The organism is Achromobacter sp. ACM04 (assembly GCF_014851465.1).
GTDB classification, from domain to species: domain Bacteria; phylum Pseudomonadota; class Gammaproteobacteria; order Burkholderiales; family Burkholderiaceae_B; genus Achromobacter; species Achromobacter aegrifaciens.
This window is the reverse complement of sequence record NZ_JACUZS010000002.1, coordinates 223628-334793: the sequence shown is the minus strand read 5'-3', so window position 1 is coordinate 334793 and position 111166 is coordinate 223628. Positions and strand designations below refer to the sequence as shown.

Sequence of the window (111166 nt, the reverse complement as noted above, 5' to 3'; positions counted from 1 at the left end):
CGGCGTCGCGCGGCACGTAGATGACAATGGGGGAGCTCATGATTGCGCCTCCCGCGTGCGGGCCAGCAGTCGGTCGAGCTTTTCCGGCGTGACGCGGGCATGGGGCCGCCCGTCGATCATCACCGCCGGCGACTGGGCGCACAGGCCCAGGCAGTACACCGGTTCCAGGGTGAAATCGCCGTTCTTGCTGTTGGCGTGGAAATCACAGCCCAGCGCCGTGCGCGCATGGGCGGCGAGATGTTCGCCGCCCATGGCCTGACAGGCTTCGGCGCGACAGACCTCCAGGGTGTGGCGCGCCGCGGGTTCGCTGCGGAAATGGGGATAGAAGGTGATGACGCCGTGGACCTCGGCGCGGGACAGGTTCAGGGCCTCGGCGATGGTCTGCACCGCCGCGGCCGGAATACAGCCCAGTTCATGCTGGACCGCGTGCAGCACGGGCAGCAGCGGGCCGGGCTGGTCCTTCAGCCGGGCGAGTATGCGGGCGGTGGCCGCGATGGCCGGGGTGTGGGACGCCTGGGCCGCGTCCAGGGCCATCTGGCCGCCGCGGGCGCCGCCGCTGGACGCCAGATCGGATGTTGCCTCGCGCTGATGCACGTCGGTCTCCTCCTGTGTTGCTGTTGTGCCGGGCTGGGTGTTGTTCGGTTTTATATGTTTTAAAAAACATATAAAACTCCCTCCAGCCGCGTTATTTGTGTACTCTAACGGGGTAATTCACCGTCTTCAATAAGAAATAAATGACATATAAGTTCCGTATCGGCCTGCGGCCGCAATGGACCCTGGGCGGAGACGACGACCCGGCACCCGTGCCATTGCAGGATATGCTGGCGCTGCTGTCCGCGATCGATGCCACTGGCAATATTGCCGGGGCCTGTCGCGCCTGCGGCCTGTCGTACCGGCATGCCTGGGGCGTGCTGCGCCGTTTCGAGGCAATCTTCGGCACGCAGTTGCTCATCACCAACCGCCGCCAGGGCACGCAGCTGGCGCCGTTCGCGCAGCGCCTGCTGTGGGCCAACCGCCGTATCGAGGCGCGCCTGATGCCCACGCTGGACAGCATGGCCTCGGAACTGCAGGAAGAGCTGGAGCGCCTGCTGCCCGAGAGCGGCCCGCATCTGCGGCTGCATGCCAGCCACGGCTTCGCGGTGGAGTCGCTGATGCAGCACATGGGCAACCGCAAGCCGGGCCTGGAGTTGCGCTACCGCACCGCCATCGAGGCGCTGGCCTCGCTGGAGCGTCGCGAGTGCGACCTGGCGGGCTTCCAGGTGCCGCTGGGCGATTTCGAAGCGCCCATCATGGAGCGCTACGCCCAATGGCTGCATGCTGACGAGTACATGCTGATCCACCTGGCGGTGCGCAATGCGGGCCTATTCGTCACCGCCGGCAACCCCAAGCACATACGCGGCATGGCTGACCTGGCGCGGCCCGACGTGCGTTTCGTCAACCGCCAGATCGGCTCCAGCACGCGCTATCTGGTGGGCCTGATGCTGCAGCGGGCGGGGGTCTCGATCAGCGAGGTCCAGGGCTACGAAACCAACGAGTTCACCCATATGGCCATTGCCGCGCACATCGCCAGCGGCATGGCCGACACGGGCGTGGGGGTGGAAACGGCCGCCTGCCGCTTCGGACTGGACTTCATCCCGCTGGTGCGGGAACGCTATTTCTTCGCCATCCGCAAGGCCTCGCTGGAGACGCCGGCCATGCGCGACCTGCTGTCCATCATGCGCAGCCCGGACTACGTCGGCTACGTCGGCCAGCTGGCGGGCTACGACGCCCGCGACACCGGCAGGCTGCAGTCGCTGCAGGAGGCCTTTCCATGAGCGCGAAACGCGATGCGCCGGGATATGATGCTCCCATGAGCAAAGTGATCTTTCTTGCCGATCGCCGCAGCGGCCCGCTGGCGCCCGGCGAACTGCCGCCGCACGGACAGCCCGCGCTGGACCAGCGCGCGCGTCCCTTGCGCGACCTGCGGATTTCGGTCACGGACCGCTGCAACTTCCGCTGCACCTACTGCATGCCGCGCGAAGTCTTCGACAGCAGCTACACCTTCATGCCGCATTCGGCGCTGCTGTCGTTCGAGGAAATCAGCCGCCTGGCGGGCATCTTCACGCAATTGGGCGTGGAGAAGATCCGCCTGACGGGCGGCGAGCCGCTGCTGCGCAAGCATATCGAGAACCTGGTGGGCCAGTTGGCCGACCTGCGCACGCCCGCCGGCCGCCCGCTGGACCTGACCCTGACCACCAACGGCAGCATGCTGGCGCGCAAGGCCGAGGCGCTCAAGAGCGCCGGGCTCACGCGTGTCACCGTCAGCCTGGATGCGCTGGACCCGGCCATGTTCCAGGGCATGAGCGACAGCGGCTTCACGCCCGACGACGTGCTGCGCGGCGTCGACGCCGCGGCCGAGGCCGGGCTTGCGCCGGTCAAGGTCAACATGGTGGTGCGACGCGGCCTGAACGACGGGCAGATCCTGCCCATGGCCGAACGCTTCCGCCATTCAGGCCACATCCTGCGCTTCATCGAATACATGGACGTGGGCAATACCAACGGCTGGAATCTTGCCGAGGTGGTGCCCAGCCAGGAAGTGCTGGACCGCATCGGCGCGGCCTATCCGCTGGAACCCGTGGCCAGCGGCGAAATGGGCCGCGTGGCCGAACGCTGGCGCTACCTGGACGGCGGCGGCGAGATCGGCGTCATCTCCAGCGTCACGCACGCCTTCTGCGGCGGCTGTACGCGCGCGCGCCTGTCGCCGGAAGGCAAGCTCTTCCTGTGCCTGTTTGCGCACGATGGCTACGACCTGCGCGCGCCGCTGCGCGACGGGGCCAGCGATGCCGAACTCGCCGGCATCATCGCGGGCATCTGGGCGGGGCGCAACGACCATTATTCCGAGCTGCGCGGCCGCAACATGGCCGACCCGGCGCGCAAGATCGAGATGAGCTACATCGGTGGCTGAAGCGTTTGCCAGCAAGGGCATCGCCGGCCTGATCCTCGCGGGCGGCCAGGGCGCGCGCATGAACGGACAGGACAAGGGCCTGGTCGTGTTGCGCGGCGAGCCCATGGTGGCGCACGTGGCGCGCCGCCTGGCGCCGCAGGTGTCGCGCCTCGTCATCAGCGCCAATCGTCACGTGGATCTCTATGCCCGCTACGGCGCCGTCGTGCAGGACGGCGAAGCCGATCTGGGCGCCTGGCAAGGGCCGCTGCTGGGCATTGCCGCGGGCCTGGAGGCCGCACGCCAGGAGGCCTGGCTGGTGGTGGCGCCTTGCGATACGCCGTTCCTGCCCAAGGATCTGGCAGCGCGCCTGGTGCGCGCGGCCGAGTCCGCCAATGCGCCCATGGCCTATGCGGTGGCGGACGGACAGCGCCATTCGGCCTGCATGGCCTTGCGCACGTCGCTATTGCCCGATCTGCTGGCGTACCTGCGGGCCGGGGACCGCAAGGTGGGGCTGTGGCAGGCGAGGATGGGCGCGGTCGAAGCCTGCTTCGACGACGCGCCCGATGCCTTCATGAACGTCAACACGCCAGATGAACTGGCGCGGGCCGAGCGCTACGCCAGCCAGTGACGCAGGTCGTAGTAGGCGACCCGGTCCTTGTCCTGCACTTGCACGTCGGCCGGCAGTCGGGCCAAGCCCGTCGCCCAGGGCAGCGAGCTGATCACCCCGGAACCCTGATGGCCGTAGGGCACCAGTTCGGCGCTGCCGTCGTCGGCCAGACGGCGCTGCACGCGCAGGAATTCTTCGCGGCTGTCCTGGCGCGGATGCTCGGTGCGCAGCGGCAGCAGGCTGGTCGGCGGGAACAAGGTTTCGCGGCCCTGCATGCGGCGCATCAGCGGCGTCACCAGCAGGGTGAACACGGCGTAGGCCGACACCGGGTTGCCGGGCAGGCCGACCACGGGCTTGCCGTCGATCTGCGCCAGCGCCACCGGCTTGCCCGGCTTCATGCGCACCTTCCATAGCGCCAGTTCGCCGCCCAGCGAGGCCAGCGCGGGCTTGACCAGATCGCGTTCGCCCACCGACACGCCGCCCACGCTCACCACCAGGTCGCAATCGGCCAGCAGCGTCTTGAATGCGGCGTGCAGGTCGGCCTCGGTGTCGCGGGCGTGCAGCACGTGCACGGGCAGGGCGCCCATGCCGCGCGCCAGGGCGGCCAGCATGGGGCCGTTGGAGTTGTAGATCTGCTCGGCCGCGCGTGGCTGGCCGGGCAGCACCAGCTCGTCGCCGGTGGTCAGGATGCCCACCCGCAACTGGCCGAAGACTTGCACGCGGGCCAGGCCTTGCGAAGCCATCAGCGCCACGTGGGCGGCTTCAAGTACGGTGCCCGCGGCCAGCAGCGGTGCGCCGGCCATGGTGTCTTCGCCGCGGCGGCGGATGTGCTGGCCGGCCTTGGGCGCACGCGAGATTTCCACCTGGCCGTCGGCTTCGGTGGTGTCTTCCTGCATGACGACCGTATCCGCGCCTTCGGGAATCAGGCTGCCGGTGAACAGGCGGATGGCGTGGCCAGGCTTGAGAGGTTCCGGCATTTCCCCCGCGTAGCAGCGCTGCTGGATGGGCAGGCGCACGCCGGCGCCCCAGTCGGCCACGCGCAGCGCATAGCCGTCCATGGCGCTGTTGTCGGCAGGCGGTATGTCCACGGTGGCGGTGAGATCGGCGGCCAGCACGCGGCCGGCGGCATCGGCCAGGCTCACCTCTTCGCTGCGTTGCAGCGGCCCCGCGGCGTTGGCCAGCAGGGTCTGGGCTTGATCAAAATCCAGCATGGGTCAGTTGTCTTCTTCGCGTTGCTTGAAATGGGTGGCGAAATTGCAGGGGCGGTGACTGCTGTCCAGCTGCTCGCGGATGATCTGCGCCCAGGCGGTTTCGCAGGCGTTGTTCGAGCCGGGCAGGCAGAAGATCAGCGTCTGGTTGGCCGAGCCGGCAAAGGCGCGCGACTGGATGGTGGAGCTGCCGATCTCGGTATAGGAGATCTGGCGGAACAGCTCGCCGAAGCCGGGAATCTCGCGGTCAAGCAGGGGCATGATGGCCTCGGGCGTATGGTCGCGATGCGAGAAGCCCGTGCCGCCCGTGGTCAGGATCACCTGCACCTCGGGATCGGCGATCCAGTCGCTCATGATGCGGCGGATCTGATAGATGTCGTCCTTGACGATGTCGCGGCGCACGCACTGATGGCCGGCATGCGCGAGGCTATGGGCCAGCAGATTGCCGGAGGTGTCGTCGCCCGCGCTGCGGGTGTCGCTGACCGTAAGCACGGCGCAGGCCAGCGAAACAAGGCTTTCGTCGCTCATGGATTTTCCTCTTCTAGGCGGTGGTGTCTTCATCCCAGGACTGCGTGCGGTCCTGGTCGGATTGGCGTTGCTCCACCCAGAAGCTGCTGCCGCCCGCGAGGGTTTCGCGCTTCCAGAAGGGCGCGCGCGTCTTGAGCGCGTCGATGATGTATTCGCAGCCGCGGAAGGCGTCGCCGCGATGGGCGCTGGCCGCCGCGACGAAGACGATCTGGGCATTGCGGTGCAGCGCGCCCACCCGGTGCACGATGACCGTGCCGGCCAGGTTCCAGCGCGCGCGGGCGGTCGCGGCGATCTCTTCCAGTTCACGTTCGCACATGCCTGGGTAGTGTTCGAGAAAGAGCGTGTCGGTGGGCGTGTCGGGCGCGTAGTCGCGCACATAGCCCACGAACGTGACGATGCCGCCCACGCCCGGGCCGGCGCTCTCCCGCAGCGCGGCCGTGAGCGCGGCGCCGTCGAAGTCGGCTTCCTGGACGCTGATCATGGCGTTCAACCTCCGGTGACGGGTTCGAATACCGCGACCTCGTCGCCCGCGCGGATGGGCGCGGACGGCTTGGAGTGGGTCTGGTTGATGGCCAGCTTCAGGCGCGCGGAGGGCGCCAGCTGGGGGTAGCGTTCGCCCAGCGCGGCAAGCAACTGCGCGCCGGTGGACTCGCCTTCCAGTGGCCAGGCTTCGGAGCGCTTGCCGACCAGTTCGGCCACGCGCGCGAAGTAGAGAAGATTAATCGTTGCGCCATTCACCGCTTTTTCCTCCTGCCTTGTACTTAAGGCGAACTTGCTCGATGACGATGCCCTTGTCGGCAGCCTTGCACATGTCGTAGATGGTCAGCGCGGCGACGCTGCAGGCCATCATGGCTTCCATTTCCACGCCGGTCTTGTAGCTGGTGCGGCAGGTGGCCAGCACGTCGATGCGGTGTTCGGCGTCGTCCAGCGCGAACTCGACGCCGACGAAGGCCAGCGGCAGGCTGTGGCACAGCGGGATGGTGTCGGCGCAGCGCTTGGCGGCCAGGATGGCGGCGACGCGGGCGGTGTTGAGGACTTCGCCTTTGCCCCGGCCCGGCTGGGTCAGCAGGCCATAGGCGACGGCGTTCATGCGCACGCTGGCGGTGGCGATCGCCACGCGCTCGGTGTCGGTCTTGGCGATGACGTCGACCATGCGGACCTGCCCGGCTTCATCCAGGTGGCTCAAGGTTGGGGTGGGCGTGGACATGGGAATCGGGAGCGATAATTGTTAATGATTGAAAAGGGCGGTCCTGGCTGGCCGGATCGGCCCATCGATACGCCTATGATAGACGAGCGGTGCAGGGGGCGCGATAATCGCGCCTGTAGTCATTAGAAGGACGGAAACGCTCGTCCTTCAATTCGTATCAGGAGACGCGCAATGCCCTTGCGGATGCCCAAGCTTCGGTTAACCCGCCGGGTCGGCAAGATTCTTCTGGGTATTGCGGCATTCGTACTGATCCTTTTCGGGGTTGCCGCCTGGCAAGTCCCCAAAGTGCTGCACAACGTCCTGGTGCAGGACGTCTCCAAGATGATCGGGCGGGACGTCTCCGTCGGCGACATCAGCTTCAATCCCTTCACGCTGACCGTCCGCGCGCGCGACCTGGCCGTGGCCCAGCCCGATTCGCAGACGCCGCTCTTGACGCTGGCCGAGCTGGACGTCAGCGCGGCCTGGACTTCCCTGTTCTGGTTTGCGCCGGTCGTCGATCGAATGACGCTGCGCGAGCCTAACATCGCCATCGTCCGCGAGGACGTCACGCGCTTCAATTTCTCTGATATTCAGCAACGAGTGGCCGAATTGACGGCCGCCCAGCCCGAAGAACCGCCCAAGCCGGACGAAGGGCTGCCGCGCTTCTCGCTGAACAATATGGTGATCGAGAATGGCACGATCACGCTGGATGACAAGGTCACCGGCCGCAAGCAGGTGGTCGACGAGCTGGGCGTGGGCGTGCCGTTCATCTCCACGTTCGGCTACGCCACCGACATCGATGTGCAGCCGCGCGTGCATCTGCGCATCAACGGCAGCCCCTTTGATCTGAACGGCGTGGCGCGCCCCTTCGACAAGGTGCCCTCGTCCACGCTGCGCGTGGCCTTCAACGGGCTGCAGCTGGAAAAGTGGGCGGACGTCTGGCCCATGCCGCTGCCGTTCAAGGTGGAAAGCGCGCTGCTGGATTCCAACCTGCAAGTGGTGTTCGAGCAGCCCAAGGACGCGCCGCCCAAGATCCGCGTGGTCGGAGACCTTGGCCTGCGGCGGCTGGACCTGCGCGACACCGCTGGCGCAAATCTCGTCGCCTGGAGCGCGCTGACGGTCACCCGCCTGGAACTGGAGCCCATTGCGCGCCACGCCTATGTGGGCGAGGTGGGCCTGTGGGCGCCGCAGATCCACGTGCGCCGTTACGCCAATGCCAACCTGAACTGGCTGGACGTGGTCGCCGGGTTGAAACGATTGGGCGGCGTGGAGCCGACCGCCACGCCGGTGGCCGACAAGCTGCGCAAGGCCAGCGGCCTGGACCCGGCCAAGGCGGGTGGCAAAGCCGGTCCCGCCGCGGCCCCGGCCCAGCCCCAGGCCCAGGGCGCGCCGGCCGCAGCGGGCGCAACCTCGGACCCCTCCGCCAAGGGCGCTGCGCCTGCAGCAGCAGCGGCCGCCGCCGCAGGAGCGCCCGCTGCGGGCGCTCCCGCCGCGGGAACGCCCGTCGCTCCCCCCGCCACGACTCCGGCAGGAACCCCGGCCGTGGACGCCGCCGCGCCTCAGCCGGCGCCCGCGCCCGCTGAATGGAAGGTCGAGCTGGATGCCTTCAATCTGCACGAAGGCGAGGTCTACGTCACCGACGCGGTCAGCAAGCTGGACTACGTGATGACCGGCCTGGCCGCGACGGTCGAGGGCGTGGCCCTGCCGCAGGTGTCCGGCCAGCCCATCAATTTGTGGCTGACCATGGACAACAGCACCGACGGCGGCTGGCTGCGCGCCAAGGGGCCGCTGGTCCTGAAGCCGCTGTCGCTGGAACTGGGCGTGCGCTTGGGCAACATTGCGCTGGCGCCCCTGGCGCCGGCCGTGCGCAACGCGGCGCCGATCGCGCTGCTGGATGGCCGCCTGGCCGCCAGCGCGCAAGTTCATGTGAAGGAAACGAACGGCGCGGTGGATGCATCCGCCAGCGCCGTGCAGGCCGACCTGACCCAATTCAAGGCCCGCGACGAATCCCTCAAGCCCGCCGTGGACATCGCGCTGCAAAGCCTGCGCGTGACCGCCGACCGCCTGGCCATGGGTCCGGGCCAGAGCAATTTCACCCTGGCCGCCGCCGGCATCCAGGGCAATGGCAAGCTCGATCTCAAGGGCGCGTTCACGCCGCAGCCGCTGACGGTGAAAACCTCCGTGGACTTGTCGGAACTGAACGTCGCGTCCTTTGCGCCCTATGCGGCCTCCAGCCTGAACGCCACGGTGCGCGCCATCACGCTGGGCGCCAAGGGCAACGCGGAGTTCGCCGCCGCGGCCGGTTCGGCGCCGATGAAGGCCAGCTGGAAGGGCGGCGTCGAAGTCACCGGCGTGGACCTGCAGGACCGAGTCAACAAGGATGACTTCCTGAACTGGAAGCGCCTGGGCTTTACCGGCATGGACATCTCGGTGGCGGGCGACAAGATCGGCGCCAAGCTGGGCGACATCGCGCTCGAGGATTTCTACGGCCGCGTGCTGCTCAACGCCCAAGGTCGCCTGAATGTCATGGACCTGGTGGCGGCTCCCGGCCAGGCCGGGGGCTCCATCACCCAGGACACCCAGACGCCCGGCCGCAGTGCCGCGCCGCCACCCGCCGCGCCCGCCGCAAAGGGGGGCGGGGGCATGCCGGACATCTCGGTTAACAGCGTCACCTTGAACCGCGGCCGCATGACCTTCACGGACCGCTTCGTCAAGCCCAACTACGTGGCCGAGCTCTCCAGCATCGAAGGTTCGATCACGGCGGTGTCGTCCACCAATCCCCAGCCCGCCAAGGTCAAGGTTACCGGGCGCGTCTACACCACCGCGCCGCTGTCGATCAGCGGGGTGGTGCAGCCTTTCGCCAAGTACCTGTCGCTGGACCTGAAGGCTTCGGCCAAGGGCGTGGACCTGCCGCGCTTCAACACCTATTCGGCCAAGTACGTGGGCTACCCCATCAAGCGCGGCAAGCTCTCGGTGGACCTGGAATACAAGATCAAGGACCGCGCGCTGCAAGCCACCAACCATGTGGTGCTGAACCAGCTGACCTTCGGCGACAAGACCAACAGTCCCGACGCGACCAAGCTGCCGGTGCTGCTGGCCGTGGCCTTGCTGAAGGACTCGCGCGGCAACATCGACATCAACCTGCCGATTTCCGGTTCGCTGGACGATCCGGAGTTCTCGGTGGGCGGCATCGTGGTGCGCGTGCTGCTGAACCTGGTGGTCAAGGCGGTGACTTCGCCCTTCAGTCTGCTGGCCTCGGCCTTCGGCGGCGGGGAAGAACTGTCCTACGTGGAATTTGCGCCTGGCAGCGCGGCGCTGACCGAGGACAGCCTGCAGCGCATCGACACGCTGACCAAGGCGCTGACGGACCGTCCGGCCCTGAAGATGGACATCAGCGGCCGCGCCGATCCCAAGACCGACATGGAAGGCCTGCGCCAGGCCTGGGTCGACGCCAAGATCCGCGCCGCCAAGGCCGCGGACGTCGCGCCGCGCGGCAAGAAGCCGAACCCGGCCGGCGTCGAGGTTTCGGGTGCGGAGCGCGCCAAGTATCTGGAAGAGGTCTACGACGACACGGACATCAAGGACAAGCCGCGCAACTTCATCGGCATGTCCAAATCCGTGCCGGCGGCGCAGATGGAGGAGATGCTGCGCAGCGTGGCGCCGGTGGGCGACGAGCAGTTGCGCCAACTGGCCGATGCGCGCGCGCAGGCGGTTTATGAGAAGCTGCAAGCCCAGGAAGGACTCGCGGATCGCGTGTTCATCGTTGCGCCGCAACTGGACGCGGATGGCATCAAGGACGAGGGGCAACCCTCGCGCGTGGACTTCTCCCTGAAGTGAACCAGGCTGGTCCGGAAGGCGGCGTCCAGCCGCCCCTGCCAGCTTTTTGCCAGGAGATTCTCGATGAATGACCAGGACGCGCACTTCGACAGCCTGCTGCCGCCCCTGCGGCTGAACCGGCGGGGTTTCATGGCCACCACGGTGGCGACGGGGTTTTCGCTGGCGGCCGGACAGGCCGTGGCGCAGACCACGATCACCACGGACGTCAACGGCCTTGTCGCCGGCAAGGTGGACATCCCGGTCAAGGACGGCAAGATGCCGGCATACCGCGCGGCGCCCAAGGGCAAGAAGGACCTGCCCACGGTGCTGGTGGTGTCGGAGATTTTCGGGGTGCACGAGTACATCCAGGACGTGTGCCGGCGGCTGGCCCACCAGGGCTATCTGGCCATCGCGCCCGAGCTGTTCGCGCGCCAGGGCGATCCGTCCAAGTACACCGAGATCCCCAAGTTGCAGGCGGAAATCATCGGCAAGGTCCCGGACGCGCAGGTGATGTCCGACCTGGACTCGACCGCGGCCTGGGCCACGTCCAACGGCGGCAATCCGGACCGGCTGGGCATCGTGGGCTTTTGCTGGGGCGGCCGCCAGGTCTGGCTGTACGCGGCCCACAACCCGAAGCTCAAGGCCGGCGCGGCCTGGTACGGCCAGTTGGGCGGGCAGCCTTCGGAACTGAAGCCCAAATCGGTGCTGAGCCAGGTGAACGACCTGAAGGCGAAGGTGCTGGGAGCCTATGGCGGCAAGGACGCCGGGATTTCGATGGCGGACGTGGACAAGATGCGGCTGGAACTGGCGCAGGGGCCGGCGGCGGCGAAGGCTTCGCGGATCGATGTGTATCCGGACGCGCCGCATGCGTTTCATGCGGATTATCGGCCTTCTTATCGGAAGGCTGAGGCGGAGCAGGCTTGGACGCGGATGTTGGATTGGTTCAAGCAGAACGGGCTTTGATCTTCGTAGGTTCGTTTGGGTCTTCTTGGGGCTTGTTGGGCGCTATGAGTGCGCACGAGTCTTCGTAGGTCGCCCGTCGTCGCGGGCGGCGTGGCGGCTCGCGCCCACGATTGCGGTCCGGAGCGTTCGCTCCGGACTCCCCCGTCGTCATCTTCGTCAAGGCCTGCGGCCTTTCCTTCAGATTCCCTCGGGCGCATCGAGGTTGCGAGCCGCCACGCCGCCCGCGCCGACAGGCTACGTGCGTCTTGGCTTGTTGCGCTGCTGGAGCCGTGGTTGGGGGCGAGTCTTGGGCGCCCGTATTAATCGGCCGCGCGGGCGGCCGATTAATACATACGTCATTATTTGAAGTGTGATTGTGATCGATGGCGCGCATGCGTAGGTGGGTTTTCTGATGGCGTTGCCGTTAGGGGGGGAGGGGCGGTGATGGGTGGCGCGCGGCGGGCAGCCGTTTGCGCATGAAGACCCGTACGCGCGCCACCCATCCGGCTTTGGAGTTCAAGTGGCGATTGACCTGCCAACGGGCTTTGATGGGCCGTCACGAAAAAGTGCCCGTGATATCCACGGTCACTCCCCACCAGCGCGCAGCGCCATCGGGAATCGCAAGACACCGCGTAAGCCCCCAGAGGCCGCCTGCGCGGCCGGCCGGGGGCGGGCCCCGCAAGATCCATCGCCAAACCCCACCGGCGGCGAGAACCCTAAGCACACCGTTCGTCCTCGGGGCCAGGAAGTTTCAACCAGCAGAGCCAGTCGCGGCGGCGGGGCCAGAGGCGCGGGGCGTCGATAAGCCCGAGGGAATCTGAAGGAACCGCCGAAGGCGGTGACGAAGATGACGAAGGGGAAGTCCGGAGCGAAGGCTCCGGACCGCAATCGTTGCCCCGCGCCTCTGGCCCCGCCGCCGCGACTGGCGTCTCAAGAAGCTGAACCTTCAGAAACAGAAACAGAACCTGCTACTGCGCCTTCTCCCCCGGCAACCCATCACTAACCTCCGCCAACGCCCTCTTCATATCCTCATACTCCATCACCCTCTCCCCCTGAAACCCGCCCAACACCCCCCGGCACCCGTCCACCCCCGATCGCTTCATCTCTTCCATCATCGCCGTTCCCTGCGCCTGTCCCTTCTGGAACAGCCCGTCATACCCGCCCGAAGGAAAGCCATATTCCTGCGCATACTGCAGCAGGTTCTTGCGGGCCGTGGCCTGGTGCTGGGCCAGATCGGGTTCGGAAGCCCCGCAGGCGCGGGCGGCGCCGTTGGAGGCGCCGGCGGCGATGACGAAGGAGTCGTATTGGGCCTGTTCGGCGGCATCGGGAGCCGCCCAGGCCGTGGCGGCCGAGGTCAGCGCCAGGGCCAGGCCGGTCAAGATCTTGCGCATCGATGAATCTCCGCTAGATGCCCGCCAGCCGGCAGCGCGGCGTGCGCGGGCGGTGATTGCAACCACAACATTATGGCAATCAGCCGTTTCGCGCCCGTGTAGCCTTGGTGTGGAGTCGTTTCAGACTGTGCATCTTTCTTTCCCTGACGCTGGCTGGCCAGCAAGGCGGCCGCGCAGGAACTATGATGGAGCCTGTGGGGCGCTCCTGCCCCAATGCATTGCCCCTATTCCTCCTGGAGATCTACATGACGATCAAAGTCGGCGATCGCGTGCCGGACGGCACCCTGACCGAATTCATCGAAACCGAAACCGCCGGCTGCTCGCTGGGTCCCAACGCGTTCCAGGTCGCCGACCTGACCCGCGGCAAGACCATTGCGCTGTTCGCCCTGCCGGGCGCCTTCACGCCCACCTGCTCGGCCAAGCATCTGCCGGGCTATGTGGAACAGGCTGCGGCCCTGAAGGCCAAGGGCGTCGATGAAATCTGGTGCGTGTCGGTCAACGACGCGTTCGTCATGGGCGCCTGGGGCCGCGAGCAGAAGACCGAAGGCAAGGTCCGCATGCTGGCCGACGGTTCCGCCTTGTGGACCAAGGAACTGGGCCTGGAGCTGGACCTGATCCAGCGCGGCATGGGCGTGCGCTCGCAGCGCTACTCGGCCCTGATCGTCGACGGTGTGGTCAAGCAGCTGAACGTCGAAGGCCCCGGCAAGTTCGAAGTCAGCGACGCCGCCACGATGCTGTCGCAAGTCTGATCCCACGCAGTTCCTGTTTTACCGCTTAGCGCAGCGGGCCGCTTTCGCGGCCTGTTGCGCTGCCGCCAGCAGCGGTTGCCGACGCCATGCTCGCCACCATTTCCTCCTTTTCGTCGCTTTACTTCGCGACCTTGCTGATGCTCATCGGCACGGGTCTGTTCAACACCTATATGGGGCTCAGGCTGACAGCGCAGTCTGTCAGCGAGGTGTGGATCGGCGCCCTGATCGCCGGCTACTACCTGGGCCTGGTGTGCGGCGCCCGCCTGGGGCACAAACTCATCATCCGCGTGGGCCACATCCGGGCGTTCGTCGCCTGTGCGGCGGTGGCCACCAGCATGATCCTGGCCCAGACGCTGGTCGAATCCATGCCGCTGTGGCTGGTGTTCCGCGTCATTTCGGGCATCGTGATGGTGACCGAATTCATGGTCATCGAAAGCTGGCTCAACGAGCAGACCGAAAATCACCAGCGCGGGCGCGTCTTCTCCGTCTACATGGTCGTGTCCGGCCTGGGCACCGTGCTGGGCCAACTGGCGCTGACGGCCTATGCCACGCTGGACCTGCGGCCGCTGACGCTGGTGGCCATGTGCCTGGTGCTGTGCCTGGTGCCTATCGCCGTCACCGCGCGCTCGCACCCGCCCACGCCGCTGCCGGCGCCGCTGGACATACGCTTCTTCATGCGGCGCGTGCCGCTGTCGATGACGGTGTTGTTCGTGGCCGGCAACCTTTCCGGCGCGTTCTATGGCCTGGCGGCCGTCTATGGCGCCAAGCATGGCCTGTCCACCTCGCAGGCGGCGATTTTCGTGGCCGCCGCAGTGACCGCCGGCCTGCTGTCGCAATGGCCCATGGGCTGGCTTTCCGACCGCATCAACCGCGCCGGTCTGATCCGCTTCAATGCGCTGCTGCTGGTGCTGCTGCCGGTGGTCATGTGGGGCTGGATCGTGCTGCCGTACTGGGCACTGGTGGCCATGTCCTGTGTCTTCGGCGTGCTGCAGTTCACGCTGTACCCGCTGGGCGCGGCGTTCGCCAACGATCACGTGGAATCCGAGCGCCGGGTCAGCCTGTCGGCCGTGCTGCTCATGACCTACGGGGTCGGTGCATGCGTAGGGCCGATGATTGCCGGGGTGCTGATGTCCCTGGCCGGCCCCAGCATGTACTACGTGTTCATCTCCGCCTGCGCCCTGATCCTGGTCTGGCATGTGCGTCCCACGCGCGTCACCGGCGCGCATCAGGTGGAAGAAGCGCCCACGCATTTCGTGCCCATGCCGGACACGCTGCAGAGCTCGCCCGCCGCGGCGGTGCTGGATCCGCGCGTGGATCCTGCAACCGACATCGCCATGGAAATGGTGCAGCCCGAAGTGGCGCCCGTGGCAGCCACTGAGCCGCCCGCTGCGGAACCGCCTGGCGGTGCCGCGGCGGATGTGGCGGACGACGCGGCTGAAGACGGCCGCCAGAGGCGCACCGGCACCTGAGGCCGGGGTCGCGTCCTTACCAGGGCGCCATCAGCACGATGGCAGCCAGCGCCAGCGCGATGCCCAGCAGGTTCAGCCGGGTCAGCGGTTCGCGGAAGGCCAGTGCGCCGACCAGCGTGCCCAGGGTGATCACGCCCATGTTCATGGACGCGAACACCAGCGCGGGGTGCTCGGGCAGCGACTGGTGCGCGCGGATGTAGGTCAGGATGTTGCCGAAGTTCGCCAGTCCCAGCGCCGCACCCGCGGCCAGGTGCCGAAGCTGGCAGCGCACCCGGCGCCACAGCAGGTAGCAGAGCATCAGCACCCCGGCGATGAGGAAGGCCAGCAGCAGCCCGCCCGCGAAAGCGGTGCCCGCGCGCGCCATCTGCTTGAACAGGATGTCGATGACGCCATACCCCACCCAGACCACCAGCGGCCACAGCCACATGGCGCGGCTGCTTGCGGCCGTGTCCTCGCCCGGCGTCTGCGCGCGGGGGGCACGGCGCAGCAGGCAGTACAAGGCGCTGGCGGCCAGCAGGGTCGCGGCCAGCTTGCGGCCGCTTACCGGTTCGCCGAACAGCAGGAAGGCCGCCAGCAGCGGGATGAACAGGGACAGGCGCTGCGCCGCGTCGCTGCGCACGATGCCGGCATGACGTACGGCCGCCGCCATCGCCAGGAACACGCTGGGCAGCAGTACGCCCAGCGCGGCCAGCACCAGCCACGGCGTCTGTGGGGTCAGCAGCGCCGCCGGGTCCGGGCGCAGCACGGCCCAGCAGAGCAGGGCGGCCACCGCATAGTTCATGGCGATGGCCTGGCGCACGTCGACTTGATAGCGCCGCGCCAGCTTCAGCAGCACGGCCACGGTGACGCTGCAGGCGACGCTGGCCAGCAGGTAGAGGAGGCCGGGAGTCAGCGGCATGCCGTGGCGTCGTGGTGCGCGTGCTGGGCGGCGTCGATGCGCATGCCCAGGCGCTGCAGCAGGCGCTGGTCGGCTTCCATCTGCGGATTGGCCGTGGTCAGCAGGGCGTCGCCGTAGAACATGGAGTTGGCGCCCGCTATGAAGCACAGGGCCTGCAACGCGTCATCCATGGCTTCGCGGCCGGCGGACAGGCGCACGGCCGCGCGCGGCATGGCGATGCGGGCCACGGCAATGGTGCGCACGAACTCGAACGGGTCCAGGGCTTCGACGCCGGCCAGCGGCGTGCCTTCCACCTGCACCAGGTTGTTGATCGGCACGGACTCGGGATAGGGCTCCATGTTGGCCAACTGGGCGATCAGGCCGGCGCGCTCGCGGCGCGATTCGCCCATGCCGACGATGCCGCCGCAGCACACGTTGATGCCGGCGTCGCGCACCCGGTCCAGCGTGTCCAGCCGGTCCTGGTAGGTGCGGGTGGAGATGATCTTGCCGAAGAACTCGGGCGAGGTGTCGAGGTTGTGGTTGTAGTAATCCAGGCCCGCGCTCTTGAGCTGTTCGGCCTGGCCCTCGCGCAGCATGCCCAGCGTCACGCAGGTCTCCAGGCCCAGGGCCTTCACCGCGCTGACCATCTCGGCCACCGCCTCCAGGTGGTGCGGCTTGGGGCTGCGCCAGGCGGCGCCCATGCAGAAGCGCTGTGCGCCGCCTTCCTGGGCCTTGCGGGCCGCTGCCACCACGTCCGCCAGGGGCATCAGCTTGTCGGCGTCCAGGCCGGTGTCGTAGTGCGAGGACTGCGGGCAGTAGGCGCAGTCCTCGGGACAGCCGCCGGTCTTGATCGACAGCAGGCTGGACAGCTGGATGGCGTTGGGATCGAAATGAGCGCGGTGCGTCTGCTGCGCCCGGAACACCAGATCCATGAACGGCAACTCGTAGAGCGCCATGATGTCGGCGGCGCTCCAGGCGGGGGCGGCGGTCGGTTTGGCGACGGTCGGGACGGGAATGTAGGCGGTCTGCACGGATGGGCTCCTTTCGGTCTTGCGGGGATCGCGCCGCTTGTCGGGCAAGGGCAGGATCGGCGGATCGTAAGAAGCTGCGCAGGGTTTGCGCAATGCAGGCTGCGTGGCCGAAATTAACGGCCTGTTGCTGTGATTTTTGTGGAAAATGGAAGATTTTGAGGGGCGTCGACTTCTAAGTGGCGCACATCTTCGGGGACGCCGGGCAGCCGTTTATTTTGAATCAAATTGTAAATAGTCGAGGGATGTCAGCCCTTGGCGCGCTTGTTTCGCGTCTGCGCCTGTTCATGCCCGGTGATGCCGCGGTCGCGCGCCCACACAATGGCCGCGCTGCGGCGGTGCACGCCGATCTTGCTGTAGATCGTGGCCACGTGGTTGCGCACCGTGTTGCGCGACAGCTTCAACTGCCGGGCAATGCCCTCGTCGTCATGGCCTTGGCACATCAGGCCCAGCACCTCGCGTTCGCGGGAAGTGAGCTGCGCCAGTTCTGCCACGTCGCGGGTAGCGGGCGCCGGCTCACGCAGTTGCGCCAGCTTTTCGATGACGCTGCGGCTGAACCAGGAAGTGTCCTGCATGACGGCCTCGATCGCCGTCAGCAGTTCCGCCTCGGAGCGCTTGCGTTCCGTGATGTCCTGGACCGCCAGCAGTACGCGCGGCTGCCCGCCGATAGTCACGGGTTCGGCCGACAGCAGGCAATCCAGCCGGCTGCCGTCCCGGGCAGCCAATGCCACCTCGCGGTTGCGGGCGCTTTCACCGCGCTTGAGGCTGGCCTCCAGATCTTCGGCGAGCTGGAGCCCCAATCCGGTCAGCGTCTGGCCTATGCCGTCCTGCGCAGAGGCGCCGGCGGCCGTGGCAAAAGCGTCGTTCAGGTCCAGCGCCAGCAGGGTCTCGCCCTCGCAGACGGCCATGGGCACGGGCGCGAGGCGGAATGTCTTGGAGAAGCGTTCCTCGCTTTCGCGCAGGGCCAGTTCGGTGCGCTTGCGGGCCTCGAGGTCGATGAAGGTGAACAGCATGCATGGCTCGCCCTGCATGTCGATGGGTTGGCCCGCGACGATGACGAACTTCACGCTGCCGTCCGCCAGTTTCAACACGCCCTCGCGCTGCGCAATGGTCTGCCCCTCGTTGAGGCTGGCGATCGCGTTGTCCTTGTCGTCGCCGCCGTCCAGCACGTCCAGCTCATAGGCCGACCTGCCCACGATGGCGTCGCGTGCATAGCCGGTCATCTCCAGGAAGCCCTGGTTCACCTTCACATAGCGCAGGTCGGACAGGCGGCAGATGAGGGCGGGCGCGGGATTGGCGCCGAAGGCGCGCTCGAAGCGTACTTCGGCATTGATCTGCTCAGTCTGGTCATGCAGGATCAGGACGCGGTAGTCGGTCCCTTCGCTGCCGTCCAGGTTCAGGCCGCTGGCGCGTATGTTGCGCAGGAACGCGTCATCGTCCTTGCGTTCCAGGTCCAGCAGCAGTTCGTCGAACGGCTCGGCCGCGGCCAGCAGGTCCAGCGGATATTGGCGCGCTGGCACGCGGTGATGATTGCGGTAGCTGAGGCTGTAGCGCTTGCGGTAGCCGGCTGGCGTGCCGCCCAGTTCATCCAGGTTATCGGTGCCATGCAGCTTGAGCGCGCTGGCATTGGCCCAGGCGATGGCGCCGTCCGCTTCGAGCAGGATGATGCCTTCGTTCAGGCCTGCGATGATGCGTTGCAGATGCTGGCGGTGCGGATGGGGAGCGGCGGCGTTCGCGGTCACGTAGTCCTCTTCTTTTCGCAGGGCACGACGCAAAGAGAATGAAGGCGCACTGAAAGGCTGTCCAGATGGCGAAATGGACGAGTCTGAGCGTAGGGGGCAATGGCGGGGAAGATGGCTGCCGCTAGATGATGCGGGCCGGAATGCAAAAAAGCTCCGGAAACCGGAGCTTTCTATGGCTGGCAAGGCCGAGGCGCTTGCGAACTGCGTGATGTGCTTGGCGGAGCGGACGGGGCTCGAACCCGCGACCCCCGGCGTGACAGGCCGGTATTCTAACCAACTGAACTACCGCTCCGCAGCGGTTTACTCTGACTTCTTCAATGCACTGCGGTGTCAAGGCAGTTTGGTACTACATGCCAGAAAGACTGGCGTCCCCTAGGGGATTCGAACCCCTGTACTCACCGTGAAAGGGTGATGTCCTAGGCCTCTAGACGAAGGGGACCTGAACAAAACAGAACTACTTTACTACCGTACTGCTTACTGGTGGAGGTAAGCGGGATCGAACCGCTGACCTCTTGCATGCCATGCAAGCGCTCTCCCAGCTGAGCTATACCCCCCAGGATCCTCGATGCCCCAAACTACAGACAACAAGGTCTCACACTATATAAAGCAAAAAAGCCCCGAAAACGGAGCTCTTGAAAGACTCTGAGCGAGAGCTTTGGCGGAGCGGACGGGGCTCGAACCCGCGACCCCCGGCGTGACAGGCCGGTATTCTAACCAACTGAACTACCGCTCCGCAGCGGCGTACTCAACTACATTGTCACTTCAACTGCATCACTACATACTGCTGCCAGAAGAACTGGCGTCCCCTAGGGGATTCGAACCCCTGTACTCACCGTGAAAGGGTGATGTCCTAGGCCTCTAGACGAAGGGGACTTGGACTTGCAAACTGGTACTGCATCCTTCGCCGTTGACTGGTGGAGGTAAGCGGGATCGAACCGCTGACCTCTTGCATGCCATGCAAGCGCTCTCCCAGCTGAGCTATACCCCCGTCTTTCTAATCAGCCGTTCAACGTTTTACGAAACCGAACACACGTTTTACCGAGTGCTTTTTCGTAGTTCGTTGCCGGTTTTGTTTAGTGCCGTTGGCGAAGAAACGAGATTATGCACGAACTAAATTGGGTGTGCAAGTCGCGATGAGGCAAAAAGCTAGAAAGTCGTGAAAAAAAGGGGGCTGGAAGGCATTTTAGGGCCGATTTTGCGCTTTTATTGCTCAGCTTGAGCTAGCGTGATTGATGCAGAAATCAAGTAAATCAAAGACTTGTGAGAATGCTATCGTGAGCGGAAATTTTTTTCGTCGATCCGGCATTTTTTGCGCCGGACCCGCACACACGGACATCGCCATGAGCAGCAAGACTTCGTTCCCCACACGCCCGCTGGGCCAGAGCGGCATGGACATCACCCGCATCGGGCTGGGCGCCTGGGCCATCGGCGGCAGCGGTTGGGCGGTGGGGTGGGGGCCGCAGGACGACGCCGATTCGGTGGCGGCGATCCGCCGGGCCGTCGAGCGCGGCATCAACTGGATCGATACCGCGGCGGTGTACGGCCTGGGGCATTCCGAGGAGATCGTGCGCCGCGCGCTGGCGCAGATGGCGCCTGACGCCCGGCCTTACGTGTTCACCAAATGTGGCCTGACCTGGTCTGCGGAACAGCCGCAGGCGATGCCGCGGCGCACCGGCGCGCCGGCCAGCATCCGGCGCGAAATCGAAGATTCGTTGCGCCGGCTGGGCGTCGAACGCATCGATCTCTATCAGATGCACTGGCCGGCGGGCGATGGCACGCCGCTGGAGGTGTACTGGCAGGAACTGCTGGATCTGAAGCGGGAGGGCAAGGTCAGGGCGGTGGGCCTGTCCAACCACAATCTTGCCCAGCTGCAGCAGGCAGAAGCGCTGGGGCATGTGGATACGCTGCAGCCGCCGTTTTCGGCCATTCAGCGCGCCGCGGGCGCGGAGCTGATTCCGTGGTGCGAACGTAACGGCACGGGCGTGATCGTCTACAGCCCGATGCAGTCCGGCCTGCTGACCGGCGCCTTCAGCGTGGAGCGCGCCCGCGCTCTGCCGGCGGATGATTGGCGCGCGCGCAACGCGGAGTTCGCCTCGCCCGGCATCGAGCGCAACCTGGCGCTGGCCGATGCGTTCAAGCCCATCGCCGAACGCCACGGCGCCACGGTGGCGGCCGTGGCGGCGGCCTGGACGCTGGCCTGGCCGGGCGTCACGGGCGCGATCGTGGGCGCCCGCAGCGCGGCTCAGGTGAATGGACTGCTGGGCGCAGCGTCGCTGGAACTGGATGGCGATGACATGGACGCCATCGCGGACGCGATCGAGCGTACCGGCGCCGGAAGCGGGCCGCTGCGCCCGCCCGGGGAGAGCGGCGCGCTGCCGGCGAATCTGTTCGCTTGAGGGCGCCTCAGGCGCGACGCGTCTTGCGGCCGCTGCCGAACGCGGCGATCAGCGCCAGGCCGATCAGGGCCAGTGCCGTCTTGTCGCCAAAGCGTGCGTATGGCGTCAGCCCCGTCATGCCTTGCACGGCCACCGGCAGCACACCGGCCTGCAGCGGCGCGAGCTGGGCCGCGACGCGGCCTTTGGCGTCAATGGCGGCGGTGATGCCGGTGTTGGTGGAGGTCAGCATGGGCCGCGCCGTTTCCATGGTGCGCACGCGGCCGATCTGCAGATGCTGGCGCAAGGCCCAGGAGTCGCCGAACCAGCCCAGGTTGCTCACGTTCACCAGTATCGTCGCGCCCGGTTCGCCGTTGGGGCCGGGTTGCAGCGCGGGCAACAGGTCGGGGCCGAACAGGTCTTCGTAGCAGATGTTGAACGCGATGTGCTGGCCGCCGACCGCGAAGGGCGTCTGGCGTACCGCGCCGCGATCGAAGTCGCCCAGCGGAATGTTCAGCATGTCGACGAACCAGTGGAATCCGGGCGGCACGTATTCGCCCCAGGGCACCAGGTGGCGCTTGTCGTAGCGCATGGCGGTGGTGCCGGCCACGAGCTGTTCGACCGGGGTATTGCCGTCAAAGCCCATGACGCTGTTGGTGTAGCGCTCGCGGCCATTGACGCGGTCGTGCAGCGGCACGCCCATGGCGATGGTGGTATTGCGCTGGGCGGCCAGGTCGCGCCAGACCGCCCAGACGCGCGGATCCAGCTGGTCCTGGAAGATGGGCAGCACGGTTTCCGGCAAGATGATCAACTGCGGCGCGGGCACGCCGGGAGCCGGCGGCATGGCTGCCAGGTCCAGGTGGCGCACCAGGCTCTGGTCGAGCAGGGCGGGGTCGAACTTCTGCGACTGCTCGATGTTGCCCTGGACCAGGCGCACGTTCAGCGGATCGCCGGACGGCGTGGACCAGTCGATGCGGGACAGCGGCCAGCCAGCGGCGGCCAGGGCCAGCGCGATACCGGCGGCCAGGGCGTGGCGCGAGCCAGTCCCGCTTTTACGCGAGGGCTGCCAGAGGCTGGCGAGGGCAGCGGCGACGAAGGCGGCCAGGAAGGCCATGCCGTGCACGCCAAGCAGCGGCGCCCAGCCTGCGATGGGGCTATCGACTTGCGCGTAACCGATATTGAGCCAGGGAAAGCCCGTCAGCAGCACGGCGCGCAGCCATTCGAAGGCCGCCCACATCGCAGCCCAGGCCAGCGTGCCCGACAGTATGCGGGAGGGCGGAGAGCCCGGCTCCAGCGGCGCGTAGCGGCGCGCCAGCGCGCTGGCCGTGGCCGGGAACAGCGCCAGGAAGGCCGACAGCGCCAGCACCGCGGCCACGGCCAGCGGCGCGGCCAGATCGCCGTAGCGGTGCAGGCTGATGAAAATCCAGTAGAGGCCCAGCGAGTAGCTGGCGAAGCTGAACAGCCAGCCGCGCAGCCAGGCCTGTTTCGCCGAGGGCGCATACAGGGTCACGCGCGCAACGATGGCCAGCATCAGGACCTGTGTGGCCGCCAAGGCCCAATCCGGCAGGGGACCGGGCGAAAAAGTCAGGGCGTGCACGGCGCCCGCCAGCACCAGGCCGGCGGCGCCGCGCAGTTTATGGCTGCGCGGGGACTGGGTCATGCGTCTTCGGAGGAGCGGGGGGCTTGGGGTGCGGCGTTGCGCTTGACGCGCAGCCAGATGGCGCGGCGCGCGTCGCCGCGGGCCACTTCCAGGCGCAGGCCGTCGAATTCGGCGATGTCGCCGCGGCGCGGGATGCGGCCCAGCTGTCCGCCCATCCAGCCGCCGACGCTGTCGTACTCGTCGTCGGGCAACTGGCAGCCGAACACGTCGTTGAAGTGCGAGATGTCGGTGGCCGCCAGGACGCGCCACTGGTTTTCGCCTTCGGGGAAGATCGAGTCTTCCTCGGTTTCGTCGAATTCGTCTTCGATATCGCCGACGATCTGTTCCAGCACGTCTTCCATCGTCACCAGGCCGGAAATGCCGCCATGCTCATCGATGACGATGGCCTGGTGGTTGCGGCTGGCGCGGAACTCGTGCAGGAGCACGTTCAGGCGCTTGGATTCGGGGATGAAGACGGCGGGCCGCACCAGCGTGCGCACCTCGATGCCGGGTTCCAGCATGCAGCGCAGCAGATCCTTGGCCAGCAGGATGCCGATGATGTTGTCGCGATCGCCTTCGTAGACGGGGAAGCGCGAGTGGGCGGTCTCGATGACCGAGGCGACCAGGTAGGGAATGGGCTGCGTGACGTCCAGCAGATCCATGCGCGAACGCGGGACCATGATGTCGCCCACGGTGCCTTCGGACACGGCGAGCGCGCCCTTGATCATCTTGTAGGATTCCGCGTCGAGCAGTTGGCGTTCGTGCGCGGCTTCCAGAACGGCCTTGATGCCTTCGCGGTCCTCGGGCTCGCGGCGCACGAGGGAAAGCAGGCGGTCTAGAAGGGATTTGGCGGCGGGTTTGGAGGAGCGAGCAGGCGTCGCTTCGGGAGCAGGATAAGGGTCAGACATCGTCCGGGAGGACAAGTTATGGAGGGCCCAGCATAACCGATACTGGCCTGCAATTTGTAACGGCGGCCCCCAAAATGAGGGGAACCGCCGCCATCTGCGCCTTGCTGGACGCCATTTGGCGGCAATTTTTGCCGCCGGGCCGCCCCAAGGCAAAAATCGCCCCCTCGGGGGGGCAGCAAGCGCCTAAGGCGCGCAGCGTGGGGGCCAATTTTTCTCAGGGTTGACCCGAGTCCGCGAGTCAGGCTGCCATGTAAGGATCGGCGATGCGCATGGCGGCCAGCGTGGCGGTCTCCAGGGCCTCCATGCGCTTGGCGTCGCGGGCCTTGATGTGGTCGTAGCCCAGCGCGTGCAGCACGCCGTGGATGGTGAGATGGGCGGCGTGGTCCAGGAGCGCCTTGCGCTGTTCGCGGGCCTCGCGCACCAGCACCGGCACGCACATGACGATGTCGCCGCGCGCAACGCCCAGCGGATCCACGCCGTATTCGAAGGTCAGCACATTGGTGGCATAGTCGCGGCCGCGGAAGTCGCGGTTCAGGCGCCGGCCTTCGGCCGCGCCAACCAGCCGCAAGCTCAGCTCCGCCGCGGAAAACGCGACCAGGCCGTCGTCGGCCGCGCCCGCCAGCGCGCGTTCGGCCCAGCGGCGCAGGCGCCAGCGGGGCAGGCGGGCTTCCTCGACGCCGTATTGCACGGACAGGGACAGTTCAGGTTTCATCTTCTGCGGCGCGGTCGTAGGCGTCGACGATGCGGGCGACCAGGGGATGGCGCACGACGTCTCGGCTGGTGAATCGGGTGGTGGCGATGCCCTGCACGTCGTGCAGCACCTTCACCGCATGCGCCAGGCCGCTGTCCTGGCCGCGCGGCAAGTCCACCTGCGACGGGTCGCCGGTAATGACCGCCTTGCTGCCGAAGCCGATCCGCGTCAGGAACATCTTCATCTGTTCCGGCGTGGTGTTCTGCGCTTCGTCCAGGATGACGAAGGCGTGGTTGAGCGTGCGGCCGCGCATGTAGGCCAGCGGCGCGATTTCGATGGTCTGCTTTTCGAACAGGCGCTGCACCTTTTCGAAGCCCATCAGGTCGTACAGCGCGTCGTACAGCGGGCGCAGGTACGGGTCCACCTTCTGCGCCAGGTCGCCGGGCAGAAAGCCCAGGCGTTCGCCGGCTTCGACCGCGGGGCGTGTCAGCACCAGGCGCTGCACGGTGTCGCGCTCCATTGCGTCGATGGCGCAGGCCACGGCCAGCCAGGTCTTGCCGGTGCCGGCGGGACCGACGCCGAAGGTGATGTCGTGCTTGAGGATGTTGTTCAGGTAGTCGCGCTGGCGCGGCGTGCGCGGACGCAGGTCGCTGCGCTTGGTGCGCAGGGCGATGCTGTCGCTTTCGTCGTCCAGGGCGGGCAGCGGGTCGGCCTCGCGGGCCTGCTCTTCCTTCAGTTCCTGTTCCTGCCGCCCGACGCCGATCTCGACCAGCCCGAGCTGGATGTCGTCGACCGACAGGGCGCGGTGCACGGCCTGTTCGTGGAAGCGGCGCAGTATCCGGCCGGCGAGTTCCGCGAGTTCGCCTTCGATGGTGACTCGGCTGCCGCGGCGCGAGAGCTTGACGTTCATGCCGTCGGCCAGCTGCCGCAGGTTTTCGTCCAGCGGGCCGCAGAGATTGGCCAGATGGGTGTTGTCGCCGTCCAGGGTGACGACGATGGGCATGCTGCGGCGGGCGCGGGAGCGGGGAGTGGTCATTCGGCCTCTTGGGGAGTGCGGTCCACGTCGGCGACCCGGGCGCGCAGCGAATTGGTGTGCGCTTCGGTGATGATGACGTCGACCATTTGTCCGATGAGCCGCGCGGGCGCGGCGAAGTTCACGATGCGGTTGTTCTCGGTGCGGCCCATCAGTTCGTTCGGGTCGCGGCGCGAGGGGCCTTCGACCAGCAGGCGCTGGCGCGTGCCGACCATGTTGCGGGCGATCGTGGCCGCCTGCTCGTTGATCAGCGCCTGCAGGCGCTGCAGGCGACGCAGCTTCACGTCTTGCGGCGTGTCGTCGTGCAGGTCGGCGGCGGGCGTGCCCGGGCGGCGCGAATACACGAACGAGAACGAGGTGTCGAAGCCGACGTCCTCGATCAGCTTCATGGTCTTTTCGAAGTCTTCCTCGGTTTCGCCGGGAAAGCCCACGATGAAGTCCGAGGACAGCGTCAGGTCGGGGCGGGCGGCGCGCAGGCGGCGCACCACCGACTTGAATTCCAGGGTGGTGTAGCCGCGCTTCATGGCCGCCAGCACGCGGTCGCTGCCGGCCTGCACCGGCAGGTGCAGGAAGGACACCAGCTTGGGCAGGCGGGCGTAGGCGTCCACCATGCGCTGGGTCATTTCCTTGGGGTGCGAGGTGGTGTAGCGGATGCGCTCGATGCCCGGGATTTCGTGCACGTATTCCAGCAGCATGGCGAAGTCGGCGATCTCGTCGCTGTCGGTCATGCGGCCGCGGTAGGCGTTGACGTTCTGGCCCAGCAGCGTCACTTCCTTCACGCCCTGGTCGGCCAGGTCGGCGACCTCCACCAGCACGTCCTCGAAGGGGCGCGAGACTTCCTCGCCGCGCGTGTAGGGCACGACGCAGAAGCTGCAGTACTTGCTACAGCCTTCCATGATGGACACGAACGCCGTGGCGCCGTCCACGCGGGGCGGCGGCATGTTGTCGAACTTTTCGATCTCGGGGAAGCTGATGTCCACCTGCGAGCGGCCTTCGTCGCGGCGGCGCTTTATCAGGTCCGGCAGGCGATGCAGCGTCTGCGGACCGAACACCACGTCCACGTAGGGCGCGCGCTTGACGATGGCTTCGCCTTCCTGGCTGGCCACGCAGCCGCCCACGCCGATCACCAGGTTGGGATTGGTCTTCTTCAGGTGCTGCACGCGGCCCAGGTCCGAGAAGACCTTTTCCTGCGCCTTCTCGCGCACCGAACAGGTGTTGAACAGGATGACGTCGGCGTCTTCCGGGTTGTCGGTGAGTTCCAGGCCCTGGTCGCCGCGCAGCACGTCGGCCATCTTGTCCGAGTCGTACTCGTTCATCTGGCAGCCGAAGGTGCGGATGTACAGCTTGCGGGGGGAGCCGGCGTCCGCGGCGGGGAGGGCGGCGCTGGCGCCGTCGGGCGCGGCGTCGGCGCGCTTGAGGGTGGTTTCTTGCATGATGGTCGCCGTGACGGGTGTAGATCCCGGGGGCAGAGAATGGTAGGAAACCCGGGATTTTAACCCTTGCCCGCATTTGCTTCTTGGTCTGGCGCGCGCAGGCCGTTACGATAGCGTGCTGGGCTGATTTTGCAGCCCAGGAACGTTTCTCATTTCCCGATAGCGGTATCGATGAACAGCAATCCCCTGACGCCTTCGGCGGCCGCTCCCGTATCCGACGCCTCAGCCAGCCTCACGCCGGACCAGTTCCGCAACCCCTTTTCCGCGCTGACCTGGGTGCTGCTGGGCTGCGCCCTGGCGCTGGCCGCCAGCGCGTGCGCGTTGTGGGTGGACCTGCCGCTGGCGGTGTGGATCAAGCAGTCGGTATCTGAAGGCGTGAACGAATCCTTCGAATGGATCGGTGAACTCGGCGAAAGCGGCCCTTATATCGGCGTGGCGCTGGCCTTCTACGTGATCGGGTTGGTCGGCCTGGCGCGCGGCTGGCGCAATCCGGTGCGCATGAGCTACGCCAGCATGGCGCGCGGCAGCCTGCTGATGCTGTCGACCCTGGCGGTAGGCGGACTGGTGGTGCTGGTGCTCAAGCGTTCGGTGGCGCGGGCGCGTCCCGAGCTGTTCTTCGAAAAAGGCATCTACGGGGTGGGCGAGTCGTTCTCGCGCGCCCAGCTGTACAACTCCTTCCCCTCCAGCCACACCTATGCGGCATTTGCCGTGGCAGTGGTGCTGGGCATCCTGGCGCCGCGCTGGCGCTGGGTCTTCCTGCTGCTGGCGGCGCTGGTGGCGATGAGCCGGCTGGTCAACCTGGACCACTACCTGTCGGACGTGATGACGGCCGCGGGCATTGCGGTGCTGGTCGGGCACGTATTGGCGCCCCGTGTGCTGGGCGCCGGATATCAGTGGCCTCTGCGCGCGCCCTGGCGCTGGTGGAAGAAATAAGGTCTGCTATTGCGGACGTTGGGTTGTGCTTCGTAGGTCGCCCGTCGTCGCGGGCGGCGTGGCGGCTCGCGCCCACGATTGCGGTCCGGAGCGTTCGCTCCGGACTCCCCCGTCGTCATCTTCGTCAAGGCCTTCGGCCTTTCCTTCAGATTCCCTCGGGCGCATCGAGGTTGCGAGCCGCCACGCCGCCCGCGCCGACGGGCTACGTGCGTCTTGGCTAGTTGCGCTGCTGGAGCTGTGGTCGGGGGCGAGTCGTGGGCTGCCCGTGTTGTTCGGCCGCGCGGGCGGCCGAACAACACATACATGATTCCGGCCAGGGGCGGGCTCCAGACTACGCCTTACGCGAAATTCACCACCACGCGCCGGTTGGTGCGGCTCTTTTTCTCGATCTTCGTAACGATCACCGCGCCGATCTCGCCGGTGTTGGCCACGTGCGTGCCACCACAGGGCTGGCGATCCACGCCCGGGATTTCGACGATGCGTATGCTGGCGGTGCCGGCCGGGGGCGCAGCGCCCACGGTACGCACCAGGTCGGGTTCGGCGGCCAGTTCCTCGGGCGTGATGCAGTTGATGCTGACGCCGGTGCGGGCCTGGATCAAGGCGTTCAGGCGTTCGGTCAGGTCGGCCTTGTCCAGCGTGGATTCGGGCAGGTCGAAGTCGACGCGCGCGGAGTCGGGTGAAATGCTGCAGCCGGTCACGGGGGCGGGCACCAGCGCGCCCAGCAGATGCAGACAGGTGTGCAGGCGCATGAGGCGGTGGCGCCGCGGCCAGTCGATGGTCACCGAGACGCGGTCGCCCACTTGCGGTGCGATGCCGCCTTCCAGCACGTGCAGGATGCGCTTGCGGTCTTCGGCGTAGACGGTGTCGGCAAGCGTCAGCGCGCGGCCGTCGGCCAGCGTCAAAGTGCCGCTGTCTCCCGCCTGGCCGCCGCTGCGCGCGTAGCAGACAGTCTCGTCCAGTTCGACGCCCTCGGGGCTGACCGCGATCACGGTGGCCTCGCATCGGTCCAGGTAAGGGTCTTCGTCGAATCGCTTGCGGGTGGCATTCATGTAAAGGGTCTCCGGATGTTCTGGTTTTTTTTGCAAGGCGGGGCGGACGATCAGGCCAGGATCTTCAGGCCGCCGGCCGTTTCGATCTGTGCGCTCAGGCGCGGCGGGCCGTCGACCTGTTCCACCTGGATCAGGTGATCCGCGCCCAGCCAGGCCAGCCCTTGGCGCAGCAGCCCGGCCTGCGGATGGCTGCCGGACAGTTGCTTGAGTGTGAGGTGCTGGCGCGGCAGGCTGACGCCGGGGTAGTCGGCCACGTCCCACTGGATCAGCGTGGGCAGCAGACCGTCGCCGGCCGCATGGCCCGCTTCGCGCCAGGCGGGCAGGCTGCCGTCGTCGGGCACCGTCAGCCGCCAGCGCAACTGCCCGCGTTCCATGGGAATGGCGGGCGGGATGCGTGCGGGATGCTCCGCCTGCATACGCGTCAGATCCAGCGGCGCTTCGACCCGCGCCGCCCAATGCGCCAGGTAGGGACCCTGGGCGATGCGGGCGCGGACGGCGTCCTGATCCAGCCCGAACCAACGCGGCCGGGCAGGCGCCGGGGCCTGAGGATCGATGGCGATGACTTCGAGGTAGATGCCGCCGGCCATGCCCAGCACCCGGTTGTGGGTGCCCATGCGCGGATGCGCGCCGCCGCCCGAGGGGGCGATGCCGAGCAGTGCTGCGACGTATTCGGTGCCGCTGTCCAGGTCCGCGGCGGCGATGACGAGGTGATCGATGACGAGTTTCATGGTCCGGCTATGGTAGCGAATCCGCGCGGATCCGTACCCGTACAGCGCGACGGGGGCGGGCGGTACAGTGTCAGACGCCCAGGTCCCGGCGCTTCAGCACCCGGTCTATCAGGCCCCATTCCAGCGCTTCCTCCGCGCTCATGTAGCAGTCGCGGTCCAGTGTGCGCTCTACGTCTTCGTAGCTGCGTCCGCAGTGCTGGGCGTAGACGCGCGTGACGCGGTCCTTGGTCCTGCGCATTTCCTCGGCGTGGATGAGCACGTCCGAGGCCTGGCCCTGGAAGCCGCCTAAAGGCTGATGCACGTGCACGCTGGCATTGGCCAGCGCGCATCGTTCGCCGGGTTCGCCCGCCATCAGCAGGAACGAGCCCATGGAGCGCGCCGTGCCCATGCACAGCGTGTGCACCGGCGCAGTGATGAACTGCATGGTGTCGTACATGGCCAGGCCGCTGGTGATGACGCCGCCAGGGGAGTTGATGTAGAGATGGATGGGCTTGGTGGGGTTCTCGGATTCCAGGAACAGCAGCTGGGCGCAGACCAGCGCCGACACCGAGTCGTTGACTTCGCCGTTCAGGAAGATGATGCGGTCGCGCAGCAGTCGCGAATAGATGTCGAAGGACCGCTCGCCGCGGCCGGACTGCTCGACCACCATGGGTACGTATTGCATCACGTCCTGCATGGACGAATCTCCTGGGTTGCGATTGCCTTGCGCTTGGGCCGGGTTCAGGCGGCGCGCACGAGGAAGGGGCCGGCGTCGTTGGCGGCCGGGCGCCCGCGGCGTTCGAACCGCGCGTCGTCCAGCGCGTGGATGATGCGCAGGAGCGTGCGGCCGTCGGCGACGGGCCGGATCTGGAAGGTCACCAGGCTTTCGAGGAAAGGCGGCTCCTCGTCGCGCATGCGGTATTGGATTTCTTCGGCAGGCGTCGCGTCCGCGGGTTCGGCGCTGGCCAGCGCCCGTCCAGGCAGCCATTGCTCGCGGAATTCGGGGATGCTGATGGCGCGCCAGACTTTTTCGGGCGGCGCGTCGAGTTCGTATTCGAGCACGATGTCCTGGGGCGAGTCTTGCGGCGCGGTCGGCTTCATTGGTCCATGTCCTTGAGCAGGGCGTTCAGGGCTTCGATGCGGGCCGGCCAGTAGGCGCGGTACTTCGCCAGCCATCCGGCGATGAGCGCAAGCCCGTCGGGGTCGACTTCATAGTTCACGAAACGGCCTTGTTTTTCCTCGCGCACCAGGCGGGCCTTGCGCAGCACCGCAAGGTGCTGCGACATGGCTGGCTGGCTGATCTCCATGCCGACGCGCAGGGCGCTGGCGTTCATGCCGCCGGCGGCGAGCTTTTCGAAGATGGCACGGCGGGTCGGATCGGCCAGGGCCTTGAAAATGTCGGTTTCGAGCATGACAATACATTAGTCAATACTTATGTGTTGGTCAAGCGGAAAGCACCCTGTGCGCGTCCGAGAGCCATTTGCGATCGCGGCTGGCACAATGGCGCCGGACCTGCAGTCGGGAGCGACGCCGTGGCTTTTCTTCTATTCCCCGTCTTGTTCGCGGCCAGCCTGCTGATCAGCCTGGCGGCCGGCGCCGTGCATGGCCGGCGTCATGGTTGGAAGGCCCCGGCTACGCGGCGGTGGCTGTTCGTGGCGGGATGCCTTGTGCTTTCGTATCTGGTCGGCCTGGCGCTGGTCATTCATGACCCGTACTTCGACGACAACGGGGTGCCTGAATTCATTCCGTGGCGTTTCCGCTGGACCTGGGCCTGGCTTTACGCCGGCTTGCTGCAATTCGCCGTGGTTCCGAGCGGTTTGGCCCTGCGGCGCCTGGCCAGGCGTAAGACGGCAAGCGCCGCGCAATAAAAAACCCGCCGTGATTGCGGCGGGTTTGTCTTCAAGCGGAAACGGATCAGGCGGCTTCGCCTTCCTCGCCTTCCTTCTTGACCGGCTTGACCAGGTCTTCGCGCTTGACGCCCAGCCACATGGCCAGGGCCGCGGCCACGAACACCGACGAGTAGATGCCGAACCAGATGCCGATGGTCAGGGCCATGGCGAAGTAGTGCAGGGTGGGGCCGCCGAAGAACAGCATGGCCAGCACCATCATCTGCGTGGAACCGTGGGTGATGATGGTCCGGGAGATGGTCTGCGTGATGGCGCTGTTGATGACTTCGTGCACGTCCGCCTTGCGGTACTTGCGGAAGTTCTCGCGGATCCGGTCCATGATGACCACGGATTCGTTCACGGAGTAGCCCAGCACCGCCAGCACGCCCGCCAGCACCGACAGCGAAAATTCCCACTGGAAGAAGGCGAAGAAGCCCAGGATGATCACCACGTCGTGCAGGTTGGCGATCACGCCGGCGACGGCGAACTTCCATTCGAAGCGGAAGCCCAGGTAGACCATGATGCCGATGACCACGACCAGCAGGGCCATCAGGCCGTTGTGCAGCAGCTCCTGGCCCACCTGCGGGCCCACGAACTCGACGCGGCGCAGTTCGACGCCGGAGTCGGCGGTCTTCAGCGCGGCCATGACGGTTTCGCTCTGCGTGGCCGAGGTCTGGCCTTCCTGCAACGGCAGCCGGATCATGACGTCGTGCGAGGTGCCGAAGTTCTGCACCTGGAAGTCGGTGTAGCCCAGCTTGGAGACCACGCCGCGCACGTTTTCAAGCTGCGCCGTCTGGGCGTAGTTGACTTCCATGACCGTGCCGCCGGTGAATTCGATCGACAGGTGGAAGCCGCGCGTGACGATGAAGAAAACAGCCGCCAGGAATGTGACGAGGCTGATGATGTTCAGCACCAGCGCGTGGCGCATGAACGGGATGGTGCGGTGAATACGGAAAAATTCCATTTTTCGCCTTAGGCTTTATCTGTGGCGGGCGGCCGGGCCGCCCGCGCTCATGTTCAGTTGGTCTTCGGTTTCCAGACTTCACCGATGGAGATCGACGTGAGCTTCTTCTTGCGGCCGTACCAGAGGTTGGCCAGCGCGCGCACACCCACCACCGACGAGAACATCGAGGTCAGGATGCCCAGCACGTGCACCACGGCGAAGCCCCGGATCGGGCCGGAACCGAAGGCCAGCAGCGCCAGGCCCACGATCAGCGTGGTGAGGTTCGAGTCGAGAATGGTGCCCCAGGCGCGTTCGAAGCCGTGATGGATGGCTTGCTGCGGACTTGCGCCTGCGCGCAGTTCCTCGCGTATCCGCTCGTTGATCAGCACGTTCGAGTCGATGGCCATGCCCAGCGTCAGCGCGATTGCCGCGATGCCCGGCAGGGTCAGCGTGGCCTGCAGCATGGACAGCAGCGCCAGCAGCAGCAGCACGTTCATGGTCAGGCCGATCGTGGAGAACACGCCGAACAGGTGGTAGTACAGGATGATGAAGGCGGCGATGGCCAGGAAGCCGTACAGCGTCGAGTAGAAGCCCTTGGCGATGTTGTCCGCGCCCAGGCTCGGGCCGATGGTGCGTTCCTCGATGATGGACATGGGCGCAGCCAGGGCGCCGGCGCGCAGCAGCAGCGCGGTGTCGGCGGCCTCTTCGGAGCTCATGCTGCCCGAGATCTGCACCTGGCCGCCGGCGATTTCGCCGCGGATGACCGGGGCCGTGACCACTTCGCCCTTGCCGTTTTCGAACAACAGGATGGCCATGCGCTTGCCGATGTTGTCGCGGGTGACGTCGCGGAAAATGCGGGCGCCCTTGGAGTCCAGCGTCAGGTGGACGGCGGCCTGCTGGGTCTGCGAGTCGCGGCCGGGTTGGGCATCCTGCAGGTTTTCACCGGTCAGGATGACCTGGCGGCGGACCAGGATGGGACGGCCGTCGCGGTCGTTGTAGCGTTCAAGGCCGAAGGGCACGCTGCCGCCCAGCAGCGCGGCCTGCGCGGCGGGGGAGTCGTCGACCATGCGGATTTCCAGCGTGGCGGTGCGGCCCAGCAGTTCCTTGGCCTTGGCCACGTCCTGCACGCCGGGCAGCTGCACCACGATGCGGTCGGCGCCTTGCTGCTGGATGACCGGTTCGGCCACGCCCAGTTCGTTGATCCGGTTGTGCAGCGTGTTGATGTTCTGCTTGAGCGCGGAATCCTGCACGCGGGTGACGGCGGCCGGGTTCAGCGCAGCCATCAGCAGCGGCTTGCCGTTTTCCATGCGCTCGGTGAATTCCAGGTCGGGCAGGCGGCTGCGCAGCGTGGAAATGGCGCGGTCGCGGTCGTCCGTATTGGCGAAGGTGGCGGCAATGGCCATGCCCGAGCGTTCGACGCCGGCCACGTTGACCTTCTGGTCGCGCAGCACGGAGCGCACGTCGGCGGCCAGGGAGTCGTAGCGGGCGGTCAGGGCGCCCTGCATGTCCACTTGCAGCAGGAAGTGCACGCCGCCGCGCAGGTCCAGGCCCAGGTACATCGGCTTGGGCGCGAACCAGCCCAGCGCGCGCATCCAGGCGGGCGAAGCGGGCAGCAGGTTCAGCGCGACCGTGTAGTGGGGGTCGCCGGCGACGGTGTTGAGGGATTTGTCGATCAGGTCGCGCGCCTGCAGCTGCAGGTCGGTCGACGTGAAGCGGGCGCGCACGGTGCCGAGCGTGCCGTTCTGTTCGTAATAGACCCCTTCATTGGGGATCTTGGCGTCGGTCAGGATCTGTTCGACCCGGCTCAGCATGGCGGGATCGACCTTGATCGTGGCCTTGGCGCTGGAAACCTGGACGGCCGGGGATTCGCCGTAGAAGTTGGGAAGCGTGTACAGCAGGCCGATGATGACCGCGACCAGGACCGTAATGTACTTCCAAAGGGGATAGCGGTTCATTGCCGGCTACTTCATGTAAAAGTGATGAAAGGGCCGCCCGGGCGGCAAGCGCGGCGGGCGGCGACAGGGCCATCAAGCAACAGGAGCCCGATGGGGGCTCCTGTGGGACGCTTACAGGGCCTTGATGGTTCCCTTGGGCAGCACGGTCGAGACCGAGGACTTCTGCATGATCACTTCGACCGGCTTGTCGGCCAGTTCGGAGACTTCGACGGTGACGTAGCTGTCGTTGACCTTGGTGACCTTGCCGAGCATGCCGCCGGCGGTGACCACTTCGTCGCCCTTGGCCAGGGCGGCGATCAGGTTGCGGTGTTCCTTCTGGCGCTTCATCTGGGGACGGATCATCAGGAAGTAGAGGATCACGAACATCAGGATGATGGGCAGCATGCCCATCAGCGCGTTACCCTCGGGGGCGGCGGCCTGAGCCACGACGAGGCTGGCGGTATCGATAACGGACATTGAATTCTCCTGCGTTTAGTCTGTTTGGGTGTTTGTATCTAGTGTTTTTCTGCGCCCATCCCCGCGCGAGCCATGGATAGGGCAAGCCGACTATTGTATATAGGTCCTGAAATTCTAATCCACCCCCCGCGCCCGGTCTGCCGCGAACTGCGCGCGCCAGGCGTCGAAGCGGCCTTCGGCGATGGCTTCGCGCATTTCCTTCATGATGGTCAGATAGAAATGCAGGTTGTGCAGGGTGTTCAGGCGCGCGCCGGTGATTTCGTTGGCGCGCTGCAGGTGGTGCAGGTAGGCCCGCGAGAAATTCGCGCAGGTATGGCAGCTGCAGCTGGGGTCCAGCGGTCGGGTGTCGTCGCGGTACTTGGCGTTGCGGATCTTGACGTCGCCAAAGCGCGTGAACAGCCAGCCATTGCGGGCGTTGCGGGTCGGCATGACGCAGTCGAACATGTCGACGCCGCGGCTCACGCCTTCGACCAGGTCTTCCGGCGTGCCTACGCCCATCAGGTAGCGCGGCGCCTGGGCCGGCAGCTTGGGCGTGACGTGCGCCAGGATGCGCATCATGTCTTCCTTGGGCTCGCCGACCGACAGGCCGCCGATGGCGTACCCGTGGAAGCCGATCTCCTGCAGCCCGGCCAGGGATTCGTCGCGCAGGGCTTCGTACATGCCGCCCTGGACGATGCCGAACAGGGCGTTGGGGTTCTGCAGGCGGTCGAACTCCTCGCGTGAGCGGCGCGCCCAGCGCAGCGACATGCGCATGGAGCGGGCGGCCTCTTCGACGGTGGCGGGGCGGCCGTCGATTTCATAGGGCGTGCACTCGTCGAACACCATGACGATGTCGGAATTCAGCGAGCGCTGGATGCGCATGGATTCTTCCGGCGTCAGGAACAGCCGCGCGCCGTCGATCGGGGACGCGAACTTGACGCCTTCCTCGGTGATCTTGCGCATGCCTTGCAGGCTGAACACCTGGAAGCCGCCGGAGTCGGTCAGGATGGGCTTGTCCCACTGCATGAAGCCATGCAGGCCGCCATGCTTTTCCATGATTTCCGTGCCCGGGCGCAGCCACAGGTGGAAGGTGTTGCCCAGCACGATCTGCGAGCCGATCTCTTTCAGTTCGTGCGGCATCATGGCCTTGACGCTGCCATAGGTGCCCACAGGCATGAAGATGGGCGTCTCGACCACGCCGTGGTTCAGCGTGATGCGGCCGCGGCGGGCGCCGCCGTCGGTGGCGAGCAGTTCGAAATTCAGTCCGGTCATGGGGCGGGGGACTCGATAAACATGGCGTCGCCATAGCTGAAGAAGCGGTAGCGCTCGGCAACGGCGTGGGCGTAGGCGCGGCGTATCGGTTCTACGCCGGCCAGCGCCGACACCAGCATCAGCAGGGTCGACTGGGGCAGGTGGAAGTTGGTGACCAGGGCGTCGATGACGCGGTACCGGTAACCGGGGGTGATGAAGAGGCGGGTATCGCCCTGGGCGGCGGCCAGCGGCAGGCCGGGGGCGGTGCGCCCTTCGGTCTGGGCGGCGGCGGATTCAAGGGCTCGTACGCTGGTGGTGCCGACGGCGATGACCCGGCCGCCGCGGCTGCGGGCGGCGGCGATCGCGTCGACCGTGGCTTGCGGCACGGTGAACCATTCGGCGTGCATGACGTGGTCGGCCAGGTTGTCCACGCGCACCGGCTGGAAGGTACCCGCGCCCACGTGCAGCGTGACGAAGGCGCGTTCCACGCCCATCGCGGCCAGGCGGTCCAGCGTGGGCTGGTCGAAATGCAGGCCGGCGGTGGGCGCGGCCACGGCGCCGGGCTCGCGGGCGTAGACCGTTTGGTAGCGCTCGTCGTCGCCGGTGTCGGCTTCGTGCGTGATGTAGGGCGGCAGCGGGGTGGCGCCGTGCGCGTCCAGCAGGTCCAGCACGGGGCCTGGGAAGCGGATGTCGAAGAGTTCGCCTTCGCGGCCCAGCACGGTGGCTTCGAAGGCGTCGGCCAGGCGCAGCACCATGCCCGGACCGGGCGACTTGCTGGCGCGCACATGGGCCAGGACGCGGTCGGGTTCGGTGATGCGTTCGACCAGCACCTCGATCTTGCCGCCGGTGATCTTGTGGCCGTTCAGCCGCGCCTTGATGACGCGGGTGTCGTTGAAGATAAGCAGGTCTTGCGGGCGCAGCAGCGAGGCCAGGTCGGCGAACTGCCGGTCGTGCAGCTGGCCGGCGCCGTCCAGGTGCAGCAGGCGGCTGCCGGTGCGTTCGGCGGCGGGCGCCTGGGCGATGAGCTCGGGCGGCAGTTCGTAATTGAAATCGGCGACGGTGAGGGGCTGGGACACGCGGCTATCCGTCCGGCAAGGGCGGCAAAAAGAGGGCGGAAACGGGCCAGGCAGGCCCGGGGCAACCCTGTATTGTAAAGCGCCCGCAAGATCGGGCTGCCTGTCCTGGGGACGGATGGGCCTCCCCGCTGGGTTCAGCGCGCCGGGTTCCAGCCCAGCCGGCGCGAGCAATCCGCGGCCGCCGCCGTCAGCGCCCGCACCGGTTCGCCGTCGGCCGACAGGTCGAATCCCCCGTGCAGTCCCAGGCTGGTGATGGCGCCGGCCAGATGACCCTGGGCATCCAGCACCGGCACCGAGGCCGAATTGATGCCGTGCAGCAGGTGACCGCTGACGCTGGCGTAGCCTCGCTTGCGGGTCGCCTGCCACTGGCGGCGCAGCGCGGCGGCGAGATCGGCGGGCGGTTCAGTCGCATCCAGCTTGCGGGCGGCCTCGGGATCATGCGCCTGCAGCGCCTCCCATTCGGACAGCGCCCGCGGCAGGGCCAGGGCTTCGGGCAGCCACGCGGCGAAGACCCGGCCGGTGGCGCTGTTGAGCAGCGGCAGCACCGAGCCCACCCGCACGTTGACGGTCACCGGCAGCCGCGCGTCGCGCCATTGCACGATGGTGGGACCGTGCTGGCCCCAGACCGAGATGAACACGGTCTGGCCGATGGCGGCGCTCAGGCCGTCCAGGCTGCCGGCCGCCAGCTTCACGAAATCCACTTCGGCCAGCGCCGCCAGTCCGGTGTGCAGCGCCTGCGGGCCCAGCCGGTAGCGGGCGCTGGCCGCGTCCTGCTCCACATAGCCGCGCCGCTCCAGCGACACCAGGTAACGGTGCACCTTGGCGCGCGGCATGTCCAGGCTGCGGCCGAGCTCGGACACGGACAGGGCGCCGCCCAATTCGGCCAGCCGCGTCAGCACGTCCAGGGCGATTTCGGCTGATTGGATCCCCGTGCTGCTATCTGTTGACATGAGTTTGTCTCTTATTAGAATACGTGTATCACTAAAAAATACAGCGCTTGCCAGTCACTGGCAACGTGGAGACCAGCAAGAACGCAGCCGCGCCGCGCTGCGAGGCCGTTCGGACAAACCCGCAGCGGGCCACCGAGGCGCCCGCCAGCCGGGTTCCCCGCCGTATAAACAGAGTTCCACGCCGTAGCGGATCGGCGCAAAGCATAAGACATCCGCGTATCCAAGGAGACTCCGCATGACCCCTCGTCGTACCCTCATGGCCGCCGCGCTGGCCGCCCTGCTGGCAGCGGGCGCCGCGCCCGCGCTGGCCCAGGTGAAAATCGGCGCCACCCTGTCCACCACCGGTCCCCAGGCCTCGCTGGGCATCCCCGAACGCAACACGATCAGCCTGCTGCCCACCGAGATCGGGGGCGTCAAGGTCGAGTACGTGGTGCTGGACGACGCTTCCGACACCACTCGCGCCGTCAGCAATTCCCACAAGCTGATCTCGGAGAACAAGGTGGACCTGATCGTCGGGTCCACCACCACGCCCAACACCATGGCCATGCTGGACACCGTGGCCAGCGGCGCCACGCCGGTGATTACGCTGGCCTCGTCGGCGCGGCTGATCGAGCCCATGGACGACAAGCGCCGCTGGGTGTTCAAGACTCCGCACTCCGATTCGCTGATGGCCGAGGGCATCGCGCGGCATGCGGCGGCCAACGGCGTGAAGAAGCTGGCCTTCATCGGTTTCAACAACGCGCTGGGCGAAACCTTCTGGGTGGAAATCGAGAAGGCGGCCAAGAAGCATGGCATCGAGGTGGTGGGCAAGGAAGCCTTCGCGCCCACCGACACGTCCGCCGTGGCCCAGACCCTGAAGGTGATCGGCGCGGCGCCTGACGCCGTGGTGGTCGGCGCCTCCGGCACGCCCGCCGCGATGCCGGCGCGTGCGCTGCGCGAACGCGGCTACAAGGGCAAGATCTATTTCAACCACGGCGTGGCCAACAACGACTTCCTGCGGGTCTGCGGCGATGCCTGCGAGGGCGCCTGGGTGCCGGTGGGACCGGTGATGGTGGCCGACCTGCTGCCGGATACCAACCCCGTCAAGTCCACCGCCCAGGCCTTCGCCAAGAAGTATGAAGCGGCCAACGGGGCGGGCAGCGTGTCCCTGTTCGCCGCCTATACCTGGGACGTCGGCCTCTTGCTGCAGCAGGCCATCCCGGTGGCACTGAAGACCGCGAAGCCCGGCACGCCCGAATTCAGGGCGGCGCTGCGCGATGCGCTGGAGAACGTCAAGAACCTGCCCACCGCGACCGGCGTGGTCAACATGAGTCCCACCGACCACAACGGGTTGGATGAGCGGGCGCTGGTGATGGCGACCGTGGCTTCCGGCAAGTGGAGGCTGCAGAAATAAGGAGGAAGGCCCCGGCGTTGCGCATGCAATATGTATCTGCTGCGTCCTCAAGAGGCCTTTTTGCTTGTTCGGGGCTGGCGGTGGGAGGGCCTCCCACGCCGCAATTCGTCCAGGTTTTGTATGCTCTCGGTTTTGCAGGACGAGCAACCGGGTGGGCGTGGCATGACGGGACAAGCGTATAAGCGTATGGGCGGGCTGAAGCGATGGCTGGCCGGCGGGCTGCTGGCCGCGGTGGCGGGCGCGGCCTGGGCGCAGGTGCCCGGCCTGCCGCCCAACGTGGTGAATGCCTGGAAAGCCAGCAAGCTGCCCGACAGTTCCCTGTCCCTGGTGGTGCAGGAGGTGGGCGGGCCGCGCCTGGTGGCGCTGAACGCCAAGGAGTCGCGCAATCCCGCCTCGGTGATGAAGCTGGTCACGACCTGGGCCGCGTTGTCCGAGCTGGGGCCCAACTACGTCTGGCGCACCGAATTCATGACGGCGCCGGGCGCGCGTCCCGACGCCAAGGGTGTGCTGAGCGGCCCGTTGTACCTGCGGGCTGGCGGCGATCCGCAATTCCTGCTGCAGGACCTGTGGGTGCTGCTGCGCGAACTGCGCCTGCGCGGCGTCAAGCAGATCAATGACCTGGTCATCGACCGCAGCATCTTCGGCCAGGTCGCGACCGACCCGGGCGCCTTCGACGGCGCCCCGGACCGGGCCTACAACGCCAGTCCGGACGCCCTGATGGTGGGTTTTGGCGCGATGCGGCTGCTCTTCACGCCGGACCCCGCCGCCAATAAATGGGTGCCACTGATCGATCCGCCGCTGCCGGGCCTGAAGATCGAGGGCCGCGTCGAATGGAGCGATGCCCGTTGCCCGGGCCCCCCGGTGGTGACGACCGAGCCGGTGATCACCCAGCAGGGCGTGACCATCCGCGTGAACGGCAAGGTGGCCGGCTCCTGCGGCGAATTCAGCCTGTATCGCCTGGCGCTGTCCCAGCCCGAGTACGCCACCGAAGTGTTCCGCATGCTCTGGAAGGAGCTGGGCGGCACTTTCAAGGGCCAGGTCCGTTCCGGCATGGTGCCGCCCGACGCGGTGGTGCTGGCCTCGCATGATTCGCCCACGCTGGCCGAGGCGATCCGCCAGATCAACAAGCGCAGCAACAACGTCATGGCGCGCACCTTGCTGCTGACCTTGGGCGCCGAGCGCGGCCGCCGGCCCGCCACGGTCTCCAGCAGCGAAGCCGTGGCCAAGGGGCTGCTGGCCAGGCAGGGCCTGGACATGCCCGAGCTGGTCATCGACAACGGCGCCGGCCTGTCGCGCGACGCGCGGGTGTCGGCCGACAGCCTGGCGTCGATGCTGACCGTGGCCTGGAACTCGCCGGTCATGCCCGAGTACATTTCATCCTTTGCGATCGCGGGAGTGGACGGCACGGTACGTCGCCGCCTCAAGGGCGACGGCACGGCGGGCATGGCCCACCTGAAGACAGGCTCGCTGCGCGACGTGCGTTCCATCGCGGGCTACGTGCTGGGCGCCAGCGGCAAGCGCTATGTGGTGGTCAGCATCGTCAACCATGAACAGGCGGGCGCCGTGCGGGCCTTCGACGACGCCCTGATCGCCTGGCTCACTGAACAATAAACATGCCTCCGCCTCGCCGGCGAGTATCTTCGGATCATCCTGCGGGCGGTCAATAACAATTCCCTTCCAAACCGATTACGATCCTCAAATGTGGCTCGACGGCTGGGCGATGCAAAGCGCGCCGCGCCGTCATGGTTCCGCCTGAGGCGAATACCCTGTCTATCAATACTCTGGAGAGTTACGCACATGCCCGTGCACGAAATCCGCCATCCGCTGATCCGCCACAAGCTCGGGATCATGCGCCGCGCCGACCTCAGCACCAAGAGCTTCCGTGAGCTGTCCCAGGAAGTGGGCGCGCTGCTCACTTATGAAGCGTCCAAGGACCTGCCGCTGGCGCCGGCCACCGTCGAAGGTTGGTGCGGTTCGGTGCAAGTCGAAAAGATCGCAGGCAAGAAAGTCACCGTGGTGCCCATCCTGCGCGCCGGCATCGGCATGCTGGACGGCGTGCTCAGCCTGATTCCGGGCGCCAAGGTCAGCGTGGTGGGCGTGGCCCGCAATGAAGAAACGCTGGAAGCGCATACCTACCTGGAACGCCTGGTGGGCGAACTGGACCAGCGCCTGGCGCTGATCGTCGACCCGATGCTGGCCACCGGCGGCTCGATGGTCGCCGCGATTGACCTGCTCAAGCGCGCGGGCTGCAAGGAAATCCGCGCCCTGGTGCTGGTCGCCGCGCCCGTGGGCATCGATACCGTGCTGGCCAAGCACCCCGACGTGCACATCTACACCGCGTCCATCGACGACGGCCTGAATGAACACGGCTACATCATGCCTGGCCTGGGCGACGCCGGCGACCGCATCTTCGGCACCACGCAGAAGACGGAATAGCGGCCGGGGTACGGCCACGAACAAAAACGCCAGCCCGCAGGCTGGCGTTTTGCATTGGGCCCCCGGCCCCTCAGGCTGCCAGACGCTCCAGGCGTCCGTCCAGGTGCTGGCCGAACCACTGCAATTGCGAAGCCAATCCCGCCACTTCGCCCACGATCAAGAGCGCGGGTGAGCGGATCGCGTGTTCGGCGGCCAGGGCCGGCAGCTGTTCCAGCGCGCCCGAGAGCACGCGTTGCTCGGGCCGGCTGCCGTTCTCGATCAGCGCGAACGGCGTGTCGGGAGAACGGCCGTGGGCCAGCAGGCGGCCGGTCAGCAGATCCAGTTGCCCCACGCCCATGTAGAAAGCCAGGGTTTGCTTTTCGCGGGCCAGGGCAGGCCAGTCCAGGTTGTCCTCGTCTTCGCGGCAATGCGCGGTGACCAGGCGGACGGACTGGGCGTGTTCCCGGTGCGTCAGCGGGATGCCGGCATAGGCCGCACAGGCCAGCGCGGCGGTGATGCCGGGCACCACTTCATAACGCACGCCGTGCGCGCGCAGGTATTCCAGTTCCTCTCCGCCCCGGCCGAAGATGAAGGCGTCGCCGCCCTTGAGCCGCACCACGCGGCGGCCGGCGCGCGCGTGCTCGACCATCAGCCTGTGGATGCGGGCCTGGGTGGCGTTATGGTCTTCGCCGGGCAGCTTGCCGACCGATACGCGCTCGGCGTCGCGGCGCGCCAGCGACATGACGTCGGCGCTGACCAGACGGTCGTGCAGGATGACGTCGGCCTCGTTCAGCGCGCGCAATGCCTTCAGCGTCAGCAGGCCGGGGTCGCCGGGGCCGGCGCCCACCAGTACCACGCTGCCGGCGTCGGGCGTTCGCGGCGTCGCCAAGGCCCCCGCCAACGCGGCTTCGGCCTGGGCCGGCTGCTGCTGGCGCAGGAAGCCGGCCACCGGGCCGTCCAGCAGCCAGTCGTAGAAGCGGCGGCGCGCGCCCAGGTCGGGATGGCTGGCGCGGATGCGCTTGCGGTAGCTGGCGGCCAGCCCGGCCAACTGGCCCAGGGTGTGGTCGAACAGCGATTCGATGCGTTCCCGGATGCGCCGCGCCAGCACCGGCGCCACGCCTGACGAGGAAATGGCGACGATGACGGGCGAGCGGTCGACGATGGAGGGCACCTGGAAGGACGACAGCTCAGGATCGTCCACCACGTTGCTGAAGATGCGCCGGGCGCCGGCAGCCTCCGAGACGGCGGCGTTGGTCTCGCGGTCGTCGGTGGCGGCGACCGCCAGCCAGACTTCGTCGAGCCAGGCGGGATCGAATCGGCCGGACAAATGGCGGATGCGGCCTTCGGCGGCCAGCGCGGCCAGGGCGGGCGTCAGTTCCGGCGCTCCCACCAGCACGTCGGCGGAGGCTTCCAGCAGGGACAGCGTCTTGCGTTCGGCGACGGCGCCGCCGCCCACCACCAGGACCAGCCTGTCTTTCAAATCGGCAAAAATCGGGAAAAGCTTCATGAATGCCAGCCTCGGGCGTACCCGGCATAGTGTCGTTGGATCATAGGAAGGGGGCTTCATCCCCACAACTTTTGATTTCTTTGTTCCATATAACCAAAGCTTATTAAGTGGACTTGCCCAGCCACGCGCTCATTTCCACGACCTCCCGCGCGACTTCGCCCAGCCGCTTCTGGCTTTGCATGGCGCGCTGGCGCAACAGGCCGTGGGCCTCATCCTCGGAAATCGCCCGCGCCTTCATCAGGATGCCCTTGGCCTTTTCCACCCATTGGCGGTCGGCCAGGCGCAATTGCGCTTCGCGCAGTTCTTCGCGCCGCGACTTCTCCATGGCGAAGCGCTCGATCGCCACAGTCAGCAGCGGCTCGATGCGTCCGGCAGGCACGTCGCCGACCACGTAGGCCGCGACGCCTGCGCGCAAGGCGCTGCGTATGGTTTCGCGATTGCCGTTGTCGGTGAACATCACGACCGGGCGGTCGCTGTGTTCGCTGGCCACGCATACGTTCTCCAGCGTGTCGCGGCCGGGGGCGTCGCTGTCTATCAACACCACATCGGGTGCAGCTTGGGCGATGGCGGCGGCCAGATCCATGTCCGGCGCCATTTCGGCCACGACATGTACGCCCGCTGCGGCCAGCGTTTGCCGCAGCGACGCCGCGCGTCCCTCGCCATCGTTGAGCAGCATGACCTTGAGCATGAGATTCCCCCTGATGCTTTCAGTCATGCAAGTTCCATGCCATCGTGTTGCGCCGCGCCGGCCGCCAGTCGCGCACAGCCGCGGAGCGCACTCCGCACGCGGATGGTGCGCTGCCGCAACCGGAGGTGCACCAAATTGGTTCGCGCCCTGTTTTCCGTCAACACGGAGTGCGCGCCGATTGGCGAGGCAGCGTCAGCGGGGGCGCGGGCTGGCGGCCTTTCAGGCCATGTTTTTTTCTTTCTGGCACAGCGTTTGCTTCAGTGAAAGCGGGCGGCCAACGAAGGTTGCCCGACGCAACGCGCCGCGACCTGCGGCAAGGGACAACGACGTTCCGCAGCGCCACCGGATGGGAATCCGGGGCGCGCGGGACGTTTTTTTTTGCCAGGAGCCATGCATGACGCCATCGACCCGTAGCCCCTCCACAGAAGCCGCCGCGGCCGGGGATCTCAGCGCCAACGCCGCACGCCGTAAATGGCTTTGCGGCACGGCGCGCGCGGTGGCCGGCGCCAGCCTGCTGTCGCTGGTCGATCCGCTGGTGCGTGCCGGCGCCTGGGCCGCCGGCACCGACGCGCCCGAGAAGACCGAGGTCAAGATCGGCTTCATTCCGCTGACCGACTGCGCCTCGGTCGTGATGGCTTCGGTGCTGGGCCTGGACAAGAAGCACGGCGTGACGATCACGCCGTCCAAGGAAGCGTCCTGGGCTGCCGTGCGCGACAAGCTCATGAACGGCGAGCTGGACATGGCCCACGTGCTGTACGGCCTGGTCTACGGCGTGCACCTGGGCATAGGCGGGCCGAAGAAGGACATGGCCGTGCTGATGAGCCTGAACCAGAACGGCCAGGCCATCACGCTGTCGAACAAGCTGCTGGCGGCGGGTGTGCGCGACGGCGAATCGCTGGCCAAGCTGATGGCGTCCGACAAGCGCGAGTACACGTTTGCGCAGACCTTTCCCACCGGCACGCACGCGATGTGGCTTTACTACTGGCTGGCGACCTACGGCATCCATCCCATGAAGGACGCCAAGGTCATCACCGTGCCGCCGCCGCAGATGGTCGCCAACATGCGCGTGGGCAACATGGACGGCTACTGCGTGGGCGAACCCTGGGGGGCGCGCGCCATCCTGGACAAGATCGGCTACACCGCCGTCACTTCGCAGGGCATCTGGACCGACCATCCCGAAAAGGTGCTGGGCACGAGCGCGGACTTCGTGTCGCGCCACCCGAACACCGCGCGCGCAGTCACGGCCGCCATCCTGGAGGCCAGCAAATGGATCGACGCCTCGCCCGCCAACCGCCAGAAAACCGCCGAGACCATCGCGGCCAAGTCCTATGTCAACACGGACGCGAGCGGCATCGTCGATCGCATGCTGGGCCGCTATGACGATGGGCTGGGGAAAAGCTGGACGGACGAGCACGCCATGCGCTTCTACGCCGACGGCGCCGCCAATTTCCCGTACCTGAGCGACGGCATGTGGTTCCTGACGCAGCACAAGCGCTGGGGGCTGCTGAAGGAACATCCCGATTATCTGGCGATGGCGAAACAGATCAACCGGATAGACCTCTACAAGCAGGCCGCGCAGGCCGCTGGCGCGGCGTTGCCGGCCAGCGAGATGCGCACTTCGAAACTCATCGACGGCGTGGTCTGGGACGGCAGCAACCCTGCCGCCTACGCCGACGGATTCAAGGTCAAGGCCTGAGCGCCGATACGAAAGGGGCATGCAATGTCTGACGCAACGAGTATGAGCCGCGGCGATGAACTCCTCGCCCTCTGGCGCGAGCGCCTGGAATCCGCGTTGCGGGCCGTGGTGGGGCCCGTGGCGGGCTTCGCACTGTTTGTGCTGGTGTGGCAGGTGGTGGCGATGCGGATACCGGAGATTCCCACGCCAGGCGTGACCTGGCGCGCCGCCGTCGAGCTGTTTTCCGATCCGTTCTACGACAACGGCCCCAATGACAAAGGCATAGGCTGGAACCTGCTGGCATCGTTGCAGCGCGTGGCGGTGGGCTTCGGCCTGGCCGCGCTGGTCGGCATCCCCGCGGGTTTCGCCATCGGCCGCTATGCGGCGGTGCGGGCAATGTTCTCGCCCATCGTCAGCCTGCTGCGGCCGGTGTCGCCGCTGGCCTGGCTGCCTCTGGGGCTGCTGCTGTTCAAGGCGGCCAACCCGGCCGCCATCTGGGCCATCTTCATCTGTTCGATCTGGCCGATGATCATCAACACCGCGGTCGGCGTGGCGCGCGTGCCGCAGGATTACCTGAACGTGGCGCGGGTGCTGAACCTGTCCGAATGGAAGGTGACCACCAAGGTGCTGCTGCCCGCCGTGCTGCCCTACATGCTGACCGGCGTGCGCCTGTCGATCGGCACCGCGTGGCTGGTGATCGTGGCGGCGGAAATGTTGACCGGCGGCACGGGCATCGGCTTCTGGCTTTGGGACGAATGGAACAACCTGAAGGTGGAGCACATCGTCATCGCCATTTTCGTGATCGGCATCGTCGGGCTGTTGCTGGAAACCCTGCTGGTCGCCCTGGCCCGCCGCTACACCTATACCGAGGAATAGCGCCATGAAGAAATACGTACGCATCGAGCGCGTGGGCCAGACGTTCAACACCCGCAAGGGCGCTTTCGTGGCACTGCGCGACATCGACCTGACCGTGGAGCAGGGCGAGTTCATCACGCTGATCGGCCATTCCGGTTGCGGCAAATCGACCTTGCTCAATCTCATCGCCGGCCTGACCCGCCCCACCAGCGGCGTGCTGCTGTGCGCGGAGCGCGAGATCACGGGCCCCGGCCCGGACCGCGCCGTGGTGTTCCAGAACCATTCGCTGCTGCCCTGGCTGAGCTGCTTCCAGAACGTGTACCTGGCGGTGGAGCGGGTGTTCGGCGCCAAGGAGAAGCGCCCGCAGCTGGTCGAGCGCACACGCGCGGCGCTGGACCTGGTGGGCCTGCTGCCAGCGCAGAACAAGCTGCCGCGCGAGATTTCCGGCGGCATGAAGCAGCGCGTCGGCATCGCGCGTGCGCTGGCGATCGAGCCGGGCGTGCTGCTGATGGACGAGCCCTTTGGCGCGCTCGACGCGCTGACCCGTGCGCACCTGCAGGACGAATTGCTGAAGATCGTCGCCAAGACGCACACCACCACCGTCATGGTCACGCACGACGTCGACGAAGCCGTACTGTTGTCCGACCGCATCGTGATGCTGACCAACGGCCCGGCCGCGACCATCGGCGAAATCCTGCCTGTGCCTTTGTCCCGCCCGCGCGACCGCGTACGGCTGGCCAATGACGCGGCCTATCTGGCGTGCCGGGCCGCGGTGGTCGACTTCCTGCATCGCCGCCATGGCAATCCCGAGCGCTCGCAGGCGGCGCTCCAGGCCAACGCGGCGCTGGATGCGGACCCGCAGCCGCTGGCCGAGGCCGGGGCGTCGCGCGCCGCCGCGTAGGGACCGCCATGGATGCGAAGCAGAAGCTGGTGGTGGTCGGCAACGGCATGGCGGGCATACGCACGCTGGAAGAGCTGCTGAAGCTGACGCCCGACCTGTACGAGATCACGGTATTCGGCGCCGAGCCGCATCCCAACTACAACCGCATCCTGCTGTCGCCGGTGCTGACCGGCGAACAGAGCTTGCGGGATATCGTGCTCAACGATGAGGACTGGTACGTCCGCCACGGCATCCGCCTGTTGTTGAACCGCAAGGTCGTGGGCGTCAACCGCGCCCGTCGTACCGTGCTGGCGGACGATGGGTCAGAGACGCCCTATGACCGGCTGCTGCTGGCCACCGGCTCGAATCCGTTCATTCTGCCGGTGCCCGGCAGTGATCTGGACGGCGTCGTCGCCTTTCGCGATATCGGCGACGTGAACCGGATGATAGAGGCGTCCTCGCGCTACCGGCACGCAGTGGTGATAGGAGGCGGCCTGCTGGGCCTGGAGGCCGCCAACGGCCTGGCCGCGCGTGGCATGGACGTGGCCGTGGTGCACCTGGGGGAAGCGCTGCTGGACAGGCAGCTGGACGGCGGCGCTGCGGCCATGCTGCGCCGCGGCCTGGAGGCGCGCGGCCTGAAGTTCCTGCTGGGGCGCCAGACCCGCGAGATCCTTGGCGGGGCCGACGGGCGGGTGCGTGCGCTGCGCTTCGCGGACGGCGCAGAAATTCCGGCGGACCTGGTGGTGATGGCGGTGGGCGTCAGACCCAACACGGAACTGGCCGAACGTTGCGGGCTGCATGTGAACCGCGGCGTGGTGGTCAGCGACACCTTGCAGACCTATGACCCGCGCATTTACGCGGTGGGTGAGTGCGTGAGCCATCGCGGCACCGCCTATGGGTTGGTCGCGCCCTTGTATGAGCAGGCGAAGGTGGCGGCCAACCATCTGGCGCTGCACGGCATTGGCCGCTACGAAGGCAGCGTGACGTCGACCCGGCTCAAGGTCACCGGCATCGACCTGTTTTCCGCCGGCGATTTCGCCGGAGGGCAACAGACCGAGTCGATCACGCTGGCCGATACGCCTGGCGGCGTCTACAAGAAACTGGTGATCCGCGACGACAAGCTGGTGGGCGCCTGCCTGTACGGCGACACGGCGGATAGCGCCTGGTATGTGCGCTTGATCCGCGAGGGCCGGCGCATCGGCGCATTGCGCGAGCGGCTCATGCACGGCGAAGGCGCGGCGGAGGAATAAGGGATGGACGCGCCCATGATTCGCCGGATCGATATCGCGGACGCGGCGCCGCAAGGCGTGCGCGAAGTGGCGTCGGTATGCTGCTATTGCGGCACCGGCTGCGGCGTGCGGGTGCAAGCGCGCGATGGCGCGGTGCTGCGCGTGCGCGGCGACGAGCAGCATCCCGCCAACCATGGCCGGCTCTGCAGCAAGGGCCTGGCGCTGGCGGACACGGTGCGGCGCGATGGCGCGCGTGTGCTGTCGGCGCAATGGCGCGAGACGCGTGCCCACCCCCGGCGCGCCATCGCGCTGGACCAGGCGCTGGATATCGCCGCGGCCAGGCTGGCCGACGCCATCGCGCAGCATGGCCCGGACGCGGTGGGCTTCTACCTGTCGGGGCAGTTGCTGACCGAGGATTACGCGGTCTTCAACAAGCTGGCTCGCGCGCTGGCCGGCACCAACAACATCGACACCAATTCGCGCCTGTGCATGTCCAGCGCGGTCTCGGGCTACAAGCGCACGCTCGGCGCGGATGCGCCACCGGCCTGCTACGAGGACCTGGACCTGGCGGACACGGTGCTGATCGCCGGCTCCAACATGGCCTATGCGCATCCCGTGCTGTTCCGGCGGCTGGAGGCCGCGCGGGCGCGGCGTCCTGGCATCAAGGTGATCGTCGCGGATCCGCGGCGCACCGATACCGCGGCCTTCGCCGATCTGCACCTGCAGCTGGCGCCGGGTACGGATGTGGCCTTGTTCCACGCCATGCTCAATGTCATGGAGCAGGAGGGGTTGCTGGACCACGGCTACATCCAGCGGCATACGGAAGGCTTCGAGCCTTTGATGGCGCGCGCGCGGCGGTACACGCCGCAAGCGGCGCAAGAGATCTGCGGCGTGCCGGCGGAGGACATCGTCCAGGCGGCGCGCTGGTTCGGCGCGGCCGGCGCGGCGCTGTCGCTCTACACCATGGGCTTGAACCAGTCGACCAGCGGCACCGACAAGAACGCCGCCCTGATACATCTGCATCTGGCGACCGGGCAGATCGGCAAGCCGGGGGCGGGGCCGTTTTCGCTGACGGGGCAGCCCAACGCGATGGGCGGGCGCGAGGCGGGCGGCATGGCCACGCTGCTGCCGGGCCACCGCGATCCCGCGTCCGCGGCCGACCGTGAGGCGACGGCCGCACTGTGGGGCGTGGGCGCCTTGCCGCAGGCGCCGGGCGTCACCGCGCTGGAGATGTTCGACGCGGCGCTGGATGGGCGCATCAAGGTGCTGTGGATCGCGGCCACCAACCCGGCGCAGTCCCTGCCAGACCAGGCCCGGGTGCGCGCGGCGCTGGAGCGCGCCGACTTCGTCATCGTGCAGGAGGCGTATGCAGGCACCGAGACCCTGGCCTACGCCGACCTGGTGCTGCCCGCCGCGACCTGGCCCGAGAAGTCCGGCACCGTGACCAATTCGGAACGGCGCATCAGCCGGGTGCACGCCGCGATCGATCCGCCTGGCGACGCGCTGCCGGACTGGCGGCTGGCACAGGAGGTCGCGCTGCGCCTGGCCGCCCGCATGGCCCCGCCCAAGGCGGCGCTATTCGCCTATCGGGATGAAAGCGAGGTCTTTGCCGAACATGCCCGCACAACCGCGGGCCGGGACCTGGATTACAGCGGGCTGGATTACGCGGCGCTGCATGCGCACGGACCGCAGCAATGGCCGTATCGGCAAGGGCAGGGTACTGCGCGCCTGTATGCCGATGGCATGTTCCCCACCGCCAGCGGACGCGCCCGTTTCTGCGATGTGGATTACCGCCCAGTCGCCGAAGCCGCTACGCAGGAATATCCGCTGCGGCTCACCACCGGCCGCTTGCGCGACCACTGGCACACCATGGCGCGCACATCCCTGGCCCGCGCGCTGACGCAGCATGTCGAGGAACCCTGGGTGTCCATGCATCCCGAGGACATGCGCCGGCTCAAGCTCGAAGCCGGCGCGCTGGCCAGGCTGGCATCGCGCCGGGGTAGTGTGGTGCTACCCGTGCAGGAAGACGACTCGCTGGCAGAGGGACTGGTGTTCCTGCCCATGCATTGGGGCAGCGCCTACATGGCGGGACATGGGGTCAACGCGCTGACCAATCCGGCTGCCGATCCCCTGTCGCGCCAGCCGGAACTCAAGCACAGCGCCGTGTCCGCCGAACCGGCCGGCCTGGCGTGGCAGGCTGCGGGCTGGCTGCAGGGCGACAGCGTCGTGTTGCGCGCGCGGCTGGCGCCCTGGCTGCGGCGCTTCGACTACGCGGTCGTGCTGCCGGCGGGCGCGGGTGGCGTGCGGATGCGTCTGGCAGCCCCCGCCGCGCCGTCGGCAGAGGTCCTGGATGCGATGGCGGATGCGCTGGACCTGCGCCTGCCCGACGTGGCTTTCGACGATCCCGCGCGCGGCCAGATGCGCAGGGTGAAGGTGGAGCAAGGCGCCTTGCGCGGCTTTCTGCTGGCAGGCGATCTGCGGGCGCAGGATGCGCTGTTGTCCTGGGTCGGCGGCGGCGATGCGCCGGCCAGCGTGGCGGCGCTGCTGACCGGACGGATTGCGGGCGCGGTCCGCTCGCGCACGGTCTGTGTCTGCAATGGCGTGAGCGAGGCCGCGATCCTTGCCGGCATCGCCCGGGGCTGCGATCTGGCGGCCTTGAAGACTGCGCTGGGTTGCGGCACCGGCTGCGGTTCCTGCGTGCCGGAGATCCAGGCCCTGATCGGCCGCGCCGCGCGCGCCGCCGCACCGGCATAGCCGCCGCCAGCTTGGCTGCGGCCGACACGTTCCGACACGCGCCGCGTCTCGCAACCGGTGTAGTATCAAGCCAGCCATGCGCCAGGCGCGGGCGGTTTTTATCCGGATTCATGGAGTGGCTTGTGACGATGCGAAAAATGGCATCCCTGGTTTTTACGGTGGGCGCGCTGGGCGCGGCCGCTGCGGCGCAGGCCGGCGTGTGCGATGCGCAGTTCATGCATGACGGCGGCGCGGTGCAACTGACCGGCAGCGGCAATCTGGCGCTGGGCGCCGACCTTACTTTCGCCGAAGTTACAAAAAGCAATGGCGACAACTGCCGCGCGCGCGTGCAGGGCGTGGCCACGTTCAGCTATGCGGGCCTGCCCCCGGGCAAGTCCAAGCTGGATTACCTGATGACGGTCAAGGGCGGCCAGGCCACCTTCCTGCGCTATGCCTCCGCGGGCGAAGCGCCCAAGCCTTCCGAAGGCCAGTTCGACCTGCGCATGCTGGGTCTCTTCGCCTATGACGGCAAACTCAGCGCCGGCCAGAAATTGCCTGGCTCGTCGTTCCGCCTGAAGATCGGCAAAGAGGCGCCCGTCGGCGGCCAGCCCAGCACCACGGTGCGCATCGGCGAGAAAACCGTGGGGCAGAAGACTTCGGTGAGCACCGCGCTGGGCGCGCAGTCCTGCCATCCGATTACCTACACCCGCAATTCGGATCCCACCATGGCCACGTTCCAGGGCCTGACCATTCCCATCCCGGGCATGAACACCACCGTGACGGACTGGTACTGTCCGGCGATCAATCTGGTGATGAAGCAGGACATCGATCAGGGCGGCGTCAAATCCGCCGTTGAGATTACGCAAATCAAGTAGCACACCGTAGCAAGCGCGCCGTGTCTCCCGCATGGCGGCTGGTATGATGGTTCCGTCATTGACACACAACAGGAGCTCAAATAATGGCCACGAGAAAATCCGAAGAAGTCGCAAAAGAAAAACTCATCGACAGTGTCAAGTCCAGCCTGAATGACGCCGAAAGCCTGCTGCGCGAAGCTGCCAGCAGCACGGGTGACAAGGCCAACGAATTGCGCGACCGTGCACTGACGTCCCTGAAGCGCACGCGTGAAGCCCTGTACGAAGCGCAGGACGCCGTGCTGGAACGCGGCCGCAAGGCTGCCCGCGCGACCGACGACTACGTGCACGACAATCCCTGGCAAGCCATCGGCATCGCAGGCGTGACCGGCCTGCTGCTCGGCTTGCTGATCAGCCGCCGCTGATAGGGCAGGACATCCGGGCGGGCGGCGCGGGCGCAAGGCCGCGCTTCCCGCCCGGCGTCCTTCTCAGCCATGGGTCTACGAAAATCTGTTTTCGGCGTTGCCTCCAGCGTGGTCGGGCTGTTGCGCACGCGCCTGGAATTGCTGGCGCTGGAAGCAGCGGACGAAAAGGCGCGCCTGCTCAAGCTCTTGGGCATGGCGTTTGCTGCGCTGCTGTTCCTGACGCTGGCGGTGCTGGTCTTCACCGTCACGGTCGCGGTGGCGTTCTGGCCCACTGAAGACCGCTATCTGGCCCTGGGCCTGTTGGCGGGTTTCTACGGTCTGGTTGGCGTGGCCTTGCTGGTGGCGGTGCGCCGCGGGCTGGTCTACGGCGCGCCGCCGTTCGCGGCCACGCTCGAAGAGCTTGGGCGCGACGCTGAATTGCTGGATCGGGTGCGCGACGCGCAGGACGACGACGAAGCGCAGGCGCGCCGGCGCGAGGAGGGCTGAAGCATGACGAAAAGGTCTCCCACCATCGACCGCGCCGTGCGCATCGAACTGCTGCGCGCCCGCGCCGCCATCGAACGCGAATCGCTGGCGCAGAGCATCGCGTCCACCGGACGCAAGCTGGAACCGGCCGCGCTCCTCAAGGGGCTGCTGCCGGGTCTGGCTTCCGGAGGCGCATCGCGCTGGGCCTTGCAGGCAATCAGCCTGGCGCGTCGCTATCCCATCGTCAGTTCATCGCTGTCCGCCATGATCATGCGCGGCGGCAAGCGCTCCAAGCTTCTGAAGATCGCCGGCGGCGCCTTTGTCGGCTGGCAATTGTTCAAGGCCTGGCAGAACTCGCGCCGTGATGATGATCTGGACGCTGGCAAGCGCTGAGGCTGCGGCTTCGCCCAACAAAAAACCCGCCATTGTTTTTGGCGGGTTTTTTTATGCTGGGGCTGGCGCAACGTTCTGCTTGCCGATTCGGGCCAGCCAGAAAGCAAAAGCCCCGGCTCCAGGCCGGGGTGGGTATCAGGTCTTACATGATGGGTCGTAGGCTTGCGCCCATTGGAAGCCATCACCAACCTTACGAAGATTGTATGTATTTCCATCGGCCACCGTCAACGGCGACGGCCTGACCCTTCTTCCAGGTTCGGCGATATGCCCCATACATTGCAGTACCGTCCACTGCTGATCGATACGCTCATCTGGCGCAGACGCATCGGGTCAATTCGTTGGCCGTGCTGACGGGATTGGTTGCGCGCAGTGCGCAGGAGAACAGTGCCTTGGTCGCCCGGCTGGATCCAGGGCAGGATCAGCATTTTCTGATCCTGCCCCGCTGAAATCCAGGTTGCATATCGGAGGGGCGCTGCGCCCGCCCGCTGTTTACAGCCCCAGCTGCCCCCACATCTCATCCACCCGCTTCTTGACGTCCGCATCCATGGTGATGGGGGTGCCCCATTCCCGATTGGTCTCGCCGGGCCATTTGTTGGTGGCGTCCATGCCCATCTTGCCACCCAGGCCGGAGACCGGCGAGGCGAAGTCCAGGTAGTCGATGGGCGTGTTTTCCACCAGCAAGGTGTCGCGCACCGGGTCCATGCGGGTGGTCATCGCCCAGACCACTTCCTTCCAGTCGCGCGGATTGATGTCCTCGTCCACCACCACGATGAACTTGGTGTACATGAACTGGCGCAGGATGCTCCACAGGCCGAACATGACGCGCTTGGCGTGGCCGGCATACTGCTTGCGGATCGACACCACTGCCAGGCGGTAGCTGCAGCCTTCCGGCGGCAGGTAGAAGTCCACGATCTCGGGCAACTGGCGGCGCAGCAGCGGCACGAAGACCTCGTTGAGCGCCACGCCCAGCACGGCGGGCTCGTCGGGCGGCTTGCCGGTGTAGGTGGAGTGGTAGATGGGATTGCGCCGCATCGTGATCCGCTCCACCGTGAAGACGGGGAACCAGTCCTGCTCGTTGTAGTAGCCGGTGTGGTCGCCGTAGGGACCTTCCAGCGCCATTTCGTAATCGGTGTTCGGAGGCGGGTTGACGCCTTCGGGCACGACGGGTGCGATGGCGCGCGGGTCGGATGACGGCAGCAGGTGGCCTTCCAGCACGATCTCGGCCCAGGCCGGCACGGACAGGTCGCTGCCCAGCGCCTTGGCAACCTCGGTGCGGGATCCGCGCAAGAGGCCGGCGAACTGGTATTCGGACAGGCTGTCGGGCACCGGCGTGACCGCGCCCAGCGTGGTGGCGGGGTCGGCGCCCAGGGCCACGGCGATGGGGAAGGGCGTGCCGGGATGCGCCAGGGCGTGGTCGCGGAAATCCAGCGCGCCGCCGCGGTGCGACAGCCAGCGCATGATCAGCTTGTTGGGGCCCAGCAATTGCTGCCGGTAGATGCCCAGGTTCTGGCGGCGGGCGTTGGGGCCGCGCGTGATCACCAGGCCCCAGGTCAACAGCGGCGCCACGTCGCCGGGCCAGCAGGTCTGGATCGGCAGGCGGTTCAGGTCGACGTCCTTGCCTTCCCAGACGATTTCCTGGCAGGCGGGGCTTTTGACGTTCTTGGGGCTCATGTCCCACAGCGCGGACTTCAGCATCGAGACCTTGGCCAACGCATCGCGCAGGCCCTTGGGCGCTTCGGGCTCGCGCAGCGAAGCGAGCAGTTCGCCGATGTCGCGCAGGGCGCTGACGTCGTCGGCGCCCATGCCGCGGGCGACGCGGGCCGGGGTGCCGAACAGGTTGGCCAGCACCGGCATCTGCGCCGTCTGGCCATTGTGCTGCGCGTTTTCGAACAGCAGGGCAGGGCCCTCCGCACGCAGGACGCGGTCGGATATTTCAGTCATTTCCAGCCGGGTGGACACCGGCGCAGCGATGCGTCTGAGCTCGCCCATGCGTTCAAGTTGGGCGATGAAGTCTCTAAGGTCGCGGTATTTCACTACAGATCCCAGCTATTTGGTTACATATTGGGTAGACAGAGAGGTTAACATTGACTCCCTCTTTTTAACGCAGGAGGTTTTATGCCCGATGCGTCAGTGGCCAGCCTGTTCCGAAGCCTGGCCCAAGGAGTGCACCAATATCTTGCCGAGTCCCTGCGCATTTGCTCCGTTTATCTGGGCATTGCGGTCATTGTGACGGTAAGCATGGGATTCGCCCTGCCTGGTTTGCGCGACCAGGCATTGCAAGTGCACAAAGCCTTGTTGACCGCCCTAGCGCCTACATCCATGCAAACCGGCACCGAATCCGAAGCCGGTTCCGAACTGGGTTCCGACATGTCGTCGGCAATTGCCATGGCCGTTCCTTCTGCTCCCGCCAGCAATGCCACCGGCATGCTGGGGCCCGCCCGTGTCGCGCCTGCGGCGCCCAAGCCCGTTGCGATGAGCGCCACTGGCCCGCAGGCAGAAGCCTTGCGCAACTATATTTCGCGCAAGTACAAGGTCGCGTATGACGCCACCGGCCCGCTGCTGAACACCGTGTACAAGGTAAGCCGCGAAAAGAAGCTGGACCCGCTGCTGGTGCTGGCCGTGATCGCCATCGAGTCCCGCTACAACCCGCTGGCCGAAAGCCACGTGGGCGCCCAGGGACTGATGCAGGTGATGACCAGCGTGCACCAGGACAAATTCGACGCGGTCGGCAAGACCGCGCTGGACCCGGCCGCAAATATCGGGGTCGGAGCCACGATCCTGCGCGATTGCATCAATCGCCGCGGCTCGGTCGATGGCGGCCTGGCATGCTACGTCGGCGCCACCGGACCGGACGACAACGGCTACGGCGCCAAAGTGCAGGCGGAACGCCGCCGCCTGGCGCTGGCCTCCGGGATCGCGCTGGCGCGCGACTGATTCCCGTCCTGGCCTGAATGCAAAGCGCGTCCCTAGGGACGCGCTTTGTTTTTCGCGGTTTGGCTGTCGGACTCAGCCCTGCAGCAGCCGGCCGATGCGGGCGACGGCCTCTTCCAGACGGTCCAGGCCCGTGGCATAGGAAAAGCGCATGGTGTGCTTGCCGTGGGCCGGACCGAAGTCCAGGCCCGGCACCGCGGCCACGCCGGCCTCCAGCAGCAGGCGCTGCGAGAATGCGGCGCTATCCATGCCCAGGTTGGCGATGTCGGCATAAATATAGAAGGCGCCGTCGGGCTTCACCGGCACCTGGATCCCCATGCGCTCGAATTCCAGCAGCAGGTAGTCGCGGCGCTGCTTGAAGGCCTCGCGGCGGTGCTCGAAGGTCTTCATTGCTCCTGGCTGGAAGCAGGCCAGCGCGGCATGCTGGGCCAGCGTGGGCGCGCAGATCGCCAGGCTGGCGGCGATTTTCTCCACCGGCGCCACCATGTCCTCGGGCACGATCATCCAGCCCAGGCGCCAGCCCGTCATGTGGAAGTACTTTGAGAAGCTGTTGATGACGATGACGTCGTCGTCCAGCGTCAGGGCCGAGCGCGGCTGGCCTTCATAGGACAGTCCCAGGTAGATTTCATCGACGATGGCGAAGCCGTCGCGGGCGCGGACCTGCGCCAGCAGCTCGGCCAGCTCGCCATGGTCGATGGAGGTGCCGGTAGGGTTGCTGGGCGAGGCGACCAGCACGCCCTGGGTGGCGGGCGTCCAGTGGCTGGCCACGTCCTGCGCCGACAGCTGGAAGCGCTTGGCCGCCGTGCTGGGGATCAGGCGCGGCACGCCGCCCGCCGCCAGCACGAAATTGCTGTTTGCGGGATAGGACGGATCCGGCATCAGCACTTCGCCGCCCTGGTTGACCAGCGCCGCGCAGGCCAGCGTCAGGGCGCCGGAGGCGCCCGCGGTGACGATCACGCGAGCCGGGTTGATCCTGGCGCCGAACTGCTCGTGGTAGAACTGGGCAATGGCCTCGCGCAGCGGCGTCAGGCCGGCCGAGGGGCTGTAGCCGCTGAGGCCGGCGCGCGCCGCGCGCTCCAGCGCTTCCACGACCTGGGGGGGCGCGGTAAAGTCCGGTTCGCCGATGCCCAGGCTGATAATGTCCTTGCCGGCCGCCTGCAGCGCTTGCGCCTGCTTGAATAGTTCCATTACCTGGAAGGTCAGGAAGTCATTGGTGCGATGGGCAAGGCGGGGCATCGGATTCTCGAAGGCGTTTGTAGCGAAAAAGGAATTGTAGTCATGCAGCCATCCCGGCGCGCTTTCCTCCTGGGCCGCCGTCCGGCCCGCAGCCCGTGGTCGGCCTTCATGGAGCGGTTGAGCCTGCTCTGTCAGGGATCTGTCCGAGATTCGGGCGAGGCGGGAGAGGGCGGCCCGCGGGGCCTGCTGACGCCGGCGCGCGACGCGGATGTGGCGCACGCGCGCACGCTGTGCGCCGAGTACCACGTGACGCTGGCGCTGGCGGGCGCCGAAGGGCCTTTCGAGACCGTCCATGGTCCGCTCCTCACGGTGGACCCGTCCGCCATGACCGGCCTGGTGCGCCTGTCCGGCGAAACCGGGCGCTGGCGCGCGCAGCCGGGCACGCCGCTGGCGATGTTGGCGCAGGCCGGGCTGCGCCAGTTCGCCGGCCTGCCCGGGGGCTTGACGCTGGCTGCATGGCTGGCGGCCAAGGCCCACTGGCCCGCCGGGCGCTGCGCCGACTCCGGCGTGGTGGCGCTGGACGTGATGCTGGCTGACGGCATAGAGGAAACGTTGGGGCCGTTCGGCGAGTCGGACGTCCAGCCCTTGCGTTCCGCCACCGTGCAGCGCCTGGTGCCGGCGCTGTTCCAGCTGGCGTCGGGGGGGGACGCCTTCGCCACCCGGGACGGCGAGCATTGGCTGGGCCGCTACCGGCTGGACGCGCTCAAGCCCGACGCGCCCGCCACCGTCAACCTGGCGCATCTGCTGCTGGGGCATGGCGGCACGCTGGCCTGGGTGCAGTCGGTGACACTGGCAGACGCCGGGCCGGCGCCGCACGCTCCTGCCTGCCCGAACGAGCCGCCGGGGCTGGCTACCACCCGCCTGGACTCTCGGGTGAAGGCCCTGTTCGACCCCGATGGACGTTTTCTTTCATTCCACATCGCGGAATAGCGACAATTTGTAAGCCGGCGCTAACATGGGACGAGCTCGCTTATCCAAGGGGCAGGCGGGCATTGCCGAGGTATCGCGGCGCCCGCCATCGGAATAGAATTCCCCCCTTTCGTGTCACACACTCTAGCCAGTAGCCGCCCCTATGGATGCCAATCTCCGCAAAGCCGCCCTTGAATATCATGAGCTTGGACGCCCCGGCAAAATCTCGGTCACGCCGACCAAGCAGCTCACCAACCAGCGGGACCTGGCCCTGGCGTACTCGCCTGGCGTGGCGGCGGCCTGCGAAGAAATCGTGGCCGATCCGGCCAATGTGTACCGCTACACGGCGCGCGGCAACCTGGTGGGCGTGATCACCAACGGCACCGCGGTGCTGGGCCTGGGCAACATCGGCGCATTGGCTTCCAAGCCGGTGATGGAAGGCAAGGCGGTGCTGTTCAAGAAGTTCGCCGGCCTGGACGTCTTCGATATCGAAATCAATGAGACCGACCCGGACAAGCTGGTCGAGATCATCGCGGGCCTGGAAGCCACCTTCGGCGGTATCAACCTCGAAGACATCAAGGCGCCGGAGTGCTTCACCGTCGAGCGCAAGCTGCGCGAGCGCATGAAGATCCCCGTCTTCCACGACGACCAGCACGGCACCGCGATCTGTGTGTCCGCCGCCTTCATCAACGGCCTGAAGGTCGTGGGCAAGGACATCAAGCAGGTGAAGGTGGTGACCTCGGGCGCAGGCGCCGCCGCGCTGGCCTGCCTGGACCTGATGGTGGACCTGGGCCTGCCGCTGGAAAACATCTGGGTCACCGACATCGAAGGCGTGGTCTACGAAGGCCGCACGGCGCTGATGGATCCGGACAAGGCGCGCTTCGCGCAAAAGACCGACGCCCGCAAGCTGGCCGAAGTGATCCAGGGCGCCGACGTGTTCCTGGGCCTGTCGGCGGGCGGCGTGCTCAAGCCGGAAATGGTCGCGGCCATGGGTCCGCGCCCGCTGATCCTGGCGCTGGCCAATCCCACGCCCGAGATCCTGCCGGAACTGGCGCAGTCGGTGCGCGACGACGTGGTCATGGCGACCGGCCGTTCGGACTATCCGAACCAGGTCAACAACGTGCTGTGCTTCCCGTACATTTTCCGCGGCGCGCTGGACGTGGGCGCCACCACCATCACCCGTGAAATGGAAAAGGCGGCGGTGTACGCCATCGCCGAGCTGGCGGAAGAAGAGCAGAACGAAGTCGTGGCCGCGGCCTACGGCACCTTCGATATTTCGTTCGGCCCTGAATACCTGATCCCCAAGCCTTTCGATCCGCGCCTGATCGTGCGCATTGCGCCGGCGGTGGCCAAGGCCGCGATGGAAGGCGGCGTGGCCACGCGTCCGCTGGCGGACCTGGAAGCCTACGAAGAGCAGCTGCAGCAGTTCGTGTACCACTCGGGCGCCTTCATGAAGCCGCTGTTCTCGGCGGCCAAGCGGATCGTGCGCGAGGGCGGCCCAGCGCGCATCGTGTTCGCTGAAGGCGAAGACGAGCGCGTGCTGCGCGCGGTGCAGGTGATCGTCGATGAAGGCCTGGCCCGTCCCATCCTGGTGGGCCGTCCGTCGGTACTGCTGACCCGCATCGAAAAGCTGGGCCTGCGGTTGCGCCTCGGAGAAGACGTCGAAGTCACCAATCCCGAATACGATGAACGCTTCCACCAGTACTGGACCACGTACTGGGAGCTGATGTGCCGCCGCGGCATCACCAAGGAAATGGCGCGTGTGGAAATGCGCCGCCGCATGACCTTGATCGGCGCCATGATGGTGCGCCTGGGCGACGCCGACGGCATGGTCTGCGGGTCGGTCGGCGCCTACCATGATCACCTGCGCTTCGTGGACGAGGTCATCGGCCGCCGTCCCGGCCACAACGTGTATGCCGCCATGAACATCCTGCTGCTCAACGAGCGCACGGTGGTGCTGGTGGACACGCACGTCAACGATGAACCTTCGGCCGAGCAGATCGCCGAATTCACCATCGCCGCCGCCAACGAGATGCGCCGCATGTACCTGGCGCCCAAGGTCGCGCTGCTGTCGCGTTCAAACTTCGGTTCGGGCAGTTCGGCCTCGGGCGCGAAGATGCGCCGCGCGCTGGAACTGGTGCGCCAGGCCGCGCCGGAACTCGAAATCGACGGCGAAATGCACGGCGACTGCGCGCTGGACGAAGCGCTGCGCATGCGCATCCTGCCGTCGTCCACGCTCAAGGGTCAGGCCAATCTGCTGGTGTGCCCGAACGTCGACTCGGGCAACATCGCCTACAACCTGTTGAAGACCGCCGCAGGCAGCAACGTTGCGGTGGGTCCGTTCCTGCTGGGCGCCAACGCACCGGTGCACATCCTGACCTCCAGCTCCACCGTGCGCCGCATCGTCAACATGACCGCGATGACGGTGGTCGATGTCAATACGCCGCGTTGACGTGACGCCACCCGGTCCGGCGTGCCCGCGCACGCCGACCGGCCTGGTCCTGACCGGAGGCGGCGCTCGCGCCGCCTATCAGGTGGGCGTGCTCAGCGCCATCATGGAATTGCTGGATCCGGACTGGCATTCGCGTTTCCAGAATCCCTTTCACATCATCTGCGGCACGTCCGCCGGCGCCATCAATGCCGCCGCGCTGGCCTGCCGCGCCGACCGGCCCCATCTGGGCGTGCGCCGCATCCGCCGGCTGTGGTCTTCCCTGAATACCGACATGATCTACCGGGCCGACGCGCCCGGCCTGATCCGTACCGGCGTGCGCTGGCTGGGCCTGCTGTCGCTGGGGTGGATGTACTCGGGCCTGACGCGCAAGCGGCCCCATTCGCTGCTGGACAACAGTCCCATGCAGGCTCTGCTGGAGCGGGTGCTGGACTTTCAGCATCTGCGCACCAACCTGGAAACCGGCGCGCTGTCGGCGTTGGCGATCACGGCCTCGGGCTACACCAGCGGCGAGCACCTGACCTTCTACCAGGCGCACACGCCCATCGAGCCCTGGCACCGCTATCTGCGCCTGGCGTTGCCCACGCCCATCGGCATCGACCACCTGATGGCTTCGTCCGCCATCCCCTTCGTCTTTCCGGCCCGGCAGGTGCAGGTGCACGGCAAGGGGGAGTGGTGCGGCGACGGTTCGATGCGCCAGCTCGCGCCCATCAGTCCGGCCATTCACCTGGGCGCGCATCGCGTGCTGGTGATCGGCACGGGTTTCCGCGACGAAACCCACCCGGAAAACCGCGAAGACTCGCCGCCTTACCCGTCGCTGGCCCAGGTCGGCGGGCATGCGCTGGCCAGCATCTTCCTGGACGGCCTGTCGGCCGACGTCGAGCGCCTGGAGCGCATCAACTTCCTGATGGATCAGTCCGGCCCGGAAGGCGCGCAGCACGGGCATGCGCGCCGCATCGAGGTCCTGACGATCACGCCCAGCCAGTCGCTGGACGTCATGGCGCTGGAACATTTGCAGGATATGCCGGCCCAGGCCCGTGCTCTTTTCCGCGTACTCGGTGTATCGTCCGATCCAGACCGTCCCGGCGGCGGTTCGCTGATGTCCTACCTCTTATTTGAATCCAGCTACACCAAGCGATTGATTGAACTGGGTTATGCCGATACGATGCAGCGTAACGACGAAGTGATCGCCTTTTTCAAGGGGGCTCAGGCATGACGCGCAATGGCCAATCTACTCTGCAGCGGCAACTGATGCGCGGCGGTGCGCTGGCCCATGACGGGCTGGACAAGAAGGCCGTGGTGGACGCCGCCCATGAGCTTGGCCTGGCCCTGTTCGTCGCCAATTGCGATCCTGCCCGCAGCCGTTCCGCGGTGCTGCGCGCCATCGTCAAGGCAGTGGATTTCCCCGAATACTTCGGCGGCAACCTGGACGCCCTCTACGACTGCCTGTGCGATACCGTGCTGGACCACAAGACCGGCGTGGTGCTGTGGCTGTACAAGCTGCATTCGGGCGATCCGGCACTGGAAGAAGACTCGGGCCGCATCGAAACCGTCTGCTCAGACGCGGCCGATTTTGCCCGCGAAAACGGCCGCGTTTTTTCGTATGTCATCGAACACGCCGGACGCCATCCGGACCCCGAGCCCGGGGTAGCGGCAGCGCCCTACGGCGAAGACCACTGACCCAGCCGTTCTACCAGGCCAGTAGCGCGCTGGCCGCTGACAGCAGTGCCAGCCCCGCGGTTTCGGTGCGCAGCACCCGGGGGCCGAATCGCACCGCCTGCACGCCCGCCTCGCGGGCCTGGGCCAATTCCTTGTCCGACCACCCTCCTTCCGGCCCCACCAGCAGGGTCAGCGCCTGCAGGCCGGGGGCGGCTCGCAGCGCGCCGGCAAGATCGTCCTGCGCTTCCGGGTGGCACAGCAGGCGCAGGCCCTCGGCGGGCTGTTGCAGCCATTCGGCCAGGGTCAGCGGCGCGTCCACCGTCATCAGCCGGTTGCGGCCGCATTGTTCGCTGGCGGACTGCGCGATGCGCTGCCAATGCGCCACGCGCTTGTCGAGCCGGGCGCCCGACAGCTGCAGCACGCTGCGTTGGGCGGCGATGGGGCTGACGCGCGCGGCGCCCAGCTCCACGGCCTTTTCCACCACCCAGTCCATCTTGTCCCCGGAAGGCAGGCCCTGCACCAGGGTGACGCGTCCGCCCAGTTCGGCCTCGCGCGGCAGGAATTCGCCCAACTGGGCAAAACCAGCCTTGCCTTCCACTTCGAGCGTGGCGGGATACTCGCCGCCCTGGCCGTTGAACAGCGCGACGGCCTCGCCCGCGCGCAGGCGCAGCACGCGCAGCGCATGGTGCGCCAGGGCTTCGGGAAGCGCCACGCGGGCGCCGGTGCTCAGGGGGATATCGCAGAAGAAGCGGGGGGCTGACATAAATGTGCGAGAACTGATTTGATGTGGAGAAGGATACTTTTTGCCGCCGGGCCGTCCCAAGGCAAAAACGCCCCCTTGGGGGGCAGCTAGCCCGCGCAGCGGGCGCGGCGTGGGGGCACTTGTCCTCAGAAAGCTAGCCTAGCACGGGCCGCCTTATGGCCGATGGCGTCGGGGAAACCCCTGGATGCTAAAATCCCATGCTTCGCAACCTACTCAACTGGCCCCTATTTTGACCGTAGGCCCGCCAGCTTCAAAGAGCCTTCCGAATGAGCAATCCGACCGCCCCTAAACTTGCCTTGGCGGATGCCATCCGCGCCCTCGCGATGGACGCCGTGCAACAAGCGAACTCCGGGCACCCGGGTGCTCCCATGGGCATGGCGGAAATCGCCCAAGCCCTGTGGGCCGGCAACCTGCGTCACAATCCCAAGGATCCCGCCTGGGCCAACCGCGACCGCTTCGTGCTGTCCAACGGCCACGGCTCGATGCTGATCTACGCCTTGCTGCACCTGACCGGCTACGACCTGCCGATCGAAGAACTGAAGAATTTCCGCCAGCTGCATTCCAAGACGCCGGGCCACCCCGAAGTGGGCATCACCCCGGGCGTGGAAACGACCACCGGTCCGCTGGGCCAGGGCCTGGGCAATGCCGTGGGCATGGCGCTGGCCGAAGCGCTGCTGGCTGCTGAATTCAACAAGCCCGGCCACACCATCGTCGACCACCACACCTACGCCTTCACCGGCGACGGCTGCCTGATGGAAGGCATCTCGCACGAAGTCTGCTCGCTGGCTGGCACGCTGAAGCTGGGCAAGCTGGTCGTGCTGTATGACGACAACGGCATTTCCATCGACGGCCACGTGGAACACTGGTTTGCCGACGACACCGCCAAGCGCTTCGAAGGCTACGGCTGGAACGTGATCCGCGGCATCGACGGCCATGACGTCGCCGCCGTGGACGCCGCCATCAAGGCCGCGCGTTCGCAATCGGAAAAACCCACGCTGATCGTCTGCCGCACCGTCATCGGCAAGGGTTCGCCCAACATGGCCGGCACGCACAACGTGCACGGCGCGCCGCTGGGCAAGGACGAGATCGCCGCCACCCGCGCCGCGCTGGGCTGGTCGTCGGAACCGTTCCAGATTCCGCAAGACATCTACGACGGCTGGGATGGCCGCAAGCAGGGCGCCGCCGCCCAGGCTGAATGGCAGTCGGCGTTCGACGCCTACGCCACCGAATTCCCCGCCGAAGCCGCTGAATTCAAGCGCCGCATGAAGGGCGAAATGCCCGCCGGCTACGCCGAACAGTTCAAGGCGTTCCTGGACGCCACGCTGGAAAAGGCCGAAACCGTCGCCACCCGCAAGGCGTCGCAGTTCGCCATCACCGCGCTGGCGCCGCTGCTGCCGGAAATGCTGGGCGGCTCGGCCGACCTGACCGGTTCCAACTTCACCGACTGGAAGGGCGTTGTCGCCGTCCGCGCCGGCGACAAGGGCATCCAGTTCGGCCGCCACATCAACTACGGCGTGCGCGAATTCGGCATGGCCGCCATCATGAACGGCGTGGCCCTGCACGGCGGCTACCTGCCGTTCGGCGGCACGTTCCTGACGTTCTCCGACTACTCGCGCAACGCCATCCGCATGGCCGCGCTGATGAAGCAGCGCGTGGTCCACGTGTTCACCCACGACTCCATCGGCCTGGGCGAAGACGGCCCGACCCACCAGTCGATCGAGCACGCAGCCAGCCTGCGACTGATCCCCAACCTGTCGCTGTGGCGTCCTTGCGATACGGCTGAAACCGCCGTGGCCTGGAACGCGGCCGTGACGCGCCCGACCAGCATCGGCATGGACGTGCACGACGGCGGCCCGACGGCCCTGTTGCTGTCGCGCCAGAACCTGCCGTTCGTGCAGCGCGACGCCGCCACCGTCGAGGCCATCGCCCGCGGCGGCTATGTGCTGCGCGATGCCGAAGGCGCCCGCGCAGTCATCATCGCCACCGGCTCGGAAGTCGCCATCGCGCTGGACGCGCAGGCGCAGCTGGCCAAGGACGGCATCGCCGTGCGCGTGGTCTCCATGCCCAGCACCGACGTGTTCGACCGCCAGGACGCCGCCTGGAAGCAATCCGTGCTGCCCAAGGGCCTGCCGCGGGTGGCCGTCGAAGCCGGGGTTACCGCCTTCTGGCACAAGTACGTGGGCCTGGAAGGCGCCGTCGTCGGCATCGACCGCTACGGTGAATCCGCGCCGGCCGGCGCACTGTTCAAGTTCTTCGGGCTGACCGCCGACAAGGTGGCCGAGACCGTCAAGCAAGTTTTGTAAAAAGGAGCTTAGTCATGACCATTCGCGTCGCCATCAACGGTTACGGTCGCATCGGCCGCAACATCCTGCGTGCCCACTACGAAGGTGGCAAGAAGCACGATATCGAAATCGTCGCCATCAATGACCTGGGCGATCCCAAGACCAACGCGCACCTGACGCGCTACGACACCGCCCACGGCAAGTTCCCGGGCACCGTCGAAGTCGACGGCGACTTCATGGTCGTCAACGGCGACAAGATCCGCGTGCTGGCCAACCGCAACCCGGCCGAGCTGCCCTGGGGCGAGCTGAAGGTCGACGTGGTGCTGGAGTGCACGGGCTTCTTCACGACCAAGGAAAAGGCCGGCGCGCACATCAAGGGCGGCGCCAAGAAAGTCATCATCTCGGCCCCCGGCGGCAAGGACGTTGACGCCACCATCGTGTACGGCGTGAACCACGGCGTGCTGAAGGCCACCGACACCGTCATCTCCAACGCTTCGTGCACCACCAACTGCCTGGCCCCGCTGGTCAAGCCGCTGAACGACAAGCTGGGCCTGGAAAACGGCCTGATGACCACCGTCCACGCCTACACCAACGACCAGGTCCTGACCGACGTCTACCACGAAGACCTGCGCCGCGCGCGTTCGGCCACCATGAGCATGATCCCCACGAAGACCGGCGCTGCCGCCGCCGTGGGCCTGGTGCTGCCGGAACTGAACGGCAAGCTGGACGGCTACGCCATCCGCGTCCCGACCATCAACGTGTCGCTGGTCGACCTGTCGTTCGTGGCCAGCCGCGACACGACCGCCGAAGAAGTGAACGGCATCCTGAAGGCCGCCTCGGAAGGCGAGCTCAAGGGCATCCTGGACTACAACACCGAGCCCCTGGTTTCGGTCGACTACAACCACAACCCGGCCTCCAGCACCGTTGACGCGTCGCTGACCAAGGTTTCGGGCCGTCTGGTCAAGGTCTCGTCCTGGTACGACAACGAGTGGGGCTTCTCGAACCGCATGCTCGACACCACCGTCGCGCTGATGTCGGCCAAGTAAGCAACACGGCTAGATAGAGGGGACGGATTTGTTTTCCGCGTATGCGGAAAATGGGTTCGTCCCCTTTGTACGCCCATCGTAGGAATCCAAATATGTCCAAGGTCAACACTCTGTCCGCGCTGGCCAAGTCCGGCGCCCTGTCCGGCAAGCGCGTGTTCATCCGCGCCGATCTCAACGTGCCGTTCGACGACGCCGGCCGCATCAGCGAAGACACCCGCATCCGCGCCTCGGTGCCCGGCATCCGCATGGCGCTGGACGCCGGCGCCGCTGTCATGGTCACCTCCCACCTGGGCCGTCCCAAGGAAGGCGTGCTGACCGAAGCCGATTCGCTGGCCAAGGTCGGCCAGCGCCTGTCCGAACTGCTGGGCATGCCTGTGCAGCTGGTGCGCGACTGGGTCGACGGCGTCCAGGTCGATCACGGCCAGGTCGTGCTGCTGGAAAACTGCCGCGTCAACGTCGGCGAAAAGAAAGACGACGAAACGCTGTCCAAGAAGATGGCCGCGCTGTGCGACGTCTACGTCAACGATGCGTTCGGCACCGCCCACCGCGCCGAAGCCACCACCCACGGCATCGCGCGTTTCGCACCCGTGGCCTGCGCCGGCCCGCTGCTGGCCGCCGAACTGGAAGCCCTGGGCCGCGCGTTGCACGAGCCCAAGCGTCCGCTGGTCGCCATCGTGGGCGGCTCCAAGGTGTCGACCAAGCTGTCGATCCTGCAATCGCTGGCCGACAAGGTCGACCAGCTGGTCGTGGGCGGCGGCATCGCCAACACCTTCATGCTGGCTGCCGGCCTGTCCATCGGCAAGTCGCTGGCTGAACCCGATCAGGTCGACCAGGCGCGCGCCGTGATCGACATCATGAAGCAGCGCGGCGCGGCCGTGCCGATTCCGGTGGACGTGGTGTGCGCCAAGTCCTTTGGCGCCGACGCCGAAGCCACCGTCAAGGCGGCCGAAGACGTAGCCGACGACGACATGATCCTGGACATCGGTCCCAAGACCGCGGCGCAACTGGCCGAGATCCTGACGCAGGCCGGCACGATCGTGTGGAACGGCCCGGTCGGCGTGTTCGAATTCGACCAGTTCGCTAACGGCACCGAAGTGGTGGCGCGGGCGATCGCCGAATCGGAAGGCTTCTCGATCGCCGGCGGCGGCGACACCCTGGCCGCCATTGCCAAGTACGGCATCGGCGAGCAGGTGGGCTATATCTCGACCGGCGGCGGCGCTTTCCTGGAATTCCTGGAAGGCAAGACCCTGCCTGCCGTGGCCGTGCTGGAAGCCCGCTACGCCAAGTAATACGTCTTGCCATGCAAGGCCGAAGCCGCCCCGATGGGGCGGCTTTTTTTATGCCGGCGCCTTGATCCAGGCTGCCCAGGTTTGGCCGGCTTGGTGTAGCCTTGGCGCAAACCGGCGCGCCCCGGGCTCGCTTCATCCCCGATTTCTCCGCAGCACCATGAACCTACGCTTCATTCCCGGCCTCAACAATTTCCGCGGCATCACCCGGGAATCGGCGCGGCGTGACATCACCGCCGGCCTGAGCGTGGCGGCGGTGGCGCTCCCGGTGGGCCTGGCCTATGCCGCCATGATGGGCGTGCCGCCGGTGGCGGGCCTGTGGGCGGCTATCGCCGGGATGCTGGGCTATGCCTTGTTCGGCTCGTCGCGCACCTTGATCGTCGGGCCCGATACTGCCACCTGCACCCTGATTGCCGCCACCCTGACCGGCATGGCGCTGACCACGCCGGAAGACCGGCTGGTGGCCGCCACCGGCATCGCCCTGACGGTGGGGGTGGGCTGCCTGATCGCGCGCGCCCTGCGGCTGGGCGTGCTGGCCAACCTGCTGTCGCGGCCGGTGCTGATCGGTTACATGGCGGGCGTGGCGATCACGCTGGCGTTGTCGCAGTTGAGCGGCCTGACTGGCGTGGGCCTGCGCAACAGCGGACTGGTGCATCCGTTCCTGGAGCTGTCGCGGCGCCTGCCGGAAATCCAGATTCCCACCCTGATCCTGGGCCTGACGTCCTGCGCCTTGCTGGTGGCGGTCAAGCGCTGGCGGCCGAACTGGCCCGGCCCCATCCTGCTGGTGGTGCTGGCCTGCGTGCTGTCCTGGCTGTTCAACTTCCCCGGCCTGGGCATCGCCGTCGTGGGAGAAGTGCCTGCCGGCTTGCCGGCCCTGAGCCTGCCGGTGCGCCTGGAGGGCGTGGACGGCATCCTGCTGGGCGCGGCGGGTGTGCTGGTGGTGAGCTTCTCCAGCGGCATCGTGACGGCGCGCAGCTTCGCCGCACGCACGGGCGAACACGTGGATCCCAACCGCGAGCTGGTGGGCTTTGGCGCGGCCAATATGGCGGCGGGCCTGTTCCAGGGCTTCGTGGTGACGGGCGCGGACTCGCGCACGGCGGTGGGACTGGTGGCTGGTGGTTCTTCGCCGCTGGTCAGCGTCACCGCGGCGCTGGCGCTGGCGGTGGTGGTGAGCCTTTTGAGCGGGCCGCTGTTCTGGCTGCCGCAGGCCGTGCTGTCGGCCATCCTGCTGCTGGCCGCCATCAGCTTGTTCGATGGGCACGCCTTCATGCGCCTGGCGCGCATCTCGCGCATCGAGCTGGCGTTCGGCATCCTTGCCGCGGTGGGCGTGGTGGGCTTTGGCGTGTTGCAGGGCGTGGCCGTGTCGGTGGGCGCCACGCTGCTGTATGCGATGTACGTGTCGGGCAATCCGCGCGACGCCTTGTTGGGCCGTTTGCCCGGCGAAACGGTGTTGGGCAAGCTGCACCTGAATCCCGAGGCCCAGCCGGTACCGGGCACGGTGATCTGGCTGTTCGAGTCTTCGGTGTGGTTCTTCAACGCCGACGCCTTCCGCCGGCGTGCGCGCGAGGTCATCGAGCAGGCAGGCGACGTGCGCTGGTTCGTGCTGGACGCCGAAGCCATGACCCAGGCTGATGCCGACGCGGTCGAGGCGCTGTATGAACTGAAGCATGTGCTGGACGAGCGCGGCATCACGCTGCTGGTGGCGGGCGGACACGGCCAGTTCCGCACCGCGCTGGAACGCTCCGGCCTGGTCAAGAAGATCGGCCGCGACAAGATCTTCGGCAGCCCCGAGCAGGCCGTGGAAGCGATCGAACGCTGGCGCCAGGCACCGCCCGCGGCGCTGGGCTAAGGCGCCCCGGCTGGGCGCCTTGGCTTAATCGATGATGTGGTAGCCGCCGTCGATGTATATCGTCTGCCCCGTCATGCGGCGGGCGGCGTCGGTCGCGAGCCAGGCGGTGGCTTCGCCCACGTCGTCGATGGACACCAGGCTGCGCGCGGGAGCCTTGGACTGGGCGCGGTCCAGCAGCGTATCGAATTCGGCGATGCCCGAGGCGGCGCGCGTCTTCAGCGGCCCTGGTGATATCGCGTGCACGCGTATGCCCTGCGGGCCCAGTTCCGCCGCCAGGTAGCGGGTGGCGGACTCCAGCGCGGCCTTTACCGGCCCCATCATGTTGTAGTGCTCGACCACCATCTGCGACCCGTAGTAGCTCATGCAGAACAACGCGCCGCCGTTGCGCATCAGCGGCTCGGCCAGCTTGGCCATGCGGATGAAGGACCAGCAGGACACATCCATGGCCTGCAAAAAGCCCTCGCGCGAGCAGTCGGTCACGCGGCCATGCAGGTCGTCGCGCGGGGCGAAGGCGATGGAATGCAGCACGAAATCCAGCTGGCCCCATTCGGCGGCGACGCTGTCGAACACGGCTTCGAGCTGGCCCTCGCGCATCAGGTCCAGCGGCAAGAGCAGCGGCGCCTCCACCTGGCGGGCCAGTGGCTCCACATGGCGCAGGGCCTTGTCGTTCAGGTAGGTCACGGCCAGCTCCGCGCCCAGGGCGTGGAAGGCCTTGGCGCAGCCCCAGGCGATCGAATCCGCATTCGCGATGCCCGTCACCAGGCCGCGCTTGCCCGCCAGCGGCAGCAGCGCGCTCATCGCTGCCTCACCAGTTCCAGCGTGTGCTGGGCGATGATCAGTTCTTCGTTGGTGCGCACCACGTAGACGCCGATGCGGCTGTCGTCGGCCGAGATGCGGGGGCCATGGCGGGCGTTGCGTTCGGGGTCCAGCTTGATGCCCAGCCAGCCCCAGTGCTCGCTGATGGCCTGGCGGATCTCGGCGGAATTCTCGCCCACGCCGGCGGTGAAGACGATGCCGTCCACGCCGTTCATGGCGCAGGCCAGGCCTATCATGCCTTCGGCCACGCGCCAGGCGAAGTACTGCAGCGCCAGCTTGGCCGAGGGCGCGTCGCTGGCCAGCAGTTCGCGCATGTCGTTGCTGATGCCGGACAGGCCCTTCATGCCGCAGTCGTGATAGAGCAGGTGCTCGATCTCGTCATGGGTCATGCCGCGTTCCATCATCCACAGCACCACGCCCGGATCCAGGCGGCCGGGGCGGGTGCCCATGGGCAGGCCTTCCAGCGCGGTGAAGCCCATGGTGCTGTCCACGCTCTTGCCGTGATGCATGGCGCAGGCGGAAACGCCCGAGCCCAGATGGGCTGCAATGATCTTGCCGTCGGCGATGTCCGGCAGCGCTTTCTTCAGGCGCTGCGCGATGTACTCGTAGGACAGGCCATGGAAGCCGTAGCGGCGCACGCCTTCCTGGTATAGCCGTTCCGGCAGCGCGTAGCGGTCGGCCACGTCGGAGTGGCTGCGGTGGAACGCGGTGTCGAAACAGGCGACCTGCGGAATCCAGGGCCGGCGCTCGCGGATCACGCGGATGGGCGCCAGGTTGTTCGGCTGGTGCAGCGGCGCCAGCGGCGTGAAGGTGTCGAGCTTGGCCAGGATGGCGTCGTCGATCAGTACCGGCTCGGACAGCTCGGGGCCGCCGTGCACCACGCGGTGGCCTACCGCCAGCGGGGCGCCGCCCAGGTGGCCGCTGAGCCAGGTGCCGACGACTTCCTGGCCGTTGGGCACGTCGGGCGCGTGGCTGGGCGCGATTTCGCGTTCGACCAGGGTCTGGCCGGCGGCGTCGCGCACCTTCAGCTTCGGGTGCGAGGTGCCTATGCCTTCGAGCTGGCCGCCCAGGCGCGGGGCCAGCTCCTGCGCCCCGTCGATGTCGTACAGGTAGAACTTGATGCTGGAACTGCCGGCGTTGATGACGAGGATGGTGTCGGTCATGGCGCTGTGATTCCGGATTCCGAGGGGCGCTTCAAGCGAGCGGGCGGGCCTGTTGCTGGGCCAGGTGGTGGGCGTAGATGGCGGCTACCGCGCAGGACGCGAGGCGCGAGCGTGGGCTGTCGGCGCGGCTGGTCAGGATGATGGGCACGCGCGCGCCCAGCACGATGCCGGCTGCCTCGGCATTGGCCAGGAAGGTCAGGTTCTTGGCCAGCATGTTGCCGGCTTCCAGGTCGGGCACCACCAGCACCTGGGCCACGCCGGCCACCGGCGAGCGTATGCCCTTGATGCGCGCGGCGTCGGGGCTGATGGCGTTGTCCAGCGCCAGCGGGCCGTCCAGCAGGCCGCCCTCGATCTGGCCGCGGTCGGCCATCTTGCACAGCGCCGCGGCTTCGATGGTGCTGGGGATGCTGGGGTTGACCTGTTCGACCGCCGACAGGATCGCCACGCGCGGCTCGCCCAGGCCCAGGCCGTGGTGCAGGTCGATCACGTTGCGGATGATGTCGGCCTTGGTTTCCAGGTCCGGAAAGATGTTGATCGCCGCATCGGTGATGAAGAGCGGTTCGGCGTAGGTCGGCACTTCCATGATGAAGGCGTGGCTGATGCGCCGGCTGCTGCGCAGCCCGGTGTTGCGCGCCACCACTTCGTGCATGAGTTCGTCCGTGTGCAGGCTGCCCTTCATCAGCAGTTCGGCTTCGCCGCTGCGCACCAGGGCGACCGCGCATTCGGCTGCCGCGTGGCTGTGCGGCGCGTCGACGATGCGCGCATCGCCCAGGTCGAACTTGTGCTCGGCAGCGACGGCGCGGATCTTCTGCTCGGGGCCCACCAGGATGGGCTTGAGCAGGCCCAGGTCGCGGGCTTCGAGCGCGGCCGACAGCGAGGGTTCGTCGCAGGGGTGGGCGATGGCGCAATGCGCCGGCGCCAGCGTCTGCGCGCGCGCGATGAGCCTGTCGTAGTGGGAGGTGGGAGGCAGCGTCATGCGGATTTCGCCTTGGCGGATTTGCGCGCGGGACGCGCGGCGGGTTTGGCGGAGGCGCTACGCTTCTTGGCGCGCACCGGGACGGCAGGCTCGGCCGCGGCCGAGGCCGCTTCGGGCCTGGTCGCCGCAGCGCGCACCGATTTGCGCGCAACGGTCGCCGCTTTCCTGGGCGCCGGCTGTTGAGCCTCCTCACGCTTCTGCGCACGGCGCTCGGCGTACTCGAAGATGCGTTCCATCTCGTCCAGGCTGATGCGGGCGGCCTCGCTCAGGGGCTCGGCGGCTTCCAGCACATGCTTCATGGTGTCCAGCGTTTCGCGGATTGCGGCGGCGGGCGCGTTGTCCAGCAGGTGCGGTATGGCCTGGATGGCGCCGGCGGCGTCCAGGGTCATCATCAACGCCTGGTCGCGGATGATGTCCTTGAATTCCTGCAACGACAGCGCGGTGTCCGATTCGGCGCGCATCTTGCGGATCAGCGCGTAGCTGCGTTCGTCCAGGCCGCCTTCGGCGCCCGACACATACAGCAGCATGCGGATCGCGGCCACGCGCAGGCCGCCTTCCAGCATCAGCGAACGCAACTCGGCGGCGCGCTCTTCCATGAAGCGGCGGTGCTCGGGCGACACGCCCGGATGCTTGCGCGGCGGGCCGGAGCGCGCGCCCAGGCCGGCCAGGTCCTGCACCAGCGGCGAACCGTAAACGCCCATGAAGGTGCGTTCGTCGGCGGAATCGCGCAGTTCCTGCCAGATGTTCAGGCTGGTCTCGATCAGGTTCGAGAACATTTCCTGGGCCATCAGGAAGGGGTTGTCGGCCGACACCGGCTGGCGGTGTTCGCGCACCTGTTCGGCGACTTGGGCAATCGGCGCGATGGCCGGATTGCGGTCGGAGATCAGTTCATAGGGCAGGCGCAGCGGATGCAGGCGCTGCGACCATTCCGCCGATTGCGGCGTCACCAGGGCGCGCAGCCAGGGTTGCACGAAGCTGCGGTACATGCCCAGGTTGATGTCGGAAATGCGGGCGACGGCGGCGAAGCGGCGGTCGTCCTCTTCGTTGCGCTCGACGATGGCGCGCACGTCATCCAGCGTGCGCTGCTCGAACGACAGCACGTAGTTGCCATAGGCCAGGTCGGCGTTCGGCGTGTCGGGCGTCTTGTCTGCGATCTCCGCCTGGTAGATGCCCGGCGGCAGCACGTCGATCATGTCGATGTTGGACGTGAATTCCTGGTGCTCCTTGCGCGCCACGCTGCCGGACACGAAGATGCCCAGATGGCCGATGCTTTCGTGCACCGCATAGACGATGGTCTGGCCGTGCGCCAGCACTTCGGATTCGTCCTGGTACAGATCGGGGATCCAGCCCAGCGCCTGCGGCGGGGGCGTGATGTTGTCGCCCTTGGAGCAGAACACCACGATGGGCGAGCGGATGTTGCGCAGGTCGATGCGGATGCCGTCCGAGGTCACCAGGCCGGCGGTGGCCAGGCGGTTGCCGACGAACAGGTTGTCGACGATGTACTGGATTTCCGGGCCGTTCAGGAAGACGTGGCCGCCCCACCATTTTTCGAAGCTGAGGTAGCGCTTGGCCTCGGTGTCGACGTTGGAGTACAGGTTGTACTGCTTGGACCACAGGGTGTTGGCTGGATTCAGGTTCTCGAAGTTCTGCACCAGCCAGGCGCCATCGAACTTGCCGTCGCCCAGGTCGCTGGTCAGGGCGGTGAGCCAGCTGCCGCCCAGCAGGCCGCCGGCATAGCGCATGGGATTCATGCCGCGCCAGCCTGCCCAGTAGGACAGCGGCGCGCCCGCCACGATGATGGGGCCGAACAGTTCGGGACGGACCGCGGCGGTCATCATGATCTGCCAGCCGGCCTGGCAATTGGCGACCACCACCGGCTTGCCTTCGGCGTTGGGGTGCAGCGCGATGATCTCTTCCAGGAAGCGCGCCTCGGCCATCATCACGTCCTCGACGGTCTGGGTCGGCATGGGCTGCGGCAGGAAGGTGGCGAAGTAGCAGGGGTGGCCGGCGCGCAGCGCCACGCCGATCTCGCTTTCAGGCTTGAAGCCGCCGATGCCGGGGCCGTGCCCGGCGCGCGGATCGACCACCAGGAAGGGCCGTTTGATGGGGTCGGTTTCCACGCCTTCCGGCGGCTTGATGCGCAGCAGGCCGTAATTGACGGGGCGCGGCAGACAGCGGCCGTCCATGACCAGTTCGGACTCCATGCTCAGCACGTTGGGCGCGCGCTTGGCCATGTGCTCGTGGTACTGGTTGCCTCGCTGGCGCATCACATCGGCGTACAGCACGCCGCGCTGCCAGGCGTCCACCGCGTATTCGTAGGCGGCAGTCCAGGGGTTGAAGGGCGGGGCGGGTACGCGATCGTTGCCAGATCCGGCCATGGCGATCTCCTGTAGGTTGCTTGCGGCGGCGGGCCGCCGCGCCGATTCAGAGTGGAACCGGCCGAGTTGACCTCCCCATTACACCGCAACTGATGTTGCGGTGCAACATCAAGCGTCTTGATGCAGGTCAAGCAGTGGCCGATATATCCGTCCCCTTTAGGACTGGTCAGCCGGGCAGCGGTTCAGTCAGGGTCGTGGCACACCGCTTCGATGCGGTTGCCGGAAGGGTCCAGCAGGAAGGCCGCGTAATACTGCGGGTGGTAGTGCTCGCGCAAGCCCGGGGCGCCGTCGTCGCGCCCGCCGTGGGCCATGCCGGCGGCATGGAAAGCGTCGACCGCGGCGCGGCTGGGCGCCTTGAAGCACCAGTGCCGGCGCGCCGCGGGGGCGGCTGCGTCATCGGCGAACACGGAGAGATAGCTGTGCTGGCTGCTGCCTGCCCGGCAGCGCTCGCCGTAGCCTAGCGCGTCGGGGCGGTCATAGACCTTGGCCGCGCCCAAGGCCTGCATGACGGCGTCATAGAAAGGGCGGGCGGCGTCCAGGCGGGAAACGGTGATGGAGACGTGATCCAGCAGTTGCATCGCGGCTCCCGGGCGGTTCAGGCGCGCGCGGCGGCGTTGTGCTCCAGCCATTTCTGGACGGAGGGGCGCTGCCACTGGGCGTCGGCGTAGGCGCGCAGGGCGTCGGGCAGGTCGTCCTGGAACAAGCGCTTGATCATGACCGCGAGGTCAGTATCGGCGATGCACCATTCATCGAACAGCGAGGTCCGGTCCGCGCCCAGCAGATGGGCGCCCACGTGGATGAGCTTGGCCGCGGCGGCATGGGCGGCGTCCGACAACGGCAGGCCGGCGGCGCCGTAGAACACGGTTTCCGTGGGGCGTTCCTGACGCAGCGCTCCCAGGTCGCTGCGCAGCCAGGCCTGCAGTTGGCGGGCGCGGGCGCGCTGGCGCAGGTCGCGCGGATACAGCGCCGGGTGCTCGGGGGCGGGGAAGGCGTCTTCCAGGTATTCGGTGATGGCGCTGGATTCGGTCAGGCTGAAATCCGCGTGGGTCAAGGCCGGCACCCGCGAGGTCAGCGCGCGGCTTTGGTAGGGCTGCATGCGCTGCTCGCCCGCTTCCAGATCGATGGGGCGCACCTCGAACGGCAGCTGTTTTTCAGTCAGCGCCACATAGGCCGACATGGCGTAGGGGCTGAGGAACAGGGAATCGACGAATAGCGTAAGCGGGGCGCCCAAAATCTAGTCTCCGGTTTGACGGGTAACGGCATGTGCCGCGGCGGCGGGCCGCGGATACGTCAAAGCGTAACGCATCTGCGGCCGGGCTGTCGCGCCGGGGGGCTTCAGTCGACGATGAAGAGCTTGGCGCCGGTCGCGGTGGATGAGCGGTGCGGTTCGGCCTGGTCGGCGACCTGGTAGCTCATGCCCGGCGTCAGCACGAATTGCCGGCCGTCTTCCAGCTCGGTGTGCAGTTCGCCTTCCAGACAGAACAGGATGTGGCCCTTGCTGCACCAGTGGTCGGCCAGGTAGCCGGCCGTGTACTCGACCATGCGCACGCGCAGGTCGCCGAACTGCCGGGTGCGCCAATAGGCCATGCCGGTCTCGCCAGCGTGTTCGGTGCGCTCGACCTCGGACCAGTCGGTGGTGCCGAAGGGGATGTTGCTCATCTTCATGGTGATTCCTGCGTTGTGACGCGGACGCAATGGCGTCCGCCAAAGAATGGAGACTACGCCAGCGCGGGCAGTTTCTTGTGCCAGAACATCGCGCGGCCGGTGGTTTCGTCCAGGGCATAGCCTTCGAAACCGAGCTTGCGGTACAGCCCCTGGGCGACCGCGTTGCCTTCCAGCACTTCCAGGGTGATCTTGCAGCAGCCCAGGTCACGCGCCCGCTCTTCCAGCGCCGACAGCAGGGCCTTGCCCACGCCGCGGCCCTGGAATTTTTCCGCGACGCCCAGGTCGTGCAGATTGAGCAGCGGGCGACAGGCGAAGGTGGAGAAGCCTTCGAGATAGACCGCGACGCCGGCGGCTTCGCCGTCGATGCGGGCCAGCAGCGCCCGCGCTGTCGGGCGGCGGGCCAGTTCGGCGATCAGGTTCTGCTGTGCGTAGGCGGGCAGGGGAGCGTTGCCCCCCATGGGGCCGCTGGCGTACTCGTTCAGCATGGCCAGCACCTGGCGGCCGTGTTCGGGATTGTTGAAGTCTGCGTCGATGATTTCCAGCACGATCTGTTCCTGTGGGCCTGTCGTGGTCGGGGCTGGCGCATCCGGGCGCCAACCGGACATTATGCGCGATGCCCGACGCCTGACAAGGCGCATTGAAAAATCGCCCCATAACCCCTATCTTCTTGATATCCCAGGCCGGACCCGGCGCAACCGGAAGCGGCCGCAACGCTTTGCCAAGGGCTGCACATGGAGTTCAAGGACTACTACAGCATGCTGGGCGTGGAGCGGGACGCCTCCGAAGACGACATCCGGCGCGCCTACCGCAAGCTCGCCCGCAAATACCATCCCGACGTCAGCAAGGAAAGCGACGCCGAAACGCGCATGCGCGACGTCAACGAAGCCTATGACGTACTGCGCGACAAGGAAAAGCGCCAGGCCTACGACAATCTGGCCGCAGGCGTCTCGCCCGAGGGCAGTTTCCAGCCGCCGCCCGGCTGGGACGAAGGCTTCGAGTTCCACCGCGGCGCCGCGCCCGGCGACGAGGCCCAGTTCAGCGAGTTCTTCTCTTCGCTGTTCGGCGGCCGCAACCGGCGCGGCGGGGCGCAGCAGCAACAGGAATTCCGCGCGCGCGGCGAGGACCACCACGCCGCGATCGAGGTGGACCTCGAAGACGCGCTCAAGGGCGCCACGCGCGACATCAGCCTGCGTTCCATGCAGATGGACGAGCAGGGCCGCCCCCACATGCAGACCCGCACGCTCAGCGTGCGCATCCCCGCCGGCGTGCGCGAAGGCCAGTACATCCGGCTGGCCGGGCAGGGCATGCCCGGCTACGGCGGCGGCGAGAACGGCGATCTCTATCTGGAAGTCCGCTTCAAGCCGCATCCGCGCTACCGCGCCGACGGCCGCGACCTCTACATGACGCTGCCGGTGGCGCCGTGGGAAGCGGCACTCGGCGCCAGCGTGCATGCGCCCACGCCGGGCGGCACGGTCGAAGTGTCGATCCCCGCGGGGTCCGCCAACGGCCGCAAGCTGCGCCTGCGCGGCCGCGGCATTCCGGGCGATCCGCCCGGAGACCTCTACCTGGTGCTGGACCTGGTGTTGCCGCCCGCCGATAGCGAAGCGGCCAAGGAGGCCTACCGCAAGCTGCAGCAGGACCTGCCCTTCAATCCGCGGCGCCACCTGGGGGTATGACCATGAAAAAAATAGTCGTCACCACCGCCACGGTCGTGGGCAAGTCCCGGCCGCTTTCCGCCGACGACCTGGCCCGCGCCTGCGGCGAGGAAGTCGAATGGGTCGTCAGGCTGGTCGAGGTCGGCATCGTCAATGCCAGCGGTCCCAGGCCCGCCGAATGGCGCTTCTACAGCGCCGACCTGCAACGCGCGCTGGACGCCCGCCGCCTGGTGCGGGATTACGGCGCCGGCCTGGACGCTGCGGCGCTGATCCTGGACCTGAGCCAGGAAGTCCGTCGCCTGAAGGCGCAGCTGCGCGCGCTGGGCCTGGAGGACAAGTAGGCTGTGCGCGGGTGGGTAAACTAGCTGGTTGTTGAAGAGACCAGCGGAACACCTTGCAGACCCCTCCAGCCCATGCGCCCGCTCTGGCGGGCAGCGCCCGCATCGACGGCCTGAAATCCTGCCTGCCCGTCATGATCGGCTACTTCCCGGTGGCCGTGACCTTCGGCATCGCGGGCGTGGCCGCGGGCCTGTCTCCGCTGCAGGTGGTGCTGATTTCCGTGCTGGTCTATGCCGGCGCCAGCCAGTTCCTGCTGCTCGCTTCCATCAAGGCCGGCACCCCGTGGCTGTGGGTGGTGGCGCTGTGCTCGCTGCTCAACGCCCGCCATCTGCTGTACGGCCCGCTGTTGTCGCGGTTCCTGCCGGCGGGACTGAATGAGCGCCTGAAGGTCGCCTTCCTGCTCACCGATGAAGTCTTCGCCACGGCTTTCAATCGTTTGCAGACCGTGGAGCCCGCGGGCCGCCAGCGCTGGATGATCGCGCTGGGGCTGGGCGCTTGGCTGACCTGGATCGCCGGCACGGCCGTCGGCGTCTATGCGGGAGACGGCCTGGAGCGCCACTACCCCATGCTGTCACAGGTGATGCGCTTTGCGCTGCCGGCGCTGTTCATGGCCCTGGTGTGCCAGAGCGCGAAGCGCGGCATGGGCCTGCCCATCGTTGCGGCGGTGGCCGGAGCCGGGGCCGTGGCCGCGCTGGGCCATACCAGCCTGGCCATCCTGGCCGGCGCGATCATCGGCTGCGTGGCGTATCGAATGAGGAGGCCCGCATGAACACCGACGGACTGGGTTTCTGGGGCGCGGTGATCGCCATGGCGGCCATCACCTATCTGACGCGCGCCTTGCCCTTCATGCTGTCCGAGCGCAGCCGCCTGCTGCGCCACCTGTCGCGCGAAGGCTCGGCGCTGGCCGCCCTGGGGCCGTCGCTGCTGGCTGGGATCGCCGCGGCGGTGATCGTGCCCGACCTGCTGGCCGCCGGCGACCAGACGGCGAACCTCGGCCCCTACGCAGGCGGCCTGGTCGTGACCGCGGTGGCGGCCCGCCTGGTCAGCAATGCCGGCGTCGCGGTGCTGCTGGGCATGGCGGGATACGGGGTGTTGCTGGCCTTGGCGGCGTAAGACCCGCGGGGCAAAATGGTCGGACTTCCACGGAGACCGACCATGCTTACGCTTTATCATGCGCCGCGTTCGCGCTCGTTCCGGATACTTTGGCTGCTCGAGGAACTAGGCGTGCCTTACGACACCGAAATGGTGTCCATCCGCGGCACCGACAGCGCGGGCCACATGCCCTCGGACTACATCGACATCCACCCGCATCGCAAGGTGCCGGCCCTGGTGCACGACGGCGTGCCCGTGTTCGAGACGCCGGCAATCGCCCTTTACCTGACCGACCTGTTCCCCCAAGCGGGGCTGGGTCCGGTGGTGGGCGACCCGCTGCGCGGGCCCTACCTGACCTGGCTGGCCTATTCCACCGGCGTGTTCGAACCGGCCATGGCCGAGCGCGCCTTCAAGACGCCGCATCCGGGCGGCGCGCTGGGCTGGGGTTCGGCCGAGGAGGTCGAGCAGGTGCTGACCCGGGTCTTGCAGGCGCGGCCGTTCTTCCTGGGCGACAAGTTCTCGGCCGCGGACATCGTGCTGGGCGGCACCCTGCAATACATGATGCAGGTGAAGGTTCTGCCCGAGACCCCTGTGTTCACCGCCTACGCGGAGCGGCTGGGCGACCGTCCGGCCATGCACCGCGCCTTGCAGCGCGACGGGGACATCGAGGAAGCCTGACGCGGGGCGCCCGCCTTCAAGCGCGGCCGATGCGCGCGCCGAGGTCCGCCTGCCATTCTTGCGGACGGCCCAGGTAGCGGCTGGGCTCCAGCATCTCGTAGACGCCATCGCGCTCCAGTGCCAGGGTGGGAAAACCGCTGCCGCCGACCTGCGCCAGCAGCCTGCGACTGGCGGCGATGTGCGTGGCGGTTTCGGCGCCCTGGGCTGCGTCATAGGCCGCGCGGAAGGCTGCCGGGTCCAGGCCGATGTCGGCCGCCAGGGAGGCCAGTACGGCCGGGTCGGCGATGCGCAGCCCCTGTACGTAGTGGGCGCGCTGGATGCGCTTGAGCAGGTCGAGGCCGCGACCGGCCAGCGTCTGCGCGGCCAGGATGGCAGTGGTGGGCGGCTCGGAATCGAACACCGCGCCCTCATCGCGCAACAGGCCGTTGAAATAGTCTTCGCCGAAGGGCTGGCCGGTCAGGCCGGCGATGCGCTCGTCATGCGGCATGACGTAGCGGCGCAGTCTGTCGGTGACCGGCTGGCGGTTGCCGCCCGTCATCATGCCGCCGCCATGCAGCGCGATGTCCAGCCCGGAGACGGCTCGAGCCGCCTCCACCAGCGGCGCGGCGCCATAGCACCAGCCGCAGAGCGGGTCGAAAATGTAATGGAGGGTGGGATTCGAGGTAGCCATGGCGCCATGGTAGACGCGGGCACGGCTGGCAGGAAGCCTGGCGGGATAGCCAGAGTGTTGCATCGGCCGTGCAGATTGCCTGCACGGCCGCGAATCATCAGCCGGCGATCTGCACGCCGATCCAGAACAGGCCGGCGGCCAGCAGCATCGAGGCGGGCAGGGTCAGCACCCAGGCCATCAGGATGTTGCGTACGGTGCTGCCTTGCAGGCCGCTCTTGTTGGCGATCATGGTCCCGGCCACGCCCGAGGACAGCACGTGGGTGGTGGAAACAGGCAGGCTGAAGACGTTGGCGATGCCGATGGCGCCCATGGCGGTGACTTGTGCGGACATGCCCTGCGCATAGGTCATGCCCTGCTTGCCGATCTTCTCGCCCACCGTCAGCACCACGCGGCGCCAGCCGACCATGGTGCCCGCGCCCAGCGCCAGGGCGACTGCCACGATCACCCAGAAGGGGGCGTATTCGGTGGTAGCTGTCAGGTCGGCGCGCAGGCGTTGCAGGTCGGCGCGTTCGCGGGCCGGCAGCCCTTCGATGCGCGCGACCTTCTTGGCCGTGTCGTCCAGGCAGAGCAGGTAGCGGCGCACGGAGATGCGCTTCTCGGCCGACAGGTCGGCGTAGTTGGACACGCCGTGCAGATCGGCCTGCAGCGCGGCGATGGTAGGCATGGTCAGTTCGGGGTCGCAGCGGAAGTTGCGCGGCAGTTCGGTGGTCGCGTCCACGCGCTTGAGCGCCAGGTATTCGCCCAGCATGGCTTCATTGCGCTGGTAGAACACGTTCAGGTGGTTGGCGGCGTCGCGGGTGCGCTCGATCTGGTAGGTGGTGCTGTTGGTGTCCAGCACGAAGTTGGCGGGCACGATGCCGATCAGCACCAGCATGATCAGGCCAATCCCTTTCTGTCCGTCGTTGGAGCCGTGCACGAAGCTCACGCCCATGGCGGACAGCACCAGCACCAGGCGGTTCCAGAAGGGCGGATGCTTTTTATTGTCGATGGCGCGGCGCTGTTCCGGCGTCTTGTGCATCTTGGACAGCGGCAGCCAGCGCTTGAGCGCCAGCAGCAGGCCGCCCGCCACCAGGAAGCCGGCCACAGGCGATACCACCAGCGACAGGCCGATGTCGATGGCCTTGCCCCAGTTGACGCCGTCCGCCAGCGGCAGGTCGGTGATCAGCGCGTTGGCCAGGCCCACGCCCAGGATCGAGCCGATCAGCGTGTGCGAGCTGGACGCCGGAATGCCGAAGTACCAAGTGCCCAGGTTCCAGGCGATGGCCGCGGCCAGCATGGCGAACACCATGGCCAGCCCGCGGCCCGTGTCCACGTTGATCAGCAGCTCCACCGGCAGCAGGTGCACGATGGCATAGGCCACGCCCACCCCGCCCAGCAGCACGCCCAGGAAGTTGAATATGCCGGAAAGCACCACTGCCAGATGCGGCGGCATGGCCTTGGTGTAGATGACCGTGGCCACGGCGTTCGCCGTGTCATGGAATCCGTTGATGAATTCGAAGGCCAGGACGAATGTCAGGGCCAGCGCAAGGCTGAGGCCGACCCAGAGGTCTAGGCCGTGGAAGAGGTCGAACATGGAGGCGGGGGAGGTTCCGGCGAGAGGAGCCGATTATTGCAGATTTGTGACCTGTCACTGGTTGCTTGCGGCTACCAAGTGCGGCCAGCCGACCCCGCCCGGGGTCAGAATTTCGAATACTGGAACTCGATTTCCATCGGTTTGCCCAGGTTCGCCGAGGTATCCGCCTGGATCACCATCACCGCCAGGACGCCCAGGTAGAGCAGGCACAGCCACAGGGTTCGTTTCATTGCCGGCCATCCTTCATGGGTAGAACACTTCAGCGATCTTCTGGTTCACGCGCAGCCAGCCCAGTTCCCCCAGGTGCTGTACGTCCCGCAGCATCCCCACCTCGAAGGGGGCGCTGTACATGTCCATGCAGCGCATGGCATAGCGCTGGCACAGCGCCGCGACTTCCCGCTGCACCGGCCCGAAGCGGTCCAGGTCCTTGAACACCAGCGGATGCAGCGGCTGCATGACGAACAGGGCATTGACGCCGCGCTGCCGCAGCAGCGCCATCAGCGCGTCCAGTTCGCGCAGCTCGTCCCGGCCGGTCAGCGGCTGGGGCAGATAGGCGGTCTTGCCGCCCTCGGGAATGCTGCGCAGGTATTTATTGAAGAATTCATCGCGCACGGCGTAGCGGTTGCCGCCCATCAGGGCCTGTTCTGCGCCCTGGGCTTCGGCAGCCAGCGCCTCCCAGTCCACCACCCGGGCGGCCGCGGGCGGCCCCTCGCGTTCGCGCTCGGGGGCAGGCGCTGCGTGGACGGGCGCCCACAGGTTGACCAGCCGCTGGCGGAAGACGTAGGCCTGCTCGGCCGCCATGGACCAGGCGACGCCCGCGTCGCCCTTGGCCTGCAGCCAGCGGACCACCTCCGCCCGGCCCTCGGGCTGCCGCAGCAGGCGGGGCAGCAGCGGATTGGCGTGTTCCTTGAATTCGTCCGGACCCAGCCCGCCGTCGCCGTCGAACCAGCCCGGCGACAGCATCACCACCACGCGCGAGGCCGGCGACAGGTCCTCGGCCATCGCCGCCAGCACCAGCTGCATGCCCAGAGACTGGAATCCCGAATGGCCATAGGCCAGCACCGGCATCTGCAATTCGTCGGCCAGGTAGCGGTACGGCACGAAGCGCAGGTCGTTGCTGGTCAACTCCGACGAACCCAGGATCACCAGCCTGTCGCCCGTGCGCAAGGCCTGGCTCATGCGGGACAGGTTGCGCGTCTGTTCCTCCAGCGTATTGCCCAGGTTGGGGATGTAGATGCCCGGAGCGGCCGCCGGCACGGGTTCCGTCTTCAGCGCCAGGGAGTGCAGGGCGCCCCATCCGGCGGCCGCCGCCGCGGCCAGGGCCAGCGCCGCCGCCAGCGCATGCTGCCGTAATGTGCGTTTGAACATGGGGAACCAATGCCGCTCGGGGCCCTCTTTATTGGGATAGGTTTGTTAGCGGATGTTATCGAGCGGACATGTCCGGAACAAGCGCGGGAAAGCGGGGCCAAAGCCGATTCGCCTTTTTGCGACAGGGGCCGCCGCCGGCGCGCTGCCTGCTGACGCGATTCCCGCAGGGAAGGAATGCGATAGCATCGCTCTGGCGGGCCTCTTCTGGATTTCCATGATTGACCTCGCCCACGGCCGCATCCGCGCCGCCCGACAGTTTCTTACCAAGATTGCGCAGCCCATGACCGCCACTACCCGTATCGCCCGCAAGCATCCCGACGAACTGATCGTGGGCCTGGTGTCCATTTCCGATCGCGCCTCCAGCGGCACCTATCAGGACCTGGGGCTGCCCGCGCTGCGCGAATGGCTGGGCGGCGCCCTGGCCTCGCCCTGGCAGGCGGTGGACCGCCTGATCCCCGACGAACCCGCACGCATTTCCCAGACGCTGATCGAACTGGTGGACGGCTGCGGCTGCGACCTGGTCCTGACCACCGGCGGCACCGGTCCGGCGCGCCGCGACGTCACGCCCGAGGCCACGCTCGCCGTCGGCACCAAGGAAATGCCCGGCTTCGGCGAACAGATGCGCCAGATCAGCCTGCGCTTCGTGCCCACGGCCATCCTGTCGCGCCAGGTGGCGGTCATCCGGGAAACGCCCGCGCACGCCGCCCTGATCGTGAACCTGCCCGGCCAGCCGAAATCCATCCGCGAAACGCTGGAAGGACTGAAGGGCGAGGACGGCGCCGTGCTGGTGCCGGGGATTTTCGCCGCCATTCCCTATTGCATCGATCTTATCGGCGGCCCATACGCCGAAACCCGGCCGGAAGTCATTGCGGCCTTCCGTCCCAAATCGGCCCGGCGCGCGCCGCAGGCTTGACCTGGCGCTGCGTTATATTGGCCGCCCCATCCACCTCCAACCGCTCGAGAGTTCCATCGCCATGAAGGTCCGCACCGCTTTGTCCCTTACTGTCCTGGCAGCCTTGTCGGCCTGCGCCAACGTCAAAGACGTGCGCGACCGCGATCCGGTCTTCTACGGTTCCACCCAACGTACGCCCGAGGACTATACGGCCTGCGTCGCCGAATCCTGGAAGAACCTGGGCATCAATTTCCAGCAGAAGGCGGTGCGCAACGGCTTTGAATTGATCCAGGAGGACAGCCTGGGTGTCGAAGCCGTGCTGACGACCACGCACTGGAAGGGCAAGACCGAAGCGCGCCTGTCCACGCGCATCGCCCGCCGCGACCAAAGCATCATCGAGCCCGCCAACCTGTGCCTGTGAACGCCATGCAGCATCGTCGCGACGTCCTGCGGCTGGGCCTGGCCGCGGCCGCCCTCTGCCTGGGCCTGCCGGCCCGCGCGCAGCAGCAGAGCGGTTTCATCAGCCGCAAGCTCAACGTTCCCGTGCCTGGCGGCGTCGCCGTCCTGGGCCTGGGCAATGCCGAACGCGCGCCCGAGGTCAGCTTCCTGGGCCGGCGCGTGCTGGTCGTGCGTGAAGAGGGCAAGCAGTGGATCGCCGTGGTCGGCATCCCGCTCAGCGTGAAGCCGGGCGAGCAGCAGGTGGATATCAAGGACGCGCAAGGCAAGCGTTCAGTGTCCTTCAAGGTCGGCGCCAAGGAATACAAGGCCCAGCACATCACGCTGAAGAATCCGCGCCAGGTCAATCCGGATCCGGACGACATGAAGCGCATCGAACGCGAGCAGGCCGAGCAGGCCGCCGCCAACCGCGCCTACCGCGCTGGCATCACGCCCAGCAACCTGCTGCTGGATCGCCCGGTGAACGGCGGCCGCCTGTCCAGTCCCTTCGGCCTGCGCCGCTTCTTCAATGGCGAAGAGCGCAATCCGCATTCGGGCCTGGATTTCGCCGTGCCCTCGGGCACGCCGATCAAGGCGCCGGCCGCTGGCGTGGTCGTGCTGGTGGGGGATTACTTCTTCAATGGCAAGACGGTGTTCCTGGACCATGGCCAGGGCTTCGTCAGCATGTTCTGCCACATGTCGGCGATCGACGTGAAGGTCGGCGACGAAGTGCCGCGCGGCGGATTGGTGGGCAAGGTGGGCGCCACCGGCCGCGCCACTGGCCCGCACCTGCACTGGAACGTCAGCCTGAACGACGCGCGCGTCGATCCGGCCATCTTCATCGGGGCGTTCAAGCCCTGATCCTGTCCCGGGATGGGGGCGCGGACCCGCGCCCTCAGGCCGTTGCGGCCTGCTGCGCGATCAGTTGCAGCACGTGCTGATGCACGCGCTCGGCATAGTCCATCTGCTGCCGCACTTCGAGCTGCTCGGCTTCCTGCTCGTCCAGGCAGTTGTCGTACTTGGTCTTGGCCTCGGCGTAGGTCAGGCCGGTATTGCGCAGGCTGTTGATGAAGGCCTCGCGCGACTGATGCAGCAGGCGCAGGCCTTCCTCGCCCTTGACGAATTTTCTTCGCGCCAGGGCAAGCTGGTCAGCGGCGGCTTGCAGATCTTGTGTCAGGTCCATCTTGCTTCATGCTCATCCTGCCGGGCGTCGCGCCGGGCAGAGGGCGCCATTCTTTCATGAACGGGCGCTCCACGCATTACGGCATCGCGCGGCCCAGGTTTAAGGCTGGCGCGAAAAAGGGAGCCGGCGCAGGGCCGGCCCTGTCGCCCTGGCTTAGCGGCGGAATTGCTGGGGACGCTGCGGCGCGGGACCGCGCTCGTCCTTGTGGCGGAAGTTGATGCGGCCCTTGGTCAGGTCATACGGCGACATTTCCAGGGTGACGCGGTCGCCGGCCAGGATGCGGATGCGGTGCTTGCGGATGCGGCCGGAGGCGTAGGCGCCGACTTCGATGCCGTTGTCCAGCTTCACACGGTAGCGGCTATCGGGCAGCACTTCGTCAACGATGCCGTCCAGTTCGATGAGTTCTTCTTTAGCCATTCTTTTCTCCTATCAAAACGCGCAGCCATACCGACGGCATGGCGCGCCGCGCGAGGCGGCAAGCGCGTCGGACCCGAACGGGCGGGTCCAGCGGTTTGAACGTAAAACGTCCGGGCAAGCGCGGGTAAGGGCCACGGCATCCGAAGCGGATGTCTGAAATGACGGATACTCGCGCCGCGTGGGCAGTGTGCGCGCGGTGCGCGGCTTGGTCGCGGCGGCGCGTTTTGCGCAAATCGCCGGAAGAAGCGGGGTGGAGCTTGTGCTGCCAGGCCGCGCAACTATGGAGGTGGAGGCGCGCCCGGTGGCGGAGGGGTTTTTCCGGAAAAATCAGGCACGTCCTGGGTTGCCCCGGAGCATTGCCCGCAGGCGGTACAGGTTGGCACGCAGAGTGACCGAAGCCCGGTTTTTGCGGAAAAATCACGGACTTATGGTACTGCAAAGCGCAATATTTAGCCAGTATTTATCTGTAGCCGCGCTGCGATAGTTGCTGTTCAACGACTCTAGCGAGCCGGGATCCGTTCACGGTATTCGGCTTCCACCCGGTTAAGCACGGACCAGAACGGACCGGGGGCACGGCCGGCCAGGCGGGCTTCGAGCACGCCCAGGTGCACATGCCAGCCGCCAGCCACGTCCACCATGCCGTCACGCGAGGACAGCTTGCGGTGGGTCAGCACCAGGCGCGTTTCCTCGCCCTGAGGCGACAGCTCGAAGGTGACCTCGGAAGGATGGCCGGGGGAGCCGCCCCAGGTGAAAGCCAGCAAATGCGGCGGTTCGCAGCGGGTGATGACGCCTTGCGTGGTGACGCCGCCTTCGTACGGCTTGTAGGCGTCAGGCACCGGTTCGGCCACCGAGGACAGGTCCGCATGCACGAAGCGCAGCGTCACGCCGCCGCCTTCGCGCAGTTCCATGTCGCCGGATGCCAGCCAGCGCCCGCGTTTTTCGGATTCGGTGAGAAAAGCCCAGACCTCGTCGACGCTGGCGGGCAGTATCCGCGTGAAGCGGATGGAGGTGGGGTCCAGAACGACGCCGTGATCACTCATGTGGTTCTCCAGAAGACGCGGCCGGGGACCGGCTGGCGGCGAGCGCGGCTTCCAGCGCGCCCAGCTTGCCCGACCAGAATTGCTCATAGAAGCGCAGCCACTGCATGGCCTCGGCCATGGGTTCGGGATTGAGGCTGCATACGTGCGTGCGGCCGCGGATGGAGCGCCGCACCAGACCGGCGCGTTCCAGGGCCTGCACATGCTTGGAGGCGCCCGCGAAACTCATGCTGTGGGGCGCCGCCAGTTCGCCGATGGTCTGCTCGCCACCGGCCAGGCTGCGCAGCATGTCGCGGCGCGTGGGGTCGGCCAGCGCGCGAAAGACGGCATCGAGGACGGGGGAGGGAATAGATTCAACCATGAGGTTGAATATAGTCTGGCCTCGCCAAAAAATTCAACTGCTCGGTTGAATTTTTATGTAACCGCCTGCGGATGGTCTTCTTCCATCGCCCCATACGCATCGGGGTACTGCGGCAGGCCGTCGGTGATGTCGAACCAGGGCGCCTTGCTGGCCACGTGGCAGTGGGCTGCCGGCTTGATGCCCGGGTCGTCGTCCAGCGGACCTAGAGGCAGGCCGTAGACGTCCGGCGTCTGGTCGAAGCGGGTCAGGAGGGGCGTGCCGCAGGCTTCGCAAAAGCCGCGGTAGCTGCCCGGGGACGAGCAGTACCAGGTGACGTGGTTTTCTCCGCGGGTCCAGGCGAAGTCCTTGACCTGGACCGTCGCCCGGCTGCGGAATGCCGCGCCATGCGCCTTGCGGCAGATCGTGCAATGGCAGTTGAGGGCGTCGGTGAGCGGACCCGTGATCTCGTAGGCGACGCGGCTGCACAGGCAGGAACCTTTGATCATGATGAACGCCAGGCTGGTGGGGAATATCCCCAATATACCTGCGGCGCGCCGGGCCGGAGACGGCCTTTGTGACGAACGTCTTTCAGATCGTTCCAGTGTCCCTATTTTCAGCCAAATGAATCGATTCCCAGGTCATCGTGCTGTCATGCCGCGAAAACAGAATGCCGCCATGAACACATCCAAGGGGATTCAACGATGACCTACGCCATCGAAGTACAAGGGCTCAGCAAGAGCTTCCACGCCGGCGCCAAGGCGCTGGACGGCGTGAACCTGCAAGTGGCCGACGGCGAGATGGTGGCCTTGCTCGGCGCCTCGGGTTCGGGCAAGTCGACGCTGCTGCGCCATCTGTCGGGTTTCGTGGCCGGCGACTCGGGCAGCGTGGCCGTAAACGGCCGCATGATCCAGCGCGATGGCCGCCTGAGCCGCGATGTGCGCTCCGCGCGCGCCGGCATCGGTTTCGTGTTCCAGCAATTCAATCTGGTCGGTCGCCTGCCGGTCATCACCAACGTGCTGACCGGGCTGCTGCCGCGCGTGCCGTTGTGGCGCAGCCTGACGCGCTGGTTCCTGCGCGGCGAAGTGCAGCAAGGCCTCGAAGCGCTTGCCCAGGTTGGTATAGACGACTACGCATTTCAGCGCGCCTCGACGCTGTCCGGCGGCCAGCAGCAGCGCGCGGCCATCGCCCGCACGCTGGTGCAGAACGCCCGCGTCATCCTGGCCGACGAACCCATCGCCTCGCTGGATCCGGAATCCTCGCGCCGCGTGATGGACACGCTGGCCCAGATCAACCGCGGCCGCAAGGTGGCCGTAGTGGTGTCGCTGCACCAGGTGGACGTGGCCCTGCGCTACTGCCCGCGGGTGGTGGCGCTGCGCCATGGCAAGGTCGTCTATGACGGCCCCTCCGCCGCGCTCACGCCTTCGATGCTGAGCGACCTGTATGGCTCCGAATTGAGCGAACTCCTTCCCGAATATGCGCCGCAAGCGCCGGCCATGCCCGGCATGGCGCCGCTGTCCCGCCTGGCGCAAGCCGCCTGATATCCCGACCCATTTCCCCCCGGAGCCTTCCATGCTACGCAGAACCTTTGTCACCCTGATCGCCGCCGCGGCCCTGTCCGCGCAGGCCTACGCGCAAGACGCCAAGACCCTGAACTTCGGCATCATCTCGACGGAATCGTCGACCAACCTGAAGTCCGTATGGCAGCCGGTCATCGACGACCTGAGCCGCGCGATCGGCGTACCGGTCAAGCCCTTCTTCGCGTCCGACTATGCCGGCATCATCGAAGGCATGCGCTTCAACAAGGTGCAGATGGGCTGGTTCGGCAACAAGTCCGCAATCGAGGCGGTGGACCGCGCCAAGGGCGAGGTGTTCGCCTCCGTCATCGACAAGGACGGCAACCCCGGCTACTGGTCGCTGCTGATCGTCAACAAGGACAGCAACCTGAAGACCCTGGACGACGTGCTCAAGCGCGGCGGCACGCTGAGCTACGGCGCGGGCGATCCCAATTCGACCTCGGGTACGGCTGTGCCCGGCTACTACCTGTGGGCCGCCAACAAGATCGAACCCAAGACCTTCTTCAAGACGGTGCGCGCCAGCAACCACGAAACCAATCTGCTGTCGGTCATCAACAAGCAGGTCGACGTGGCCGTCAACAACACCGAGGCGCTGGAGCGCTATCGCCTGAACACGGGCAAGGATGCAAACGACAGCGTGCGCGTGCTGTGGAAGTCGCCGCTGATCCCCGCCGATCCGCTGGTCATGCGCACCGACCTGCCGGCAGACCTGAAGGTCCGCATCCGCGACTTCTTCGTCAACTACGGCAAGGGCAAGGACGCCGAGCGCGAATTGGCCAACCTGAAGGCGCTGACCTACCAGGGCTTCCGCGCCTCCGACAACCAGCAGCTGGTGCCGATCCGCCAGATCGAACTGGCGCGCGAGAAGGCCAAGGTCGAAGCCGACGCCACGCTGGGCCAGGCCGAAAAGCAGAAACAGCTGGCCGAGCTGGACAGCAAGCTGGCCAGCCTGGGCCAGCCCGCCGCCAAGCAATAAGCCTGCAAGCGGCAAGCCGGCGCGCCGCGGGGCGCGCCGGCTTGCCCGCAACTGAAACCCAACTAGCGGATCGCCTTTTCTATGAACGTAGCCATGCAGACCTCCCGCCTTTCCGCCGCGCCGCGCTCCTCGCTGCCAGTCCTGCTCGTATGGGCCGTCGTGCTGGCGTTGCTGGTCATGTCGTGGAAGGGCGCCGACATGCGGCCCCTGGACCTGCTGCGCGATTCGGGCAATATGGCCCAGTTCGCCGCCGACTTCTTTCCGCCCAATTTCCGCGACTGGCGCATGTACCTGGACGAGATGATCGTCACCGTGCAGATCGCGGTCTGGGGCACCTTCCTGGCCATCGTGGTCGCCGTGCCGCTGGGGCTGCTGTGCTCGTCGAACATGGTGCCGGCCTGGGTGTACCAGCCCATGCGACGCCTGATGGACGCGTGCCGCGCCATCAACGAAATGGTGTTCGCCATGCTGTTCATCGTGGCGGTCGGGCTGGGCCCGTTCGCCGGCGTGCTGGCGCTGTGGGTGCACACCACCGGCGTGCTGGCCAAGCTGTTCTCGGAAGCCGTCGAGGCCATTGATCCGCGTCCGGTGGAAGGCGTGCGCGCCACCGGCGCGAACGCGCTGGAGGAAATCGTCTACGGCGTGATTCCGCAGGTGCTGCCGCTGTGGATCTCGTATTCGCTGTACCGCTTCGAATCCAACGTGCGTTCGGCCTCGGTGGTCGGCATCGTCGGCGCGGGCGGCATCGGCACCGTGCTGTGGGAGATCATCCGCAGTTTCCGCTACGCCGAAACCTGCGCCGTGATGATCATCATCGTGGCTTTCGTGGTCATCATCGACATGGCGTCGGCGCGCATCCGGCGCGCGCTCATCTGAGCATGCGCGGGGCCCGGGCGGGCCCCGCGGCCTCAGGACTGCGGAAGCAGCGCCTGGAACGCAGGCAGCGCCAGCAGGCCCGCCAGCTGCGCGGCCTGCACATCGGCATCCGAAACCGCCGCGCGCGGCATCAGGAAGTTGACGGTGCCCAGGCAGACCCCGCCGTACACCACCGGCACATTGATGACCGAGCGCAGGCCCAGACGCTGGATCGCGTCATGGTCGTCGAAGAATTCGCGGATCGCGTCCTCGCCTTCGCCGACGAACAGCTTTTGCTCCAGCAGGACGTGGCGGCCCCAGGCGGTGCCGCTTTTGTCCTTGCTGCCGCCGGGCGGATAGGCCTCGGGGTTGGAGCTATACAGCCGCAGCACCCGCATGGCCTGCGCGTCATAGCGGTTGACCGTGCACAGCGTGTGCGCCAGCGCGGCGTGCGCATGGGCGTCGATGGCGCGCAAGGCCGCGACCGGATCGGCGGCCGCGTAGGCCCGGGCGATGGCGGCCACGCCGGCCTGCGCCGGCGCGGTGGATTGGATGCTCACGGTCATTCGGCGGTGATTCCCAGTTCTTTGATCAGCTTGCCGTACTTGTCGGCGTCGCGCGCCAGGATCTGGCCGAATTGCTCCGGCGTGGTCTCGGTCAGCAGCACGCCCATGTCGCCCATTTTCTTGATGACTTCGGGACGCTTGAGGATCAGGTTGATCTCGCGGTTCAGGCGTGCGGTCAGTTCGGGCGGCATGCCTGCCGGGCCGAAGGCGCCGTACCAGACCGACAGCTCGTAGCCCGGCAAGGTCTCGGCTACCGTGGGCACCTCGGGCAACAGCGGCGAACGCGCTTCCTCGGTGACGGCCAGCAGCTTCAGCTTGTTGTTCTGCACATGCGGCAGGGTCTGCGTGCCGGCGCTGAACAGCACCTGCGTGCGGCCGGCCACGGTGTCCAGCACCGCGGGCGCGCCGCCGCGATAGGGGATGTGCATCATCTTCACGCCGGCGGCCTTCTCGAACAGCGCGGCGCTCAGATGGTTGGTGGAGCCCTGGCCGGCGGAGGCATAGGCCACGGTGCCGGGATTGGCCTTCAGGTAGGCGATGAACTCCTTCACGTTGGACGCGGGGACCGACGGGTTCACCACCAGGGTGTTGGTGACCAGCGCGAGCTCGGCGATGGGCGTGAAGTCCTTCACACCGTCGAACGGCATGCTGGAGTAGAGCGCCTGGTTCATCGTGTGCGTGCTCATCGAGCCCACCAGCAAGGTGTAGCCGTCCGGCTTGGCGCGCGCCACGAAGGTGGTGCCGATGTTGCCGGACGCGCCCGAGCGGTTTTCCACGATGACGGGCTGGCCCAGCGACTGGGTCAATCCTTCGGACAGCACGCGCGCCAGGATGTCGGTGGAGCCGCCCGCAGCCCACGGCACGATCAGCGTGATGGGTTTTTCGGGCCACGCGGCGTGGGTGAGCGCGGGCGCGGCCAGCGCCAACCCCAGCGCGAACGAGCGCAGCAGTCGTTTGAATTGCAGTTTCATGGTGTTTACCCCTTTGCTTGATATCCGGTCTGCATGCCGGTTGAATGAAACAGGTTCAGCGGCCGGCGGCATAGCCCTGCATGCCGCGCGGGTTGGCGCCGGCGCGCAGCAGCAGGCCGCCGCCCGCGGCAGGCTCGCGGGTGCAGGCGCTGATGCGGCCTTCGGACCAGTCCGGCCCCACCTTGACCTCGTGGCCCGCCGCGCGCAGCGCCTCCAGCGTGGCGGCCGGCATGCGCGATTCCACGGTCAGCCGGTTCAAGGTAAGGCTGCGCGGCCAGAACGAGCCCGGGAAGTGATCGATATGCCAGGAGGGCGCTTCGATCGCCTCCTGCAGATTCATGCCCATGACATGGCGCAGGAAGAATGCCACCGTCCATTGGTCCTGCTGGTCGCCGCCCGGCGTGCCGAATGCCATGTAAGGCTGCCCGTCGCGCAGCGCGAGGCCGGGCGACAGCGTGGTGCAGGGACGCTTGCCCGGTTGCAGTTGGCCCGGCACGCCTTCGTCCAGCCAGGTCATCTGCAGGCGCGTGGTCAGCGGGAAGCCCAGGCCGGGCACGACGGGGCTGGACGACAGCCAGCCGCCCGACGGCGTGGCGGCCACCATATTGCCGTCGCGGTCGATGACGTCGATCTGGCAGGTATCGCCCACGAAGATCTCGCGCGCCGCCCATTCGGCTACCGGCGGCAGTGCGGCGAAGGTCGGTTCGCCCACGCCGAAGCGGGTGTCGGAGGCAGCCAGGGTGCGCACGGCTGCGTCCAGGTCGGGCAGGCGCGGTGTCTGGCCGCCAGGGCTGCCCGGCAGGAACTCGGACGAAGCGTGCGCGCCGATGCCTGCCGCGCGGGAGCGGGCGTACTCATCGCTGAGCAAAGCGGCCAGCGGCACCTGCGTGCAGGCAGGGTCGCCGTACCAGGCGGTGCGGTCGGCGAAAGCCAGCTTGGCCGCCTCGGCCACGTAGTGCACGAATTGCGGCGAGGTCGGCTCCAGCCCGTCCAGGCCCAGGTGCCGCAGTATCGTCAGTTGCTGCAGGTGGACCGGGCCTTGCGACCAGCCCCCGCACTTGGCCACGGTGTAGCGGCCGTATTGGACAGTCAGAGGCTCGTCGTAGGTGGCGCGCCAATCGGCCAGATCGGATTTGCGCAGCAGGCCGCGGTTGAGCTGGCCCGTGGTATCGCGTACCTCGGCCTGCGTGTAATAGTCGTCGATCGCGTCGGCCACGAAACCGCGGTACCAGACCTCCAGCGCAGCATCGATGCGGCCGCGCCGGTCGGTGCTGCGGGCGTGCGCCTCGTCCAGGATTCGGGTATAGGTGGCGGCGATGGCGGGCGTGCGGAACAGCGCGTCGGGCGCAGGTACGCGGCCGTCCGGCAGCCAGACCTCGCGCGAACTGGTCCATTCGTCGCGGAACAGCGCCTGCACCGCCAGAATGGCCTGCGAAATGCGCGGCACCAGCGGAAAGCCGTTGCGCGCATAGTCGATCGCCGGGCGCAGCACATCGGCCAGTTCCCAGGTGCCGTAGTCGCGCAGTAGGGTCAGCCAGGCGCCGAAGGCGCCGGGCACCGTGGCGGGCAGCAGGCCGATGCCGGGCACCAGGTCCAGGCCCAGGCCGCGGAAATAGGCGGGCGTGGCCAGCGCGGGCGCGGGGCCCTGGCCGCAGAGCGCGCGCATGCGCTGTTCCCGTTCGCTCCAGAGCAGGATGGGCACTTCGCCGCCCGGACCGTTCAGGTGCGGTTCCACGATCTGCAGCGTGAAGCCGCCCGCGACCGCCGCGTCATAGGCATTGCCGCCGCGCTCCAGCACGCTCATGGCCACTTGCGAGGCCAGCCAATGGGTGGAAGAGACCACGCCGAAAGTGCCGCGTATTTCGGGGCGGGTGGTGAAGGATGCGCTCATGAGGCCGGTCCGGGCAGCAGGGGATGCTTGCAGTATAGGGTCATGAAATAACTGATTTTTCCTTTTTTGGCATAATTGAATAACCAATTGGTTATAGGAAAGATCGTGACCTGGGATGCCGCCCGTCTCGCCAACCGTCTCAAGCATCGCCACCTGGCGCTGCTGATCGAAATCGCCAGGCACGGCTCGCTCACGCGCGTGGCCGCCGCGGCCGGCATCAGCCAGCCCGCCGTCACCAAGGCGCTCACGGAGATCGAGGGCATCTTCGGCGCGCCGCTGTTCACGCGCACCGGTCGCGGCCTGCAACCCACGCCGCTGGGCGACCTGGCCCTGGTGCGCGCGCGCCACATGCTCAGCGACCTGGACCTGTGGGCGCGCGAGGTCGAGGCCCTGCACGCCGGCCGTTCCGCGCATCTGCAGGTGGGCGTGGTGCCCTACGTGTCCAGCGCCTTGCTGACGGCGGCCATCAGCCGCCTGCACCAGCGCCACGGCGTGACGCTCAGCCTGCACCGCGCCACCACCGACCATCTGGTGCCCATGCTGCGCCGGCACGAACTGGACTGCATCATCAGCCGCGCCACCTCGACCGTGGCGCCGGAGGATCTGATCCACCGCGTGCTGTACCGCCAGCGGCCGCGCCTGATCGCGCATGGCCGGCTTGCGCAGCGGCTGGCGCGGCGCAAGCCGGACTGGGCCGCGGTGGCGGCGATGGACTGGGTGCTGCCAGCAGCCAACACTCCCACGCGCCAACTGATCGTGGAGCACTTCATCCGCGCCGAATTGCAGCCGCCATCCCCCGTGTTGGAGGCGTACTCCACCGACGTGATCGAAGGCATGCTGACGATGAACGAGACCCTTATCTCCGTGGTGCCGGAAGACATCGCGCGCGAACTCTGCCAGCGCGGCAAGCTGGGCATGGTGCCTTGGGACTTCGGCTGGGAGTTGCCGCCGATCAACCTGATACGGCGCAAGCGCGAACAGCCGCTCGCAGCGGAGGAATGCTTTTCCGAGATCCTGCTGGATCTGTGCGGAGACGCCGCGGCGCCCTGGGGCCAGGGCGACCCGCGTTGAACGGCGGCGCTAGGCGTTGAGCTTGTCGCGGGCGATGTTCAACAGTGCGGCGGCAGCGGTTTCCGGGGCGGCATCGTTGCTGACGCGCAGCAAGCGGCATTGTGGCGGTACGGGGAATGCCTGCGTCGCCCGCGCCAGGCGCTGCGCGATCTGTTCCGCGCTTTCCCGCCCGCGTCCCGCCAGGCGACTGACGAGCTGGCCGGGATCAACCGTGACTTCCACGGCGGTCAAGGCCGGGTAGCGCGAGTGCGCCTGTTCCAGGTGCGCGCGCGAGCCGTTGATGATGACCGCGGCGCCGCATGACAGCCAGGCGTCTATTTCGATGCCGATGCCGTAGTGCAGGCCGTGGCTGGCCCAGCGCAGGGCAAAGCAGCCCAGGGCGGCGCGGCGTCCGAACTCGTCTTCGGTCAGGCTTAGCGCGTCTTCGGTGGCGCCGCTGTCGCGGGTGATGTAGCGATGCGCGACCAGCACGGGCTCATCGCCGCGCAGCTCGGCGCGCAGCAGGCGCAGCAAGGTGTCCTTGCCGCTGCCCGAAGCGCCCATCAGGTAGATCAGCCTGGCGCCGTCGGCGGGAACCGAGGCGCTCATGCCGCCGCCGGTCCTTGCAGATAGCCGGCTCCAGCCGCATCGATGCTGGAACCATCAAAACCGTAGTGCCTCGCCGCGACGAAGTCCGCGCCCGGCGCGGGCTGCACGTAGACGCTGACTCCGGGCACGGCCATGGGCTGCCCGCGCAAGGGATCGGCGAACGCGGCGATTTCGGCCTGCGCTTGCGACAGCGCCTCGCCTTGCAGCTTGCCGGTCAACGTAATGTGGAAGACGTAGGTATCGAATACGTACGGATAGCCCCAGCGCGCCAGCATGGTTTGCTGCGCCGGACTGAGCGATTGCGGTTGGCGGCGCGCGGTTTCCTCGGGCGTGGGCGGCGCGCGCAAGGGATCTAGGTCGCGCACGGCGGCTTCGGCCAGGGCCTGGATCCGCACGCGTCCCTGCGTGTCGGACGCAGCGATGCGCCAGGCCAGGAAGCCGCGCAGCGGTTCGCATTCCAGTTCCAACGAGAACGGCGTGCCGCCTGCGGCCAACTGGCGGGCGGCCGCGTCGACCTGTTCGGGGCTTGCGCCCGGGTTCAGGCGGAAGGGCGGCTTCAGCGTGGCGTGCAAGCCATAGTGGCGCGGCGCTTCGGTCCAGTTGCGCGCTTCCGCGTTCTGGCCCGGCCGCGGCGGCAGCGCCAAGCCGGTGTCGGCGCAACGGCCCAGCCAGCGGCTGCCGTGTTCGCGCCAGGGGCCGGTGGGCGCCAGGTACAGGGCGTAGCGATGGGCGAGGGGCATGGTCAGGCCGCCATGCGCTGGCTGTGGCTGTCGTCGAAGGCGCGCGTGGCGTAACGCAGTTCGCCGCCCACGATCGCGGCGCAGACGCGGGGCAGCCCCGGCACCTGGTCATCCACCACGATGGCGTCGGCGATCAGTCCGGGCGCGAGCGCGCCGCGATCCTTCAGGCCGGCGGCGCGGGCCGGATTCAAGGACACCAGATCCCAGGCTTGCGCCAGCGGCAGCACGCCGTCGTTGGCCAGCTTCATCACCGCGGCCAGCGGGGCGGGGTAGTAATAGTCGGACGTCAGGATGTCGCACAGGCCCGCGCGGACCATTTCGGTGGCGCTGGGCGCGCCGGTGTGGCTGCCCCCGCGCACGACGTTGGGCGCGCCGAAGACCACGGAATCGCCCAGGTCGCGGGCCACGCCGGCGGCCTCGCGGGTCAGCGGAAACTCCGCCACGCCGCAGCCCAGCTGGTGGTAGTAGCGGCGGGTGGCGGCGTCCGGATCGTCGTGCGAGGCCACCTTCAAGCCCGCTTCCTGCGCGCAGCCGGTCAGCTCGCGCATGGCGTCCGCCACCGAATCGGCGGCTGCCATGGCGGCGCGGATCCGGTCCTGGAAGACGTCGAGGTCGCACTCGGCGCGGTTGGCGTACTGCATCAGTTTGCGCTCGTCGCCCAGGCGGCGCGCCATGCTGGGCAGGTGGTCGTTCAGCGCCAGGAAGCGCACGCGGCCGTCGCGTATCCATTGCTGGGCAATATCCAGGCCGCCCACGTGATGGGTTTCGAAGCGCAGGTGCACATAGTGCCGCGCGCCCATGAGATAGCGCATTCTTTCCAGCGCGTCGAACATGCGTTCGGCGTAAGCCTCGCCGCGCAGCCCGCCTTCCCAGGACAGGGTCACGCCATGGAACTCGGTGGTGATGCCGTTGGCCAGCAGCTGGCGGTCCACGTCGAACAGGGCGCTGTCGTACGGAAAGGTCACGCTGGGCCGCGGCATGACTGCGCGCTCGAAGGCGTCGCCGTGCAGGTCCACGATGCCGGGCAACACCAGCAGATCGCCGGCGTCGAACCAGGGCGCGCCCCGCGGCGCGGCGGCGGCGGAGCCTTCGATCAGTCCGCCATGGAACCGCAGGCTGGCCTGTTCGACGCCGCGCGGCGTCAGGATGCGTTGGCCTGTGACACCGGCCAAGGGCGAGGGGGCGTGCGTGTGTGTGTTCATGGCGTGACGTTAGCGGGATTGCATTACAACCAGATGTCTAGATGAGTTAATCCGTTGGCCGGAGTCTTCCGCGCCGCCTGCGCGCGCAGGCGGCGGCCTTGCGTCAGCTGTCGTCCGTCACCATCAGCTGGACCATGTCGCCCACGAAGCGCGCCACGCTATATTGCAGCGGCGAGCCTTCCTGGTCCACATTCAAGGCCTCCACCTGAAGAATGGGGCGGGTCTTGGGCTGGCCCAGCAGGCGGGCGATTTCGGGCGTGGGCAGGGCGGCGGTGATGCGCGACCACTTGCGCGTGTAGTCGCCGATGCCATAGTGGGCATAGACCTTGGAGATCGAGCGCAGCGACGCCAGGCGGTCGGCGAAGTCGGGGAAGCGCTTTTCGTCGAAGAAATGTTCCGAGACGCTGATCGGGCGGTTCTCGGCTTTGCCTACGATCTGCACGCGCAACAGCGGCGCGGTACGCGTCAGGCCCAGGTGCTTGGCGATGTCGCCGGCGCGCAGGCTCTGGCTGCCCAGGACTTCCTGGTGGCCCAGCATGCCCTGGCTGCGCAGGTTCTCGGAAAAGCGCGTGCGCTTGCCGATGGCGTAGTCGATCGCGTGTTCCTGGACGAAGGTGCCGCGGCCTTGTTCGATGCGGACCAGGCCGCCTTGTTCGAGTTCGCCCATCGCGCGGCGGATGGTGTGGCGGTTGACGGAAAACTTGGCGGCCAGCTCGGGCTCGGACGGCAGCTGTTCGCCTGCCGCATAGAGCTTGTTGCGGATATCGTCCGCCAGCGCTTCGCCGATTTGCCGCCAGACGGCGATGCCGGAACCTCTTTCGACCATAGGGTGTGCTCGTGCTGTCACATCAGCTTCATGAAGAATGGCAGTGATTGTGCACCATGCAGCGGCGGCCGCAAAGGCGCTGCGGACGCGCTGCAACTGTCATCAAAAATTCACGCCAGGCTGTTGAACTTCCATTTCGGAGCGATCATACTCCATCCGGTCGTCTAGACGTTTAGAGGAAAAAGATGGATCACCCCAAGACAGGGCAGGATGCGGCGGGCGCGCAACGCGCCGCCTGGATGCGCGTGCTGGCGCTGGCCGATCCGGCCGCGCTGGATGGCGCTTTTTGCGCGCTGGCGGGCAAGCCGGAACACCAGACGTTGCGCCCCGCGCAAACCGGCATGGCCATGGTGCGCGCCCGCAGCGGCGGCACTGGGGCCCGCTTCAACCTGGGCGAAATGAGCGTGACACGTTGCGCGGTGACGATGGGCGAGGGCGTGGTGGGCGTGGCTTATGTGCAGGGCCGCTCGCAGCGCCATGCCGAGCAGGCGGCCGTGGCCGACGCCCTGCTGCAACTGCCGGAATGGCATGACACGGTGCAGGCACAGCTGATCCAGCCGCTGGCCCGCCTGCATGCCGAACGGGTCGAGCGCCAGGCCCGCGTGGCGGCGCAGACCAAGGTGGAATTCTTCACGATGGTGCGAGGCGAGGACTGACATGCAGCAACAGATACAAGCCGCCGCGGCCTCGGGCCGGGCGCTGCTCCCCGGATTCGCGGATCCCGTCGGCGACGCGCAGGCCACGTTCCGCGCCGCGCTGGACGCCATGGCCCACCCGGGCCGCATCCATGAAATCCTGATCGAAACCGGCGTGCCGGCGGGCCTGTCGCCTGCCATGACCGCGCTGCTGCTGACGTTGGTGGACGTGGACACGCCGCTCTGGCTGCCTGAAACCGTCAGCGCGGACGCGATCGCGTTTCTGCGATTTCATTGCGCCTGCCCCATCGTGCCATCGCCCTCGCTCGCGCGTTTTGCCGCGGTGCCGGCTGGCAGCAAGGCGCCGGCGCTTTCGGCTTGCCACCAGGGCGATCCGGCCTATCCCGATCTGTCTACCACCTTGCTGATCGAGGTCGAATCCCTGTCGGGCGGGGAACCCGCCATCCTCAGCGGCCCGGGTATCAAGAGCCAGCAGCTGCTGCATGCGGCAGGGCTGCCCGAGGGTTTCTGGCGCGAGTGGCGTCTCAATCATCAACGGTTTCCGCTCGGTGTCGACGTGTTCCTGACGCACGAGCGTCGGATCTGCGCACTGCCGCGCAGCACGCGCAAGGAGAACTGACATGTACGTAGCCGTAAAAGGGGGCGAACGCGCCATCCTCAATTCCTACCGCATGCTGGACGACTACCGGCGCGGCGACCGCGAAGTGCCCGAGCTGAGCCTGGACCAGATCCGCGAACAGATGCCGCTGGCGGTATCGCGGGTCATGGCGGAGGGCTCGCTCTACGATCCGCAACTGGCGGCGCTGGCCATCAAGCAGGCCGCGGGCGACCTGATCGAAGCGGTGTTCCTGCTGCGCGCCTACCGCACCACCTTGTCGCGCTTTGGCTATACCCAGCCCATCGACACCGGCCGCATGCGCCTGCAGCGCCGCATCTCGTCCACCTTCAAGGACGTGCCTGGCGGCCAGATCCTGGGACCGACCTACGACTACACCCAGCGTCTGCTGGACTTCTCGCTCGAAGCGCAGCGCGAAGCCGACGCCTTGCCGCCGGGCGGCGAGGCGCTGGATAGCGCGATGCCGCGCGTCACCGACCTGCTGGCGCATGACGACCTGATCGACGCGGAAGCCGTGCCCGAAGGCGATCCCGAACCCTTCGACCTGACCCGGCAGCCGCTGGATTTCCCGGCCTCGCGCGCGGCCCGCCTGCAGAACCTGGCGCGCGCAGACGAAGGTTTCCTGCTGTCCATGGGCTATTCGACCCAGCGCGGCTACGGCAATACCCACCCCTTCGCCGCCGAGATCCGCTACGGCGCGCTCGAGGTGGAAATGCACATCGAGGAATTGGGATTCGCCGTCACCGTGGGCGAGATCGAGATCACCGAATGCCAGATGGTCAGCCAGTTCGCGGGCAGCGCCGAGGAAGGCCCGAAGTTCACCCGGGGCTATGGGCTGACCTTTGGCTATGGCGAACGCAAGTCCATGTCGATGGCGCTGGTGGACCGCGCGCTGAAGGCGCGCGACCTGGGCGAACGCGCCGATTCGCCTGCCAATGATCACGAGTTCGTGCTCTATCACAGCGACAACGTCGAAGCCTCCGGTTTCGTGCAGCACTTGAAACTGCCGCACTACGTGGACTTCCAGGCCAATCTTGAACTGTTGCGGCGCATGCGCGCCGAACGCGCCGCGCCCGAGGCCGCGCGCAACGATCTGATGGACGAGGCGGTTTCCCCATGACTACGCAACACGCAACGGTCGAACGCGACGACCACTACAACTTCGCCTATCTGGACGAATCCACCAAGCGCATGCTGCGCCGCGCCTTGCTCAAGGCCGTCGCCATCCCCGGCTACCAGGTGCCTTTCGGCAGCCGCGAAATGCCGCTGCCCTATGGCTGGGGCACTGGAGGCATCCAGGTCACGGCGTCCATCATTGGCGCAAACGACGTGCTGAAGGTGATCGACCAGGGTTCGGACGACACCACCAACGCGATCAACATCCGCCGCTTCTTCGGCCGTGTCACGGGCGTGGCGACGACGGAATCCACTTCTGCCGCCACCATCGTCCAGACCCGCCACCGCATCCCCGAGACGCCGCTGGCGGAAGGGCAGATCATGGTGTTCCAGGTGCCCATTCCTGAACCGCTGCGCTGGCTGGAGCCTTCCGAAACCGAGACGCGCACCATGCACGCGCTGGCCGAATATGGCGGCATGCACGTCAAGCTGTACGAGGACATCGCGCAGCACGGCCATATCGCCACCACCTATGACTATCCTGTCATCGTGAACGGACGCTACATGATGCGGCCTTCGCCCATCCCCAAGTTCGACAACCCCAAGCTGGACCGCAGTCCTGCGCTGATGCTGTTCGGCGCGGGCCGCGAAAAGCGCGTCTACGCGGTGCCGCCCTACACGCAGGTGAAGAGCCTGGACTTCGAGGACCATCCGTTCAGGGTCGAGACCTGGAACGAATGCTGCGACCTGTGCGGATCGCGCGAGAGCTATCTGGATGAAATCATCCTGGACGACGCCGGCACGCGCCGCTTCGTCTGCTCCGACACCGAGTACTGCAACGACCGGCAGGCGCAACAGCAAGCCAACCAGGAGACCGCGGCATGAACGCCCAACCTTTGCTTTCAGTGCGCAACATGACGCGCACCTGGGACGGCGTGCACGGCTGCCGCAACGTCAACTTCGATCTGTATCCGGGCGAAGTCCTGTGCGTGGTCGGCGAGTCCGGTTCCGGCAAGAGCACGCTGCTGTCGGCCGTGTCGTACCAGACCAGGCCGGACGCGGGCAGCGTCTGGTACGACACCCGCGACCAGGGCTTTACCGACCTGGCCGCGCTGCCCGGCGCACGCCTGCGCCTGCTGTCGCGCACCGACTGGGGCTTCGTGCGGCAGAACGCCCGCGACGGCCTGCGCATGCAGGTCAGCGCGGGCGCCAACATCGCGGAGCGGTTGATGGCCGTGGGCGACAGGCATTACGGCGACTTGCGTCAGGCCGCTGGCAACTGGCTTCAGAAGATGGAGATCGACGCGGGACGGCTGGATGACAGGCCCACCTCGTTTTCGGGCGGCATGCAGCAGCGCTTGCAGATCGCCCGCAACCTCGTGACGCACCCGCGCCTGGTGTTCATGGACGAACCCACGGCTTCGCTGGACGTATCGGTGCAAGCGCGCTTGCTGGACCTGCTGCGTCAGCTGGTGGCCGATCTGGGTTTGGCTGCGATCGTCGTGACCCACGACCTGGCCGTGGCGCGCCTGCTGGCGCATCGGACCCTGGTGATGCGCGGCGGCGAAGTGGTCGAAAGCGGCCTGACCGATCAGATCCTCGACGATCCGCAGCATCCCTACACCCAGTTGCTGGTGTCCTCCATTTTGCAGAGCTGACCATGCCTGAAAAGACTCCCATGATCGAGGTGCGGGGCCTCGGAAAGATGTTCACCCTGCATAACCAGGGGGGCATGCGCCTGCCCGTGCTGGAGTCGGTCGACTTCGACGCGGCGGCGGGCGACTGCCTGGTGCTGGCGGGACCGTCCGGCACCGGCAAGAGCACCCTGCTACGCTGCCTGTACGGCAATTATCTGGCGACCGAAGGCAGCATCCGGGTGCGCTGGAACGACGAATGGGTGGAGCTGGCCGGCGCCCCCGAACAACGCATTCTGGCCTTGCGGCGCGAGGTGATCGGCTACGTCAGCCAGTTCCTGCGCGTGATTCCGCGCGTGTCGGCGCTGGACGTGGTGGCCGAACCCCTGCGCGCAGCGGGCGTGGAGGCCGACGAAGCCCGCTCCCGCGCAGCAGCCCTGCTGCAACGCTTGAACGTGCCGCCGCGCCTGTGGGGACTGGCGCCCGCCACGTTCTCGGGCGGCGAGCAGCAGCGCGTGAATATCGCTCGCGGTTTCATCGCGCGCCATCCCATCCTGCTGCTGGATGAACCCACCGCGTCGCTGGACGCGGACAACCGCCAGGTCGTGATCGCGCTGATCCGCGAGGCCATGGCAGAAGGCCGCTGCCTGCTGGGCATCTTCCACGACGCCGAAGTGCGCGATGCAGTCGCCACGCAGACGCTGGCCTTGCGTCCCGCCCAACCCGCCCTGGCCGACCTGGAGCAATGATGCAGAGCACCTATCTCACCCATGCCCGCGTGGTACTGCAGGACCGCATCCTGGAGGACAGCGCCGTGCTGATCGACGATGGCCGCATCGTCGCCATCGAACCTGCCGGCGCGCGCGCGGACCGCGAGATCGATCTCCGTGGCCAGACCTTGCTGCCTGGTTTGATCGACCTGCATTGCGATGCCATCGAAAAGGAAGCCGAGCCGCGTTCGCGCGTGTTGTTTCCGCTGGATTTTGCCGTGGCCCAGGTGGACCGCCGCAATGCCGCGGCCGGCATCACCACGCCGTATCACGCGCTGTCCTTCGCCAACAGCGAGTGGGGCGTGCGCAACAACCAGACGGCGGCGGAAGTGGTGCGCACGGTGCGCGCCTTCGGCCAGCACAGCCTGGTCGACAACCGCGTCCACTGCCGCTACGAAGTCACCGACGCGTCCTCGGTGGACGTGCTGCGCGCGCTGATGGACGAGGGCGCGGTGGACCTGCTGTCGGTGATGGACCATTCTCCGGGGCAGGGCCAGTTCAAGACGCTGGAGTCCTATCTGCAGTACATGATGGGCAACCATGCCATGAGCCGCGAGCAGGCCGAGGAGGCCGCGCAGGCCAAGACGCGCGCCAAGGATGGCGCGGTGGCGCGGGTGGAGGCGCTGCTGTCGCATGCGCAGGGACTGGGCATCCCCACCGCCAGCCACGACGACGATTCGATCCAGCGCATCGCCACCATGCGCAACCTGGGCGTCGCGATGAGCGAATTCCCGATCACCCTGGATACCGCGCGCGCCGCGGTGTCCTGCGGACTGCCCACCATACTGGGCGCGCCCAACGTGCTGCGCGGCCAGAGCCAGAGCGGTTCCATGCGCGCCATCGATGCCATACGCGCGGGCGTGGCCAGCTGCCTGTGTTCGGACTACCAGCCGTCGGCGTTGATCGCCGCCGCCTACACGGTGGCGGCTCAGACCGACCTGACGCTGCCACAGGCGGTCGCGCTGGTGACGCTGAATCCGGCGCAGGCTTGCGGCCTGTCCGACCGCGGGCGCATCGCGCCGGGGCTGCGCGCGGACCTGGTGGCGGTGGCGCAAGTGGGCACGCAGCCGCTGATCAGCCATACCTGGTCGGCGGGGCGGCTGGTATTCTCGGCGCACTATCCGCCCGTGCGCGCCAGCGAGCAGCGGGCGTCCGAAAAGCAGGCCGTGGCGGCCTGAACCGGTTCCTGGAGAGAGATGTGTTGCATCCCATCGTGACAGCCGTGGCCTGCAGCCCGACGCACGGGTTCAGCAAGCCGGTGGTGCCGGCCATCATGTTGCTGAAAGGGCTGGGCGTGGAAGGCGACGCCCACATGGGCGTTACGGTCAAGCACCGCTCCCGCGTCAAGGCGGATCCCGCCCAGCCCAATCTGCGGCAGGTCCACCTGATCCACGGCGAGCTGCACGACGAGCTGCAGCTTGCCGGTTTCAACGTGGCCGAAGGCACCATGGGCGAGAACATCACCACCCGCGGCATCGACCTGCTGGGCCTGCCGCGCGGGGCGCGCCTGCATATCGGCGCGGATGCGGTGGTCGAGATCACCGGTCTGCGCAATCCCTGCTCCCAGCTCGACAACTACCAGCAGGGCCTGACCGCCGCTGTGCTGGGCCGCCATCCGGACGGCAGCCTGATGCGCCGCGCCGGCATCATGGGCATCGTGATCGAAGGCGGCACGGTGAGCGCCGGCGATCCCATCCTCGTGGCGCTGCCCGACCTGCCGCACCTGCCGCTGGAGCGTGTCTGAACGCTGTCCGCGCAAGGCCGGCCTGTCGCAAAAACATCGCCGATATGCGCAGCCGGGAGGCCGTGCATCTGGTTAAATGACGGGAAAGGCGCGGCCGCGATTTCCGCGGTGCGCCGGCCCTTTTTCCGGAGTTTGCGATGGCACGATTCAATTTCACCCAGGATCCCGAGGAACCCGATCTGTGGGCCGCGGAGAACGTCGCCGCCGGCAAGGGCCGTCCGCCCATCCACGTGATGATCCAGACTGACGGCGAAGAACCCGACAGCAGCGCGTCCAAGGTGGTCAAGGCCATCATCGACGACCTCGACGACCAGATCCTGGCTGCGGCCGAATTCCTGCTGGAAAACTACTCCTACGAGCACTACAAGAAGCTCGGCCTGGACGACAACCAGCTGCTGCAGGAAGAAACTCCCGAAGCCATGGCCCAGCATGCCGTGCTGCGCGCGCTGTGGCTGTTCGACGAAGACGGCGACGGCTATGAACTGTGGTTCACGCTGCCCTGGGATCCGGTGCACACCTACGACGTGGAATTCGAGGACGGCGCGCCCGTCTCGTGCTCGGTCAACGACTAGGGCGTACAGCGCCTAGGGCCGGTCCAGCTCGAACTTCGTCGCCTGGCTCTGGCCCAGCGAATCGTCATAGCGGTACAGCATCTTCAGGGTCTTGCCCTTGCGGACCGTGTTGGCGGCGGTGTTCTCCAGCACCACGTCGATCTCGCGGCCGACGAATTCGGTGCAGTCGGTATCGGCGCGGGCGCCATCGGGGATGTCCGCGTTCCTGACCTTCAAGCGAAATATCAGTTGCGTCAGTTCCGTACCGTCGGTGCGGTACTGGCGCATCACCACGGGCAGGTTGGCCACGGTGCCGCCCAGCTCGCAGGAAATGCGGGTCCAGGCGTGGGAGGCGGGCGCGGCGGACATCAGGGCCGCGGCTGCCAGGGCGCAGCGCAGGCTAAGGCGTTTCATGGCATGAGGACTGAGCGTGGCGCCCATGCGCGCCGCGCCGGGATGGGGAGCGAAGGGCTTATATGTTGCTCCCCGCCATGGCGCCGGTCAAGCTGGCGCTAGCCATGAAAAAAACGGGCCATGCGGCCCGTTTTTCATTGCCCGCTGCGTCAGGCGTTCTGGCGTGCGGCCTGGCCCGCGGGGGCTTCCTCGGCCGCGGCGGACTCGGTATCGGCCGTGTCTTCGCGATTGCCTTCCAGCTTGGAGATCACGGCGGTGGCCAGGCTGTTGCCGACCACGTTGGTGGCGGTGCGGCCCATGTCGAAGAACTGGTCGATGCCCATGATCAGCAGCAGGCCCGCTTCCGGCAGATGGAACATCGGCAGGGTCGCGGCCACCACCACGAGCGAGGCGCGCGCCACGCCGGCCATGCCTTTGCTGGTCACCATCAGCACCAGCAGCAGGGTCAGCTGCTGCGTAAAGCTCATCTGGATGTTGTAGGCCTGGGCGATGAACAGTACCGCGAAGGACTGGTACATCATCGAGCCGTCCAGGTTGAAGGAGTAGCCCAGCGGCAGCACGAAGCCCGAGATGCGCTTGGGCACGCCGAAACGCGTCAGCGCCTCGATGGTCTTAGGGTAGGCCGATTCACTGCTGGCCGTGGAAAACGCCAGCAGCGTGGGCTCTTTGATCAAACCGCCCAGGCGGAAGGTCGACTTGCCCAGGAACAGATAGCCCACGGCGAACAGAATGGCCCACAGCAGCGCCAGGCCCAGATAGAACTCGCCTATCAGCTTGCCGTAGCTCACCAGCACGCCCAGGCCCTCGGTGGTGATGGCGGCGGCCATGGCGGCGAACACGCCCAGGGGCGCAAAGCGCATCACGTAGTCCGTCACCCGGAACATGATCTTGGCCAGCTCGTCGATCAGGTTGTAGATGGTGTTGTGGCCCTTGCCGCGGATGAAGGACAGGGCGGCGCCGAAGAACAGCGAGAACACCAGGATCTGCAGGATCTCGTTGTTGGCCATGGCCTCGGCGATGCTGCGCGGGAATACGTGCGTGATGAAGGCCTTGAGCGTGAAGTCGCCCGTCTTCAGGCCTGAGGTCAGGTTCGCGTCCGGCAGCGCCAGGTTCATGTGCGCGCCGGGCTGGAAGATGTTGACCAGCGCCAGGCCCAGCAGCAGCGACAGGGCCGAGGCGGCGATGAACCAGACCATGGCGCGCATGCCGATGCGGCCCACGGCGCTGGCGTCGCTCATGCTGGCCAGGCCGGTCACCAGGGTGGCGAAGACCAGCGGCGCGATGATCATCTTGATCATGCGCAGGAAGATGTCGGTGACGAGACTGAAGTACGAGGCGATCTGCAAGGCCTCTTTCTCGTTCTGCGCGTAGTTGTGGCAGAAATAGCCCACCACGATGCCCAGCACCATGGCGATGCCGATGTAACGCGTCAGCTTCTTAGTGTTCATGATCAAAACGGAAAACAGGGATCGTTTGCCTGGCCCGGCAGGGCGGGCGCGCCGGCAAGAGGCGGGCAAGAGGATCCGGAGAGGGAATGCCAGGGTAGGCCGAGAGGTCCGGGTTTACCCTTGGGGCGCGATCTTAACGCCGCGCACCTGACACGCAGTTGTCAGATCGGGGACGGATAAGGCGGCTTACCCGGGAGCGGCTTCGGGACCGGCGATGCCGAAGTTGTATCAATTTGGAACTGCTGCGCTATCGCTCGCGCTCATGCCAGAATGGGCCGATCCCGGCGTGCGCGGCAGCGGCGCAGGGCAACACGAACAACAGGCCCCTGCGCGGGGCCGCACAAGGAGACCAGGCAATGCCGAAACGCGAATTGTCCGTGCTGGCGTCCGGATACACCTATCTGGAGGGGCTGCGCTGGCACGAAAACCGCTTGTGGGCGTCGGACTTCTATACCGAGCAGGTCATCGCCGTGGACCTGGATGGCAAGGTCGAGCAGATCTGCAAGGTGCCGCAGCAGCCGTCCGGGCTGGGCTGGCTGCCGGACGGCCGCCTGCTGATCGCGTCCATGAAGGATCGCAAGCTCTTGCGGCGCGAGACGGACGGCACGCTGGCCGTGCACGCCGACCTGTCGGCGTACACCGGAGGCCCGGTCAACGACATGGTGGTGGATGCGCAGGGTCGGGCCTATGTGGGCAATTTCGGTTTCGACCTGATGGCGGGCGAGCCGGTCCGCAATACCGGCATCGTGCGCGTCGATCCCGAGGGCTCGGCGCGCCAGGTGGCCGACGGACTGTGCTTTCCCAACGGTTCGTTCATCACGCCGGACGGCAAGACCATGATCGTCAACGAAACCTTCGGCAACCGCATTTCCGAGTTCGACATCCTGGCCGATGGCGGGCTGGGGCCGCGCCGCGACTGGGCCGATTTCGGCCCCTTGCCGGCCAGCGACGACCTGGGCGTGTTGATCGCCGCCTCCGCCATCGGACCGGACGGCGGCGCGCTGGACGCGGAAGGGGCCTTGTGGGTGGCAGACGCCATCGGCAAGCGCATCGTGCGCGTGGCGCGCGGCGGCAAGATCCTGGAGCAGATCGACACCGGCGAATTCGGCATCTTCGCCGCCGCCCTGGGCGGGCCGGACGGCCGGACCCTGTTCATGGCGGCCGCGCCCGACTTCATCGAGGCCAACCGCCGGGCCAGGCACGAAGGCTGCATCCTGATGACCCGGGTGGACGTGCCGCACGCCGGTCGGCCGTAGGCGCTGCGGTTTCTGGCGCGGCGCAAGCCGCCGCGCCATCGGTCCTTCGGGGGAGCCGAAGGCTGGCCTGAGCCTTTCGTGCTCATCTGAATGGACCGGATACGGGCGGTTGCAAGACCTTTCGTCGAATCCCCCGTAAAATCACCCCATTCAGCAAGTCTTCAATCATCTTTCAATAGACAGTACCTAAGGAGGACCACTCATGGCCCTAGTCTCCATGCGCCAGTTGCTCGACCACGCCGCCGAGCACGGCTACGGCATTCCCGCTTTCAACGTCAACAACCTGGAGCAGGTCCAGGCCATCATGGAAGCCGCTGCGGAGACCGACAGCCCGGTGATCATGCAGGCCTCGGCCGGCGCGCGCAAATACGCGGGCGAAGGCTTCCTGAAGTACCTGATCCAGGCCGCCGTGGAAACCTATCCCCACATCCCCGTGGTCATGCACCAGGATCACGGCCAGTCGCCCAAGATCTGCCAAGGCGCCATCGACCTGGGCTTCTCCAGCGTCATGATGGACGGCTCGCTCAAGGAAGACGGCAAGACCATCGCCGACTACGACTACAACGTCGAAGTGACCAAGAAGGTCGTGGACACCGCCCACAAGCTGGGCGTGACGGTCGAAGGCGAACTGGGCTGCCTGGGCTCCCTGGAAACCATGGAAGGCGACAAGGAAGACGGCCACGGCGCCGACGGCAAGCTGACCATGGATCAGCTGCTGACCGACCCGGAACAAGCCGCCGACTTCGTGCGCCGCACGCAGCTGGACGCCCTGGCCATCGCCATCGGCACCAGCCATGGCGCCTACAAGTTCACGCGCAAGCCCACCGGCGACATCCTGTCGATCTCCCGCATCAAGGAAATCCACGCCCGCCTGCCCAACACCCACCTGGTGATGCACGGCAGCTCCAGCGTGCCGCAGGAACTGCTGGCCGAGATCCGCGAATTCGGCGGCAACATGAAGGAAACCTACGGCGTGCCCGTCGAGGAAATCCAGGAAGCCATCAAGTACGGCGTGCGCAAGATCAATATCGACACCGATATCCGTCTGGCCATGACCGGCGCGATCCGCCGCTTCTTCGCTGAAAACCCGGAAAAGTTCGACCCGCGCGAATACCTGAAGCCGGCCCGCGCCGCCGCCAAGGCGATCTGTGTGGCTCGCTACACCGAATTCGGCACCGCCGGCAACGCCAGCAAGATCAAGGCCCTGCCGCTGACCGAAATCGCCGCGCAATACGCGTCGGGCAAGCTGGCTCAAGTGGTGCAGTAAGCATCTGCCGCAGGCGCATGACGCCAAAAGGCGTCTGGCGCCAAAGCGAAAAAAGGGCGGTCCACCCAGGTGGACCGCCCTTTTTTTGTCTGCGCCGCCGCTAGGGCGCCG

At 67.1% G+C, this 111166-nt stretch carries 113 protein-coding genes, 6 tRNA genes and 1 pseudogene (2 of these 120 cut by a window edge); 54 read left to right on the top strand and 66 right to left on the bottom strand.

Features of this window, described 5'->3' with window-relative positions:
- Both IB259_RS12350 and IB259_RS12345 read right to left on the bottom strand, forming a co-directional pair.
- Positions 1-40, bottom strand: partial view of an NADH-quinone oxidoreductase subunit NuoF gene (locus IB259_RS12350; protein WP_054451580.1) — the beginning only. Its footprint begins 1532 nt before the window's first position; the window shows 40 of its 1572 coding nt (coding positions 1-40); it begins with the start codon at positions 38-40; the stop codon falls past the left edge of the window.
- Complete coding sequence (locus IB259_RS12345; protein ID WP_054451579.1) at positions 37-594, bottom strand: formate dehydrogenase subunit gamma; 558 nt, start codon at positions 592-594, stop codon at positions 37-39. Before IB259_RS12345 ends, IB259_RS12350 begins: the two co-directional genes overlap by 4 nt.
- 140 nt (positions 595-734) lie before the next feature.
- Between IB259_RS12345 and IB259_RS12340 the strand changes: the two genes are divergently transcribed.
- Genes IB259_RS12340 through mobA form a run of 3 tightly spaced genes read left to right on the top strand, consistent with a single transcriptional unit; the run spans position 735 to position 3551 of the window.
- Positions 735-1814, top strand: a complete 1080-nt coding sequence (locus IB259_RS12340; protein ID WP_054451578.1) for a substrate-binding domain-containing protein — start codon at positions 735-737, stop codon at positions 1812-1814.
- 35 nt (positions 1815-1849) lie between these two features.
- The gene (gene moaA / locus IB259_RS12335) at positions 1850-2944 is read left to right on the top strand and encodes a GTP 3',8-cyclase MoaA (protein ID WP_119449253.1); all 1095 of its coding nucleotides are present in this window, start codon (positions 1850-1852) and stop codon (positions 2942-2944) included.
- A complete protein-coding gene (gene mobA / locus IB259_RS12330) occupies positions 2937-3551 on the top strand; it encodes a molybdenum cofactor guanylyltransferase MobA (protein WP_370528699.1) in 615 nt (204 codons plus the stop codon). Before moaA ends, mobA begins: the two co-directional genes overlap by 8 nt.
- On the opposite strand, the gene glp is transcribed toward mobA, so the two are convergent.
- From glp to moaC, 5 genes are read right to left on the bottom strand one after another with little or no spacing between them, the layout of a single operon-like run.
- Positions 3536-4741 carry a gephyrin-like molybdotransferase Glp gene (gene glp / locus IB259_RS12325; protein ID WP_054451577.1) on the bottom strand — a complete coding sequence of 402 codons (1206 nt, stop codon included), beginning with the start codon at positions 4739-4741 and terminating at the stop codon, positions 3536-3538. The genes mobA and glp overlap by 16 nt on opposite strands.
- A gap of 3 nt (positions 4742-4744) precedes the next feature.
- A complete protein-coding gene (moaB, locus tag IB259_RS12320) occupies positions 4745-5266 on the bottom strand; it encodes a molybdenum cofactor biosynthesis protein B (RefSeq protein WP_054451576.1) in 522 nt (173 codons plus the stop codon).
- A gap of 13 nt (positions 5267-5279) precedes the next feature.
- Positions 5280-5747, bottom strand: a complete 468-nt coding sequence (locus IB259_RS12315) for a molybdenum cofactor biosynthesis protein MoaE (RefSeq protein ID WP_054451575.1) — start codon at positions 5745-5747, stop codon at positions 5280-5282.
- A gap of 5 nt (positions 5748-5752) precedes the next feature.
- Positions 5753-6004 (bottom strand): MoaD/ThiS family protein, encoded by a 252-nt coding sequence (locus tag IB259_RS12310; protein ID WP_054451574.1) that lies wholly within the window; start codon positions 6002-6004, stop codon positions 5753-5755.
- Entirely contained in the window at positions 5985-6473 is a 489-nt protein-coding gene (gene moaC, locus IB259_RS12305; RefSeq protein ID WP_192329133.1) for a cyclic pyranopterin monophosphate synthase MoaC, read from the bottom strand. Before moaC ends, IB259_RS12310 begins: the two co-directional genes overlap by 20 nt.
- A gap of 171 nt (positions 6474-6644) precedes the next feature.
- Between moaC and IB259_RS12300 the strand changes: the two genes are divergently transcribed.
- Together IB259_RS12300 and IB259_RS12295 are read left to right on the top strand one after the other, a co-directional pair.
- Complete coding sequence (locus IB259_RS12300; RefSeq protein ID WP_192329131.1) at positions 6645-10289, top strand: DUF748 domain-containing protein; 3645 nt, start codon at positions 6645-6647, stop codon at positions 10287-10289.
- Between the two features lie 63 nt (positions 10290-10352).
- Positions 10353-11231 carry a dienelactone hydrolase family protein gene (locus IB259_RS12295; protein WP_119452207.1) on the top strand — a complete coding sequence of 293 codons (879 nt, stop codon included), beginning with the start codon at positions 10353-10355 and terminating at the stop codon, positions 11229-11231.
- A 947-nt stretch (positions 11232-12178) separates the two neighbouring features.
- Here IB259_RS12295 and IB259_RS12290 read toward each other — a convergent pair.
- Complete coding sequence (locus IB259_RS12290; RefSeq protein WP_175163597.1) at positions 12179-12601, bottom strand: hypothetical protein; 423 nt, start codon at positions 12599-12601, stop codon at positions 12179-12181.
- Between the two features lie 245 nt (positions 12602-12846).
- On the opposite strand from IB259_RS12290, the gene IB259_RS12285 reads away from it, so the two are divergent.
- Positions 12847-13350 carry a peroxiredoxin gene (locus tag IB259_RS12285; RefSeq protein WP_054451571.1) on the top strand — a complete coding sequence of 168 codons (504 nt, stop codon included), beginning with the start codon at positions 12847-12849 and terminating at the stop codon, positions 13348-13350.
- 86 nt (positions 13351-13436) lie between these two features.
- Positions 13437-14819, top strand: a complete 1383-nt coding sequence (locus IB259_RS12280; protein WP_192329129.1) for an MFS transporter — start codon at positions 13437-13439, stop codon at positions 14817-14819.
- Positions 14820-14835: 16 nt separating this feature from the next.
- Here IB259_RS12280 and IB259_RS12275 read toward each other — a convergent pair whose 3' ends face one another.
- The 9 genes from IB259_RS12275 to IB259_RS12235 all read right to left on the bottom strand — a co-directional run bounded on the left by IB259_RS12275 (position 14836) and on the right by IB259_RS12235 (position 19454).
- Positions 14836-15711, bottom strand: a complete 876-nt coding sequence (locus tag IB259_RS12275; protein ID WP_054451569.1) for an EamA family transporter — start codon at positions 15709-15711, stop codon at positions 14836-14838.
- Positions 15708-16727 (bottom strand): biotin synthase BioB, encoded by a 1020-nt coding sequence (gene bioB, locus IB259_RS12270; RefSeq protein WP_192329127.1) that lies wholly within the window; start codon positions 16725-16727, stop codon positions 15708-15710. The genes IB259_RS12275 and bioB overlap by 4 nt, the downstream gene beginning before the upstream one ends.
- Before the next feature lie 245 nt (positions 16728-16972).
- Positions 16973-18466 (bottom strand): PAS domain S-box protein, encoded by a 1494-nt coding sequence (locus IB259_RS12265; RefSeq protein ID WP_119451031.1) that lies wholly within the window; start codon positions 18464-18466, stop codon positions 16973-16975.
- Positions 18467-18681: 215 nt separating this feature from the next.
- A tRNA-Asp gene (locus IB259_RS12260) sits at positions 18682-18758 on the bottom strand.
- 71 nt (positions 18759-18829) lie between these two features.
- Positions 18830-18905 (bottom strand) — tRNA-Glu (locus tag IB259_RS12255).
- Between the two features lie 39 nt (positions 18906-18944).
- A tRNA-Ala gene (locus tag IB259_RS12250) sits at positions 18945-19020 on the bottom strand.
- A 102-nt stretch (positions 19021-19122) separates the two neighbouring features.
- A tRNA-Asp gene (locus IB259_RS12245) sits at positions 19123-19199 on the bottom strand.
- Between the two features lie 64 nt (positions 19200-19263).
- A tRNA-Glu gene (locus IB259_RS12240) sits at positions 19264-19339 on the bottom strand.
- Positions 19340-19378: 39 nt separating this feature from the next.
- Positions 19379-19454, bottom strand: a tRNA-Ala gene (locus IB259_RS12235).
- Positions 19455-19806: 352 nt separating this feature from the next.
- Here IB259_RS12235 and IB259_RS12230 point away from each other — a divergent pair.
- Positions 19807-20862: an aldo/keto reductase gene (locus IB259_RS12230; RefSeq protein ID WP_192329125.1), complete on the top strand. Its 1056-nt coding sequence runs from the start codon at positions 19807-19809 to the stop codon at positions 20860-20862.
- A gap of 7 nt (positions 20863-20869) precedes the next feature.
- Here the strand turns inward: IB259_RS12230 and lnt are convergent, their stop codons facing one another.
- The 5 genes from lnt to miaB all read right to left on the bottom strand — a co-directional run bounded on the left by lnt (position 20870) and on the right by miaB (position 26542).
- Positions 20870-22498 carry an apolipoprotein N-acyltransferase gene (lnt, locus tag IB259_RS12225; protein ID WP_119451033.1) on the bottom strand — a complete coding sequence of 543 codons (1629 nt, stop codon included), beginning with the start codon at positions 22496-22498 and terminating at the stop codon, positions 20870-20872.
- Complete coding sequence (locus tag IB259_RS12220; RefSeq protein ID WP_054451565.1) at positions 22495-23385, bottom strand: HlyC/CorC family transporter; 891 nt, start codon at positions 23383-23385, stop codon at positions 22495-22497. Before IB259_RS12220 ends, lnt begins: the two co-directional genes overlap by 4 nt.
- 238 nt (positions 23386-23623) lie before the next feature.
- The gene (ybeY, locus tag IB259_RS12215) at positions 23624-24097 is read right to left on the bottom strand and encodes an rRNA maturation RNase YbeY (protein WP_119451034.1); all 474 of its coding nucleotides are present in this window, start codon (positions 24095-24097) and stop codon (positions 23624-23626) included.
- Positions 24087-25112, bottom strand: coding sequence for a PhoH family protein (locus tag IB259_RS12210; RefSeq protein WP_054451563.1), 1026 nt, complete (start codon positions 25110-25112; stop codon positions 24087-24089). The genes ybeY and IB259_RS12210 overlap by 11 nt, the downstream gene beginning before the upstream one ends.
- Positions 25109-26542: a tRNA (N6-isopentenyl adenosine(37)-C2)-methylthiotransferase MiaB gene (gene miaB, locus IB259_RS12205; protein WP_054451562.1), complete on the bottom strand. Its 1434-nt coding sequence runs from the start codon at positions 26540-26542 to the stop codon at positions 25109-25111. The genes IB259_RS12210 and miaB overlap by 4 nt, the downstream gene beginning before the upstream one ends.
- 171 nt (positions 26543-26713) lie before the next feature.
- On the opposite strand from miaB, the gene IB259_RS12200 reads away from it, so the two are divergent.
- Positions 26714-27475 (top strand): phosphatase PAP2 family protein, encoded by a 762-nt coding sequence (locus IB259_RS12200; RefSeq protein ID WP_175181896.1) that lies wholly within the window; start codon positions 26714-26716, stop codon positions 27473-27475.
- Positions 27476-27813: 338 nt separating this feature from the next.
- Here the strand turns inward: IB259_RS12200 and IB259_RS12195 are convergent, their stop codons facing one another.
- The 5 genes from IB259_RS12195 to IB259_RS12175 form a co-directional block, all read right to left on the bottom strand.
- The gene (locus IB259_RS12195; RefSeq protein ID WP_175163586.1) at positions 27814-28524 is read right to left on the bottom strand and encodes an alanyl-tRNA editing protein; all 711 of its coding nucleotides are present in this window, start codon (positions 28522-28524) and stop codon (positions 27814-27816) included.
- A 50-nt stretch (positions 28525-28574) separates the two neighbouring features.
- Complete coding sequence (locus IB259_RS12190; protein WP_054451560.1) at positions 28575-29252, bottom strand: VOC family protein; 678 nt, start codon at positions 29250-29252, stop codon at positions 28575-28577.
- A 70-nt stretch (positions 29253-29322) separates the two neighbouring features.
- Positions 29323-29928, bottom strand: a complete 606-nt coding sequence (locus IB259_RS12185) for an ATP-dependent Clp protease proteolytic subunit (RefSeq protein WP_054451559.1) — start codon at positions 29926-29928, stop codon at positions 29323-29325.
- A gap of 44 nt (positions 29929-29972) precedes the next feature.
- Positions 29973-30332 carry an SRPBCC domain-containing protein gene (locus IB259_RS12180; protein ID WP_192329123.1) on the bottom strand — a complete coding sequence of 120 codons (360 nt, stop codon included), beginning with the start codon at positions 30330-30332 and terminating at the stop codon, positions 29973-29975.
- The gene (locus IB259_RS12175; protein WP_054451557.1) at positions 30329-30643 is read right to left on the bottom strand and encodes a helix-turn-helix transcriptional regulator; all 315 of its coding nucleotides are present in this window, start codon (positions 30641-30643) and stop codon (positions 30329-30331) included. Before IB259_RS12175 ends, IB259_RS12180 begins: the two co-directional genes overlap by 4 nt.
- Before the next feature lie 120 nt (positions 30644-30763).
- Between IB259_RS12175 and IB259_RS12170 the strand changes: the two genes are divergently transcribed.
- Positions 30764-31099: a hypothetical protein gene (locus IB259_RS12170; RefSeq protein WP_156337323.1), complete on the top strand. Its 336-nt coding sequence runs from the start codon at positions 30764-30766 to the stop codon at positions 31097-31099.
- Positions 31100-31145: 46 nt separating this feature from the next.
- Here IB259_RS12170 and secF read toward each other — a convergent pair whose 3' ends face one another.
- From secF to IB259_RS12140, 6 genes are all read right to left on the bottom strand, one after another.
- Complete coding sequence (secF, locus tag IB259_RS12165; protein WP_054451555.1) at positions 31146-32081, bottom strand: protein translocase subunit SecF; 936 nt, start codon at positions 32079-32081, stop codon at positions 31146-31148.
- A 53-nt stretch (positions 32082-32134) separates the two neighbouring features.
- A complete protein-coding gene (gene secD, locus IB259_RS12160; RefSeq protein WP_054451554.1) occupies positions 32135-34015 on the bottom strand; it encodes a protein translocase subunit SecD in 1881 nt (626 codons plus the stop codon).
- A gap of 111 nt (positions 34016-34126) precedes the next feature.
- Positions 34127-34471: a preprotein translocase subunit YajC gene (gene yajC, locus IB259_RS12155; RefSeq protein ID WP_054451553.1), complete on the bottom strand. Its 345-nt coding sequence runs from the start codon at positions 34469-34471 to the stop codon at positions 34127-34129.
- A 114-nt stretch (positions 34472-34585) separates the two neighbouring features.
- Positions 34586-35722, bottom strand: coding sequence for a tRNA guanosine(34) transglycosylase Tgt (tgt, locus tag IB259_RS12150; protein WP_054451552.1), 1137 nt, complete (start codon positions 35720-35722; stop codon positions 34586-34588).
- Entirely contained in the window at positions 35719-36777 is a 1059-nt protein-coding gene (gene queA, locus IB259_RS12145) for a tRNA preQ1(34) S-adenosylmethionine ribosyltransferase-isomerase QueA (protein ID WP_054451551.1), read from the bottom strand. The genes tgt and queA overlap by 4 nt, the downstream gene beginning before the upstream one ends.
- 134 nt (positions 36778-36911) lie before the next feature.
- Positions 36912-37727 (bottom strand): IclR family transcriptional regulator, encoded by an 816-nt coding sequence (locus IB259_RS12140; RefSeq protein ID WP_192329121.1) that lies wholly within the window; start codon positions 37725-37727, stop codon positions 36912-36914.
- A 235-nt stretch (positions 37728-37962) separates the two neighbouring features.
- Here IB259_RS12140 and IB259_RS12135 point away from each other — a divergent pair, with 235 nt between their 5' ends.
- The 3 genes from IB259_RS12135 (at position 37963) to upp (ending at position 41556) form a co-directional block, all read left to right on the top strand.
- Positions 37963-39120: an ABC transporter substrate-binding protein gene (locus IB259_RS12135; protein WP_054451549.1), complete on the top strand. Its 1158-nt coding sequence runs from the start codon at positions 37963-37965 to the stop codon at positions 39118-39120.
- A 186-nt stretch (positions 39121-39306) separates the two neighbouring features.
- On the top strand, positions 39307-40731 hold the full coding sequence (dacB, locus tag IB259_RS12130; RefSeq protein ID WP_370127277.1) for a D-alanyl-D-alanine carboxypeptidase/D-alanyl-D-alanine-endopeptidase: 1425 nt from the start codon (positions 39307-39309) through the stop codon (positions 40729-40731).
- Between the two features lie 186 nt (positions 40732-40917).
- Positions 40918-41556, top strand: a complete 639-nt coding sequence (gene upp, locus IB259_RS12125) for a uracil phosphoribosyltransferase (RefSeq protein WP_054451547.1) — start codon at positions 40918-40920, stop codon at positions 41554-41556.
- Between the two features lie 70 nt (positions 41557-41626).
- Here the strand turns inward: upp and cysG are convergent, their stop codons facing one another.
- Positions 41627-43042, bottom strand: a complete 1416-nt coding sequence (gene cysG, locus IB259_RS12120) for a siroheme synthase CysG (protein ID WP_192329119.1) — start codon at positions 43040-43042, stop codon at positions 41627-41629.
- Between the two features lie 103 nt (positions 43043-43145).
- Positions 43146-43757, bottom strand: a complete 612-nt coding sequence (locus IB259_RS12115; RefSeq protein ID WP_225596847.1) for an ANTAR domain-containing response regulator — start codon at positions 43755-43757, stop codon at positions 43146-43148.
- Between the two features lie 367 nt (positions 43758-44124).
- Between IB259_RS12115 and IB259_RS12110 the strand changes: the two genes are divergently transcribed.
- From IB259_RS12110 to IB259_RS12070, 9 genes and pseudogenes are all read left to right on the top strand, one after another.
- Positions 44125-45426 carry a CmpA/NrtA family ABC transporter substrate-binding protein gene (locus IB259_RS12110; protein WP_175163578.1) on the top strand — a complete coding sequence of 434 codons (1302 nt, stop codon included), beginning with the start codon at positions 44125-44127 and terminating at the stop codon, positions 45424-45426.
- Between the two features lie 24 nt (positions 45427-45450).
- The gene (ntrB, locus tag IB259_RS12105; protein ID WP_054451543.1) at positions 45451-46281 is read left to right on the top strand and encodes a nitrate ABC transporter permease; all 831 of its coding nucleotides are present in this window, start codon (positions 45451-45453) and stop codon (positions 46279-46281) included.
- Between the two features lie 4 nt (positions 46282-46285).
- Complete coding sequence (locus IB259_RS12100) at positions 46286-47161, top strand: ABC transporter ATP-binding protein (RefSeq protein ID WP_125473315.1); 876 nt, start codon at positions 46286-46288, stop codon at positions 47159-47161.
- A gap of 8 nt (positions 47162-47169) precedes the next feature.
- Positions 47170-48372, top strand: a pseudogene (locus tag IB259_RS12095) (NAD(P)/FAD-dependent oxidoreductase); the annotation flags it as partial.
- A 21-nt stretch (positions 48373-48393) separates the two neighbouring features.
- The gene (locus IB259_RS12090; protein WP_192329117.1) at positions 48394-51123 is read left to right on the top strand and encodes a nitrate reductase; all 2730 of its coding nucleotides are present in this window, start codon (positions 48394-48396) and stop codon (positions 51121-51123) included.
- A gap of 128 nt (positions 51124-51251) precedes the next feature.
- Positions 51252-51977, top strand: coding sequence for a hypothetical protein (locus IB259_RS12085; protein WP_082400762.1), 726 nt, complete (start codon positions 51252-51254; stop codon positions 51975-51977).
- 83 nt (positions 51978-52060) lie between these two features.
- The gene (locus tag IB259_RS12080) at positions 52061-52378 is read left to right on the top strand and encodes a YqjD family protein (protein WP_013395739.1); all 318 of its coding nucleotides are present in this window, start codon (positions 52061-52063) and stop codon (positions 52376-52378) included.
- A 69-nt stretch (positions 52379-52447) separates the two neighbouring features.
- Positions 52448-52864 (top strand): phage holin family protein, encoded by a 417-nt coding sequence (locus tag IB259_RS12075; protein ID WP_054451540.1) that lies wholly within the window; start codon positions 52448-52450, stop codon positions 52862-52864.
- 3 nt (positions 52865-52867) lie between these two features.
- Positions 52868-53236 carry a hypothetical protein gene (locus tag IB259_RS12070; protein ID WP_192329115.1) on the top strand — a complete coding sequence of 123 codons (369 nt, stop codon included), beginning with the start codon at positions 52868-52870 and terminating at the stop codon, positions 53234-53236.
- 224 nt (positions 53237-53460) lie between these two features.
- Here the strand turns inward: IB259_RS12070 and IB259_RS12065 are convergent, their stop codons facing one another.
- Both IB259_RS12065 and ubiD read right to left on the bottom strand, forming a co-directional pair.
- Positions 53461-53661 (bottom strand): hypothetical protein, encoded by a 201-nt coding sequence (locus tag IB259_RS12065; protein WP_156337322.1) that lies wholly within the window; start codon positions 53659-53661, stop codon positions 53461-53463.
- Between the two features lie 64 nt (positions 53662-53725).
- On the bottom strand, positions 53726-55270 hold the full coding sequence (ubiD, locus tag IB259_RS12060) for a 4-hydroxy-3-polyprenylbenzoate decarboxylase (protein WP_054451538.1): 1545 nt from the start codon (positions 55268-55270) through the stop codon (positions 53726-53728).
- An 81-nt stretch (positions 55271-55351) separates the two neighbouring features.
- On the opposite strand from ubiD, the gene IB259_RS12055 reads away from it, so the two are divergent.
- Positions 55352-56170 carry a lytic transglycosylase domain-containing protein gene (locus IB259_RS12055; protein ID WP_054451537.1) on the top strand — a complete coding sequence of 273 codons (819 nt, stop codon included), beginning with the start codon at positions 55352-55354 and terminating at the stop codon, positions 56168-56170.
- 72 nt (positions 56171-56242) lie between these two features.
- Here IB259_RS12055 and IB259_RS12050 read toward each other — a convergent pair whose 3' ends face one another.
- Positions 56243-57403, bottom strand: coding sequence for a pyridoxal phosphate-dependent aminotransferase (locus IB259_RS12050; protein WP_192329114.1), 1161 nt, complete (start codon positions 57401-57403; stop codon positions 56243-56245).
- Between the two features lie 42 nt (positions 57404-57445).
- On the opposite strand from IB259_RS12050, the gene IB259_RS12045 reads away from it, so the two are divergent.
- The 4 genes from IB259_RS12045 to IB259_RS12030 all read left to right on the top strand — a co-directional run bounded on the left by IB259_RS12045 (position 57446) and on the right by IB259_RS12030 (position 62441).
- Positions 57446-58333, top strand: coding sequence for an FAD-binding protein (locus IB259_RS12045; RefSeq protein ID WP_192329113.1), 888 nt, complete (start codon positions 57446-57448; stop codon positions 58331-58333).
- 142 nt (positions 58334-58475) lie between these two features.
- Positions 58476-60764: an NADP-dependent malic enzyme gene (locus IB259_RS12040; RefSeq protein ID WP_192329112.1), complete on the top strand. Its 2289-nt coding sequence runs from the start codon at positions 58476-58478 to the stop codon at positions 60762-60764.
- The gene (locus IB259_RS12035) at positions 60745-61977 is read left to right on the top strand and encodes a patatin-like phospholipase family protein (RefSeq protein WP_082400761.1); all 1233 of its coding nucleotides are present in this window, start codon (positions 60745-60747) and stop codon (positions 61975-61977) included. Before IB259_RS12040 ends, IB259_RS12035 begins: the two co-directional genes overlap by 20 nt.
- Positions 61974-62441, top strand: a complete 468-nt coding sequence (locus IB259_RS12030) for a barstar family protein (protein ID WP_054451534.1) — start codon at positions 61974-61976, stop codon at positions 62439-62441. Before IB259_RS12035 ends, IB259_RS12030 begins: the two co-directional genes overlap by 4 nt.
- Positions 62442-62451: 10 nt before the next feature.
- Here IB259_RS12030 and IB259_RS12025 read toward each other — a convergent pair whose 3' ends face one another.
- On the bottom strand, positions 62452-63183 hold the full coding sequence (locus tag IB259_RS12025; RefSeq protein WP_054451533.1) for a 16S rRNA (uracil(1498)-N(3))-methyltransferase: 732 nt from the start codon (positions 63181-63183) through the stop codon (positions 62452-62454).
- A 266-nt stretch (positions 63184-63449) separates the two neighbouring features.
- On the opposite strand from IB259_RS12025, the gene tkt reads away from it, so the two are divergent.
- The 4 genes from tkt to IB259_RS12005 all read left to right on the top strand — a co-directional run bounded on the left by tkt (position 63450) and on the right by IB259_RS12005 (position 69646).
- Positions 63450-65486, top strand: a complete 2037-nt coding sequence (tkt, locus tag IB259_RS12020; RefSeq protein ID WP_192329111.1) for a transketolase — start codon at positions 63450-63452, stop codon at positions 65484-65486.
- A gap of 14 nt (positions 65487-65500) precedes the next feature.
- Entirely contained in the window at positions 65501-66511 is a 1011-nt protein-coding gene (gap, locus tag IB259_RS12015) for a type I glyceraldehyde-3-phosphate dehydrogenase (RefSeq protein ID WP_013395726.1), read from the top strand.
- Positions 66512-66603: 92 nt separating this feature from the next.
- Positions 66604-67800, top strand: coding sequence for a phosphoglycerate kinase (locus IB259_RS12010; RefSeq protein ID WP_192329110.1), 1197 nt, complete (start codon positions 66604-66606; stop codon positions 67798-67800).
- Positions 67801-67957: 157 nt separating this feature from the next.
- The gene (locus IB259_RS12005) at positions 67958-69646 is read left to right on the top strand and encodes a SulP family inorganic anion transporter (RefSeq protein WP_082400760.1); all 1689 of its coding nucleotides are present in this window, start codon (positions 67958-67960) and stop codon (positions 69644-69646) included.
- Between the two features lie 24 nt (positions 69647-69670).
- Here the strand turns inward: IB259_RS12005 and fabI are convergent, their stop codons facing one another.
- The 8 genes from fabI to IB259_RS11965 all read right to left on the bottom strand — a co-directional run bounded on the left by fabI (position 69671) and on the right by IB259_RS11965 (position 77189).
- On the bottom strand, positions 69671-70444 hold the full coding sequence (gene fabI, locus IB259_RS12000) for an enoyl-ACP reductase FabI (protein WP_175162113.1): 774 nt from the start codon (positions 70442-70444) through the stop codon (positions 69671-69673).
- A complete protein-coding gene (locus IB259_RS11995; protein ID WP_054451528.1) occupies positions 70441-71625 on the bottom strand; it encodes an acetate/propionate family kinase in 1185 nt (394 codons plus the stop codon). The genes fabI and IB259_RS11995 overlap by 4 nt, the downstream gene beginning before the upstream one ends.
- A gap of 31 nt (positions 71626-71656) precedes the next feature.
- A complete protein-coding gene (locus IB259_RS11990; RefSeq protein WP_192329109.1) occupies positions 71657-72601 on the bottom strand; it encodes a phosphate acetyltransferase in 945 nt (314 codons plus the stop codon).
- Positions 72598-74979 carry a DUF3141 domain-containing protein gene (locus tag IB259_RS11985; protein WP_192329108.1) on the bottom strand — a complete coding sequence of 794 codons (2382 nt, stop codon included), beginning with the start codon at positions 74977-74979 and terminating at the stop codon, positions 72598-72600. Before IB259_RS11985 ends, IB259_RS11990 begins: the two co-directional genes overlap by 4 nt.
- Positions 74980-75161: 182 nt before the next feature.
- A complete protein-coding gene (locus IB259_RS11980; RefSeq protein WP_119451051.1) occupies positions 75162-75557 on the bottom strand; it encodes a VOC family protein in 396 nt (131 codons plus the stop codon).
- A 17-nt stretch (positions 75558-75574) separates the two neighbouring features.
- Positions 75575-76210, bottom strand: a complete 636-nt coding sequence (gene yfcF, locus IB259_RS11975; protein ID WP_054451524.1) for a glutathione transferase — start codon at positions 76208-76210, stop codon at positions 75575-75577.
- A gap of 104 nt (positions 76211-76314) precedes the next feature.
- Complete coding sequence (locus IB259_RS11970) at positions 76315-76644, bottom strand: DHCW motif cupin fold protein (RefSeq protein WP_054451523.1); 330 nt, start codon at positions 76642-76644, stop codon at positions 76315-76317.
- A 53-nt stretch (positions 76645-76697) separates the two neighbouring features.
- Positions 76698-77189 carry a GNAT family N-acetyltransferase gene (locus IB259_RS11965; RefSeq protein ID WP_119451052.1) on the bottom strand — a complete coding sequence of 164 codons (492 nt, stop codon included), beginning with the start codon at positions 77187-77189 and terminating at the stop codon, positions 76698-76700.
- A gap of 186 nt (positions 77190-77375) precedes the next feature.
- Between IB259_RS11965 and IB259_RS11960 the strand changes: the two genes are divergently transcribed.
- The 5 genes from IB259_RS11960 to IB259_RS11940 are packed head-to-tail and all read left to right on the top strand — an operon-like array spanning position 77376 to position 80408.
- Positions 77376-78320, top strand: a complete 945-nt coding sequence (locus IB259_RS11960) for a DnaJ C-terminal domain-containing protein (protein WP_119451053.1) — start codon at positions 77376-77378, stop codon at positions 78318-78320.
- Positions 78321-78322: 2 nt separating this feature from the next.
- Positions 78323-78640, top strand: a complete 318-nt coding sequence (locus IB259_RS11955; RefSeq protein WP_054452227.1) for a chaperone modulator CbpM — start codon at positions 78323-78325, stop codon at positions 78638-78640.
- Positions 78641-78693: 53 nt separating this feature from the next.
- Entirely contained in the window at positions 78694-79407 is a 714-nt protein-coding gene (locus tag IB259_RS11950; protein WP_119451054.1) for an AzlC family ABC transporter permease, read from the top strand.
- Positions 79404-79751, top strand: a complete 348-nt coding sequence (locus IB259_RS11945; protein WP_119451055.1) for an AzlD domain-containing protein — start codon at positions 79404-79406, stop codon at positions 79749-79751. The genes IB259_RS11950 and IB259_RS11945 overlap by 4 nt, the downstream gene beginning before the upstream one ends.
- A gap of 42 nt (positions 79752-79793) precedes the next feature.
- Positions 79794-80408: a glutathione S-transferase family protein gene (locus IB259_RS11940; RefSeq protein ID WP_054451518.1), complete on the top strand. Its 615-nt coding sequence runs from the start codon at positions 79794-79796 to the stop codon at positions 80406-80408.
- A 16-nt stretch (positions 80409-80424) separates the two neighbouring features.
- Here the strand turns inward: IB259_RS11940 and IB259_RS11935 are convergent, their stop codons facing one another.
- From IB259_RS11935 to IB259_RS11925, 4 genes are all read right to left on the bottom strand, one after another.
- Positions 80425-81078 (bottom strand): DsbA family protein, encoded by a 654-nt coding sequence (locus IB259_RS11935; RefSeq protein WP_119451067.1) that lies wholly within the window; start codon positions 81076-81078, stop codon positions 80425-80427.
- A gap of 97 nt (positions 81079-81175) precedes the next feature.
- On the bottom strand, positions 81176-82651 hold the full coding sequence (locus IB259_RS11930; protein ID WP_054451517.1) for an inorganic phosphate transporter: 1476 nt from the start codon (positions 82649-82651) through the stop codon (positions 81176-81178).
- 104 nt (positions 82652-82755) lie between these two features.
- Complete coding sequence (locus tag IB259_RS31090) at positions 82756-82881, bottom strand: hypothetical protein (protein ID WP_008162923.1); 126 nt, start codon at positions 82879-82881, stop codon at positions 82756-82758.
- 13 nt (positions 82882-82894) lie between these two features.
- The gene (locus IB259_RS11925) at positions 82895-84019 is read right to left on the bottom strand and encodes a D-alanyl-lipoteichoic acid biosynthesis protein DltD (protein WP_175181913.1); all 1125 of its coding nucleotides are present in this window, start codon (positions 84017-84019) and stop codon (positions 82895-82897) included.
- A 280-nt stretch (positions 84020-84299) separates the two neighbouring features.
- Between IB259_RS11925 and mog the strand changes: the two genes are divergently transcribed.
- From mog to IB259_RS11910, 3 genes are all read left to right on the top strand, one after another.
- Positions 84300-84932, top strand: coding sequence for a molybdopterin adenylyltransferase (gene mog, locus IB259_RS11920; protein WP_119451068.1), 633 nt, complete (start codon positions 84300-84302; stop codon positions 84930-84932).
- Positions 84933-84993: 61 nt separating this feature from the next.
- The gene (locus IB259_RS11915) at positions 84994-85332 is read left to right on the top strand and encodes a hypothetical protein (protein ID WP_054451515.1); all 339 of its coding nucleotides are present in this window, start codon (positions 84994-84996) and stop codon (positions 85330-85332) included.
- A gap of 5 nt (positions 85333-85337) precedes the next feature.
- The gene (locus tag IB259_RS11910) at positions 85338-86207 is read left to right on the top strand and encodes a peptidoglycan DD-metalloendopeptidase family protein (RefSeq protein ID WP_054452221.1); all 870 of its coding nucleotides are present in this window, start codon (positions 85338-85340) and stop codon (positions 86205-86207) included.
- Positions 86208-86241: 34 nt separating this feature from the next.
- Here IB259_RS11910 and IB259_RS11905 read toward each other — a convergent pair whose 3' ends face one another.
- The 5 genes from IB259_RS11905 to IB259_RS11885 all read right to left on the bottom strand — a co-directional run bounded on the left by IB259_RS11905 (position 86242) and on the right by IB259_RS11885 (position 88829).
- On the bottom strand, positions 86242-86529 hold the full coding sequence (locus IB259_RS11905; RefSeq protein ID WP_054451514.1) for a hypothetical protein: 288 nt from the start codon (positions 86527-86529) through the stop codon (positions 86242-86244).
- Positions 86530-86682: 153 nt separating this feature from the next.
- On the bottom strand, positions 86683-86946 hold the full coding sequence (gene infA / locus IB259_RS11900; protein ID WP_013395703.1) for a translation initiation factor IF-1: 264 nt from the start codon (positions 86944-86946) through the stop codon (positions 86683-86685).
- Between the two features lie 500 nt (positions 86947-87446).
- On the bottom strand, positions 87447-87986 hold the full coding sequence (locus IB259_RS11895; RefSeq protein ID WP_054451513.1) for an SRPBCC family protein: 540 nt from the start codon (positions 87984-87986) through the stop codon (positions 87447-87449).
- Complete coding sequence (locus IB259_RS11890; protein WP_054451512.1) at positions 87979-88344, bottom strand: helix-turn-helix transcriptional regulator; 366 nt, start codon at positions 88342-88344, stop codon at positions 87979-87981. The genes IB259_RS11895 and IB259_RS11890 overlap by 8 nt, the downstream gene beginning before the upstream one ends.
- A 53-nt stretch (positions 88345-88397) precedes the next feature.
- Entirely contained in the window at positions 88398-88829 is a 432-nt protein-coding gene (locus IB259_RS11885; RefSeq protein WP_054452219.1) for a GFA family protein, read from the bottom strand.
- A gap of 195 nt (positions 88830-89024) precedes the next feature.
- On the opposite strand from IB259_RS11885, the gene phnC reads away from it, so the two are divergent.
- The 3 genes from phnC (at position 89025) to phnE (ending at position 91749) form a co-directional block, all read left to right on the top strand.
- On the top strand, positions 89025-89861 hold the full coding sequence (gene phnC / locus IB259_RS11880; protein ID WP_175162104.1) for a phosphonate ABC transporter ATP-binding protein: 837 nt from the start codon (positions 89025-89027) through the stop codon (positions 89859-89861).
- 31 nt (positions 89862-89892) lie between these two features.
- Positions 89893-90873, top strand: coding sequence for a phosphonate ABC transporter substrate-binding protein (gene phnD / locus IB259_RS11875; protein ID WP_054451508.1), 981 nt, complete (start codon positions 89893-89895; stop codon positions 90871-90873).
- An 81-nt stretch (positions 90874-90954) separates the two neighbouring features.
- A complete protein-coding gene (gene phnE, locus IB259_RS11870; RefSeq protein WP_054451506.1) occupies positions 90955-91749 on the top strand; it encodes a phosphonate ABC transporter, permease protein PhnE in 795 nt (264 codons plus the stop codon).
- 32 nt (positions 91750-91781) lie between these two features.
- Here phnE and IB259_RS11865 read toward each other — a convergent pair whose 3' ends face one another.
- Genes IB259_RS11865 through IB259_RS11855 form a run of 3 tightly spaced genes read right to left on the bottom strand, consistent with a single transcriptional unit; the run spans position 91782 to position 95156 of the window.
- Positions 91782-92294 (bottom strand): GAF domain-containing protein, encoded by a 513-nt coding sequence (locus tag IB259_RS11865; RefSeq protein ID WP_192329107.1) that lies wholly within the window; start codon positions 92292-92294, stop codon positions 91782-91784.
- Complete coding sequence (locus IB259_RS11860; protein ID WP_054451502.1) at positions 92291-93265, bottom strand: tripartite tricarboxylate transporter substrate binding protein; 975 nt, start codon at positions 93263-93265, stop codon at positions 92291-92293. The genes IB259_RS11865 and IB259_RS11860 overlap by 4 nt, the downstream gene beginning before the upstream one ends.
- Before the next feature lie 55 nt (positions 93266-93320).
- Positions 93321-95156 carry a gamma-glutamyltransferase family protein gene (locus IB259_RS11855; RefSeq protein ID WP_192329105.1) on the bottom strand — a complete coding sequence of 612 codons (1836 nt, stop codon included), beginning with the start codon at positions 95154-95156 and terminating at the stop codon, positions 93321-93323.
- Between the two features lie 105 nt (positions 95157-95261).
- On the opposite strand from IB259_RS11855, the gene IB259_RS11850 reads away from it, so the two are divergent.
- Positions 95262-96227, top strand: coding sequence for a LysR family transcriptional regulator (locus IB259_RS11850; protein WP_175212454.1), 966 nt, complete (start codon positions 95262-95264; stop codon positions 96225-96227).
- A 9-nt stretch (positions 96228-96236) separates the two neighbouring features.
- On the opposite strand, the gene phnN is transcribed toward IB259_RS11850, so the two are convergent.
- The 4 genes from phnN to phnF form a co-directional block, all read right to left on the bottom strand.
- Positions 96237-96815 carry a phosphonate metabolism protein/1,5-bisphosphokinase (PRPP-forming) PhnN gene (gene phnN / locus IB259_RS11845; protein ID WP_192329104.1) on the bottom strand — a complete coding sequence of 193 codons (579 nt, stop codon included), beginning with the start codon at positions 96813-96815 and terminating at the stop codon, positions 96237-96239.
- Complete coding sequence (locus IB259_RS11840; RefSeq protein ID WP_192329103.1) at positions 96812-97555, bottom strand: DUF1045 domain-containing protein; 744 nt, start codon at positions 97553-97555, stop codon at positions 96812-96814. The genes phnN and IB259_RS11840 overlap by 4 nt, the downstream gene beginning before the upstream one ends.
- Before the next feature lie 2 nt (positions 97556-97557).
- Complete coding sequence (locus tag IB259_RS11835) at positions 97558-98757, bottom strand: alpha-D-ribose 1-methylphosphonate 5-triphosphate diphosphatase (protein ID WP_119451063.1); 1200 nt, start codon at positions 98755-98757, stop codon at positions 97558-97560.
- 103 nt (positions 98758-98860) lie between these two features.
- Positions 98861-99583, bottom strand: a complete 723-nt coding sequence (gene phnF, locus IB259_RS11830; protein ID WP_054451488.1) for a phosphonate metabolism transcriptional regulator PhnF — start codon at positions 99581-99583, stop codon at positions 98861-98863.
- A gap of 185 nt (positions 99584-99768) precedes the next feature.
- Here phnF and phnG point away from each other — a divergent pair, with 185 nt between their 5' ends.
- The 9 genes from phnG (at position 99769) to IB259_RS11785 (ending at position 106691) form a co-directional block, all read left to right on the top strand.
- Positions 99769-100239: a phosphonate C-P lyase system protein PhnG gene (gene phnG, locus IB259_RS11825; RefSeq protein WP_088142251.1), complete on the top strand. Its 471-nt coding sequence runs from the start codon at positions 99769-99771 to the stop codon at positions 100237-100239.
- Between the two features lies 1 nt (position 100240).
- Positions 100241-100858: a phosphonate C-P lyase system protein PhnH gene (phnH, locus tag IB259_RS11820; protein WP_054451484.1), complete on the top strand. Its 618-nt coding sequence runs from the start codon at positions 100241-100243 to the stop codon at positions 100856-100858.
- Position 100859: 1 nt separating this feature from the next.
- Positions 100860-101975 (top strand): carbon-phosphorus lyase complex subunit PhnI, encoded by a 1116-nt coding sequence (locus tag IB259_RS11815; RefSeq protein WP_054451483.1) that lies wholly within the window; start codon positions 100860-100862, stop codon positions 101973-101975.
- Positions 101972-102856, top strand: coding sequence for an alpha-D-ribose 1-methylphosphonate 5-phosphate C-P-lyase PhnJ (locus IB259_RS11810; RefSeq protein WP_175181919.1), 885 nt, complete (start codon positions 101972-101974; stop codon positions 102854-102856). The genes IB259_RS11815 and IB259_RS11810 overlap by 4 nt, the downstream gene beginning before the upstream one ends.
- Entirely contained in the window at positions 102853-103629 is a 777-nt protein-coding gene (gene phnK, locus IB259_RS11805) for a phosphonate C-P lyase system protein PhnK (protein WP_013395684.1), read from the top strand. The genes IB259_RS11810 and phnK overlap by 4 nt, the downstream gene beginning before the upstream one ends.
- Positions 103630-103631: 2 nt before the next feature.
- Positions 103632-104354, top strand: a complete 723-nt coding sequence (gene phnL, locus IB259_RS11800) for a phosphonate C-P lyase system protein PhnL (protein ID WP_054451479.1) — start codon at positions 103632-103634, stop codon at positions 104352-104354.
- On the top strand, positions 104354-105553 hold the full coding sequence (locus IB259_RS11795) for an alpha-D-ribose 1-methylphosphonate 5-triphosphate diphosphatase (RefSeq protein WP_054451477.1): 1200 nt from the start codon (positions 104354-104356) through the stop codon (positions 105551-105553). The genes phnL and IB259_RS11795 overlap by 1 nt, the downstream gene beginning before the upstream one ends.
- A 23-nt stretch (positions 105554-105576) precedes the next feature.
- On the top strand, positions 105577-106119 hold the full coding sequence (locus IB259_RS11790) for an MOSC domain-containing protein (RefSeq protein WP_119450665.1): 543 nt from the start codon (positions 105577-105579) through the stop codon (positions 106117-106119).
- A gap of 137 nt (positions 106120-106256) precedes the next feature.
- Entirely contained in the window at positions 106257-106691 is a 435-nt protein-coding gene (locus tag IB259_RS11785) for a hypothetical protein (RefSeq protein WP_054451475.1), read from the top strand.
- Positions 106692-106703: 12 nt separating this feature from the next.
- On the opposite strand, the gene IB259_RS11780 is transcribed toward IB259_RS11785, so the two are convergent.
- Positions 106704-107084 (bottom strand): hypothetical protein, encoded by a 381-nt coding sequence (locus IB259_RS11780; protein WP_225596846.1) that lies wholly within the window; start codon positions 107082-107084, stop codon positions 106704-106706.
- Positions 107085-107233: 149 nt separating this feature from the next.
- Positions 107234-108532, bottom strand: a complete 1299-nt coding sequence (locus IB259_RS11775) for a dicarboxylate/amino acid:cation symporter (protein ID WP_119450666.1) — start codon at positions 108530-108532, stop codon at positions 107234-107236.
- A gap of 356 nt (positions 108533-108888) precedes the next feature.
- Here IB259_RS11775 and IB259_RS11770 point away from each other — a divergent pair, with 356 nt between their 5' ends.
- Both IB259_RS11770 and fba read left to right on the top strand, forming a co-directional pair.
- Positions 108889-109788, top strand: a complete 900-nt coding sequence (locus IB259_RS11770) for an SMP-30/gluconolactonase/LRE family protein (RefSeq protein ID WP_192329102.1) — start codon at positions 108889-108891, stop codon at positions 109786-109788.
- Positions 109789-109990: 202 nt separating this feature from the next.
- Positions 109991-111055: a class II fructose-bisphosphate aldolase gene (gene fba, locus IB259_RS11765; protein WP_013395676.1), complete on the top strand. Its 1065-nt coding sequence runs from the start codon at positions 109991-109993 to the stop codon at positions 111053-111055.
- A 100-nt stretch (positions 111056-111155) separates the two neighbouring features.
- On the opposite strand, the gene IB259_RS11760 is transcribed toward fba, so the two are convergent.
- On the bottom strand, positions 111156-111166 hold the end of the coding sequence (locus IB259_RS11760) for a GFA family protein (protein WP_054451472.1). It continues 445 nt past the right edge of the window; the window shows 11 of its 456 coding nt (coding positions 446-456); the start codon falls outside the window, past its right edge; its stop codon occupies positions 111156-111158.

Bases quoted from the DNA above. Each gene is read 5' to 3' on its own strand.
- IB259_RS12340 (WP_054451578.1), top strand. From the start codon at position 735: ATGACATATAAGTTCCGTATCGGCCTGCGGCCGCAATGGACCCTGGGC.
- moaA (WP_119449253.1), top strand. From the start codon at position 1,850: ATGAGCAAAGTGATCTTTCTTGCCGATCGCCGCAGCGGCCCGCTGGCG.
- glp (WP_054451577.1), bottom strand. From the start codon at position 4,741: ATGCTGGATTTTGATCAAGCCCAGACCCTGCTGGCCAACGCCGCGGGG.
- moaB (WP_054451576.1), bottom strand. From the start codon at position 5,266: ATGAGCGACGAAAGCCTTGTTTCGCTGGCCTGCGCCGTGCTTACGGTC.
- IB259_RS12315 (WP_054451575.1), bottom strand. From the start codon at position 5,747: ATGATCAGCGTCCAGGAAGCCGACTTCGACGGCGCCGCGCTCACGGCC.
- moaC (WP_192329133.1), bottom strand. From the start codon at position 6,473: ATGTCCACGCCCACCCCAACCTTGAGCCACCTGGATGAAGCCGGGCAG.
- IB259_RS12300 (WP_192329131.1), top strand. From the start codon at position 6,645: ATGCCCTTGCGGATGCCCAAGCTTCGGTTAACCCGCCGGGTCGGCAAG.
- IB259_RS12295 (WP_119452207.1), top strand. From the start codon at position 10,353: ATGAATGACCAGGACGCGCACTTCGACAGCCTGCTGCCGCCCCTGCGG.
- IB259_RS12290 (WP_175163597.1), bottom strand. From the start codon at position 12,601: ATGCGCAAGATCTTGACCGGCCTGGCCCTGGCGCTGACCTCGGCCGCC.
- IB259_RS12285 (WP_054451571.1), top strand. From the start codon at position 12,847: ATGACGATCAAAGTCGGCGATCGCGTGCCGGACGGCACCCTGACCGAA.
- IB259_RS12280 (WP_192329129.1), top strand. From the start codon at position 13,437: ATGCTCGCCACCATTTCCTCCTTTTCGTCGCTTTACTTCGCGACCTTG.
- IB259_RS12230 (WP_192329125.1), top strand. From the start codon at position 19,807: ATGAGCAGCAAGACTTCGTTCCCCACACGCCCGCTGGGCCAGAGCGGC.
- lnt (WP_119451033.1), bottom strand. From the start codon at position 22,498: ATGACCCAGTCCCCGCGCAGCCATAAACTGCGCGGCGCCGCCGGCCTG.
- IB259_RS12220 (WP_054451565.1), bottom strand. From the start codon at position 23,385: ATGTCTGACCCTTATCCTGCTCCCGAAGCGACGCCTGCTCGCTCCTCC.
- ybeY (WP_119451034.1), bottom strand. From the start codon at position 24,097: ATGAAACCTGAACTGTCCCTGTCCGTGCAATACGGCGTCGAGGAAGCC.
- IB259_RS12210 (WP_054451563.1), bottom strand. From the start codon at position 25,112: ATGACCACTCCCCGCTCCCGCGCCCGCCGCAGCATGCCCATCGTCGTC.
- miaB (WP_054451562.1), bottom strand. From the start codon at position 26,542: ATGCAAGAAACCACCCTCAAGCGCGCCGACGCCGCGCCCGACGGCGCC.
- IB259_RS12200 (WP_175181896.1), top strand. From the start codon at position 26,714: ATGAACAGCAATCCCCTGACGCCTTCGGCGGCCGCTCCCGTATCCGAC.
- IB259_RS12195 (WP_175163586.1), bottom strand. From the start codon at position 28,524: ATGAATGCCACCCGCAAGCGATTCGACGAAGACCCTTACCTGGACCGA.
- IB259_RS12190 (WP_054451560.1), bottom strand. From the start codon at position 29,252: ATGAAACTCGTCATCGATCACCTCGTCATCGCCGCCGCGGACCTGGAC.
- IB259_RS12185 (WP_054451559.1), bottom strand. From the start codon at position 29,928: ATGCAGGACGTGATGCAATACGTACCCATGGTGGTCGAGCAGTCCGGC.
- IB259_RS12180 (WP_192329123.1), bottom strand. From the start codon at position 30,332: ATGAAGCCGACCGCGCCGCAAGACTCGCCCCAGGACATCGTGCTCGAA.
- IB259_RS12175 (WP_054451557.1), bottom strand. From the start codon at position 30,643: ATGCTCGAAACCGACATTTTCAAGGCCCTGGCCGATCCGACCCGCCGT.
- secF (WP_054451555.1), bottom strand. From the start codon at position 32,081: ATGGAATTTTTCCGTATTCACCGCACCATCCCGTTCATGCGCCACGCG.
- secD (WP_054451554.1), bottom strand. From the start codon at position 34,015: ATGAACCGCTATCCCCTTTGGAAGTACATTACGGTCCTGGTCGCGGTC.
- yajC (WP_054451553.1), bottom strand. From the start codon at position 34,471: ATGTCCGTTATCGATACCGCCAGCCTCGTCGTGGCTCAGGCCGCCGCC.
- tgt (WP_054451552.1), bottom strand. From the start codon at position 35,722: ATGACCGGACTGAATTTCGAACTGCTCGCCACCGACGGCGGCGCCCGC.
- IB259_RS12140 (WP_192329121.1), bottom strand. From the start codon at position 37,727: ATGTCAACAGATAGCAGCACGGGGATCCAATCAGCCGAAATCGCCCTG.
- IB259_RS12135 (WP_054451549.1), top strand. From the start codon at position 37,963: ATGACCCCTCGTCGTACCCTCATGGCCGCCGCGCTGGCCGCCCTGCTG.
- dacB (WP_370127277.1), top strand. From the start codon at position 39,307: ATGGGCGGGCTGAAGCGATGGCTGGCCGGCGGGCTGCTGGCCGCGGTG.
- upp (WP_054451547.1), top strand. From the start codon at position 40,918: ATGCCCGTGCACGAAATCCGCCATCCGCTGATCCGCCACAAGCTCGGG.
- cysG (WP_192329119.1), bottom strand. From the start codon at position 43,042: ATGAAGCTTTTCCCGATTTTTGCCGATTTGAAAGACAGGCTGGTCCTG.
- IB259_RS12115 (WP_225596847.1), bottom strand. From the start codon at position 43,757: ATGACTGAAAGCATCAGGGGGAATCTCATGCTCAAGGTCATGCTGCTC.
- IB259_RS12110 (WP_175163578.1), top strand. From the start codon at position 44,125: ATGACGCCATCGACCCGTAGCCCCTCCACAGAAGCCGCCGCGGCCGGG.
- ntrB (WP_054451543.1), top strand. From the start codon at position 45,451: ATGTCTGACGCAACGAGTATGAGCCGCGGCGATGAACTCCTCGCCCTC.
- IB259_RS12100 (WP_125473315.1), top strand. From the start codon at position 46,286: ATGAAGAAATACGTACGCATCGAGCGCGTGGGCCAGACGTTCAACACC.
- IB259_RS12090 (WP_192329117.1), top strand. From the start codon at position 48,394: ATGGACGCGCCCATGATTCGCCGGATCGATATCGCGGACGCGGCGCCG.
- IB259_RS12085 (WP_082400762.1), top strand. From the start codon at position 51,252: ATGCGAAAAATGGCATCCCTGGTTTTTACGGTGGGCGCGCTGGGCGCG.
- IB259_RS12080 (WP_013395739.1), top strand. From the start codon at position 52,061: ATGGCCACGAGAAAATCCGAAGAAGTCGCAAAAGAAAAACTCATCGAC.
- IB259_RS12075 (WP_054451540.1), top strand. From the start codon at position 52,448: ATGGGTCTACGAAAATCTGTTTTCGGCGTTGCCTCCAGCGTGGTCGGG.
- IB259_RS12070 (WP_192329115.1), top strand. From the start codon at position 52,868: ATGACGAAAAGGTCTCCCACCATCGACCGCGCCGTGCGCATCGAACTG.
- IB259_RS12065 (WP_156337322.1), bottom strand. From the start codon at position 53,661: ATGCTGATCCTGCCCTGGATCCAGCCGGGCGACCAAGGCACTGTTCTC.
- IB259_RS12055 (WP_054451537.1), top strand. From the start codon at position 55,352: ATGCCCGATGCGTCAGTGGCCAGCCTGTTCCGAAGCCTGGCCCAAGGA.
- IB259_RS12050 (WP_192329114.1), bottom strand. From the start codon at position 57,403: ATGCCCCGCCTTGCCCATCGCACCAATGACTTCCTGACCTTCCAGGTA.
- IB259_RS12045 (WP_192329113.1), top strand. From the start codon at position 57,446: ATGCAGCCATCCCGGCGCGCTTTCCTCCTGGGCCGCCGTCCGGCCCGC.
- IB259_RS12040 (WP_192329112.1), top strand. From the start codon at position 58,476: ATGGATGCCAATCTCCGCAAAGCCGCCCTTGAATATCATGAGCTTGGA.
- IB259_RS12035 (WP_082400761.1), top strand. From the start codon at position 60,745: ATGTCAATACGCCGCGTTGACGTGACGCCACCCGGTCCGGCGTGCCCG.
- IB259_RS12030 (WP_054451534.1), top strand. From the start codon at position 61,974: ATGACGCGCAATGGCCAATCTACTCTGCAGCGGCAACTGATGCGCGGC.
- IB259_RS12025 (WP_054451533.1), bottom strand. From the start codon at position 63,183: ATGTCAGCCCCCCGCTTCTTCTGCGATATCCCCCTGAGCACCGGCGCC.
- tkt (WP_192329111.1), top strand. From the start codon at position 63,450: ATGAGCAATCCGACCGCCCCTAAACTTGCCTTGGCGGATGCCATCCGC.
- gap (WP_013395726.1), top strand. From the start codon at position 65,501: ATGACCATTCGCGTCGCCATCAACGGTTACGGTCGCATCGGCCGCAAC.
- IB259_RS12010 (WP_192329110.1), top strand. From the start codon at position 66,604: ATGTCCAAGGTCAACACTCTGTCCGCGCTGGCCAAGTCCGGCGCCCTG.
- IB259_RS12005 (WP_082400760.1), top strand. From the start codon at position 67,958: ATGAACCTACGCTTCATTCCCGGCCTCAACAATTTCCGCGGCATCACC.
- fabI (WP_175162113.1), bottom strand. From the start codon at position 70,444: ATGAGCGCGCTGCTGCCGCTGGCGGGCAAGCGCGGCCTGGTGACGGGC.
- IB259_RS11995 (WP_054451528.1), bottom strand. From the start codon at position 71,625: ATGACCGACACCATCCTCGTCATCAACGCCGGCAGTTCCAGCATCAAG.
- IB259_RS11990 (WP_192329109.1), bottom strand. From the start codon at position 72,601: ATGACGCTGCCTCCCACCTCCCACTACGACAGGCTCATCGCGCGCGCG.
- IB259_RS11985 (WP_192329108.1), bottom strand. From the start codon at position 74,979: ATGGCCGGATCTGGCAACGATCGCGTACCCGCCCCGCCCTTCAACCCC.
- IB259_RS11980 (WP_119451051.1), bottom strand. From the start codon at position 75,557: ATGCAACTGCTGGATCACGTCTCCATCACCGTTTCCCGCCTGGACGCC.
- IB259_RS11970 (WP_054451523.1), bottom strand. From the start codon at position 76,644: ATGAAGATGAGCAACATCCCCTTCGGCACCACCGACTGGTCCGAGGTC.
- IB259_RS11960 (WP_119451053.1), top strand. From the start codon at position 77,376: ATGGAGTTCAAGGACTACTACAGCATGCTGGGCGTGGAGCGGGACGCC.
- IB259_RS11955 (WP_054452227.1), top strand. From the start codon at position 78,323: ATGAAAAAAATAGTCGTCACCACCGCCACGGTCGTGGGCAAGTCCCGG.
- IB259_RS11945 (WP_119451055.1), top strand. From the start codon at position 79,404: ATGAACACCGACGGACTGGGTTTCTGGGGCGCGGTGATCGCCATGGCG.
- IB259_RS11940 (WP_054451518.1), top strand. From the start codon at position 79,794: ATGCTTACGCTTTATCATGCGCCGCGTTCGCGCTCGTTCCGGATACTT.
- IB259_RS11935 (WP_119451067.1), bottom strand. From the start codon at position 81,078: ATGGCTACCTCGAATCCCACCCTCCATTACATTTTCGACCCGCTCTGC.
- IB259_RS11930 (WP_054451517.1), bottom strand. From the start codon at position 82,651: ATGTTCGACCTCTTCCACGGCCTAGACCTCTGGGTCGGCCTCAGCCTT.
- IB259_RS31090 (WP_008162923.1), bottom strand. From the start codon at position 82,881: ATGAAACGAACCCTGTGGCTGTGCCTGCTCTACCTGGGCGTCCTGGCG.
- IB259_RS11925 (WP_175181913.1), bottom strand. From the start codon at position 84,019: ATGTTCAAACGCACATTACGGCAGCATGCGCTGGCGGCGGCGCTGGCC.
- mog (WP_119451068.1), top strand. From the start codon at position 84,300: ATGACCGCCACTACCCGTATCGCCCGCAAGCATCCCGACGAACTGATC.
- IB259_RS11915 (WP_054451515.1), top strand. From the start codon at position 84,994: ATGAAGGTCCGCACCGCTTTGTCCCTTACTGTCCTGGCAGCCTTGTCG.
- IB259_RS11910 (WP_054452221.1), top strand. From the start codon at position 85,338: ATGCAGCATCGTCGCGACGTCCTGCGGCTGGGCCTGGCCGCGGCCGCC.
- IB259_RS11905 (WP_054451514.1), bottom strand. From the start codon at position 86,529: ATGGACCTGACACAAGATCTGCAAGCCGCCGCTGACCAGCTTGCCCTG.
- infA (WP_013395703.1), bottom strand. From the start codon at position 86,946: ATGGCTAAAGAAGAACTCATCGAACTGGACGGCATCGTTGACGAAGTG.
- IB259_RS11895 (WP_054451513.1), bottom strand. From the start codon at position 87,986: ATGAGTGATCACGGCGTCGTTCTGGACCCCACCTCCATCCGCTTCACG.
- IB259_RS11890 (WP_054451512.1), bottom strand. From the start codon at position 88,344: ATGGTTGAATCTATTCCCTCCCCCGTCCTCGATGCCGTCTTTCGCGCG.
- IB259_RS11885 (WP_054452219.1), bottom strand. From the start codon at position 88,829: ATGATCAAAGGTTCCTGCCTGTGCAGCCGCGTCGCCTACGAGATCACG.
- phnC (WP_175162104.1), top strand. From the start codon at position 89,025: ATGACCTACGCCATCGAAGTACAAGGGCTCAGCAAGAGCTTCCACGCC.
- phnD (WP_054451508.1), top strand. From the start codon at position 89,893: ATGCTACGCAGAACCTTTGTCACCCTGATCGCCGCCGCGGCCCTGTCC.
- phnE (WP_054451506.1), top strand. From the start codon at position 90,955: ATGAACGTAGCCATGCAGACCTCCCGCCTTTCCGCCGCGCCGCGCTCC.
- IB259_RS11865 (WP_192329107.1), bottom strand. From the start codon at position 92,294: ATGACCGTGAGCATCCAATCCACCGCGCCGGCGCAGGCCGGCGTGGCC.
- IB259_RS11860 (WP_054451502.1), bottom strand. From the start codon at position 93,265: ATGAAACTGCAATTCAAACGACTGCTGCGCTCGTTCGCGCTGGGGTTG.
- IB259_RS11855 (WP_192329105.1), bottom strand. From the start codon at position 95,156: ATGAGCGCATCCTTCACCACCCGCCCCGAAATACGCGGCACTTTCGGC.
- phnN (WP_192329104.1), bottom strand. From the start codon at position 96,815: ATGAGCGCCTCGGTTCCCGCCGACGGCGCCAGGCTGATCTACCTGATG.
- IB259_RS11840 (WP_192329103.1), bottom strand. From the start codon at position 97,555: ATGCCCCTCGCCCATCGCTACGCCCTGTACCTGGCGCCCACCGGCCCC.
- IB259_RS11835 (WP_119451063.1), bottom strand. From the start codon at position 98,757: ATGAACACACACACGCACGCCCCCTCGCCCTTGGCCGGTGTCACAGGC.
- phnF (WP_054451488.1), bottom strand. From the start codon at position 99,583: ATGGTCGAAAGAGGTTCCGGCATCGCCGTCTGGCGGCAAATCGGCGAA.
- phnG (WP_088142251.1), top strand. From the start codon at position 99,769: ATGGATCACCCCAAGACAGGGCAGGATGCGGCGGGCGCGCAACGCGCC.
- phnH (WP_054451484.1), top strand. From the start codon at position 100,241: ATGCAGCAACAGATACAAGCCGCCGCGGCCTCGGGCCGGGCGCTGCTC.
- IB259_RS11815 (WP_054451483.1), top strand. From the start codon at position 100,860: ATGTACGTAGCCGTAAAAGGGGGCGAACGCGCCATCCTCAATTCCTAC.
- IB259_RS11810 (WP_175181919.1), top strand. From the start codon at position 101,972: ATGACTACGCAACACGCAACGGTCGAACGCGACGACCACTACAACTTC.
- phnK (WP_013395684.1), top strand. From the start codon at position 102,853: ATGAACGCCCAACCTTTGCTTTCAGTGCGCAACATGACGCGCACCTGG.
- phnL (WP_054451479.1), top strand. From the start codon at position 103,632: ATGCCTGAAAAGACTCCCATGATCGAGGTGCGGGGCCTCGGAAAGATG.
- IB259_RS11795 (WP_054451477.1), top strand. From the start codon at position 104,354: ATGCAGAGCACCTATCTCACCCATGCCCGCGTGGTACTGCAGGACCGC.
- IB259_RS11785 (WP_054451475.1), top strand. From the start codon at position 106,257: ATGGCACGATTCAATTTCACCCAGGATCCCGAGGAACCCGATCTGTGG.
- IB259_RS11780 (WP_225596846.1), bottom strand. From the start codon at position 107,084: ATGAAACGCCTTAGCCTGCGCTGCGCCCTGGCAGCCGCGGCCCTGATG.
- IB259_RS11775 (WP_119450666.1), bottom strand. From the start codon at position 108,532: ATGAACACTAAGAAGCTGACGCGTTACATCGGCATCGCCATGGTGCTG.
- IB259_RS11770 (WP_192329102.1), top strand. From the start codon at position 108,889: ATGCCGAAACGCGAATTGTCCGTGCTGGCGTCCGGATACACCTATCTG.
- fba (WP_013395676.1), top strand. From the start codon at position 109,991: ATGGCCCTAGTCTCCATGCGCCAGTTGCTCGACCACGCCGCCGAGCAC.